Origin of the sequence: Methanoculleus sp. UBA208, assembly GCF_002498065.1 — an archaeon.
In the GTDB taxonomy this organism is placed as follows: domain Archaea; phylum Halobacteriota; class Methanomicrobia; order Methanomicrobiales; family Methanoculleaceae; genus Methanoculleus.
The window spans coordinates 1-91,087 of record NZ_DAFZ01000040.1 but is presented as its reverse complement, the minus strand read 5'-3'; the positions used below and the strand labels follow the sequence as shown (position 1 = coordinate 91,087).

General features: G+C 64.0%; 101 protein-coding genes, 1 tRNA gene and 1 other RNA gene. 53 read left to right on the top strand and 50 right to left on the bottom strand.

Annotated features, from left to right (window positions below; translation table 11 throughout):
- Positions 1 to 20 precede the first annotated feature (20 nt).
- A complete protein-coding gene (gene rimI, locus BRA62_RS03935) occupies positions 21 to 485 on the bottom strand; it encodes a ribosomal protein S18-alanine N-acetyltransferase (protein ID WP_331518814.1) in 465 nt (154 codons plus the stop codon).
- A gap of 85 nt (positions 486 to 570) precedes the next feature.
- On the opposite strand from rimI, the gene BRA62_RS03930 reads away from it, so the two are divergent.
- Together BRA62_RS03930 and hisG are read left to right on the top strand one after the other, a co-directional pair.
- The gene (locus tag BRA62_RS03930; RefSeq protein ID WP_292364987.1) at positions 571 to 1,833 is read left to right on the top strand and encodes a DUF1015 domain-containing protein; all 1,263 of its coding nucleotides are present in this window, start codon (positions 571 to 573) and stop codon (positions 1,831 to 1,833) included.
- Between the two features lie 47 nt (positions 1,834 to 1,880).
- Complete coding sequence (hisG, locus tag BRA62_RS03925; protein WP_292364986.1) at positions 1,881 to 2,753, top strand: ATP phosphoribosyltransferase; 873 nt, start codon at positions 1,881 to 1,883, stop codon at positions 2,751 to 2,753.
- Between the two features lie 13 nt (positions 2,754 to 2,766).
- Here hisG and BRA62_RS03920 read toward each other — a convergent pair whose 3' ends face one another.
- A complete protein-coding gene (locus BRA62_RS03920; protein ID WP_292364985.1) occupies positions 2,767 to 3,408 on the bottom strand; it encodes an FmdE family protein in 642 nt (213 codons plus the stop codon).
- Positions 3,409 to 3,655: 247 nt separating this feature from the next.
- On the opposite strand from BRA62_RS03920, the gene BRA62_RS03915 reads away from it, so the two are divergent.
- Genes BRA62_RS03915 through BRA62_RS03890 form a run of 6 tightly spaced genes read left to right on the top strand, consistent with a single transcriptional unit; the run spans position 3,656 to position 7,334 of the window.
- Positions 3,656 to 4,237, top strand: coding sequence for a hypothetical protein (locus BRA62_RS03915; RefSeq protein ID WP_292364983.1), 582 nt, complete (start codon positions 3,656 to 3,658; stop codon positions 4,235 to 4,237).
- A gap of 23 nt (positions 4,238 to 4,260) precedes the next feature.
- Entirely contained in the window at positions 4,261 to 5,289 is a 1,029-nt protein-coding gene (locus tag BRA62_RS03910) for a hypothetical protein (RefSeq protein ID WP_292364982.1), read from the top strand.
- Positions 5,283 to 5,789: a DUF7288 family protein gene (locus tag BRA62_RS03905; protein ID WP_292364980.1), complete on the top strand. Its 507-nt coding sequence runs from the start codon at positions 5,283 to 5,285 to the stop codon at positions 5,787 to 5,789. Before BRA62_RS03910 ends, BRA62_RS03905 begins: the two co-directional genes overlap by 7 nt.
- Positions 5,777 to 6,157 (top strand): hypothetical protein, encoded by a 381-nt coding sequence (locus BRA62_RS03900; protein ID WP_292364978.1) that lies wholly within the window; start codon positions 5,777 to 5,779, stop codon positions 6,155 to 6,157. Before BRA62_RS03905 ends, BRA62_RS03900 begins: the two co-directional genes overlap by 13 nt.
- Complete coding sequence (locus BRA62_RS03895) at positions 6,138 to 6,584, top strand: hypothetical protein (RefSeq protein ID WP_292364977.1); 447 nt, start codon at positions 6,138 to 6,140, stop codon at positions 6,582 to 6,584. The genes BRA62_RS03900 and BRA62_RS03895 overlap by 20 nt, the downstream gene beginning before the upstream one ends.
- A 15-nt stretch (positions 6,585 to 6,599) precedes the next feature.
- Positions 6,600 to 7,334, top strand: coding sequence for a DUF7289 family protein (locus BRA62_RS03890; RefSeq protein ID WP_292364976.1), 735 nt, complete (start codon positions 6,600 to 6,602; stop codon positions 7,332 to 7,334).
- 92 nt (positions 7,335 to 7,426) lie between these two features.
- Here the strand turns inward: BRA62_RS03890 and eif1A are convergent, their stop codons facing one another.
- A complete protein-coding gene (gene eif1A / locus BRA62_RS03885; protein ID WP_292364994.1) occupies positions 7,427 to 7,753 on the bottom strand; it encodes a translation initiation factor eIF-1A in 327 nt (108 codons plus the stop codon).
- A gap of 329 nt (positions 7,754 to 8,082) precedes the next feature.
- On the opposite strand from eif1A, the gene BRA62_RS03880 reads away from it, so the two are divergent.
- Both BRA62_RS03880 and BRA62_RS03875 read left to right on the top strand, forming a co-directional pair.
- A complete protein-coding gene (locus tag BRA62_RS03880; protein ID WP_292364975.1) occupies positions 8,083 to 8,748 on the top strand; it encodes a hypothetical protein in 666 nt (221 codons plus the stop codon).
- An 88-nt stretch (positions 8,749 to 8,836) separates the two neighbouring features.
- On the top strand, positions 8,837 to 9,718 hold the full coding sequence (locus BRA62_RS03875) for a metallophosphoesterase (protein WP_292364973.1): 882 nt from the start codon (positions 8,837 to 8,839) through the stop codon (positions 9,716 to 9,718).
- A gap of 2 nt (positions 9,719 to 9,720) precedes the next feature.
- Here the strand turns inward: BRA62_RS03875 and BRA62_RS03870 are convergent, their stop codons facing one another.
- On the bottom strand, positions 9,721 to 10,551 hold the full coding sequence (locus BRA62_RS03870) for a restriction endonuclease (RefSeq protein ID WP_292364972.1): 831 nt from the start codon (positions 10,549 to 10,551) through the stop codon (positions 9,721 to 9,723).
- A 135-nt stretch (positions 10,552 to 10,686) separates the two neighbouring features.
- Here BRA62_RS03870 and BRA62_RS03865 point away from each other — a divergent pair, with 135 nt between their 5' ends.
- Complete coding sequence (locus tag BRA62_RS03865) at positions 10,687 to 11,634, top strand: ketopantoate reductase family protein (RefSeq protein ID WP_292364971.1); 948 nt, start codon at positions 10,687 to 10,689, stop codon at positions 11,632 to 11,634.
- A gap of 6 nt (positions 11,635 to 11,640) precedes the next feature.
- Here BRA62_RS03865 and BRA62_RS03860 read toward each other — a convergent pair whose 3' ends face one another.
- Positions 11,641 to 11,820, bottom strand: a complete 180-nt coding sequence (locus tag BRA62_RS03860) for a hypothetical protein (RefSeq protein WP_292364970.1) — start codon at positions 11,818 to 11,820, stop codon at positions 11,641 to 11,643.
- 92 nt (positions 11,821 to 11,912) lie between these two features.
- On the opposite strand from BRA62_RS03860, the gene BRA62_RS03855 reads away from it, so the two are divergent.
- On the top strand, positions 11,913 to 12,398 hold the full coding sequence (locus BRA62_RS03855) for a flavodoxin family protein (RefSeq protein WP_292364969.1): 486 nt from the start codon (positions 11,913 to 11,915) through the stop codon (positions 12,396 to 12,398).
- Positions 12,399 to 12,405: 7 nt separating this feature from the next.
- On the opposite strand, the gene BRA62_RS03850 is transcribed toward BRA62_RS03855, so the two are convergent.
- The 3 genes from BRA62_RS03850 to BRA62_RS03840 form a co-directional block, all read right to left on the bottom strand.
- Complete coding sequence (locus tag BRA62_RS03850; RefSeq protein ID WP_292364968.1) at positions 12,406 to 12,681, bottom strand: pro-sigmaK processing inhibitor BofA family protein; 276 nt, start codon at positions 12,679 to 12,681, stop codon at positions 12,406 to 12,408.
- Between the two features lie 56 nt (positions 12,682 to 12,737).
- Complete coding sequence (locus BRA62_RS03845; RefSeq protein ID WP_292364966.1) at positions 12,738 to 13,295, bottom strand: transglutaminase-like domain-containing protein; 558 nt, start codon at positions 13,293 to 13,295, stop codon at positions 12,738 to 12,740.
- A gap of 200 nt (positions 13,296 to 13,495) precedes the next feature.
- Positions 13,496 to 14,728, bottom strand: a complete 1,233-nt coding sequence (locus BRA62_RS03840) for an NAD(P)/FAD-dependent oxidoreductase (protein ID WP_292364965.1) — start codon at positions 14,726 to 14,728, stop codon at positions 13,496 to 13,498.
- 92 nt (positions 14,729 to 14,820) lie between these two features.
- On the opposite strand from BRA62_RS03840, the gene BRA62_RS03835 reads away from it, so the two are divergent.
- Both BRA62_RS03835 and BRA62_RS03830 read left to right on the top strand, forming a co-directional pair.
- Positions 14,821 to 15,870 carry a DUF2341 domain-containing protein gene (locus BRA62_RS03835; protein ID WP_292364964.1) on the top strand — a complete coding sequence of 350 codons (1,050 nt, stop codon included), beginning with the start codon at positions 14,821 to 14,823 and terminating at the stop codon, positions 15,868 to 15,870.
- Positions 15,871 to 15,884: 14 nt separating this feature from the next.
- A complete protein-coding gene (locus BRA62_RS03830) occupies positions 15,885 to 16,403 on the top strand; it encodes an LEA type 2 family protein (RefSeq protein WP_292364962.1) in 519 nt (172 codons plus the stop codon).
- Here BRA62_RS03830 and BRA62_RS03825 read toward each other — a convergent pair.
- The 4 genes from BRA62_RS03825 to BRA62_RS03810 form a co-directional block, all read right to left on the bottom strand.
- On the bottom strand, positions 16,373 to 17,296 hold the full coding sequence (locus BRA62_RS03825; RefSeq protein WP_292364961.1) for a prenyltransferase: 924 nt from the start codon (positions 17,294 to 17,296) through the stop codon (positions 16,373 to 16,375). The genes BRA62_RS03830 and BRA62_RS03825 overlap by 31 nt on opposite strands.
- A gap of 62 nt (positions 17,297 to 17,358) precedes the next feature.
- Complete coding sequence (locus BRA62_RS03820) at positions 17,359 to 18,018, bottom strand: hypothetical protein (RefSeq protein ID WP_292364960.1); 660 nt, start codon at positions 18,016 to 18,018, stop codon at positions 17,359 to 17,361.
- Between the two features lie 69 nt (positions 18,019 to 18,087).
- On the bottom strand, positions 18,088 to 18,369 hold the full coding sequence (locus BRA62_RS03815; RefSeq protein ID WP_292364959.1) for a DUF1294 domain-containing protein: 282 nt from the start codon (positions 18,367 to 18,369) through the stop codon (positions 18,088 to 18,090).
- 120 nt (positions 18,370 to 18,489) lie between these two features.
- A complete protein-coding gene (locus tag BRA62_RS03810) occupies positions 18,490 to 18,747 on the bottom strand; it encodes a rubredoxin (RefSeq protein WP_331518801.1) in 258 nt (85 codons plus the stop codon).
- Between the two features lie 11 nt (positions 18,748 to 18,758).
- Between BRA62_RS03810 and BRA62_RS03805 the strand changes: the two genes are divergently transcribed.
- A complete protein-coding gene (locus tag BRA62_RS03805; RefSeq protein WP_292364958.1) occupies positions 18,759 to 19,652 on the top strand; it encodes a prenyltransferase in 894 nt (297 codons plus the stop codon).
- Between the two features lie 241 nt (positions 19,653 to 19,893).
- Here BRA62_RS03805 and BRA62_RS03800 read toward each other — a convergent pair whose 3' ends face one another.
- The 5 genes from BRA62_RS03800 to thiC form a co-directional block, all read right to left on the bottom strand.
- Positions 19,894 to 20,211, bottom strand: coding sequence for a cupredoxin domain-containing protein (locus tag BRA62_RS03800; RefSeq protein WP_292364956.1), 318 nt, complete (start codon positions 20,209 to 20,211; stop codon positions 19,894 to 19,896).
- A 125-nt stretch (positions 20,212 to 20,336) separates the two neighbouring features.
- Positions 20,337 to 21,824 carry a PQQ-dependent sugar dehydrogenase gene (locus BRA62_RS03795; RefSeq protein ID WP_292364954.1) on the bottom strand — a complete coding sequence of 496 codons (1,488 nt, stop codon included), beginning with the start codon at positions 21,822 to 21,824 and terminating at the stop codon, positions 20,337 to 20,339.
- A gap of 35 nt (positions 21,825 to 21,859) precedes the next feature.
- The gene (locus BRA62_RS03790) at positions 21,860 to 23,872 is read right to left on the bottom strand and encodes a DUF2298 domain-containing protein (protein ID WP_292364952.1); all 2,013 of its coding nucleotides are present in this window, start codon (positions 23,870 to 23,872) and stop codon (positions 21,860 to 21,862) included.
- Between the two features lie 169 nt (positions 23,873 to 24,041).
- The gene (locus BRA62_RS03785; RefSeq protein ID WP_292364951.1) at positions 24,042 to 24,302 is read right to left on the bottom strand and encodes a hypothetical protein; all 261 of its coding nucleotides are present in this window, start codon (positions 24,300 to 24,302) and stop codon (positions 24,042 to 24,044) included.
- 270 nt (positions 24,303 to 24,572) lie between these two features.
- Positions 24,573 to 25,811, bottom strand: a complete 1,239-nt coding sequence (gene thiC, locus BRA62_RS03780) for a phosphomethylpyrimidine synthase ThiC (RefSeq protein WP_292364950.1) — start codon at positions 25,809 to 25,811, stop codon at positions 24,573 to 24,575.
- Between the two features lie 207 nt (positions 25,812 to 26,018).
- On the opposite strand from thiC, the gene BRA62_RS03775 reads away from it, so the two are divergent.
- Positions 26,019 to 26,213, top strand: coding sequence for a CxxC-x17-CxxC domain-containing protein (locus BRA62_RS03775; RefSeq protein ID WP_054847721.1), 195 nt, complete (start codon positions 26,019 to 26,021; stop codon positions 26,211 to 26,213).
- 826 nt (positions 26,214 to 27,039) lie between these two features.
- On the opposite strand, the gene BRA62_RS03770 is transcribed toward BRA62_RS03775, so the two are convergent.
- From BRA62_RS03770 to BRA62_RS03750, 5 genes are all read right to left on the bottom strand, one after another.
- Positions 27,040 to 27,909, bottom strand: coding sequence for an ATP-binding protein (locus tag BRA62_RS03770; RefSeq protein WP_292364948.1), 870 nt, complete (start codon positions 27,907 to 27,909; stop codon positions 27,040 to 27,042).
- On the bottom strand, positions 27,906 to 28,757 hold the full coding sequence (locus BRA62_RS03765; RefSeq protein ID WP_292364947.1) for an ATP-binding protein: 852 nt from the start codon (positions 28,755 to 28,757) through the stop codon (positions 27,906 to 27,908). The genes BRA62_RS03770 and BRA62_RS03765 overlap by 4 nt, the downstream gene beginning before the upstream one ends.
- A 13-nt stretch (positions 28,758 to 28,770) precedes the next feature.
- Positions 28,771 to 29,112 (bottom strand): NifB/NifX family molybdenum-iron cluster-binding protein, encoded by a 342-nt coding sequence (locus BRA62_RS03760; RefSeq protein ID WP_292364945.1) that lies wholly within the window; start codon positions 29,110 to 29,112, stop codon positions 28,771 to 28,773.
- A gap of 64 nt (positions 29,113 to 29,176) precedes the next feature.
- Positions 29,177 to 29,350 carry a 4Fe-4S binding protein gene (locus BRA62_RS03755; RefSeq protein WP_292364943.1) on the bottom strand — a complete coding sequence of 58 codons (174 nt, stop codon included), beginning with the start codon at positions 29,348 to 29,350 and terminating at the stop codon, positions 29,177 to 29,179.
- Positions 29,351 to 29,352: 2 nt separating this feature from the next.
- The gene (locus BRA62_RS03750; RefSeq protein ID WP_292364942.1) at positions 29,353 to 29,712 is read right to left on the bottom strand and encodes a NifB/NifX family molybdenum-iron cluster-binding protein; all 360 of its coding nucleotides are present in this window, start codon (positions 29,710 to 29,712) and stop codon (positions 29,353 to 29,355) included.
- 174 nt (positions 29,713 to 29,886) lie between these two features.
- Here BRA62_RS03750 and BRA62_RS03745 point away from each other — a divergent pair, with 174 nt between their 5' ends.
- The 6 genes from BRA62_RS03745 to BRA62_RS03720 all read left to right on the top strand — a co-directional run bounded on the left by BRA62_RS03745 (position 29,887) and on the right by BRA62_RS03720 (position 36,682).
- Positions 29,887 to 32,283 carry a Lon protease family protein gene (locus BRA62_RS03745; RefSeq protein ID WP_292364941.1) on the top strand — a complete coding sequence of 799 codons (2,397 nt, stop codon included), beginning with the start codon at positions 29,887 to 29,889 and terminating at the stop codon, positions 32,281 to 32,283.
- Positions 32,284 to 32,288: 5 nt separating this feature from the next.
- The gene (gene nifS / locus BRA62_RS03740; RefSeq protein ID WP_292364940.1) at positions 32,289 to 33,461 is read left to right on the top strand and encodes a cysteine desulfurase NifS; all 1,173 of its coding nucleotides are present in this window, start codon (positions 32,289 to 32,291) and stop codon (positions 33,459 to 33,461) included.
- On the top strand, positions 33,462 to 34,808 hold the full coding sequence (locus tag BRA62_RS03735) for a phosphomannomutase/phosphoglucomutase (protein ID WP_292364939.1): 1,347 nt from the start codon (positions 33,462 to 33,464) through the stop codon (positions 34,806 to 34,808).
- A 528-nt stretch (positions 34,809 to 35,336) separates the two neighbouring features.
- On the top strand, positions 35,337 to 35,627 hold the full coding sequence (locus BRA62_RS03730; protein ID WP_292364937.1) for an ATP cone domain-containing protein: 291 nt from the start codon (positions 35,337 to 35,339) through the stop codon (positions 35,625 to 35,627).
- 244 nt (positions 35,628 to 35,871) lie between these two features.
- A tRNA-Ile gene (locus BRA62_RS03725) sits at positions 35,872 to 35,946 on the top strand.
- Between the two features lie 163 nt (positions 35,947 to 36,109).
- On the top strand, positions 36,110 to 36,682 hold the full coding sequence (locus BRA62_RS03720) for a Holliday junction resolvase-like protein (protein WP_292364936.1): 573 nt from the start codon (positions 36,110 to 36,112) through the stop codon (positions 36,680 to 36,682).
- A gap of 57 nt (positions 36,683 to 36,739) precedes the next feature.
- On the opposite strand, the gene BRA62_RS03715 is transcribed toward BRA62_RS03720, so the two are convergent.
- Together BRA62_RS03715 and BRA62_RS03710 are read right to left on the bottom strand one after the other, a co-directional pair.
- Positions 36,740 to 37,117: a DUF134 domain-containing protein gene (locus BRA62_RS03715; protein WP_292364935.1), complete on the bottom strand. Its 378-nt coding sequence runs from the start codon at positions 37,115 to 37,117 to the stop codon at positions 36,740 to 36,742.
- A 65-nt stretch (positions 37,118 to 37,182) separates the two neighbouring features.
- Entirely contained in the window at positions 37,183 to 37,383 is a 201-nt protein-coding gene (locus BRA62_RS03710) for a DUF5320 domain-containing protein (protein ID WP_292364933.1), read from the bottom strand.
- Positions 37,384 to 37,573: 190 nt separating this feature from the next.
- Here BRA62_RS03710 and BRA62_RS03705 point away from each other — a divergent pair, with 190 nt between their 5' ends.
- The 5 genes from BRA62_RS03705 (at position 37,574) to BRA62_RS03685 (ending at position 42,387) form a co-directional block, all read left to right on the top strand.
- The gene (locus tag BRA62_RS03705) at positions 37,574 to 39,223 is read left to right on the top strand and encodes a SulP family inorganic anion transporter (RefSeq protein ID WP_292364931.1); all 1,650 of its coding nucleotides are present in this window, start codon (positions 37,574 to 37,576) and stop codon (positions 39,221 to 39,223) included.
- Between the two features lie 54 nt (positions 39,224 to 39,277).
- Positions 39,278 to 40,300, top strand: a complete 1,023-nt coding sequence (locus BRA62_RS03700; RefSeq protein WP_292364992.1) for an AI-2E family transporter — start codon at positions 39,278 to 39,280, stop codon at positions 40,298 to 40,300.
- An 84-nt stretch (positions 40,301 to 40,384) separates the two neighbouring features.
- Positions 40,385 to 40,906: a DUF1269 domain-containing protein gene (locus tag BRA62_RS03695; RefSeq protein WP_292364929.1), complete on the top strand. Its 522-nt coding sequence runs from the start codon at positions 40,385 to 40,387 to the stop codon at positions 40,904 to 40,906.
- 119 nt (positions 40,907 to 41,025) lie between these two features.
- Positions 41,026 to 41,427, top strand: a complete 402-nt coding sequence (locus tag BRA62_RS03690; RefSeq protein ID WP_292364928.1) for an STAS/SEC14 domain-containing protein — start codon at positions 41,026 to 41,028, stop codon at positions 41,425 to 41,427.
- Positions 41,428 to 41,520: 93 nt separating this feature from the next.
- Positions 41,521 to 42,387: a PHP domain-containing protein gene (locus BRA62_RS03685; protein ID WP_292364927.1), complete on the top strand. Its 867-nt coding sequence runs from the start codon at positions 41,521 to 41,523 to the stop codon at positions 42,385 to 42,387.
- A 6-nt stretch (positions 42,388 to 42,393) separates the two neighbouring features.
- Here BRA62_RS03685 and cls read toward each other — a convergent pair whose 3' ends face one another.
- A complete protein-coding gene (gene cls, locus BRA62_RS03680) occupies positions 42,394 to 43,827 on the bottom strand; it encodes a cardiolipin synthase (protein WP_292364925.1) in 1,434 nt (477 codons plus the stop codon).
- A 128-nt stretch (positions 43,828 to 43,955) separates the two neighbouring features.
- Between cls and BRA62_RS03675 the strand changes: the two genes are divergently transcribed.
- The 7 genes from BRA62_RS03675 (at position 43,956) to BRA62_RS03645 (ending at position 50,057) form a co-directional block, all read left to right on the top strand.
- The gene (locus BRA62_RS03675; protein WP_292364923.1) at positions 43,956 to 44,348 is read left to right on the top strand and encodes an STAS/SEC14 domain-containing protein; all 393 of its coding nucleotides are present in this window, start codon (positions 43,956 to 43,958) and stop codon (positions 44,346 to 44,348) included.
- 58 nt (positions 44,349 to 44,406) lie between these two features.
- Positions 44,407 to 44,541, top strand: coding sequence for an SHOCT domain-containing protein (locus BRA62_RS03670; protein WP_292364921.1), 135 nt, complete (start codon positions 44,407 to 44,409; stop codon positions 44,539 to 44,541).
- A gap of 63 nt (positions 44,542 to 44,604) precedes the next feature.
- A complete protein-coding gene (locus BRA62_RS03665) occupies positions 44,605 to 45,621 on the top strand; it encodes an AI-2E family transporter (protein ID WP_292364919.1) in 1,017 nt (338 codons plus the stop codon).
- Positions 45,622 to 45,777: 156 nt separating this feature from the next.
- Positions 45,778 to 47,691 carry a hypothetical protein gene (locus tag BRA62_RS03660; RefSeq protein WP_292364917.1) on the top strand — a complete coding sequence of 638 codons (1,914 nt, stop codon included), beginning with the start codon at positions 45,778 to 45,780 and terminating at the stop codon, positions 47,689 to 47,691.
- A gap of 53 nt (positions 47,692 to 47,744) precedes the next feature.
- Entirely contained in the window at positions 47,745 to 48,770 is a 1,026-nt protein-coding gene (locus BRA62_RS03655; RefSeq protein WP_292364915.1) for a hypothetical protein, read from the top strand.
- Positions 48,771 to 48,782: 12 nt separating this feature from the next.
- Positions 48,783 to 49,092, top strand: an RNA gene (gene ffs / locus BRA62_RS03650) — signal recognition particle sRNA.
- Positions 49,093 to 49,103: 11 nt separating this feature from the next.
- Positions 49,104 to 50,057 (top strand): malate dehydrogenase, encoded by a 954-nt coding sequence (locus BRA62_RS03645; protein ID WP_292364914.1) that lies wholly within the window; start codon positions 49,104 to 49,106, stop codon positions 50,055 to 50,057.
- 24 nt (positions 50,058 to 50,081) lie between these two features.
- Here the strand turns inward: BRA62_RS03645 and BRA62_RS03640 are convergent, their stop codons facing one another.
- The 3 genes from BRA62_RS03640 to BRA62_RS03630 are packed head-to-tail and all read right to left on the bottom strand — an operon-like array spanning position 50,082 to position 51,151.
- Positions 50,082 to 50,336: an elongation factor 1-beta gene (locus BRA62_RS03640; RefSeq protein ID WP_292364912.1), complete on the bottom strand. Its 255-nt coding sequence runs from the start codon at positions 50,334 to 50,336 to the stop codon at positions 50,082 to 50,084.
- Between the two features lie 2 nt (positions 50,337 to 50,338).
- Positions 50,339 to 50,503 carry a zinc finger domain-containing protein gene (locus tag BRA62_RS03635; RefSeq protein ID WP_292364910.1) on the bottom strand — a complete coding sequence of 55 codons (165 nt, stop codon included), beginning with the start codon at positions 50,501 to 50,503 and terminating at the stop codon, positions 50,339 to 50,341.
- Between the two features lie 45 nt (positions 50,504 to 50,548).
- Positions 50,549 to 51,151 carry a uridylate kinase gene (locus BRA62_RS03630; protein WP_292364908.1) on the bottom strand — a complete coding sequence of 201 codons (603 nt, stop codon included), beginning with the start codon at positions 51,149 to 51,151 and terminating at the stop codon, positions 50,549 to 50,551.
- 40 nt (positions 51,152 to 51,191) lie between these two features.
- On the opposite strand from BRA62_RS03630, the gene BRA62_RS03625 reads away from it, so the two are divergent.
- Positions 51,192 to 52,868, top strand: coding sequence for a phospholipase D-like domain-containing protein (locus tag BRA62_RS03625; protein ID WP_292364906.1), 1,677 nt, complete (start codon positions 51,192 to 51,194; stop codon positions 52,866 to 52,868).
- 4 nt (positions 52,869 to 52,872) lie between these two features.
- On the opposite strand, the gene BRA62_RS03620 is transcribed toward BRA62_RS03625, so the two are convergent.
- Positions 52,873 to 53,190: a transcriptional regulator gene (locus tag BRA62_RS03620; protein WP_292364904.1), complete on the bottom strand. Its 318-nt coding sequence runs from the start codon at positions 53,188 to 53,190 to the stop codon at positions 52,873 to 52,875.
- The gene (locus BRA62_RS03615) at positions 53,187 to 53,420 is read right to left on the bottom strand and encodes a winged helix-turn-helix domain-containing protein (protein WP_214020972.1); all 234 of its coding nucleotides are present in this window, start codon (positions 53,418 to 53,420) and stop codon (positions 53,187 to 53,189) included. The genes BRA62_RS03620 and BRA62_RS03615 overlap by 4 nt, the downstream gene beginning before the upstream one ends.
- Positions 53,421 to 53,491: 71 nt before the next feature.
- On the opposite strand from BRA62_RS03615, the gene BRA62_RS03610 reads away from it, so the two are divergent.
- A complete protein-coding gene (locus tag BRA62_RS03610; RefSeq protein WP_292364902.1) occupies positions 53,492 to 53,857 on the top strand; it encodes a hypothetical protein in 366 nt (121 codons plus the stop codon).
- A gap of 420 nt (positions 53,858 to 54,277) precedes the next feature.
- Positions 54,278 to 54,433, top strand: coding sequence for a hypothetical protein (locus BRA62_RS03605; RefSeq protein WP_292364900.1), 156 nt, complete (start codon positions 54,278 to 54,280; stop codon positions 54,431 to 54,433).
- Here the strand turns inward: BRA62_RS03605 and BRA62_RS03600 are convergent.
- The 4 genes from BRA62_RS03600 to BRA62_RS03585 form a co-directional block, all read right to left on the bottom strand.
- Entirely contained in the window at positions 54,426 to 54,929 is a 504-nt protein-coding gene (locus tag BRA62_RS03600) for a ferredoxin-thioredoxin reductase catalytic domain-containing protein (RefSeq protein ID WP_349680537.1), read from the bottom strand. The genes BRA62_RS03605 and BRA62_RS03600 overlap by 8 nt on opposite strands.
- Positions 54,922 to 55,197 (bottom strand): glutaredoxin family protein, encoded by a 276-nt coding sequence (locus BRA62_RS03595; protein ID WP_292364989.1) that lies wholly within the window; start codon positions 55,195 to 55,197, stop codon positions 54,922 to 54,924. The genes BRA62_RS03600 and BRA62_RS03595 overlap by 8 nt, the downstream gene beginning before the upstream one ends.
- An 85-nt stretch (positions 55,198 to 55,282) precedes the next feature.
- On the bottom strand, positions 55,283 to 56,065 hold the full coding sequence (locus tag BRA62_RS03590; RefSeq protein ID WP_292364898.1) for a hypothetical protein: 783 nt from the start codon (positions 56,063 to 56,065) through the stop codon (positions 55,283 to 55,285).
- On the bottom strand, positions 55,962 to 56,927 hold the full coding sequence (locus tag BRA62_RS03585) for an MBL fold metallo-hydrolase (protein ID WP_292364896.1): 966 nt from the start codon (positions 56,925 to 56,927) through the stop codon (positions 55,962 to 55,964). The genes BRA62_RS03590 and BRA62_RS03585 overlap by 104 nt, the downstream gene beginning before the upstream one ends.
- Positions 56,928 to 57,081: 154 nt before the next feature.
- Here BRA62_RS03585 and BRA62_RS03580 point away from each other — a divergent pair, with 154 nt between their 5' ends.
- The gene (locus BRA62_RS03580; protein WP_292364894.1) at positions 57,082 to 57,621 is read left to right on the top strand and encodes a hypothetical protein; all 540 of its coding nucleotides are present in this window, start codon (positions 57,082 to 57,084) and stop codon (positions 57,619 to 57,621) included.
- Positions 57,622 to 58,235: 614 nt separating this feature from the next.
- On the opposite strand, the gene BRA62_RS03575 is transcribed toward BRA62_RS03580, so the two are convergent.
- The 3 genes from BRA62_RS03575 to BRA62_RS03565 form a co-directional block, all read right to left on the bottom strand.
- Positions 58,236 to 58,880 (bottom strand): hypothetical protein, encoded by a 645-nt coding sequence (locus BRA62_RS03575; protein ID WP_292364893.1) that lies wholly within the window; start codon positions 58,878 to 58,880, stop codon positions 58,236 to 58,238.
- A gap of 290 nt (positions 58,881 to 59,170) precedes the next feature.
- A complete protein-coding gene (gene ftsA, locus BRA62_RS03570; protein ID WP_292364891.1) occupies positions 59,171 to 60,526 on the bottom strand; it encodes a coenzyme F390 synthetase in 1,356 nt (451 codons plus the stop codon).
- 43 nt (positions 60,527 to 60,569) lie between these two features.
- Positions 60,570 to 62,081 (bottom strand): SLC13 family permease, encoded by a 1,512-nt coding sequence (locus BRA62_RS03565; protein ID WP_292364890.1) that lies wholly within the window; start codon positions 62,079 to 62,081, stop codon positions 60,570 to 60,572.
- Positions 62,082 to 62,277: 196 nt separating this feature from the next.
- On the opposite strand from BRA62_RS03565, the gene BRA62_RS03560 reads away from it, so the two are divergent.
- The gene (locus BRA62_RS03560) at positions 62,278 to 63,282 is read left to right on the top strand and encodes a DUF3821 domain-containing protein (RefSeq protein ID WP_292364888.1); all 1,005 of its coding nucleotides are present in this window, start codon (positions 62,278 to 62,280) and stop codon (positions 63,280 to 63,282) included.
- Positions 63,283 to 63,288: 6 nt separating this feature from the next.
- On the opposite strand, the gene BRA62_RS03555 is transcribed toward BRA62_RS03560, so the two are convergent.
- The 6 genes from BRA62_RS03555 to BRA62_RS03530 all read right to left on the bottom strand — a co-directional run bounded on the left by BRA62_RS03555 (position 63,289) and on the right by BRA62_RS03530 (position 69,318).
- The gene (locus BRA62_RS03555) at positions 63,289 to 63,600 is read right to left on the bottom strand and encodes a HEAT repeat domain-containing protein (protein WP_292364887.1); all 312 of its coding nucleotides are present in this window, start codon (positions 63,598 to 63,600) and stop codon (positions 63,289 to 63,291) included.
- Positions 63,597 to 63,965 carry an STAS domain-containing protein gene (locus tag BRA62_RS03550; protein WP_292364885.1) on the bottom strand — a complete coding sequence of 123 codons (369 nt, stop codon included), beginning with the start codon at positions 63,963 to 63,965 and terminating at the stop codon, positions 63,597 to 63,599. The genes BRA62_RS03555 and BRA62_RS03550 overlap by 4 nt, the downstream gene beginning before the upstream one ends.
- An 85-nt stretch (positions 63,966 to 64,050) precedes the next feature.
- On the bottom strand, positions 64,051 to 65,007 hold the full coding sequence (locus BRA62_RS03545) for a DUF333 domain-containing protein (RefSeq protein ID WP_292364883.1): 957 nt from the start codon (positions 65,005 to 65,007) through the stop codon (positions 64,051 to 64,053).
- A gap of 106 nt (positions 65,008 to 65,113) precedes the next feature.
- Positions 65,114 to 66,937, bottom strand: coding sequence for a DUF2207 domain-containing protein (locus tag BRA62_RS03540; protein ID WP_292364882.1), 1,824 nt, complete (start codon positions 66,935 to 66,937; stop codon positions 65,114 to 65,116).
- A gap of 6 nt (positions 66,938 to 66,943) precedes the next feature.
- Entirely contained in the window at positions 66,944 to 67,522 is a 579-nt protein-coding gene (locus BRA62_RS03535; RefSeq protein WP_292364881.1) for a LemA family protein, read from the bottom strand.
- A gap of 119 nt (positions 67,523 to 67,641) precedes the next feature.
- Positions 67,642 to 69,318 carry a PAS domain S-box protein gene (locus tag BRA62_RS03530; protein WP_292364880.1) on the bottom strand — a complete coding sequence of 559 codons (1,677 nt, stop codon included), beginning with the start codon at positions 69,316 to 69,318 and terminating at the stop codon, positions 67,642 to 67,644.
- Between the two features lie 487 nt (positions 69,319 to 69,805).
- On the opposite strand from BRA62_RS03530, the gene BRA62_RS03525 reads away from it, so the two are divergent.
- The 3 genes from BRA62_RS03525 to BRA62_RS03515 are packed head-to-tail and all read left to right on the top strand — an operon-like array spanning position 69,806 to position 71,968.
- On the top strand, positions 69,806 to 70,162 hold the full coding sequence (locus BRA62_RS03525; RefSeq protein WP_292364878.1) for an STAS domain-containing protein: 357 nt from the start codon (positions 69,806 to 69,808) through the stop codon (positions 70,160 to 70,162).
- 28 nt (positions 70,163 to 70,190) lie between these two features.
- Complete coding sequence (locus BRA62_RS03520) at positions 70,191 to 71,558, top strand: PP2C family protein-serine/threonine phosphatase (protein ID WP_292364876.1); 1,368 nt, start codon at positions 70,191 to 70,193, stop codon at positions 71,556 to 71,558.
- Positions 71,558 to 71,968 (top strand): ATP-binding protein, encoded by a 411-nt coding sequence (locus BRA62_RS03515; protein WP_292364874.1) that lies wholly within the window; start codon positions 71,558 to 71,560, stop codon positions 71,966 to 71,968. The genes BRA62_RS03520 and BRA62_RS03515 overlap by 1 nt, the downstream gene beginning before the upstream one ends.
- Here the strand turns inward: BRA62_RS03515 and BRA62_RS03510 are convergent.
- A complete protein-coding gene (locus tag BRA62_RS03510; protein ID WP_292364872.1) occupies positions 71,960 to 72,799 on the bottom strand; it encodes a nucleoside 2-deoxyribosyltransferase in 840 nt (279 codons plus the stop codon). The genes BRA62_RS03515 and BRA62_RS03510 overlap by 9 nt on opposite strands.
- A gap of 35 nt (positions 72,800 to 72,834) precedes the next feature.
- Here BRA62_RS03510 and BRA62_RS03505 point away from each other — a divergent pair, with 35 nt between their 5' ends.
- From BRA62_RS03505 to larC, 3 genes are all read left to right on the top strand, one after another.
- Positions 72,835 to 73,326, top strand: a complete 492-nt coding sequence (locus BRA62_RS03505; protein WP_292364870.1) for a DUF367 family protein — start codon at positions 72,835 to 72,837, stop codon at positions 73,324 to 73,326.
- An 85-nt stretch (positions 73,327 to 73,411) separates the two neighbouring features.
- Positions 73,412 to 75,256: a hypothetical protein gene (locus BRA62_RS03500; RefSeq protein WP_292364868.1), complete on the top strand. Its 1,845-nt coding sequence runs from the start codon at positions 73,412 to 73,414 to the stop codon at positions 75,254 to 75,256.
- An 18-nt stretch (positions 75,257 to 75,274) separates the two neighbouring features.
- Positions 75,275 to 76,567, top strand: a complete 1,293-nt coding sequence (larC, locus tag BRA62_RS03495) for a nickel pincer cofactor biosynthesis protein LarC (protein ID WP_292364867.1) — start codon at positions 75,275 to 75,277, stop codon at positions 76,565 to 76,567.
- 268 nt (positions 76,568 to 76,835) lie between these two features.
- Here the strand turns inward: larC and BRA62_RS03490 are convergent, their stop codons facing one another.
- Entirely contained in the window at positions 76,836 to 77,528 is a 693-nt protein-coding gene (locus BRA62_RS03490) for a DUF72 domain-containing protein (protein WP_292364865.1), read from the bottom strand.
- 77 nt (positions 77,529 to 77,605) lie between these two features.
- Complete coding sequence (locus BRA62_RS03485; protein ID WP_292364862.1) at positions 77,606 to 78,343, bottom strand: SAM-dependent methyltransferase; 738 nt, start codon at positions 78,341 to 78,343, stop codon at positions 77,606 to 77,608.
- Between the two features lie 232 nt (positions 78,344 to 78,575).
- Between BRA62_RS03485 and BRA62_RS03480 the strand changes: the two genes are divergently transcribed.
- From BRA62_RS03480 to BRA62_RS03470, 3 genes are all read left to right on the top strand, one after another.
- Positions 78,576 to 80,447, top strand: coding sequence for a PAS domain S-box protein (locus BRA62_RS03480; RefSeq protein ID WP_292364860.1), 1,872 nt, complete (start codon positions 78,576 to 78,578; stop codon positions 80,445 to 80,447).
- Positions 80,448 to 80,696: 249 nt separating this feature from the next.
- Positions 80,697 to 81,197 carry a HEAT repeat domain-containing protein gene (locus BRA62_RS03475; protein WP_292364858.1) on the top strand — a complete coding sequence of 167 codons (501 nt, stop codon included), beginning with the start codon at positions 80,697 to 80,699 and terminating at the stop codon, positions 81,195 to 81,197.
- Between the two features lie 92 nt (positions 81,198 to 81,289).
- The gene (locus BRA62_RS03470; protein ID WP_292364856.1) at positions 81,290 to 81,955 is read left to right on the top strand and encodes a hypothetical protein; all 666 of its coding nucleotides are present in this window, start codon (positions 81,290 to 81,292) and stop codon (positions 81,953 to 81,955) included.
- On the opposite strand, the gene BRA62_RS03465 is transcribed toward BRA62_RS03470, so the two are convergent.
- The 4 genes from BRA62_RS03465 to BRA62_RS03450 form a co-directional block, all read right to left on the bottom strand.
- Positions 81,952 to 82,569 (bottom strand): hypothetical protein, encoded by a 618-nt coding sequence (locus BRA62_RS03465; RefSeq protein ID WP_292364854.1) that lies wholly within the window; start codon positions 82,567 to 82,569, stop codon positions 81,952 to 81,954. The genes BRA62_RS03470 and BRA62_RS03465 overlap by 4 nt on opposite strands.
- 1 nt (position 82,570) lies before the next feature.
- A complete protein-coding gene (locus BRA62_RS03460; RefSeq protein ID WP_292364852.1) occupies positions 82,571 to 83,530 on the bottom strand; it encodes a hypothetical protein in 960 nt (319 codons plus the stop codon).
- A gap of 235 nt (positions 83,531 to 83,765) precedes the next feature.
- Positions 83,766 to 85,979: an alpha-glucan family phosphorylase gene (glgP, locus tag BRA62_RS03455; protein WP_292364850.1), complete on the bottom strand. Its 2,214-nt coding sequence runs from the start codon at positions 85,977 to 85,979 to the stop codon at positions 83,766 to 83,768.
- A gap of 68 nt (positions 85,980 to 86,047) precedes the next feature.
- A complete protein-coding gene (locus tag BRA62_RS03450) occupies positions 86,048 to 86,326 on the bottom strand; it encodes a 2TM domain-containing protein (RefSeq protein WP_292364848.1) in 279 nt (92 codons plus the stop codon).
- 271 nt (positions 86,327 to 86,597) lie between these two features.
- On the opposite strand from BRA62_RS03450, the gene BRA62_RS03445 reads away from it, so the two are divergent.
- The 5 genes from BRA62_RS03445 (at position 86,598) to BRA62_RS03425 (ending at position 90,805) form a co-directional block, all read left to right on the top strand.
- Complete coding sequence (locus tag BRA62_RS03445) at positions 86,598 to 87,329, top strand: ABC transporter ATP-binding protein (protein WP_292364846.1); 732 nt, start codon at positions 86,598 to 86,600, stop codon at positions 87,327 to 87,329.
- A complete protein-coding gene (locus BRA62_RS03440) occupies positions 87,316 to 88,650 on the top strand; it encodes a hypothetical protein (protein ID WP_292364844.1) in 1,335 nt (444 codons plus the stop codon). The genes BRA62_RS03445 and BRA62_RS03440 overlap by 14 nt, the downstream gene beginning before the upstream one ends.
- Positions 88,651 to 88,724: 74 nt before the next feature.
- Positions 88,725 to 89,117 carry a hypothetical protein gene (locus tag BRA62_RS03435; protein ID WP_292364843.1) on the top strand — a complete coding sequence of 131 codons (393 nt, stop codon included), beginning with the start codon at positions 88,725 to 88,727 and terminating at the stop codon, positions 89,115 to 89,117.
- Between the two features lie 78 nt (positions 89,118 to 89,195).
- The gene (locus BRA62_RS03430) at positions 89,196 to 90,107 is read left to right on the top strand and encodes a DUF488 family protein (RefSeq protein WP_292364841.1); all 912 of its coding nucleotides are present in this window, start codon (positions 89,196 to 89,198) and stop codon (positions 90,105 to 90,107) included.
- Between the two features lie 176 nt (positions 90,108 to 90,283).
- Entirely contained in the window at positions 90,284 to 90,805 is a 522-nt protein-coding gene (locus tag BRA62_RS03425) for a hypothetical protein (protein ID WP_292364839.1), read from the top strand.
- The last annotated feature ends 282 nt before the right edge of the window (positions 90,806 to 91,087 follow it).

The window sequence follows — 91,087 nt, the reverse complement described above, 5'->3', positions numbered from 1 at the left end:
GTTCTACGAACCATCGCGTCCTAAAACCTGAACCACTTCATCATAATGAGGGCATCCTCCTCGTTCGCGTAGTAGCAGGCGACCTGGAAGACCTCCTGGTAGCCGAGACGGCGGTAGAACTCCTGTGCCCCGGTGTTGCTGACCCTGACCTCGAGCTGGACGGCACTCGCACCCAAAATAGCATACTCCTGCTCCAGGCGGCGAACGAGGTGCTTCCCGATTCCCCTGCGCCGATAAGCGGGGGCGACCGCGAGGTTCATGATATGCCCGTAAACCTCCTCCCCGGTATCCTCAATGCCCCCTGCGACGAAGCCGGCCAGATCTCCGCCGTTTTTTGCCACGAAGAACGTCTCCGGGTAGTAGGCGAGCGATTCCTGGAGCGCCCTCTCGTCCCAGGGGTCTTCGAAAGCCGACCTCTCGATGGCGACTATCTGTGGAACGTCTGCGGGCTGTGCCCGGCGAATGGTGAGTTGAAGCGGCATCATGGTTACCGGCCTCTCCCTCGTGGAGTGCTTTACCTAATATAGTGTCAGGAGACAAAATAGTAGGCACATACGAGTGGCGGTATCTATGGTTCAGATCTATCGTTTCGCGGCGGTCCGTCCGGGGTGGCGGTACTCCGAAAAAATTCCCTCCGTGCCCTACGACGTGGTGACGGCGGAAGAGGCCCGGGAGTGCATCGAGAAGAACCCCCTGAGTTTCCTGCGGGTCAGCCGGCCGGACGCCGAACTTCCCGACATCGCCCCGAACGACGACCGGGTTTACCGGCGGTCGCGGGAGGTCTTCGACGGCATGCTTGCGGACGGCCTGATGCAACGGGACCCCCAGGCCGGAATGTACGTCTACCGGGCGGTCCAGGACGGCGAGGAATTCATCGGGCTGGTCTGCTGCGTGGGAACAGAGGACTACGAGAACAGGCGAATCCGGCGGCATGAACTCACCCGGTACGACAAGGAGGAGGACCGGACCCGGCACATCGACGCGGTCGGCGCGAATACCGGGCTTGTCTTCCTGCTCTACCGGGACCCGGGCGAGATCTTTTCCTACGTCCGCTCACTCGTCAATGAGACGAAGCCCGACGGGAGCACCACGGCCACATCGGGCGTGCTCCACGAGGTCTACCGGATCGCCGACGAGACGGTTCTCGCCCGCCTCGAGAGCCTTTTTGCAGCGGTGCCGGAGACCTACATCGCGGACGGGCACCACCGGGCCAAATCGGCGGTGAACGTGGCGGAGCGACGGCGAAGCGAGGGCAGGTTCACCGAAGAGGCCGGGAAGTTCATGGCGGTCCTCTTCGCCCACGACCGCGTCCGCATCCACGGCTACAGCAGGCTTGTCACCGACCTCGGCGGCTACACCCTTCCGGGGCTCATCGATGCGCTCTTAACGGCGGGCTGGACCGTCCGCCCCTACGGGAAGGTCGACGCGGCCGGTTACCAGATCCAGCCGCTCGCGGCCCGGGATGGGCCGGTACACGTCATGCATTTCTACCTGGAGGGGACCTGGTACGAGGTCTCCCGGCCGGTCGCAGACCCGGCCGACCTGATCGGGTCGCTCGACGTCTCGGTCCTCCAGAAAGACGTCCTTGAAGGGATGCTCGGGATCTCCGATCCCCGGGGCGATCCCCGGCTCCACTACATGGGCGGGGCACAACCCCTCAGCGGACTCGAACAACTCGTGGACGCCGGCAAATACGCCTTCGCGGTAGCGATGCAGCCGGTGCCGATCGAGACGGTGCTCGCGATCGCCGATGCGGACGGGGTCATGCCCCCGAAGTCCACCTGGTTCGAGCCGAAACTCCTCTCGGGGCTCGTCATCCACACCATCGACTAAAAATCCGGATCACCACCTTTAATTCTTTTTCTGCCCGATCACCTCTTATGATCACGATTGCTCTCCCCAAGGGGAGCCTTGAAGCGCAGACGCTCCAGCTCTTCAAGGAGGCGGACCTCGAGGTCAGGCGGACAGACCGCGACTACAACCCCCGGATCAACGATCCGAGGGTCGGGAAGGTGAAGATCCTCCGGCCGCAGGAGATCCCGCTCTACGTCCAGATGGGCTACTTCGACCTCGGGATATCGGGGCTCGACTGGGTGCAGGAGAGCGGTGCCGACGTCGTGGAGGTTGCAAACCTCTCTTACAGCAAAACCGGCGACGGGAACGTGAAGATCGTGGTCGCGGTCCACCGCGACGAACCGATCGAGAACGTCACCGCCATCCGCCCGGGCAGCCGGGTGACGACCGAGTACCCCCGGATTACGGAGCGGTTCTTTGCGGACCTCGGGGTCCCGGTCAGGCTCTTTCCCTCCTACGGTGCCTCGGAGGCGAAGGTTCCCGACCTCATGGACGTCGTCGTCGACCTCACCGAGACGGGGAGCACGCTCAAGAAGAACGGGCTCAAGATCGTCGGGCAGATCATGGAGTCGCACACCGCCCTCCTCGCGAATCGCGAATCCCTCCACGATCCGGAGAAGCGCCGCGAGATCGAGGAGATTATAACCCTCCTCCTCGGGGTGATCGAGGCGCGTCACCAGGTGCTCCTGACGATGAACGTGCCCTCGAGCGCACTCGACCGCGTCATCGAGGTCCTCCCCGCGATGAAGAAGCCCACCGTCGGCAGGCTGCACGGCATAGACTACTTCAGCATCCAGACGGTGGTGCAGAAAGGACTCGTAAACGGCCTCATTCCGCCGCTCAAAGCCGCGGGTGCTGAAGATATTCTCGAGATCCCGATAGCAAAAATAGTGCGGTGAGGGGAGGCTGCCCTCAACCGCGCCGGGAGTACTCTTCCGAGCAGGCGTAGCAGACGAACTTCCCGTCCTCGACCCTGACGCGGGATTCGGCGGTCATTTCGCCGCACTTTGCGCATGGAACCGACGAAAAGATCCGGGCCCGCTCCGGGATCTCGATATCGACCTCCCGGATGATGAAGAGGTCCTCGGCGGGCGCCTCCAGGATAGCCTCGACGATGCGGTTCGCCCGCTCGTGGAACTCGGCCTGCTCCGCATCGGTTGCCTGTCCCTGCATCACCCGCGCCCGGAGCGGCGCGAGATCGGGGTCGAGCGAGTCGACGTCGAACGACGGGTTTGCCGCCACGCGGACCGCCGCCCCGGTTCTTCGGTTGATGAACGTGAATGCGTGCTTGCCGTGGTCCTTGAAGAGGAGGTTTCCCTTTCCGGCGGTGCAGCCGGTGAGAACCTGGATGGCGTCGACGCCGCAGGCGTCGGTCTCGGCGATGGTGACGAGTTCCTCGTCCTCCGACCGGCCGGAGCAAAGCCGTGAGAGGGCGATCTCTGCCGCCCGGTAGCCCGTCGCGAGGCCGGGGCAGACGTGACCGTGGAAGGCGGCCGCTTCGGCGAACCGGTCGTGTGCTTCTCCCGGCGTACCGGGGGGCGTGGTGTTACACATATGCTTTCCTTGCATGAGAGATTGTTACGAACATACGGATAAATGTTACGATAGCGGGCCGGAACTCGCGGGCCCGCCCTCCGGCATATAAGGGCGGAACCGCCCTGTCCGGCGAGCCCGGACACCAGATGAAATATTTTTGCCGCATGTGGCCTGCACATTTCCAATATCCTATTATAACGGCAGATCTTTGAAGATACAAGAGAGGTGGTTATTTATATGGCTTCGTGTATAATACCTGCTTTACATGAGAGTTCCCGGGGGCGTTCTGGCCCTGCTTGCCGTAATCTGTATCCTCTGCACGACGTGCGGTTGTCTCGGTGCGTCTTCACCGCCATCGGACGGCGGAACCGCCACGGGCGGCGGCATAACCCCCATCGACCAGCCGGAACCGTCGGAAGCCTGCACCCTCACCGAGGCTCTCGCGGAGCTGGATCTGCTCGGGGCCGAAGGCGGCCTGAACGTCACCAGCACATCGGTGCACCAGGTGCTCGGGGCCGGCGTGGACTCTGACGGCCGGGCCGCATCCTGGGCGCTCGGTCTTGCGGACGGCGAGGAAGTGCGCTGGCTCACGTTCGGTGCCATGGGCTGGAGGGAGATCTCGCTCCGTGCCCCCCTGCCCGACGAGGAGGTGAATATGACCGAGATCCTCTCCCCTGAGGAACTCCTCGCGATGCAGGAAGGGGTGCTCCGGCCGGTGATGGCGGCGCTCGATGCGGATACGGTCGATATCGCGCTCGCCGAGGAGATCTACACCGTCACCGTTCGTTCGGATGCCGGGATGGAGAGCCTCGCGTTCCGGGCGGATACCGGGGAGGTGGTCGCATAAGGCCGGTTACCGACGACGCCGCGATGTCGCTTGACTTCCTTGCGGGGTTCACGATCTTCATGCTCGCCCTGATCATGGTGGTGAGCATGGTGCCGGGGCTGCTTGCGGGTCTCGAGAGCAGCGGCATCGACTACGACGCGGTCGCCTACCGGACAGGGGTGATCCTGGTGGAGGATCCCGGCTGGCCGGTGTACCCGCCATGGGAGATGAAGACCGGGGCCTATAAGGACGAGATCGAGCGAATGGGGCTCGCGGTCTCGAAGGAGACCCCGAACATCCTCCTCTCGACGAAGGTTGATGCCTTCTTCAACGATACGTTCTTCACCGAGGAAGACTATCGCGGCAAGGCGATCTTCGGCGACATCCCCTACTCCTATAATATCTCGCTTAAGAGCGGTAGCGATCTCGAGCAGACCGGCGACCCCCTCCCTCTCGGCGGCTACGGTTACATCCGCCGGGTGGTGAAGATCAAGGAGCCGGGGATCGCAGTGATCAATGATAGTTTCGCGCCGCAGTACACGGCACCCTCCTCGGACCAGGAGTTCATCGTCCGGCTCAACTTCAGCAAGTTGCTCGACCCGACCATCGGGGCGGCCTACCGGATCGACCCGAGGACCGAGCCGGTGAACGTGACGATTACGGACTTCGGCGCGTACCTGAACAGGACCGATCCATTGGTCGATAATGCCACACTCCGGACCGTGACGTTCTGGAAGATGGATCCGACGAGGCCGATCCCGCAGTTTACCAAGATTCCGTTCTCGTACGGCACGGTAGATTCGAACCTCTACACCCTGCATATTGATGGTACTCCGACCCTGCACTCGCTCAGGCCGGACGAAAAGGTCTTCAACAACATCTCTCTCGTGCTGAAACCGGCGGCCACCTCAGTCTTCACCCTGGACCAGAACAGCATTCTGGATATCCGGTTTAATTTCGGGGACACCCCCTCGCGGACCAACATCACCGGCATCCACCACTACGACTACAACCCGGCAAACGTCACCATCCCCGCTCTCTCGACCGGCGTCCTGGAGGTGGCGATATGGTGAACGATGGAGGACAGCTCTACACGATGGAGGGCGTCGCGGCCGGGGTCATCATGCTCCTCACCGCGTACATCGTCATCAGCACGACGAGCGTCTACACCCCGGGGGATACCCATATCCCGGACATGCAGCTCGAGCAGCTCGGGAGCGACGTGCTTGCGATGATGGATACGCCGGATAGGGAGGGGACGGAGAGTGATCTGGAGAGATTCATCAGCGCAGGTGATAGTGCCGATTTTGAGGGCATGTTCCTGGACTACTGCAACATGACGGCTAGTGATACTGATGACCTGCACATGAGCGCAAACGTCACCTATCGGGAGGCAAGTTCGAATGTGATTAAAGAGCATCTGTTCGTTGAACCCGACAACACCTGGACGGGAAGGGAATCCGCCGTGCGGGTGACACGGTGGGTGCAGCTGGATTACAGGATCAATCCAGGAACCTATGATGGATCAAGAACACAAGCCGTCCTCGTGGAGGTGCTGTTATGGCGTGCATGAACGAAGACGGCCAGTGGATCGTGCTGATGGGCCTTCTGACCGCCCTGGCGCTGTTCTTCCTCGCGCTGATCATCAACCAGTCGGCGCTCGTCGGGCAGACGACCGCCGAAGGGGTGCTCGAGTTCCCGAAGAACGACATCCGGGACCTGCGGTCGGAGATCTTCGACTACATTGACCGATTTGGCACCATGAACTTCGACGGCGACGCGATTCGCAAAGACATAATCGAGATATCACTTGCGCGGAAGAATGCCGTCGTCGGCTTCACGGTGGGCGATCCACAGGACATCTCCGGGCGCATGCTCCGCCCGGTGACCATCCACTACTACAACGGGGTGACGGAGTACGATGAGACCGTGTATTACTGAACCGGTGAACGAGGAGGGCGTAACCAGGCTGATGGAGTATGTCATCGTCAGCGGCGTGCTGCTCCTGCTGATGGTCGTCATGATGTTCACCGTCAACGCCGTATTCATGGAGGGGCCGGCGGACACGCTCCGCTACCACGCCTTCGTGGATATCGGGAACGGGGTGAGCACCCGGATTGTGGATCTTTACGTGATCGCGCCCGGCAACGGGACGATCGCCACGAAGTTCGATATCCCCGACGACGTGGCCGGAAAGGGCTACTTCGTCGACGTGGGGATGACGGGAGCGAGCCAGGCGATCCTGGTGCAGGGCGGGAACATCCAGAGCCGGGTCGCCATCGCCGGTATCGGGGCAACGAAGGGTGTTTCCGGCAACACCACCGGCGCGGGATGGAACATGATCCAGTATGACTCAAAAGGGTTTTAGGAGAGGCGAATCTTCATGAAGATAAATGAGAAGGCGGTCTCCGAGGCGGTCGGGTTTGTCCTGATCCTCGGGATCGTCATCAGCGGCATCGGCCTGGTCACGCTCTACGGCTACCCGGTGCTCCTCAAGGAGCAGAGCAACACCGACGTGAAGAACATGGAGCGGGCGATGATCGTCATCCAGAACGACATGAAGAGCCTCTGCTACAAGAACGTGCCCTACAAGGAGACGTCGCTCCAGGTGAGCGGGGGAACGCTCGAGGTGATCAACTCCGGCGATTACGGGGGCTTTATCAACGTCACGAACGGCACCCCCTCGCTTCAGCAGGACTACTCACTTGGCGCCCTGATCTACCGCTCCGACCGCAGCACCGAGGTGATCACCCTTGAGAACGGAGCGGTGATGACGTGCCAGGAAGGGTCGGCGGGTTCGGCGATGCTTGCCGAGCCCCGGTGGTTCTATGACGGGCCCACGGGAACGTTCGTCATATACATCATGAACATCAGCACCGACGACCTGATGGCGAAATCAGGGATGGGGGCGGTGAGGATGAGCCTGGAGAACGTCGACACACAGGTCTACACCTCTCCCAACGACGTCACGGTGACGTATACACCGGATGGCGACAACGACCTTACCGTGGCGTGGGACAACTACCTGACCGGCATCGGCCCGAGCGGTACCCATACCCTGCTGGGGGTAAACAAACTCGTCATAAAAGAGTACAGGATCAAAATCTACGACATCTAATCTTTTTTGAATCCGGCACCCACGCAGAAGAGGATGCCCGCCCGCTCTTCGCACTGCTTCTGCCGTATGAGAGATGCGTTGTAAAAAGAGTATCAGAGATACCGGTTCTTCCGGAGCCACTCCACCTGGGGTCTCGTGTAGCGGTAGACGATGTCGCACTTCTCGTCCTGGAAACTCCAGGGCACGACGACCAGAACGTCCCCTTCCCGTATCCAGACCTTCTTCTTGATCTTACCCTTGATCCGCCCGGTGCGCGTCACCCCGTCGAAGCAGCGGATTTTGATATGGTTTGCGCCCAGCATCAGTTCGGCGCTTGCGAACATCTCCCGGTTCTTCTTGTTCGGCAGGCGTACGCGGATAATCTCCTCCCCCGCTTCCTCTCCTTTGGACTCGGGTTTGCGCTTTGCAGGATCCGTCAGTTCATCAACCCCATGTTCCAGCGTAGTTGGCCTTTTGTGTGTCCAATTTATACAACTGCTAGCTTATCAAATATTCTCCCGGAGGCTTGATGGCGACCGGAGCGGGCGGCGGCCCCGTCCCGGTGGCCCGGACGATCACCCGGCTCCAGGGACACATGGTCTTGCGCGAAAATGCGAAGAGGAGCCGCCAGAACCTGCACGGACCTCGTTCTTCGCGTGAACGGTATCCGGATAACGGTGCAGTCTCACGCGATGCCGCGAAGTACTGTCCCGGAGATCGTCACCGGGACGGTTATGTATGTTGCCGGGACTACCTACTCAACGTACTTATGGCATGCCCGGACCCGTCCCGCGGGATCTACCTCACCTACTTCATCCAGGGACTCATCCTCCTGAGCGCAGCCTCCAGCATCACGGCAGGCGAGTTCTTCCTCGGGCTCTCGGCAGGCGTCGCCTTCCTCCTGACGATGGCACCGTCCCTCATGACGAGGAACATACGCCTCTGCCTGCCCTGGGAGGTCAACCTCCTCGTCGCGGTCTCCCTCTACCTCCACGTCATGGGCCATGTCGGGGAGTATTACATCCTCTTCGCGCCCTACTACGACAAACTGACCCACCTCGTCTCCTCGATCACTGTTGCAGTCATCGCCTTCTTCCTCGCGGTCCTCGCCGAGCACCAGGGGGACGTCCGGCTGACGAGGGAGGCGATCGTCGTCTTCATCCTGGTTTCGACACTCGCGGCGGGGGCGGTATGGGAGATCTACGAGTTTGTGGTCGACCAGGCCTTCGATACGGGCCTCCAGCACGGGAACGCCGACACCATGATGGACCTCATCGTTGACCTCGTCGGGGGGACTATCGTCGCCGTAATCGCCGCTACCGCCCTCGCGAGGGGCGAGGTGCATCGCTTTATCCGGTTCTTCGCCGACCCGTCCTCCGGAACGGAGCCAGCCGAGATCGTGGCCGATCCGGTCGATATGGCTCGCAGCCGCTGACTCGCCCGGCATCGATCCTGCGGATCATATTTATATTTTAAAGATCGAATAAAATGCAGTGATCCTGAAGGCCCCCAGCGCACGACATATGGCATTATTCATGCTTCTCCTGCTTCCTTCCATGACCGGCTACATGGCCTGGGAGGCACGGGCCGTCGAGGTGACCGTCCTTACGATCGACGGGGCGCCCGAAGGCGTCGTCTATATCACCGACCCCCATATCAGGGCGTCCAACATCGACCACGTCCGGGAGGTGATCCGCGAGGTCAACCGCTTAAACCCCTCGCTCGTCCTGATAGGCGGCGACTTCGTCACCGGCAGGGAAGAAGACTTCGCCTCGCAGGCGGTGTGGCGGTCACTCGACGCACCGGCCTACGCCGTGCTCGGGAACCACGACTACCGGGTGGGGATCGACGGCCCGACAGGCATCGAGAGGACGCTTGCCACCTCGGCGTCGGCCGTGGACACCGCCGACGGCTACGACGTCTCCGCCTTGAACGACGGTTCCGCCGATACCGCGTTCGCCGACGATCTCACCGCGGCGCTGGAGGAGAACGGCGTCCATGTCCTCAGGAACGACTATGCCCGGGTTCCCGTCGGGGATGAAGAGATCGTCATCGTCGGCGTCGACGACGGGTGGGCCGGGATGGCGGACCCGCCCGACGTGCCGGCGACGGACCCATTCACCGTCTACCTCGTCCACGAACCTTCCTGCCGGGCAGACTGGGACGCCGACCTCATCCTCGCGGGCCACACCCACGGCGGCCAGTTCCTCTTCCCGGTCGTTGCGCAGTTAAACGATTTCGGGGTCGTCGAGCTTGCAGGTATGTTCGAGACGAACGGGACGCCGACCTACATCTCCCGCGGGGTCTGCAGCGCGAGTTTTGCGGGAGTGGACCTCCGGTTCAACTGCCGGCCCGAGATAGTCCTCATCAACCCGACCGAGGAGCAGTTCCAGGCGATCGCCTGATCTCACGCCTCAAGGATGGCACGCGCCCGGTTAGCGATCAGCAGCACCTCCTTGAGGGGGATGGCAGCGTCCCGGGCAATGGCCGCGGCGTCGCCGTAGGCGACCTGCTTTGCCGTGACGACCCCGGCAGCAGCCAGTCTGGCCGAGACAGACCTGCCCACCCCGGTAACGATCGTAACCGGATAGGATTGCGTCTTCTCGATCATCGCCCGGAGGTTCTGCTCCTCCGGGTAGTCCCACCCGATATGCCCGATCCCCCGGCAGGCCGCGTAGCGCTTCGCATGCTCCGATAGTTTGGTGTTGCAGACGATCAGGGCTCCGTCGATCGAGACGGTGCACCGCCCGGACCGGAACCCCTCCTGGAGGTCCTCGACGATTGCCCTTGCGATCCGCCCTTCGTCGAGGCCGGTCACCCGGTGGTGGCTCGCGTGGTGCTTCACCTCGACAAAGACGGTGGTGCCGTCTTTTTGCGCGATGGCGTCCACCTCGTGCTCCCCGCACCGCCCGGCGAGGATGCACCCGGTCTCCACCCGGTAGCCGTGTTCCCGGAGGAGGACCCGCACGAACTCCTCGAAATCCGGTTTGGAGCGCAGAAGGCCAAGCGCTCTGCGGAGGTTGGTCCGGTGCGCCACGGCGGGGCGAACGGCCTTTGCCCGGGTGCGGATCATCCGGAGGACCGCTTTGGTCTTCACCCCGTCCGGCACCGACCCCTCGATCTCCCCGGCGATCCGGTCAGCATCCTCCGCACCGATGCCCATATTCCGGAGCGTCCGCCGCACCTTCCCCCGGTCGAACGGCTGCAGGCTGCCGTCGGCCTTCGTGACGTGCTTCATCAGGTACGGTTCTCGGCACCCGGGACGAAAAACGTTCGCTACCGGGAGCACGGGCGCTCCGGGCCCCGGGTTTGCAACTTCCACCGTGATGGCACATCGTTATCACCTTCCAGCCCCAACAGGGGCTACGAGCAGATGAAAGCACTACAACGTCCGGTCATCCTGATCCTCGGCGCAGGGGCGGTCGGCCTCTCGCTCGCCGGAAAGCTGGAGAGCGTCGCGACGGTTTATGCAGCCTGCCGCCCGGTGCATGCCGGTGCAGTCCAGGAGCGCGGCCTCGTGATGGAAGGGGCCTGGGGGAACGGTACCATCGATGGGATTGCCTGTGTCTCCGGGTCGCAGGAGGTCCCGCCTGCGATTGACTTCGTCATCATCACCGCGAAGGGCACCGACACCCGGGCGATCTGCGAGGAGTACGCCGCGGTGATCCGGGGCCGGCCGACGGCAAGCCTCCAGAACGGCATCGGGAACGAGGAGGTCATCGCCCGCTACACCGACACCGTCATCGGCGGGACCGTGACGACGAACTTCTCGGTCATGGGCCCGGGACACGTCCGGGTCTTGAGCGAGAGCGCCCCGATGCACCTCGGGGTCTGGTCCGGCAACGGCGGCGGTGCGGCACTCGACCGCCTGATCGGCATCGTCCGGTCCGCCGGCATCCCGGTCGAGGCCGACAACGATATCCGCTCCGGAAAATGGGCGAAAGCCCTCCTGAACATCGCGGTGAACCCGATCTGCGCCCTCCTCCGCTCGCCGGTCGGGGTCGCCGCCGACGCCGGGATCCGGGAGATCGTCGACGGCCTCGTCCGCGAGACCTTCGCCGTCGCCGGTGCCGAAGGGGTGCGGCTCCCCTGGGCGACCGCCGACGACTACCTCGCCCACCTCTTTTCGGTGCAGGTGCCCGACTTCGCCGCGGTCTACCCATCCATGTACTACGACCTCCGGCAGGGCCGCCGGACGGAGATCGACCTTCTCAACGGGCATATCGCGGCCCTCGGGGAACGCCACGGCATCGCAACGCCGCACAACCGGTGCATCGCCGGCCTCGTCCGCTACGCGGAGGCGCACCCGGAGACCCGGTGAGGGGTTCTACTCCCCGCCCATCTTTTCCACGAGCCGCCGGGCCGCCTCTTTCGCCTTCGCCTCGGTCCTCCAGAGCCCGGTCTTTCCGACGGGATTTCCGTCCCGGTCGTAGAGCTGTACGTAGTAGCCGCCGTCCTGGCGGGCGAACCGGACCTCGCCGACGATATCGGGGCCGTACTCCTGCATGCCCTGAGAATATGGGCGCGAAGAATATGAGGGTTCCGCACCCCGCTGTTTCTATATGTGAGGAGGGTGTATGACCGCCCGGAGTGATGGTGATGATCCTCATTGCGTACTACTCCTGGCAGGGGCATACGGAGAAGGTGGCGACGGCGCTCGCGAAACGCATCGGCGGCAGACTTGCAACGATCGAACCGGTATCCGAGGTGGGGATGTTTCGGAAGGGCATGATGGCGGTGCTCGGGATGCGGGCGGCGATACGCCCGGTGCAGACGGATCTCTCAGACGTCGACTTCCTGGTCGTCGCAACCCCCGTCTGGATGCAGAAGGTCCCGCCCTACATCAACGAGTACCTCTCGGAGGTCACGAACGCCGCGGGAAAACCCTTCTCGGTGCTCGTGGAGATGGGGGGTTCCGGGGCGGAGAACGTCGTCGCGATCGTGAAAAAGAACCTCGAAGCAAAAGGGATGCGGTTCGTCTCGTCGGTTGCGACGCTGGAGAGCGAGGTCGACGCCGGGCGGTTCGGCCCGGCGATCGACGAGTTTGCCCGGACGATCGCGGGGGTTGCCGCTCCGGCCGTGTAGGTCCTCCTCAGAGCGTCAGCGGTATTCCGAGGAGGTGGAGGACCACCGTAATGAGGACGCCGAAGATCCCGCCGATCGCGCAGATCAGGACGGTGATGATGTTGATCGGGATGTCGGGCCGGCCGAACAGGCTCATCAGGTTGAGGAGATTGATGAGCCAGAGCAGGATCACGCCCACGACGGCGTTGATGATGAGGCCGGTCACGCTTTTCACGACCTTGTAGAGGACGACCGCGATGATGACCACCAGGATCAGAGCGAGGAGCCCTGTGAGTAAGCTCATACCGCCTCGTTTGACGCGGCTGGTATTGAACATTCCTACACGGGGCCAGACAACGTTCAGAGGTAGCCCAGAACCTCGAAGACCGGCTGGAAACAGACCCCGTCCCCGGTCTTGACGCATCGGACCCCGGGATCTCCTTCGTAGGCGCCCATCGTCCGGCCGTCACCGAGTTCGACCCAGTCGTGGACGGCAACGCCCTTCCCGAAGACCTCCACGTGGAGGGCATCGGTACGGAACGTCTCCGCATCCCAGACCATGATGCCGTGGACCGGCCGGGCGGCGATCCCGTTCCGGCGAAGGACCTCCGCACGAAGGAGCGCAAGATCGGTGCAGTCCCCTACCCCATAAGCAAGGGTCGCGTTGAGGCCCACCGGGAAGAGGCGGGGGGAGCCGTCGACGCAGGCAAACGTCGTCCGGCCCACCCGGTCGAGGAGTGCGTCGCGGGAAGATTCCCGGAGGGCGTCGGGAGATGCGGAAAGGAGGCCGATCTCGCCTACCGAGACCTCCCGGGCAGTGCTGAGCCCGGGATCGGCCCCTCCGCCGTCGTAGATCAGGTGCCCCTGGGGGATGAGAACTGAGAGGAGAAGAATCGCGTTAAGAATGCTCCAAACCACGTTACCGACTCAATATATTTTAATGCACGTGTTGCTATATTAGAGCTTCTATTTTGATGGGAGACGCGTGCGTCTCGAATATATGATTTTTCGGGGTATTATCGAGAAAGGGAATCCGGGGGCGCATCCAAAGGGAGATGGAGCTCCACATGTGATCGAGAAGAGGAACCGGCGCAAAAAGAGTTCCGGGGATTGGCGGGTCACCGGAGTGTGTGAAGGCCGGCGATATGCCGGGCGGCGAGGGCTGCGGTGGAGAACGCGGCCTGGAGGTTGTAGCCCCCGGTATCGCCGTCGATATCGAGCACCTCGCCGATGCAGTAGAGGCCTGGAACGATCCTGGACGCCATCGTCTTTTTGTCGATCCCCTCGAGGGCGACGCCGCCCCTCGTCACCATCGCTTCGTCGAACCCGCCGAGGCGGGCCACCCTGAACGGGAACTCCGCGAGGGATCCGGCGAGCGCGTTCCGGGCCTTCTTCGTGAGCCGGGCGCAGGTCTCTCCCGGCGGGACCCCGGTACAATCGAGCAGCCGCCGGACGAACCGTTCGGGAAGGACGAGATCGCAGAGGACGGTCTTGACCTGCCGGGTCCCGCCCGCCGCGACCGCTTCGGTGAGGCGGTTTCGCACCGCCTCCATGTTCGTCTCCGGCAGGAACGTGACCCGGAGGACGTCTCCCGGGAGGATGGAGCGGGAGAGATCGAGTATGCCCGGGCCCGAGAGCCCGGTGTGCGTCAACAGGAGGTCACCGGTGTGCCGGCCGACCCGCTTCCCGTCCCGGTAGACGGCCAGGGTGAGGTTCTGAAAGGAGATCCCGGCAAGGTCGGCGAACGGGTAGTCCGCGACGTAGACCGGAGTGAGCGCCGGGGCAACCTCTGTTGTCGGCTGGCCGAGGGCCCGGGCGAAGGCGTAGCCGTCCCCGGTCGAGCCGGTGGCGGGGTAGGAGGCCCCGCCGGTGGCGATGACGAGGACACCGGCCCGGACGGCCGCCTTCTCGGTCCGGACGAGGAATCCGTCGGCGTCGCGCTCAACTGCCCTGACGGCCTCACTGCACCGGATCTCCACTCCGCGGGCGGCGCACTCCGCGAGGAGGACGGCGAGGACATCGGCGGACCTCCGTGTCTCCGGGAAGACCTTACCCCCGGGCTCGGCCTTCATCGTGAGCCCCCGGTCGGAGAAAAAGGCGACGAGATCCCGGTTCGTGAAGTTCATGAGGGCGGGCCGGAGAAACGCCCCGTGGTCGCCGTAGTGCGAGAGAAAACCGGCAATTTCGCCGTCGTGGGTGATGTTGCACTGCCCCGACCCGGCAACCAGGAGTTTTCGCCCCGGAGCGGGCTTCTTCTCGAAGACGATGATGCTCCGTCCCTCCCCAGCGGCCTGCAGGGCGCAGAAGAGCCCGGCGGGGCCTCCCCCGATGATCGCGATGGTGTCGTTCACGGCACTAATCCGTGCTCTCCCACGGAGCATCAGCGTTGGGGTGCGGCGGGCCGCTAGATGGATATAGGGGCGGGTTGCATGGGGGCGACACCATGGATAACGCCTGGATCGTTCTCGTCGGAGGGATCGTTGCGCTGCTCCTCGCCGCCGGTGCCGGGGCGGCTGCAGAGATCCCGCACGCCGCCGTCCCCGTTACGCCCGCGGACGTGACCCCGCGGTACTGGTTGGGCGATACCGCCGGGGTGTTCGCTCACCGGCAGGCGGTCTCGGTCGAGAACCCCTCCGGCGTCGACGGTCTCGCGGTCGCCTTCAACGCCACCCATCTCCCGGGGATGCGGCCGGACTTCGCCGATATCCGCTTTACGGACGGGAACGAGACCGCCATCCCCTACTGGATCGAGAACGCGAGCGCCGGCTCCCACGCCCGCGTCTGGCTCGCCCTCCCGGCGAACGCGACGGCGGTCACGATGCTCTACGGCAACCCGGAGGCCCGGGACGCAGGCGACCCCGACGCCGTCTTCCTCTTCTTCGAGGACTACGAGAGGGGAGATCTCTCGCGGTGGTCGTTCTGCGGTTCGAGCGCCGGGGTTCAGGCGAGGGTCGTCCGCGACGGTGCATACGCCGGGGATATCAACGTCTCCGAGCCCGATCTGCGGCACCTCGCCAACAACCGGGTCTGCCTCGCGAACATCTCACACGGATCGATCGTCATCGAGGGGGACTTCCAGGTCAGCGAGTTCGGGAAGTGGTGCGGTTCGGGCTATATCCAGGCCTGGAACGGGACCAACCGATTGTATGCCCTCCACCTCCGGAACGGCTCCGTGCAGCACTACGACGGTGATCACCGGAACTTTTCTGCCGATGTCCGGGCCGAGACCGATACCTGGTACCACGTCAGGGTCGTCCTGGATACGCACAACGCCACCGGGCACGCCTGGATGGACGGCGAGTACCTGGGGAGTGCGCCCATGCGGTTTGCCGGCGGGTCGCCGGTGCCGAACGATACGGTCTTTGACGACTTCGCCCTGATCGGGTCTTCGGCGTGGGGTTCGGGCGATCCGCACCACTTCTACGCCGACAACATCGTCGTCAGGAGGTATGAGCCCGCCCCGCCGGTGCTCTCGTATGGGGACGGTTCATAAGGGGAGAGATCGGGATGTCGTGGCAGACCTCTATCCCGGCAGGGGGGATGCGGCGCACCGCCGTCACCCTCCTTATCGCCGTCCTGCTCTGCAGTGCCGGCTGCGTGGTTCCCGCGCTCCGGGAACCGACCATCACCCTCAGCGGGGTCGCGGTCGAGAACATCACCCCGGGGAGCATCGACCTCTCGCTCCGGCTGGTCGTCGATAACCCCAATCCCGTCGGCGCCACCCTGGCCCTGGTCTCGTTCGACGTCTACTTCTTCGACGACGGGCAACGGGTCTTCCTTGCACACGCCGAGCAGGAGGGGATTGCAGTCCGGCCCAATGGCGAGACCGCCGTCACCATTCCGGTGACCGTCGATAACCTGGGGCTCGTGCAGGCGTTCCTCCGGGGCCTCGCGGACGGGGCGGTCACGCTCCGGGTGAGCGGCTCGGGGGTCCTCGACTTCGGTGTCGCGACCTTCGAAGTCCCCTTCGACCGGACGGTGGAGGTGCGGCCCGGTCAGCCCGTAACGGCCACGAGGGCGAAATAGATGACGGCAAGCCCCTGGAAGGCGAAGTAGCCCTTGATATTCGCGACGGCGTAGGGAAGAGCGCCCGCCCGCCCGGCGCACCGGTGCGAGAAACCCCACAGAGCGATCCCGAGCGGGATGAGGGATACGAGCGCCACCGGCAAAAAGTCCACGGGAGCGAAGAAGCCGGTGAGGGCGAAGACGGTGAGCGACGCGGTCGCCAGCCCCGCCGCGAGGGCGATGAGCCGGAAAGCGAAGATGCGGCCTTTCCGGACGACGAGAGTCCGCTTCCCTCCGGCGATGTCGCCTTCCATATCCGGCATCTCGACGCTCGTGATGAAGACGAGCCCGTAAAGGCAGATCGGAACGGCGAAGGCAAAGAAGGCGGCATCAAGCGTTCCCATCGCAACGAAGTAGCCCGCCCCCGGCATCAGGAGGCCGAAGGTGATCATGTTCGTGACCTCGCCGAGTTTATGGTAGGCGAAGGCGAGCGGGGGCGCCGTGTAGAACCAGCCGAGGAGGTTCCCCGCTATGCCGAAGACGAGGAAGACGGCCGGGTAGGCGTAGGCGGTCACGAAGAAATACCCGATCAGGACCGAGACCGCCATCAGGGCGACGGCCGCCCAAAAAGCGGCGGGTTTCAGGTTCGGGTTGGCGGCGAGGACACCGCTACCCCCGGATATCGGCGTCGTCTCAACGAACCGGTCGGCGTCGGCGTCGAAGTAGTCGTTGCTGTAGTGGACGGAGAGGTGCGCCGCCGCCATGGCCGCGTAGCCGATGACGAACTGCGCCGGGGTGAACCGTGCCCCGAGGAGGAACGCGAGGAGCGCCCCGGCGGTGAACGGGATGAAGCCCGAAAGAAGGAAGTGGAACCGGCCGAGCCTGATGAACTCGCGGAGGGCACGGGTGTCCATGGAAGAGTCTCCCGTCGTGGAATGGGAAGAGCGGGTATGTATACTTTTCCGGGACCGGCCTTCTACCCCTCCCGGCCGCACGCGAGGAGCGGCGCTGCACGCCCGAGCGCTTCGGTGCCCCCCTCGATGTAGATGAGGCCGAGAACCGCCCGGGCAAGGGTCTCCTTCTCCTGCTCGAGTTTCTCGCCGTCCGGAGAGCAGCGGAACCCGGAACCGATCCGGCTCTCGTGAAGACCCCACCGGTCACAGAGGGCGGCGAGGCCTGCCGCCCCGACGTCTTCGCCGGGGAGGACCTTCAGCCGCAGGGTGACGTCGCCGATGAGGGCAAGGGCGTGGGAGTCGTCGGCGAAGTTCCCGAGCATTGCCAGGTCGTCTGCACGGATCGGGAGCGCGTCTTCGGGGAACCCGGCAAGTATCTCCGAAAAGAGCTGCTTTGTAGAAGGGGCCATCAGAACCCGGGCAAGCCCGTCCGGGCCGCGGAAGGCATGCCCGGTCTCCTGCTCGATGTGGGGAAGGGTGCGCTCCGCCACAAGAGCCGCCTGCTTCGCCAGGCGGCCGGTCGCCCTGCACCACCCACGTATCCGCCGGAGCCGCCGCGATCGCCGGGCCGAACGCCGGTGAGCGGGGAGGTACTCCAGACGGTACTCGCGCATGAGCCCCTCCTGCAGCGCCGCGAAGACCTCCTCGAGCGGGCGGGAGAGCGCCCCGTACTCGTACGCCATACGATATGGTGGGATAACGGATTGATTATAACTTTGTCCTCATGTAAACCCTCATCTGTTGATGAGAGGTTACACGAGACCCAGAACGAGCGCGGCGGCGAGCACGAGGTGCAGGCAGAGAAAGACAGGGACGAGCCGGAACTTCGCCTTCTGTGTCTTGTGCCGGAAGGCACGCATCGCGGCAAACGCCCCGAACGGCCCGAACAGGGCGAGGACGAGGAGCGTCTTCTCCGGCGTTCTCTTTGCGCTCCTCTTTGCAAACTTTTTGTCGCGGTAATAGGCAATGAATGAGGCGGCGTTCACCAGAGCATAGATTGCCAGAGCAACGCCCGGTAGTAAGGTATCGGTCATTGAGAACTCCCGCCGCCCGCCCCGATTCCCGAACCTCGGGGCTATAGCAGGGTACTCTACGCTCTCAACCTTTTTATGCAGTCCTCTCCGGTTGTGCTTCTGCCTAGCGCCCTGGAGAGTTCAGAGCCCGAGCCTCGCGAGAGGCGATACGAACGGAGAGAACCTGCCTTTCTCCGCGAGGCAGACCGGGCAGTGCCAGTCTTCGGGGAGGGCTTCAAACGAGGTTCCCGGCGGAGCGTCCGTATCGCCGGTCTTTTCATCGTAGATATGCCCGCATATTGAGCAGCGGTAGGCCTGCATGGTCGTGAGGTGAACCGGCTGGGACTTAACCCTGCCGCCGGACCAGCAACGCTTTTTGAACCAGGACGTGGAATCCACTATATACCATCATGAGAAAGACCCTCGCGGCGCTTGCCGACCTGACCCGCATCCACTTCTTCTTCGTCTGGCCCCTGCTCTTCTGCTCGGGACTTTCGCTCGCGTTCGCGAACTACGGCGGGTTCTCGTGGGAACTCGTCGGCCGGGCGGCGCTGATCGGCCTTCTCGGATTCGAGGCCGGGTTCGTCCTGAACGACTACGTCGACCGGGAGTACGACAGGAGGGACGTCAACGGCTCGCTCACCCGCTACTGGCGGCCGTTCGGCGAGCGGCCGATACCGGCGGGGAGGATCTCCCCCAGGGCGGCATTCGCCCTCTTCATCATCCTCGCCGGCCTCGCGGCCGTGTTCGCCGCAACCCTTCCTTCGCCGCACAACCTCTACGTCCTCGGCATCATGGGCTACTCATACCTGGTCGAGTACTTCTACCAGACGAAAAAACGCAACCAGAAGATCCCGCTCGCCCAGGTGATCGGGCGGACGGACTTCGCCCTCTTCCCCGTCGCCGGCTACCTGGTGTACGGGAATCCGGACGCGACCGCTCTCCTCTTCTTCCTCTTCTTCTACCCCTGGACGCTCGCGCACCTCGGGGCAAACGACATCGCCGATATCGTAAACGACCGCGCCCGGGGGATGGCGACGATCCCCGTTCTTTACGGCATGAAGGGCGCGGCCGCCTGGGTTCTCGGCTTCTCGGCCGTCCACGCGGGTATGGCGCTCGTCTTTGGTCTCATCCTCGGGCCCGTCACGCTCGCGGGCTTTGTCGCGGGGCTCGTCCTCCTCGGGGCTGCAAACTACCTCGTCGTCCGGGGGAAGAGCGCGGACGCGGCGATGCGGGCGCTCCCGCTCATGCACGCATCGCTGCTCGTCTACGCCGCGGCGATCATCGCGGGCGCCGTTCTTTAGATCTCCTTCTCCATCCAGACGGTGTCGAAGAGGACTCCGCGCTTGGTGCCGACGTTCCCAAAGCGCCGCTATCATCATCGGGGATGGGCCCTGTTGAAATGCTTTCCACAACCTCCGATAACGCCCGGTTACCAATAGAGGTCGGTAATGCAGGGATAATCCAGAGGTGATTCGTCCTCTGGGGGAGGGTTACAGCAAAGCCCGGGGATGCGTCCAGGGGGTTGCCCGGCCGCTCCCTTCTCTACTCCACGACGAAGTCGCCGTTCATCGAGGGGTGGACATCGCACCGGAAGAAGTAGGTCCCCGGGGTTTCGGGTGCCGTGAAGGTATAGGTCACCTGGCCTGGGCCGGTGACGATCTCGCCGATGAAGATTGCCGCGGTCGCCGAGGAGTCCGTGTAGACCGCGACGTTGTGCGGGACCCCGGCGTCCCGGTTGTCGAAGTTCACCGTCACCTCCGCACCCCCGGGGACCGTTATCGTCTCCGTGCTGAAGGCAAAGTTCTCGGCCGCGATCGCGACCGTCACCCTCTCCGCGGCGCGGACCACCTCCGGGGTCACGCCCGCACCCCCGCGACGGATGCCATGACTACGGTTATTCGTGCCATGAGCCCACCGGGGGGCCCGGAGGCATAAAGGTTGCCCCGGCCGGTGCCGGAGCCGCGGGCTCCTCTGCACCTCGAAAGTTACGTCTGCAACGGCGCGGTGGCATTCGCCGGGACGATCTTCCAGACCCTGCCGGTCGCGGTGGACGGATCCGGTCCGGCGACACCGGTCGTGAGCGCGTAGATCTCCGAATCTTCATCTTCACCGAACCCGAGGAGGAAGGCACCCGTGCTTTCCGCGGGTGTCACGTTGAGCCTCTGCAGCCGCCACATCGCGACGTCTTCGGGCGTGAGGTTCTCCGCGGAGCCGGGAAAGCCCGATGCGTTCCACCCCGGCGGGGGTGCCGCGGCGGCGAAATTGCCGTTCCAGTAACCGAAGACGTAGTGCCCGGAAAGGTCCGGGAGCGCCGTGCCGTTGTAAACCCTGCCGCCGATGATGACGGGGCCCAGGTCACGGCCGCCCTCGATGATGGGCCCGATCAGGGGCTCCCCGCGGCGGCCGACGGCCTCGCAGGTCCCGGGAGGTGTGCGGAAATTCAGGAGGTCGAAGCAGTGGGTTCCCTCCCTGAGGCGCCAGCCGTAGTTGCCGCCGCCTGTGACGAGCGAGACCTCTTCGAAGAGATCCTGCCCGGCATCAGCCACGTACAGGTTGCCTTCGGCGTCGCACGAGATGAACGCCGGGTTCCGGAACCCGTAAGCGTAGATCTCGGGCGGGATGCTCGCGTTTGCAACAAACGGGTTGTCCGCCGGAACTCCGTAGAGGACCCCCGCCCCTGTCGCCCGGGTGGCGTTCTCCGGGACGTTTCCGGCAGAGATGTCGTCCACGTCGATCCGGAGCACACTGCCGTAGATGTTCGCCGGGTCCTGGGCGTTCCCGGTCTCCGGGGTGTGGCCGGTCCCGCTGTCGCCTGCCCCACCCCCGTCGCCGAGCGGCACGTAGAGGTAGCCGTCGCGGGGGCTGAACGCTATGCTCCCACCGTTATGGGTGGACTGCGGTTTGTCGATCTCCAGGAGGACCCGTTCGGAGGCCATGTCCGCCCGGTCCGGGCCTGCAGGATCGAGCCGGAACTCGGATACGCGGTTCGTGCAGTCCCAGCCCTCGGGCCCCTCCGGCCGTAAGGGGGCGCTGTAGAACGCAAAGACCCGCCCGTTCTCCCGGAAGGCGGGGTGGAAAGCTATCGAGAGGAGGCCGCGCTCATCGAACGCGGGGTTGAGATCGACCATGCGATCCCGGACGTCCAGGAACGGCTCCTCAAGGAGGGTGCCGTTCCCGTCGATGACCGAGACCGTCCCGACCTGGTCGACGACGAAGAGCCTGCCCGTGCCGTCGCCGGCGTCCGTGAGCATCAGCGGCGCGACGAAACCCCCGGCCACGGGCTCGAGGCTCACGTTGGGCGTCTCGTTCTCCCCGGCAAGCCTCGTCACGGAGGTGCCGTTCCGGTACTCCGCCGCGTACGCCGACCCGGCGTTCGTCAGGTTTCCGGCGGCCGGCAACTCCTGCGCCCCGGCAAAGCCCGCCAGAGCGAAGATGATGAAAACGGATGCCATGACTGCGACTGCTCGTGTCATGAGCCTCATCCCGTGGGCGGGACAGATAAAGGTTATCAACCCCGCTCGTAGATCCGGACCCCGCCTTCGTCGTAGACGAGACGAAGCCCGCTGTCCGGCAGCCGGACGTCGTAGCGCTCGTGCTCGGGCTCGCCGACGTAGAGAAGGGTCGCGTTGTACTTCTCCATGAGCGCGACGGTGCTCCCGGGATCCTCGTATATCGCCCGGATATCCGCCGGACGCTCGGTGTACCAGGCACCGTTCCCCCGCCAGGTCAGCTCGTGGCCGATCTGCCCGAGGACCGTCGGGATGCCGGAAAACGACGAGATCCGTGAGTAGTAGCCGTAGTCCCCGTTCTCCCCCTCCACAATACAGTGGCCACCCGGAAGCGTCCTGAGATAATCGATCGCCGCGGCCTCCCCGGGCCGCGTGGCCTCAAGGTAGGCAAGCCCGTCGAGGGTACGGTAGCCCGCCGGTGGGTAGTCTATCCCGAGAAGGCCCCGGCCGATATCGACGTCGAGGGCGAACGGGGCGGCGATGAGGGCGGCGGCTGCGGCGACGGCAGCACCCTTCCGTGCCGCCGCCGGGAGGACCGGGCGCCGTCCTGCAAGCCACTTCCCGGCGAGGAGGAGGGAGCCCGTGCCGAGAAGGATCCAGGCGTCGAAGTAGAACTTGAAGATGGTGTTGAACCGGCTGTAGTCCCCGCCGAGCATCTCCTGGAAGTAGAAGATCTCGCAGACGGCGAGCACCGAAAGACCGGCGATACAGAGGAGGTCCGGGAACGCGTGACGCCTCCGCAGGAGGAGGTAGGCGAGCGGCACCAGCGCGATCCCGAGGGCGGCGTAGCCGGCGGCGAGGGGCGGAAGGGCGACAGCGGCGAGAACGGGAAACCGCCGGATATCCCGGGCGACGGCGGCGTAGATGACTGCGAGGAACCCTCCCCAGACCGCGACGAAGACGGGCGGGTCGGTGGGCGGAAACCCCCACCCGATCCCGCCGATGCCCGCGGGTTCGAGGTGCAGGTAGTAGGGGAGATAGATGAGGAAAGCGATCGCAGGGACCGCGATGGCAGCGGCGAGGGTGGAGCGGTCCCGCTCGGAGAGGATGAGCACGAGGAGGAAGGCGGCGACGATGGGGCCGTAGACGAGGGCGTCCCAGGAGGAGAGGAGCGGCATCGAGCCGATGGAGAGGGCCAGGAGGAGGGCGAGGGCCCCACGCGCCCGGAGATCGAGCCCGCCCCACCGGCACCATGCAAACCCGAGGAGGAGGAGAAGGAAGGCCTGGTTGAACACGGCCATCTCGAAGGCGTGGACGTTCCCGAGGAAGAGTGAGAAGGCCGGAAACTCGAACCGGGCGCCGGTGACGATCCAGTTGGTGTCCTGCAACGCGTTATAGAGGTCGGCGCCCGCAGCGAGGAACCAGGGGACCGACGGGGGAACAAGGAGGAGGGCTGCGAGCGGTACCCACCGCCACCGCGAAAGAAGGAGATGCCCGAGGGCATAGAGCGCAACAAACGCCGTTCCGTAGACCGTGGCCGGGATGAGGTTGAAGACCACCTCCGACGGGACGGCGGTGACGATTGCAAGGCAGCCCATCAGCCAGTGGCCGAGGTAGTAGTAGACGGTGAGGTGCCCGCCCGCAAACCAGGGGTCGAGCGGCGGCACCACGGGTTCCCGGATGACGCTCGCGAGGAAGGCGTGGTTCATGTACTGCTCGCTGAAGTAGCCGACAGGCGGGTTTACGAACCGGACGGAAAGGGCGAAGAGGAACCCGGCCAGGAAGACCGCATCCCATGAAAGGAGGGGCCGGATCTCCCGGAGACGGTAATCGCCCCGCCGGATGCCCCAGATCCCGAGGGCCAGAAAGACGAGGAGGGCGAGGGCGACCGGGATGCGGAGGAGGCCGCAGTACCAGGTCGTGAGGGCGAAGAGGAGGAGAGAGGCCGGATAGGCCGCCGGGTAGGCATGGTCCCCGAGTGCCGGGCGGAGGCGAGGCCAGAGGGCCAGCTGGAGCCCCTTCAGGAGCCCGGCCCAGAGGAGCACGTCGTATGCCTGCAGGATGAGGTCCACGCCCTGCTATCGGGGTTGGAGTATATGCGCTTTGTGCTCACCGGGTGCAGCCGACGGGCAGGTCGCCGGAAGGTTGCTCGACTACTTTGAGGAGAACGCACGACCGGGCGAGCGGTCCGGCGAGATGGACCGGGGGACCGCCCCCGAAATCTCGGCGGTCAGGGGCCGCCTATCGCGGTTGTGCCTCCACTCTCTTCGCTTCGGGAGGGCCTCCCTCGTGGTCGCCCCAGTCCCCGCATTCGGTGATGACCTTCCACGTCTCCCGGATCCCCTCCTCCAGCCGTGCGATCCGGGCGGTCCCGCCGAGGCTCTCCTCGACCTCGAAGAACTCCCGTGCTTTCTGCTCGTTGAACGGGCCGTAGCGCTTGATGCCGTCGTCGTCGCTGAGGACTTCGACCCTGTACTTCAGCCGGGAACCATTCATCATCATTCACCAGGCGAGAGAGTCACCTGCCGTCCCATAAACGTTGGGGATCCCTCAACGGCACGGTGGGGGTGAGGGAAACCCGTTACGATTACCGCCGCGTTCCGATCCGGAGCGAATGGGATCGCGGTGGCGAGCACAAATTTTTGCAATCTCCAGTATTTTTCCACAAGACCACGATGCGTGGAAGACCCCCGGTAACAAGGATGGCGGCACCGCCCGCGACCATGTGTTTTCCTTCCGGAGGGAGCCTGTGCGGGAGAGGGAGATACCCCCTCACCTCTGCTCCCTGAGCCGCTTCATGAGGGCGACCGCACAGAAGTCCCCGCACATCGTGCATGGCCCTGATTCGGGGGCGAGATCCCTTGCGGTTTCCGGGTCGATGGCATGGGCGATCTGTCCATCCCAGTCGAGGCGGGAGCGGGAACGAGCGAGGGCGAGGTCCTCGCCGTCCGGGCCGTACTTGATCGAGTCGCCGATATGAGCGGCGATCTTAAAAGCGATGAGCCCTTCCCGCACCTGGTCGGGGGTCGGGAGGCCGAGGTGCTCGGCCGGTGTGAGATAGCAGAGGTAATCGGCGCCTGCGCCGCTTGCGATGCTTGCGCCGACACACCCTGCGATGTGGTCATACCCGACAGCAATGTCGGTGGGGAGAGGGCCGGCGACAAACAGCGGCGCGCGGGAGTGCTCCCGGTAACGCCGGAGGTAAACAGGGATCCGGTCGGCTCTGACATGGCCGCCGAGCCCCTCGATGATCGTCTGGACGCCGCGTTCATGGGCGTAGGCGGCAAGCCGCGCGTTCCAGCGCATCTCTCCCTTCTGGGCCTCGTCCATCTCATCGTGGATGCACCCGCTCCGCATCGCATTGCCGAGGGAGAGGACGATGTCGTGTTCCCTGAGGATGGCGAGGATCTCATCGAAGTGCTCGACGAAGGGATTCTCAGCGTCGTGAACGAGCATGTAGGCGGCGGTGATCGATCCGCCCTTCGAGACGACCCCCATGATCCGCTCACCGTCCCAGGCGGCGTCGATCATCTCCCTGCTGACGGCGTGGAGGACGAACGAGGAGACCCCCTCCTCTGCCTGATGCCTGATGGTGGCGAGGATATCCTCTGCGGTCATAGTATCGATGCCGATCTCGGCAGCGACCTGGTAGACCGGCACCGTGGTGACCGGGAGAGTGGTGGCGGCAAAGATCGCACGCCGGAACGCTGTGATATCGCCGCCGGTGGAGAGGTCGGTAATAGTGTCCGCGCCGTGCAGCCCGGCAATCCTGGCCTTTTCGACCTCCTCTTCGGGATGAACCCAGGAGGTCGAGGTCCCGAGGTTGACGTTGACCTTCGTCCTCAACCCGCGGCCGATGCCGATTGAGCATGTTGCTCGTGTCATGATAACGGCTTCGCCAACGGCGACGGAGTAGCGGAGATCTTCGGCCTCGATCCCTTCGGCCGCTGCGACCGCTTCCATCCGAGGGGTGATGGACCCCTCCTGGGCCTCTTCGATCTGGGTCTTCATCTCTCCATCCGTTGGATTCCAAACCCGAAAAAGTCCGCGACGGAAATGCTGCCGTTCGATCGCCATCCCATGCCCGATAACCCTGCAGAGCCCCCGGCCCGGGGAGCAAACCGGGACGCCCTCGGCCTCCCTTACCGCACCTCCCCGGGCCGGTGAAGTACGTTATATACTATCCAATCACAACTCTACAGGCAGTGTTCTATCTGCATGAGCAATCCAATGGATTATAACAGAGGAAACAGAAATTTCGGTGGTCCGAGGAACTTCGGCGGCCCCCGTGAAATGACAAAGACTATTTGTTCGGACTGCGGAAAGGAGTGCGAAGTCCCCTTCAAGCCGACCGAAGGCAGACCCGTGTATTGCCAGGACTGCCTCCCGAAGCACAGAAAACCCCGGTTCTAAACCAATAAATCCCTTTTTTTCGGCTCCGTTGAAACGTTTTCCACAACCCCCGGGTATCCCGGGTTGCGCGAAACCCAGGAGTTCGAGCAGCCGTCACAGACCGTCGAAGTCGTCCCAAAAGTCCCACATGGTTGAAGATTCACACGGTTCTGAATGCGATTACGAGCGTTCATAACGAATTGGACGATCTCGTATCAAATTACGGCTCTGTTGAAACCCTGCTTTGATCTTCATCCTTTCCCTGAGGAGGGTGGTGCCACACCAGGCCTCTCCCCGGGCCGGCCTTTTTTCTCGCGCATGTCCTCAGGCAGTGGACCGTGGTGACTATCGCCACTCCGGGTGGCGGGGAGGGGGTCTCCCCTGTCTCCACGTTGTAATGGATCTCTGTAACCCCCACCACCCGCGCTTCGCGCTCCTCCCGCCCCGGGGGGGCGGGCAGTGCGTGGCGATAGGCTATGCCCCTACGGGACATCGCTGGAGAAGACCGAGGGTCCTGGACTTGCGATGGACACAACATCCGGAGCACGAGCACCGCACGTGCGCAGCCTCTGAGTTACCCCTGACTGCAGCCATCTGGAGCAAGCAAGTGGGTTTCAACAAGGCCCACGATCCTGAACCGCTTCCCATCGGCTATCGCCACGCGGGGGAGGGACCGGGAGGTGCGACCGAAGGGAGCTTGAGAAACTCGGTGAGTTTCGAAGGGGTGTCCCCCTCCCGGCAGAGACGTTTTGGGATGGCCTCTGCCGACACCCATCTGTCCGTTGACCGGTCGCCCTTCACAACTCGCACCAGACGGTGATCGCGAGAGCCTGAGAAAAAAAGTGGGCTATACAAGCCCGAGTTCGGCAAAGAGGCTGTCCCGGAGCGCCCGGAGAGCATCCGTCGCCGGGGACTCACTCCGGGTCACGGGGCGGCCGCCTCGCACCGCTTCGATCACCTGCGGATCGAACGGGATCTTTCCTGCCACCAGGATCTCCTCCTCCCTGCAGTAGTCCTCGATCCTTGCGCAGATATCCTCCGCGAGGTCGAACCGGTTGATGACGACGAAGATCCGGACGCCGAACCGCCGGCAGACCGTCACAAGCCGTTCGAGGTCGTGGAGCGCCGAGACCCCCGGCTCCGTGACGATGAGGACCGCGTCCATGCCGCTGACCGTCGCGATCAGCGGGCAGCCTATCCCCGGCGGGCCGTCCGCAAGAAGCAGGTCGGCGCCGTCCGCAAGGCTCACGGCCCGCTTCTTCACCTCGGTGACGAGCAATCCTGAGTTCCCGGAGCCCGGGAAGAGCCGGGCATGGGCGAGATTGCCCCGGTCGGTCGCCGAGGTGTAGATCTCGCCGCAGACACGGGGTTCCATCGAGACCGCCCCCATGGGGCAGACATAGGTGCAGACGCCGCAGCCTTCGCAGTGCAGCGCATCAACCTCCCAGGCGTCGTTGCGGCGCACGATCGCCCTGAAACGACAGTGATCCGCGCATATCCCGCAATCGCGGCACCGCTCCGGGTCGATCCGGGCCGCCGCGAGCCCCCGGAACTCTTCCGTCGTAAGCCGCCGGGGGCGGAAGAGAAGTTCCAGGTTCGCGGCATCCACGTCGCAGTCGGCAAGGACCTGCGGCACTCCGCTGATATCCGCAAGCGCCGCCGCCACCATCGTCTTCCCAGTGCCGCCCTTGCCGCTCGTGACCGCGAGCCGTATCACGGGCTCACCCCCGCAATCTTCACGATCGCGTCGAAGAGGCCGGCGAACCGCCCCTCCCACCCGGGAAGGTCACGGCAGATGAGCCCGCCCCGGTTCTGGACTGCGGCGATCTCCCGCGAGAACGGGATGGTCATGAGGATAGGAAGCCCGCGCTCCCGGCAGAAGTCGAGGGTCGCCTCGTCCTGGCCGTCGCTGCGGTTGATCACGACGCCGGCGGGAATGCCGACCCCCTCCGCCACCTCGGCCGCGAGGCGGAGATCGTGCAGCCCGAACGGCGTTGACTCCGTCACCAGGACGCAGACATCGCTCCCCTCGAGGGTCTCGATCACCGGGCAGGCTATCCCCGGGGAGGCGTCGTAGAGGGTGAGCGGGTGCCCTTCCGCGAGCAGTTTTGCCGCCCTGATGACCGCCGGGGCCTGCACCTCACCCTCGTTTAAAACCCCGCTGATCAGGGTGAGGGAGGGGAGGGGGCAGGAGCACGCAACCCGGCCGACGGTGCGCGGGACTTCCTCGATCGCTCCCTGCGGGCAGACGAGGGAGCAGCCCCCGCACGAGTGGCAGAGTTCCGGGAAGACGAGGACGCGGTCTTTGAGAACCGAAAGCGCCCCGAACCGGCAGAACTTCCCGCACTCACCGCAGAAGGTGCAACGGGCGAGATCGATCTCCGGGACCGGCGTCGTCACCGGCACGTCCACGGCAGCGGCGGGGAAGAAGAGGTGGAGGTTCGGTTCCTCGACATCGCAGTCGACGAGCGCCACCTCACGGGAGAGGGCGAGTGTGCAGGCGAGGTTCGCCGCCACCGTGCTCTTCCCGGTGCCGCCTTTGCCGCTTGCAATCGTGATCTTCATGCTGGATCCCGGTTCAGGCGAGGGAGAGCGGCTGCAGGTTCCCGGCGGTATACTCCGCAAGGGCATCGGCCACGCTGCCGCTTCCGCGGTAGGCGTACGCCTTGATCCCGCCCGCTTCAAGCGCCCGGGCGGCGTTCCCGCCGACCTGGCCGGTGATGACCACCGTCGCGCCGTGCTCCGAAAACATCTGGACCGCACGGGGTCCGACCCCGCCCGCAGCGTCGACAAGGGGATTCTCAATCGATTCCACTTTCCCCGTCTCCGTATCGACGAAGACGAAGTAAGGTGCCCGGCCGAACCGCTGCTCGACCGGGGCGTCCGTGCCTGCTGCACGTGCTGTGATACCAACTATCATTCTGATGCACTCCTCTGGTGATTTTTGCTCATATGAGCATAATACTATGGATGGTGCTATCGTATCACTCAAGCGAGATGGCGCCCGCCGGGCACTCGTCCACGCAGGTCCCGCAATCAACACAGAGATCGGCGTCGACTTTTGCCTTCCCGTCCTCCATGGTAATTGCGGCCGCCGGGCAGGCATCCACGCACGTTTCGCACCCGGTGCATGCCCCGGGGTCAACCACCGCTGCCATGCTCAGTGCGCTCCGTCGCACTCGCCGCCGTCTTCGTGGTGGCAGGAACTCTTCCCCGGAGAAAGACGGCCGGCGATATAGTCCTGTGCGACATAATCAACGTTTCCACCGATGCCGAGGAGCACATTGATACCATTCTCGTGGAAGATCTCGACAGCCCGCGGCCCCATTCCGCCCGCGATGATCAGGTTGACTCCGTGCTCCGCGAGGAAGACCGGGAGCCGCCCGGGTTCGTGGCCGGGGTTCGCGAGGTCGTCTCTGCGGTAGATGATCGAATCTTCGACGTCGAATATGGCGTACCCCTGGCAGTGACCGAAGTGTTCGGATACCCGGTTTCCGTCCTGTGCAATTGCTATCCTCATAATATCTCCTGTTCCTTGCGGCTCCGTGCATATCATCGGCCGCATACAAACGTACTACACATATGCGCGAAAGAAAGTAAAACCACCTATCGTACCATCCGGTGCCGGAACGGGGAACCTTTTTTAGGGCGAGCGACATCCTGCGAAGTAGTTGCAGCAACTGTGGTGAGACTGATGATTCAGCCCTTGGATATCGGAGAGTACCGGAACGTTTACGAGCCGGGAAAAGTGGAGTGCGCCAGCACCGAGGATATGCGGCCGCTGGAAGAGATCATAGGCCAGGAGCGGGCACTGCGGGCGTTGCGGTTCGGTCTCGAGATCCGGGAGGCCGGGTTCAACGTCTACACCGCAGGCGCCCAGGGCACCGGGAGGAGGACCGCCGTCCGGAGTTTCCTCGACGAGCTCGCGAAGACCAAACCCCGGGCGAGCGACTGGATCTATGTCCACAACTTCGAGAACCAGTACGAGCCCAACGCCATCGGCCTCCCGGCCGGAAAGGGGGCCCGGTTCAGGGAGGATATGAAGCAATTCATCGAGGAGGCCCGGCAGGCGCTTCCCCGGGCGTTCGAGAGCGAGGAGTACGCAAAACGGCGGGACGAAACGCTTCAGGCGCTCCAGGGGAACAGGACGGATCTCATCGCCCGGATCAACCAGAAAGCCCAGGAGGCGGGGTTCACCATCCAGATGAGCCCCATCGGCCTTTTGACCATCCCGGTCATCAACGGGAGGCCGGTCCCCGAGGAGGAGTTCATCAACCTCCCAGACGAGGTGCGGGCGGAGGTCCAGCGGAGGCGGGACGCCTTGAACGCCGAACTCCGGAGCACGCTCCGGCAGGTGCAGGACATCGAGCGGCAGGGGGCCGAGGCGGTCAAGAAACTGAACCACGACATCGCCCTCTACGCGATAGGCAACCTCGTCACCGAACTCAAGGAGAAGTATGCCGACGTCGCGGAAGTCCCCGATTACATCGACGCCGTCCAGAACGACATCCTCGAGAACGTTCAGATATTCCTCGGTGTCCCCGAGCAGCAGGGCGTCCCGCCCCAGTTCCAGGCCCTCATGCGTGAGATTCCGTTTCGGAAGTATGAGGTGAACGTCGTCGTGGATAACGCCGGCGCCGAAGGCGCACCGGTGGTCTTCGAGCAGAACCCCACCTACCAGAACCTCCTCGGAAAGATCGAGAGGGAGGTCCAGTTCGGCATCTTTACGACCGACTTCACGATGATCCGGCCGGGTTCGCTCCATCGGGCCAACGGCGGCCACCTCATCCTCGACGTCGAAGACCTCCTGCGCGCCCCCCTCTCCTGGGACGGGCTCAAGACGGCCTTAAAGACCGGGGAAGCCGTCATCGAGGAGCCGGGAGAGCGGATGGGATTCATCACGGCAAAGACCGTCAAGCCCGAGGCCGTCCCACTCGACATCAAGGTGGCACTCGTCGGGACGCCCATGATCTACCAGCTCCTCTACCGGATGGACCCCGATTTCAAGGAGCTCTTCAAGGTCAAGGCCGACTTCGACATCGTGATGGAAAGGAACGACGAAAACTCCGAAAAATACGCCGACTTCATGTGCAACCTCGTCCGGGAGGAGAACCTCCGGCACCTGGACCGGGAGGCGATCGCCCGGGTGATCGAGTACGGTTCGCGCCTCGCCGAGGATAAGCAGAAACTCTCGACCCGGTTCGCCACGGTCGCGGACCTCATCCGGGAGGCGAACTTCTACGCCGCAAGCGACGGGACTGAGCAGATCGAGAGAAAACACGTCACGAAGGCGATCGAGGAGAAGATCTACCGCTCGAACCTGATCCAGCAAAAGATCGAGGAGGCAATCCGGCGGGGGATCTTCCTCATCGATACGGAGGGCGAGAAGGTCGGCCAGGTGAACGGCCTCTCGGTCATCGGACTCGGGGACTTCGCCTTCGGCCGGCCGTCGAAGGTGACCGCGAGCATCGGGGTCGGCCGCGAGGGGCTCGTGGACATCGAGCGGGAGGCTGCGCTCGGCGGGCCGATCCACACGAAAGGCGTCCTGATCATCAACGGCTACCTCAACAACAACTATGCACACGATAAGCCGCTTTCCCTCTCGGCCCGGCTCGTCTTCGAACAGAGCTACGAGGGGATCGAGGGCGACTCTGCATCGAGCACCGAGCTCTACGCCCTCCTCTCGGCGCTCTCGGGGCTTCCGCTGAAGCAATACCTCGCGGTCACGGGGTCGGTGAACCAGAAGGGCGAGGTGCAGGCGATCGGGGGCGTGAACGAGAAGCTGGAGGGGTTCTTCGAGGTCTGCAAGACCAAAGGGCTCGACGGGAACCAGGGGGCGCTGATCCCGGCAAGCAACGTCCAGAACTTGATGCTGAAAGAGGAGATCGTCGAGGCCGCGAAGGCCGGGAAGTTCCGGATCTACCCGGTGCGGACGATCGACGAGGGGATCGAGGTTCTCACGGGTGTTCCGGCAGGCACCCGGCGCGAGGACGGGACCTACGAGGAGGGGACGGTGAACTACCTGGTGGACCGGCGCCTGAGGGAGATGGCCGAGACGATGCGCGGGTTCCAGCCGACGATGGCGAAGTGACCCGGATGGAGCGGAGGCGGTCGGTCTACATGGACCATGCGGCGACGACGCCGGTGCGGCCGGAGGTCGCCCGGGCGATGCTCCCCTACTTCTCGGAGCGGTTCGGGAACCCTTCGTCGCTTTATTCCCTCGCCCGCGAGGCGGAGGAGGCTGTGGAGGAAGCACGGGGACGCGTGGCGGCGGCGATCGGGGCAAGCCCCGAGGAGGTCTTCTTCACCTCGGGCGGGACGGAGGCCGACAACTGGGCGATCAAGGGAGCGGCGGCGGTGAGGCAGAAGAAGGGCGACCATATCGTCACCTCCGCGATCGAGCACCACGCCGTCCTCCATACCTGCCAGAGCCTCGAGAAGCAGGGCTACCGGGTCACCTACCTCCCGGTGGACGGGTACGGCCGGGTCGATCCGGCGGCGGTCGATGAGGCGATCACCGATGCGGCCATCCTCGTCTCGGTGATGGCCGCGAACAACGAGATCGGGACGATTCAACCCATCAAGGCGATCGCGGAAGTCGCACACGACCACACAATCCCGTTCCATACCGACGCCGTCCAGGCGATCGGGGCCTTCCCGGTGGACGTGGACGAGATGGGGGCCGACCTCCTCGCCATCTCCGCCCACAAGTTCGGCGGCCCGAAGGGGACGGGAGCGCTCTACATCCGGCGGGGAACCCGCATAACGACGTTCATGCACGGCGGGGCGCAGGAGCGGGGCCGGCGGGCCGGAACCGAGAACGTTCCCGGGATCGTCGGGCTCGGGCGGGCGATCGAACTTGCAACCGCCGATATCCCCGGGAAGGCCGCCCGGATTGCCGCGATGCGCGATCGGCTGATCCGGGGAATCCCGGACGCGATCCCGGACACCCGGTTGAACGGTCACCCGACCGAACGGCTGGCGAACAACGTGAACGTTGCGTTCCGCTACGTCGAGGGCGAGTCGATCCTTCTCATGCTCGACGCCCTCGGGGTTGCCGCCTCGACGGGGAGCGCCTGCACCTCGGCGTCGCTCGACCCCTCACACGTCCTGACCGCCTGTGGCCTTCCGCCCGAGCACGCCCACGGCTCGCTCCGGCTCACCCTCGGGCACGCGAACACCGACGACGACGTCGACTACGTCCTTGAAGTGCTCCCGGGGATTATCGAGCGGCTGCGGGCGATCTCATCGCTCCGGGGGGAGGCTTGAATGGCCGGGATCTTTCGGGCCTACGACATCCGGGGGCGCTACCCGGACGAACTCGACGAAGCGACTGCGCAGAGGATCGGGAACGCCTTCGTCGCGCTTCTTGCAGCGGAGCGGATCGTCGTCGGGCGGGACATGCGGCCATCCTCGGTACCGCTCGCCCGGGCGTTCATCAGGGGTGCGGTCGAAGCCGGGGCGGAGGTCGCCGATATCGGGATGGCGAGCACCCCGCTCCTCAACTACGCCGTCGTTGCCGGGGGGTTCGACGGCGGGGCGATGGTGACCGCCTCCCACCTCCCGGGGGAGATGAACGGGTTCAAACTCGCCCGCGAAAACGCCGTCCCCCTCTCCGGCGACCGCGACCTGCCGCTCCTCGAGACCCGGGTAGGGGAGGAGGAGGTCGCCCGCGCCGGGGGGTCGTCCCGCGAGATCGAGATGCTGGACGCCTACATCGGGACGGTGGCCGGGTTCGTCCGGGCACCGAAACCCCTCACGGTCGTCGTGGATGCCGGGAACGGGATGGCCGGGCCGGAGGTGCCCCGGCTCTTCGACCGGGTCCCGGCATGGCGCCTTTCGCCGCTGTATCTCGAGCCCGACGGCCGGTTCCCCCACCACCACGCAAACCCGCTCGACCCCGCGACCACCCGGGAACTGCAGGACAGGGTCGTCGCGGAGGGTGCCGACATGGGGGTCGCGTTCGACGGTGACGGCGACCGGTGCGGTTTCATCGACGAGCGGGGCGAGCGGGTCCGGGAAGACCTGGTGACCGGGCTCATCGCGGAGTTCCTGCTCGAGGAGAAGCCGGGGGCGACGATCCTCTACGACCTCCGCTCAAGCCGGGCGGTCCGCGAGGCGATCGATCGGGCCGGGGGCCGGGGTGTCCGCTCAAGGGTCGGTCACGCCTTCATCAAGGCACTGATGCGGGAGGAGGACGCGCTGTTCGCCGGGGAACTCTCCGGGCACTACTACTACCGGGATATGGGGTTTGCCGACAACGGACTCCTCACGCTGGTCATGATCGCAAACATCCTCGCCGCGAGCGGCCGGACGCTCTCCGACCTCATCCGGCCGCTGGACCGTTACCCCTCGACCGGAGAGATCAACCTCCAGGTGAACGATCCCGCGGCGGTGCTCGCGGTGCTTGCGGCGCGCTACCGCGACGCGGACCTCGACAGGCTCGACGGGTTGACGGTGACCTATCCCGACTGGTGGTTCAACATCCGCCGCTCCCACACCGAGCCGGTGGTGCGGCTGAACATCGAGGCGGATACGGCGGAGGCCCTCGACGAGAGGAGAGAGGAGGTGCTCTCGGCCATCCGGGACGCCGAGGAGGGGGCGAGGGGGGCGTAAGGGCCGGAGCTCGAGCACCTGACGGTGCTCACGCTCCTGTCATTCCGGCAGTCGCGGCTCGAAGCCTGGCGGCTTCTCATGCTCCGTTTGCACCTATCGGTGCTCAAACTCCTGCCCATAGGGCAGTCGCATTCCGTTGGAACGTCGCACCCTCCGGGCCATCGCATCCTACGGACAGTCGTTCTCCGGAACATTGCACCCTACGGCTCGTCGCAACTCGAAAACGCTTCGCCTTTTCTCGTGCACCCGCCGTTCCGCCGGGTGCATGCCCCACACAGTAGATTCGTTCGGTTCTTCGCCACCCGGGAAGGCGCCGTTAATCCATTGCTTCGGCGGGAAGGGCACGAGGGGCGGCAGCCGCAACTTATAAGTATGCGATGTCCCACTGTTGCCCGGCAGGCTGCAGCTTGCAACCGAAGCGGGGCCGGGTGGAGCGCCCGGAAAACCGTTATCCAGGAAAAAGAGCCGGGATGCAACGGGCACCCGGGCCTCGAGAAAAGCAGAACAGGTATTGATGTGGTGATGATAATGGCGGAACAACAGCAGATGGAGTCCCGGCCCTGGCAGGAGACCGTGGTCCGGAAGACCAACAACCAGGAGGAGGAGTTCAACCCTGACAAGATCAGGAGATCGGTGCAGAACGCCGGAGCAAACCAGCAGCTGGCGGACGAGATCACCCAGCAGATCCAGGGGAGCACGCACAGCGGGATGACGACCACCGAGATCGACAACAGTATCCAGGATATCCTCAAGCAGAGGGATATGAACGCCTACAACAACTGGATGCAGTGGAAAGAGCAGCACCAGAAGATGCGGTAGGTGGGTTTTTCGGAGCATTCTGCAGGCAGTCTCTCATACTACAGGTGCCGGAGACCCGCCGGGAGGTTTGCACGGCGGACTTCCGGACGTTACGCCTGTCGGGTATGCAGGCGCCCTGCAGAACGCGCACAATGTTTTTATGATCAAAGAACAATATTTATATGCAGTGATATTCCGGGAAAATCCCGGAGATCTGAAATAAATGCGCCGTTTCTGAATTCAGGTCGGCTGCATCACAATTCTCGGGCCCGTAGCTTAGTCCGGTCAGAGCGCCCGGCTCATAACCGGGCGGTCGTGGGTTCGAATCCCTCCGGGCCCATATGTTTTACGAGTACCCCATGGGAAGATGCGGTACTTGAAGGGTCGGTTCTGCGGAGCAGTTCCGCAAGGCGGTTTTATAAATGAGCGTCCATCCAATGCCTTGCAGGGAAATCCGTTAGAAAAAGCCTATCTGCCGGCACGTGAGACTTTCCTAAGATACTATGATCGATCTGATCGAATGGGGCGTCATCCTTTTATTGTTTCTTGCTGTTTTAGTTCTATTTTACAAATACTCCAGGATCCAGGGTCAGGTCGAGCAAAAAGCACGGGAGATATTCGAGTCCTGGCGCCGGAGGGAACGAGAAGATATTGAAAACTGGAAAGAGCAGGAACTCAAGCGTCTTTCGGACGAAAAAGCAAAGATCCTGTTTGAAACGTGGAGGCAGGACGAAGAGGGGAATATCCGCACCGATGCGGTCAGGCGCAGCCAATCGGTGACCCGGGGGAAGGTCACGGAGTGCCTCATCCCCTACTTCCCGGACTTCCCCTACAATCCAAAGGATGCACGGTTTTTAGGGACTCCGGTCGATCTCATCGTCTTTGACGGGTTGTCCGACGCCGATGAAGTGCAGAACGTGGTCTTCGTTGAGATAAAAACGGGCAAAGCCGCCAGCCTGAGTAAACGGGAACGTGCAGTCAGGGAGTGCATCAAAGCCGGTCGGGTGCAATATTTTATTATCCACCAGTCGTTCGATGAAAGCGCCAATCAACTGCACGATATGGGGATGAACTAGTCATACATGGCCGGATCGGGTTTTGAACCGCTTCAAAAAGGTGCAGAGCGCATGCCCTCATCTCGGCGACGGTTCGAAGGAGGTGTCCTCGTCTTCCGGACACCCCTCCTCCCGCCGGCGGCCGCACCCGCCGATCCGGATCGTCTTCCCGTGCACCAGGGCGTCGGCGACCTTCGCCCGCGCCTCGTGGAGGTCGCGCCAGAGGGTCTTTCTGGAGACGCCGAGGGCAACGGCGGCCTCCTCCTGCTCAAGTCCCTGGAGGTCGACGAGCCGGAGGGTCTCCACCTCCTCGGGGAGGATGACGACAAACTCGTCGGGACCCCCGCAGAGGGGGCCAAAACAGCGAAACGCTCCCCGATCCCCGATGATCCGGCGGACCCGGGGGCGGCCCCGCTGGCGGCGGCCGCGCCCCTCGCCGGGCTCTCTCTCGTTCATGGTATCATCTCTGGAGAAGAGCTCCGTCCCACATGCAGATAGTGCCTTCGCTCCGGCACCGGCCGTTACCACCGACCGCGTGCCCGGCCGCCACGGCCAAAGCCGCGACCGCATCCCCACGGGATACCGCCCCGGCCGATGCCGCGAAGCACCGGCGTGGAAGATTCGCCTTCCGCCGCCGGCGTCCCGGGCAGGACGCACCGGCCCCGGCGGCCGCCCGTCATCGGGCCGCGGCCGGCCGGTCCGGTTCCATCAAATCCTGGCATGTTGTATCACCTCAATTAATACACATATGTGTAAAAATACATTAAAGTGTTTTTTCCGGCAATGGCGGGGCCCCGGGATGTGGTGGTCTAGCTGGTTATGGCGTCGCCCTGATTAGGCGGGGTCACAATCAGCTAGACCACAGTCTCCGGCAGGGCAACCTATATCCCGCGCCCCGCACCCTCCCCGAGCATGCCCGCCGGTGAGCCGAACTGGAGGAGGAGCTTTCCGGCCGACCTGGTCGCCGGGGCGACCACCGCCCTCGTCGGCATACCGCAGGTGATGGGGTTCGCTCTCGTCGCCGGGATCAACCCGCTTTACGGCCTCTATACCGCCGGGTTCGCGACGGCGATCGCGGCGCTCCTCACCGGCTCCTCCTACCTCAAGGTGATGCTCTCAAACGTCCTCGCGGTCTCGATCTACTCGGTCCTCGCCCCGGTCCCGGAGGCCGACATCCCGGCCAGCCTTTTTGTCCTGACGCTCCTTGTCGGGCTCTTTCAGCTCGGGTTCGGGCTCGTCAAGGCGGGCAGCCTGACCCGGTTCGTCTCGAACGCCGTCCTCACCGGGTTCGTCACGGGAGCAGCGCTCCTCATCGTCCTCGGGCAGCTCGGGAACCTCACCGGCTACGAACTTCCGGGAGAAGCGATCCGGATCCTCGCCGTGCCCGACCTCCTCCTCCACACGGGCGAGATCCAGCCGCAGGCGCTCGCGGTCGGCATCCTCACCATCGCCCTCGTCCTCGCCTTCAGGCGGGTGCCGCCCCTTCGTTCCGTCGCCTTCCTCCTCCCGGTCATCATCGCAACCCTCCTCGTTCTGGCCGCATTCCCGGAGGTCGCGCTCGTCGGCGATATCGCCGCCATCCCCGCCGGCCTCCCGGTTCCTGCCGCCCCCGACCTCGCCCTCGCGCCCGGATTCCTCGTCCCGGCGCTCGCCCTCGCCATCATCGGGCTCGTGATGACCGTCGGGATCACGGAGACGACCCCGGAGCCCGACGGCACCATCGCCGACGTGAACCGGGACTTCTCGGGACAGGGGGTCACGAACATCCTCTGTAGCTTCCTCCAATGCGCACCGGCGAGCGGGTCGCTTTCGGCGACGGCGCTCAACGTCGCCGCAGGGGCAGAAACCCGGATGGCCAACCTTATCTCCGGCGCCCTCGTCGGGGCGGTCGTCGTCCTCGCGGGACCGCTCGCGGAACTGATCCCGCTCCCGGCCCTCGCCGGCATCCTGGTTCTCATCGGGATCGAACTCATGTACCAACCCCGCGAGATTGCCTGCGTCTGGAAATACTCCCGTCCCGGGCGCTGGGCCATGGTCGCCACCTTCGTCTCCACCCAGGTCCTGCCGCTCCAGTACAGTATCTACGTCGGCGTCTTCATCTCGCTTGCCATCTACCTGGTCACCTCCACCCGGGAGGCGACCGTGGTCCGCCTCATCCCGGTGGCCGGGGGGATGTTCCGGGAAGAACCGGCGCCAAAACGGCTCCCGGGCGGCCGCCTCACCATACTCTCGATCTCCGGCAGCGTCTATTTCGCTACCCTCCGGGCGATCGAACGGTCGCTCCCGTCCCCGGAAGGGGCAGAGGGCGCCGTCGTGATCCTCGCTCTCCGGGGGAGGGTCGAAGCCGGAACCGGGCTCTTTCGGATGCTGAAGCGCTACGCCCGGCAGGTCGAGGCCGGGGGAAACCGGCTCATCCTCGCCGAGGTCGACCCCTGGCTTCTTGCTGGCCTCGAAGGGACCGGGGCGGCGGAGGCCATCGGTCACGGAAACATCTTCCTCGCGACGCCGGTCGCCTGGGAGTCGCTCACGGAGGCGATCCGGGCGGCGGAGGCCGGGGAGTGAGACCTCGCCCGGAAAACTCTTTCTTTCGGGAGCGCCCATACCTTCCTCGTGGATATGACCGCCGAGAGCCTCCCTCCCCCTGCCCGTATCGCTATCGTCGGGGCGGCGGTCGTCATCGTGCTCGCGGGGATCCGGGTAGCCACCCCGATCCTCGGCCCGTTCCTCGTCGCCGTCTTCTTCGCCATGATCACCGCGCCCGTCATGACATGGCTGAGACGCCGGGGAGTGCCCCCGGTCATCGCCGCCGGTACGGTGGTCGTGGGACTCATCGGGATCCTCGTCGGGGCGCTCGCCTTCCTCGGTGCGGCCTTCACCGGGTTTATCCGATCCCTGCCGCAGTACCAGGCGAGCCTCGAGGCGCAGGCGGCCGTCCTCACCGATTACGGCATCGACCCCGGCAGCTTCACGGTATGGGACTACGTCGACCAGGGGTTCGTGATCCAGCAGGCGGCCGGGCTCGCCCGGCAGGTCGGGAGCATCACCTTCGACATCTTTCTCGTCTTCGTCGGGATCGGGTTTCTTCTCCTTGAGGGGCCGCGGCTCAAGGCTGCCCTCGCGCGGCGCCTGGGACCGGCGAGCTCACTCTACCGGCACTTCTCGCAGTCGGGCCGGATCCTCATCGATTACGTGGTGGTCAGGACGAAGGTGAACCTGATCACCGGCGTCGGGACCGGGCTCTTCCTCACCCTCCTCGGGGTCGACTTTGCGGTGCTCTGGGGGTTCATCGCCTTCGTCCTGAGCTATGTCCCCTACATCGGCCTCGCTGCAGCCGCGATCCCGCCCACCCTCCTCGCTCTCATCGAGTTCGGGCCGGCAGGGGCTATAACCGTCATCGTCGTCATCGCCCTCATCGACGCCGCCGCCGAGAACCTCGTCCTTCCCCGGATGGCCGGGCGGGAACTCAACCTCTCGCCGTTCGTCGTCCTCTTCTCCGTCGTCTTCTGGGGATTCGTCCTTGGGGCGGTCGGGATTTTCCTCGCCATACCGCTGACGATCGCGGTGAAGCTCCTCCTCGAGAGCTGGGAGGAGACCCGGTGGATTGGAGAGATGATGGGCAACGGGGGCCGGGAGGAGTAGGCCGCGCCCTGCACCGGGCCGACCGCAGGAAATATATAGCCTCAATTATATTTTCGGCTGCATGCCAATTGCAGTGGAGGATATATGAGCGATCTGATTGCCATCGCCTACGATGGCGAAGAAACCGCGTTCAGGGTCAGGGACAGGCTTGTCGACCTGACAAAGGAGCACACCATCGAACTGGAGGACCTGGTGGTCGTCGTCCACCACCGGGACGGGAAGACCGAGATCAAGCAGGCCACCAACCTGGCCGGCATGGGGGCGCTCTCGGGCGCCTTCTGGGGACTGCTGATCGGCCTGATCTTCTTCGCGCCGATCTTCGGGCTCGCCATCGGCGCGATCGCCGGGGCACTCGCCGGGCGTTTCTCCGACTACGGCATCGACGACAGGTTCATCAAAGAAGTCGCGGAGAACGTCAAGCCGGGCAACTCCGCGATCTTCCTGCTCGTTAAGAAGATGACGCCGGACAAGGTGGTCGACGCCATCAAAGAGTACGGGGGCCATGTCATCCGGACGTCGCTCTCGGAGACGGAGGAAGCGAACCTCCGCGACGCCTTCGGTGCCGGGACGGCGGCGACGGCCGAGGTTCCGCCACCCACCGCGTGAGCGGCCGGGTGAAGGCGGTTGCCCTCCCCGGTACGGCAGCCCCACGGAGAGCAGCATGCGGGGGGCCGGCCGGGTGACGGCCGGAACCTTTTTCTCATTCGCCCCGGAGAGGGGGCGCCATGCTTGAGAAGATGGCAACAGGTTCGGGAGACGTCGTCGGGTTCCGGTTCGACGGCGAGATGACGGCAAAAGGCTACGACGGGACACTGATCCCGGCGCTTGAGGAGGCGGAGAGAAGCCACCCGACCCTCCGGATACTCTTTCATATCGTGAACTTCCACGGCTGGAAGTCGCACGGGCACTGGGAGAACCTCAAGGACTGGCCGGGGATGGAGAAGGTCGACCGGATTGCGATCGTCGGCGGGGAGAAGTGGGAAGAGTGGATGAACCACCTGCCGGGACTCTTTGTGGGCTTTACCGGGATAGACGTGCGCTACTTCACCGACGACCACCTGGCGGCAGCCCTCGACTGGCTGCGGGAGCCGGTGGCCGCCGAGGAGGCCGCTGTTGGGATGGGATAGCGGCATCGGGGCGCGAACGACTCCCTCCCGGGGGAACGGGCAACCCTTTTTCATCCCCCGCGACCCATCGGTGATCAGGCAGACAGCGATCCCATGCGCTATTATAAGGATATTATATTCGAGAAACCCCTGCCGAAAGAGATTCGGCGGCTCGATCTTCTCCCGGCGGACCTCCACTTCCACACCCGGCACTCCGACTCCGCCACCCGCGTGCGGGACGCGCTGAAACTCGCGGCCCGGCGGGGAGTCGGGCTTGCGATCACCGACCACAACCAGATCGGCGGCGTGGCTGAGGCACAGCGGCAGGGAATCCGGGTTCCCCTCGTTCCCGGGATCGAGGTCAGCGCCAACGACGGGCCGCACATCCTCCTCTACTTTTACTCGGCGTCCGACCTCAAAGACTTCTACCGGCGCCACGTCGAGAGAAACAGAAGGAACGGACCTTTCACCGCGATACGCCTCGATACACCAGATATCCTCGATCGCCGGGAGGGCTACGCCTGCATCGCCGCCGAAGCGCACCCCTGCGGCTACGCCTTCTTGAACCGGGGGGTCGAGCGGTGCGTCGCCGGCGCGTGCATCGGCGAAGAAGTCTTCTCGCGCCTCGACGCCCTCGAGGTGATCTGCGGCGGGATGGCCCGGTCCCACAACCTGAGAGCGGCCGGGCTCGCCGTCACCCACGGTCTCGGGCGGACCGGCGGGACCGACGGCCACCTCCTTCACGAGCTCGGCGGAGTCGTCACCTGCGCCGAGGCCGATACCGTGGAAGAGCTCCTGGACGCCATCCGGGCGAGAAAGACGGTCGTCATCGGCCGTGAACGCCCGCTCGTCGAGAAGGCGGTGATGGGGACCGCGGTCCTCCCGCACCACCTCCCCTACACCGTCCCCATCCTCCAGGCCCGCTGGGAACAGAGCCTCCCCCGGATCAGGAAGTTCGTCCAGGGCCGGCTGAACCGGTGAAGGATCTCACCCGAGCGGCGAGAAGAGACGGGAGACCGACTCCTTCACCCGGACCCTCCGGGACCGTGCCTGGTAGTCCTCCGGTGTGATCTCGGTGGAGAGGGCGAGATCTTCCTCGAACGCCCGAGCAAGATCGGCCCCGACGGCTGCATCGTAGAAGAAGGCGTTTGCCTCGAAGTTCAGCCGGAAACTCCGGACGTCCCAGTTCGCGCTCCCGACCGAACCCGCTTTTTTGTCGACGACGATCGTCTTAGCGTGGAGGAACCCGTCGTCGTAGGTGTAGGCCCGGACCCCGGCATCAAGCAGGTCGCCGATGAACGAGAGGGTCGCCCAGTAGACGAACGGGTGATCGGGCCTGCAGGGGATCATGATCCGGACGTCGACCCCGGAGAGCGCCGCGAGGCGCAGGGCGTCGGTGACGCTCTCGTCCGGTATGAAGTAGGGCGTCTGGATGTAGACCGACTCCCGGGCGGAGTTGATAAGCTTGAGATACCCCTCCTTTATCGGGTTCCACCGGGTATCCGGGCCGCCGGAGACGATCTGGATGGGCGTCGTGCCGGGAACGTCCCCGTCGGGGAAGTAGCGCGCCTCGAGGCGCGAGTGCTCGCCGGTTGCGTAGTTCCAGTCGAGGAAGAACCGGAGCTGGAGCATCCGGGCGGCCTCTCCCGTGATCCGGACGGCGGTGTCGCGCCAGCGGCCGAGCGGCCCTTTCCCGAGATAATCATCCCCGATGTTGAACCCGCCGATGAACCCCACGGTCCCGTCGATGACGGCAATCTTTCTGTGGTTGCGGTAGTTGACCCGGAAGATAGAGGGGAAGAAGACCCCGATCTTCCCGCCGGCGTCCGTCAGTTCCTCAAAAGCCGCCCGCGACCCGCCCCCGGCCCGGGACCCCATCGCATCGAAGAGGAGGCGGACCTCGACGCCCTCCCGCGCCTTCTGTGCGAGGGCGTGGACAACCGCCCGCCCGAGGTCGTCGTCGTTGATGACGAAATACTCCAGGTGGATGTGGTTGCGTGCCATGCGGATCGCGGCAAAGAGTGCGTCGAACTTATCCTCACCCCGGGTGTAGACGTCGACCCGGTTCCCATCGGTCAGGCACGCCCGGTTGTTCCGGAGGAGGAGGAAGATCACGTCGCGGAACTCCTCCGCCTCCGGGGTGGTGAACGAGTGGCGGCGAGCTGCGAGCGCACGGTGCTGCTCCTCGAAGGTCTCCTGGAGGAAACAGCGATCTTCCTGCTCCTTGACGACGAACATCCTCTGCCGGGTGTAGTTCTGCCCGAGGAGCAGGTAGAGCACAAAACCGACGGGCGGCAGGAAGAAGAGGACCATCAGCCAGGCCGTCGTCGCTGTCGGGTTTCTCCGCTCGAAGAAGACGATCGTGACGGCGAATATGATATTGAGGGCCAGGATGAACCCTATTGAGAGTTCCAGCTCCATTTAAAAGACCCCCCTGCCGCGACAGGATATTGCCGCCTATCACGCACAGGGGTATATACATATACCCACCGGCGTACCACCGCCGACCAGCCATACCTTTTTTTCTTTGGAGGCCCATAGGGGCACCCATGCTTGACCGGATGAAGGAAAGTTCAGGAAGTGTTCTCGGGTTCCGGTTCGACGGGAAGTTGAGCGAGAGCGACTATGCCACCATTCTGATCCCGGAACTCGAACGAGCTATGCAGAACCACCGCAACGTCCGGATCCTCTTAAAGATCGAGGGGTTCCGCAGCTGGAGGCCGGGAGAGGGCTGGGATGCCTTCAGGCAGTGGCCGGGGCTGGAGCAGGTCGACCGGATCGCCGTCGTCGGCGGAGAACGGTGGCGGGAATGGATGAACCACCTGCCGGGGCTTTTTGTCGGTTTTACCGGGATCGACGTGCGCTACTTCCCGGAGAACCGTCTCCGGGACGCCTGGGGCTGGCTCCGGGAAGGGCTCGTGGTCCTCCCGGTCCCTGAATGAGGTTTTGGGTAGCCGCCCTCCTTCGACCGATCCAGACGTGGCCGCAATCGAGGCGGGCATGGCGAAAGAGCAGGCTCCGCAGCCTGCAGAACCATCCTACATCGACGAGCTGGAGAGACTTGCCGGGCTTCGGGATAAAGGGATCATCACCGAGGAAGAGTTCCAGGCCAAAAAGCAGCTCCCGGGATCGTAGGTCCGGAGATTCCGGAATGGACAGCCCCCTAATGACGGTCGTATCTGCAGGAGGGAGGTAGCCATGCCCGCTCCGGCCCGCCTCGAATCCCTCACCCGGGTTGTCATCGTCGCTGCCGTCGTCGTCACCGGCATGCACCTCGGCGCCGCGGTTGTAAGCCCGGTGCTCGTCGGGTTCATCCTGGCTGTCGTCGTCACGCCGACCGTGCATCGCCTGGAAGAGCGCGGGCTGCCCCGGGTGGCAGGGGCGCTGGCGATGATCGGGGTGATTGCCGGTGTTGCCCTGCTGCTCGTCGCACTCCTGAGCCTGTCGCTTGTCGAACTCGACAGCGCGCTGCCTGCCTACCAGGACCTTCTGCGAGCACAGCTTGTGGGGCTGCAGTCGTGGTTTGCAGACCTGGGAATTCCGGTATCGGTACAACCGCCCGAATCACCGAACGGCTCCATGGTTATCCCGCCGCTCTGGGAGATTCTCGCCGAACTCTCTGTCCTGGCCATCGATTTTCTGGTCATCCTGATTGTAACCGTCCTCATGCTCCTGGAGGTAGCCTCTTTCCGGGGGAAACTCGTGCAAAGCCTGGGATCCGACGCTATGGCGGAACTCAACCGCTCCGCGAGTGATCTGGTTGCATATGCGTCTTTGCGCACCAAAAGCGGGCTTGCGACCGGTATCGCTGTCGCGATTCTCCTGCTGCTCCTCGGGATCGACGCCCCGGCGCTCTGGGCGGTCCTGATCGTCGTGCTCGGCTACATCCCCTACTTCGGACTGCCTATCGCATCGGTGCCCCCTATGGGGCTTGCCTGGCTCCAGCACGGCCTCCCGGGGGCACTTGCCGTTGCGGTCGGCATCTCTATCATCGACGTTCTCGCCCGCCGCTTCCTCCTGCCGTACCCTGCCGAGCGGGCGCTCCGAATCTCCCCACTGGCGATCATACTCTCGGTCCTCGGCTGGACACTGGTGCTCGGCGTCCCGGGACTGTTTCTGGCAGCTCCTCTGACGCTTCTCGTAAAGGCGGTGCTGTCGGGTTCGGAAGAGACACGATGGATGGCGATACTGATGGAGCAGTCCGGGGATGTTTGAAGTCCTGAAAAACCCTCCACGGAGCGATAGGCTACATGCCCCAAAATGTAATATATCGGCAATAATAATGCAATCCGCCGAACCCTGCGATCGAACTCAAAAAGATCCCATAAACGCCGTCTACGAGGTGATTGGACTGTTGATGGAGCGGACCTGATGCATGCCGGGACCGGTCGGCCGGTGCGGGAACCGGGAGGCCGGAACGGTCGAACCCGTGCAGTAAGGAGAGCGCTCTTCCTGACTCTCCTGCTCGCAGTACTGGTGGGCACCACGACCGCCCAGATGCAGGAGAATGCCGGTGTTCAGGAGCTGACCGGGAGAATAGAGCCCGGTCAGGCAATCTTCTACGATCTCCCCGGCCTGCAGGCAGGAGAGAGCCTGTACGCCTATGCGGAGGGAACCTCAGGAAACCTTGACCCGTTCCTCGCCGTAGCGACCCCGGATCTCAACACGAGCCGGGTGCGTAACGAATTCGCAATCGAGGTGAACAGCTCGCTTGCAGCGGGGCAGGACCCGCTCAGGGTGATCCCGAAGACTGCCGGCCGGTACTTCCTCGCCTGGAACGACGATACGAACGGCACCTACGACTCCGCCCTGCAACACCGCATTCCCGCCGACGGCGACTATCTCCTGATCGTGATCGGCTCCCCGGCAAAACGCCAGCAGACCTTCGGAGACTATCGCCTCCTGGTCGGGATCGACGCCCCGCAGGTGCTGACCGGCCAGGCCGAACCGGCCGGAGCCACCATCGCGATCCTGAATGCCTCGGCTTCGAAGATGCGCGTCGGCGTCCGGGAGGTGACGGGGAACCTCTCCGCCAACATATCGTCGACCTTCTACACCTTGAGCCCGGTAGAGACGAACGACACCTTCTACGCCTTCATCGAAGCGACCTCCGGGAACCTGACCCCGGCGATGGTCCTGCGGGACTACGGCGGCAAGCCCCTCGCAGCGGTGGCTCCCGCAACGGGGACGACGAGCGCCACGCTCCAGTACACCTTCTCCGGCGCCAGCAGCAACAACCGGCTGGAGGTGCTCTCAAGCCCGCTGAACGGGGCCAACACGACAGGAGACTTCCGCCTGCTGACCGGCCTGAACGCCCCCGGCGTGCTCGCGGGCAACGAGTCGCCCGGAGGCCGGCCCGTCCTGCAGGAGCCCATTCCTGTCAAGGTCGGCGTCCAACTCGACCAGATCACCAGCGTGGACCAGGTCAGCGAGAACTTCGCCGCGGTGGCAAATATCTGGATGGAATGGACCGACCCTGCCCTGACATTCAGCCCGGACGAATGCGGATGCCGGGTCAAGATCTATCGAAGCATCGACGATTTCGTCGAGGCCGAGGGTTCACGGTGGCCGGAGTTTACGCTCTACAACCAGCAGGCGCAGCGCTGGACGCAGAACCAGATCATCGTGGTGCAGCCCAACGGCACCGCCACCTACTTCGAGCACTTCTGGACGACCCTGCAGGCACCGGACTTCAACTTCAGGACCTACCCGTTCGATACCCAGGATTTCTACCTCCGCATCGACTCGCTCTACCCTGAAGAACTTTACATTTATGAGTCCTGGCCGGAGAAGACCGCCGTCGGCACCCAGCTCGGGGAGGAGGAGTGGTACATCACCTCGAGCGACACCAACATCAGCACGGTCGAGATCACGACCGAGAACTCCCGCTACTCATTCCACTTCGAGGCGGCCCGTCACCTGACCTTCTACATTCTCCGCATCCTGCTGCCCATCCTGATCATCATCATCCTGACCTACATCACGTTTCTCCTCAAGGACTATGGCAAGCGGGCCGAGATAGCCAGCGCCAATCTGCTCCTCTTCATCGCGTTCAACTTCACCATCGCCGGCGACCTGCCGCACCTCGGCTACCTGACCTTCCTTGACACCATCCTGGTCGCCACCTTCGTCATCACCGGTGCAACCGTCGCCTACAACCTCTACCTGAGATGGCTGGCGACGGAGGCAGAGAAAGAGATCGCCGAGCGGATCGACCGGGTGATGGTCTGGTTCTACCCGGCCGCGTACGTCGCTGCGCTCATTCTCGCCTTGCTGCTCTTCTGAGCACGGCGCCGCTGCCGCACGCATATTTATGTATCGACGGCCAATGCACTGGCATGAACTGCCCGGTCTGCGGGGGAGACTGCATCGAGGACGCTCCCGCGCTCCTTGCACGCCTGCCGCACGCTTTCACCCCCTGCCCCGACTGCATGGGGCTCACCTATGACAAGCGCGCCCCGCCCCCCGACCTCTCTCCTGCCGAGCCCTGCCCCTCCTGCGCCAAGCGGTTCATCGACGAGGTCTTCGCCCACATCTACCGGGTGATGGCCGCTGAGGGAGACCTTGCCGGGACCGAACCCCTCGCCGCCGCGGGGACGCCGCTCGTCCACCCCGGATTCGCCATGCGCTCGCCCCCCTATCTCCCGCCCGATTCACTCGTCCTCCTCTCCCGCTCGGCCGGGGAGCGGGCGGCCGCCCGCCTGGTCGCCGAAGTCCCGGAGGTCCGGGGGGTCGTCAGGACGGGTGCCGGAGCACCGGGAATCAGCGACACCGACGCGGAGCCCGCCGGGCATACCCTCCTTGCCGGGTGCGACGTCCGGGCCGACGTCTTCCCCACCCGCGCGGGACCCGTCGCTGTCTACAAACAGCAGTCGGTCCTGCACGTCGAGTTCCCCCGGGGCCGCGACGAAAAGATCCTCTCGCTCGAGCGCGAGATAGATCGATACCGCCCCCGGACGTTCGTCGACGCCTGTTGCGGCGCCGGCACCCTCGGCCTCGCCGCCGCCCGGGCGGGCATCCCGCGGGTGATTGCGAACGACGCCTGGTACGCGGCGGCTTACTGGACCGCCTGCAACCTCCGGGTGAACCGGGAGTTCCTCGGGATCGAGGAAGTGACGATGCACCGGTCTTGCGACGACCTCCGGCGCCGGCCGGTCGCGCGGGACCCCGTCCCGGTAGCCAGCGCCGCCGGGGCGCAGGAGATCGAGGTCTACCAGGGCGATCTGCGGCTGCTCCCGGCCGTCCTCCCGCCCGAAATCGACCTTGCCGCCCTCGACCTCTTCGAGAAGGCGGACGGACGCAAGGTCGAGGAGATCACCCGGGCCTGGCGTGCCCGGGTGGGCGGAGCTATTTTTATCCCATAGACTCCAGTATATACGGGGACTAGCCCGGGTGGCTCGGCGTCACCTGTCACCCGAAACCGCCGTTAGCGGGGGGCGAAGTCTGAGGAAGGCCGCAGCGGCCTGCAGGATCCTCTGCGTCCCGACTGAGAAGCCTCGTCCCATGAGGTCGGCGGAGAGGGATCAAAGCCCCGGAGGGGGCGGCGACCTTTTGCCGCGGGTACCGGTTCAGGCCCGGAAGGGAGCAGACTTACCGTGGACGTTCGGCGCCCATGGGGTTGCGGGGTGGAGGAGGGATGCAGCGGTGAATGCCTGTGCGCACGGTCGACCGAGGACGTGTCCCCAACGGCGATCTCCATGGCAAAAGTAACGATTCTTGGGGCTACAGGGAACGTCGGCGTATTTGCGGCCCACACCATATCCGAAATCCCGTACGTCAGCGACATGCTGCTCATCGGGAGGCCCGGACGCGAAGATTTTCTCGCGGGCTGCTGCCGTGACTTATCCGACTCGTTCGCTGCACGAGGCACCGACGTCCGGCTCTCGTACAGTACGAGCCTTCTCGATGCAAAAGACTCGGATGTCATCATCTGCACGGCAGGTGTGCCCCGTCGGCCCGGCCAGGACCGTAACGACCTTGCCTTCGAGAACGCAAAGATCACCGCCGAAACCGCCGAAACCATCGGCAGGTCTTCACCCGACGCCATCCTCTTTCTGGTGACGAACCCTGTCGACGTCATGACCGCCGTCGCCCTGAAGTATTCGGGGTTCCAGCCGAGGCAGATCTTCGGCCTCGGGACGCATCTCGACTCGATGCGCTTGAAGTCCCTTATTGCGCACTATTTCCGGGTCCACGTCAGCGAGGTGCATACCCGCATCATCGGCGAGCACGGCGAGAGCATGGTTCCGCTCTGGTCGGCGACGACGATCGGCGGCATCCGGATCAACAACCTGCCCACCTTCTCGGGCCTGCCCGCGCAGGAGATGATCGATACCGTCAGAACGAGCGGCGAGGCAATCATCAGGGATAAGGGCGCCACCGTCTACGGGCCCGGAGAAGCGATTGCAACCCTTGTGAAGACAATCCTCGGGAACGAGAACCGTATCCTCACCGTTTCAAGTTACATCAAAAGCGAGATCCACGGGATCGGCGATGTCTGCATCGGCGTGCCCGCCCGCATCAACCGGGACGGCGTTTTCCCGGTTCCGCTCAGCCTCGAAGAGGACGAAGTCGCCGGATTTAAGGAATCGGTCGAAAAGATCCGCAGGATCACTGCCGATGTGATGGAGCGGCTCGAAGAGACTCGTTAGGAAAAGTGGGTATCGGGAATCCACTTATACAAGCGTGGATTCGATGATCTCGGCGCTTGCGACGCCTTCAAGGTTCTGGAGCGCTGCTTCGACTTCATCGGGAGCCCCCGCTTTGTCGGGGACGACGATGGCGGCTTTCAGCGCCACGAGGCCGAAGCCGATCGGTTCTTCCCGGATATCGTCGACCGGAACGGCCGCCTTGACCGCTGCTTTGAGCGCTTCACGGTCGACATCGGGGGATTCCGGCATTATCTTCACGATTATGGCTACGTTTCCCATGGTTATGGCCCCCCAAACCCGCACTTCGGGCATGTATACCCTATGCTCTGCTCCCTGCACCGGTAGCACCGGTTGATCTCTTGCGCGCACACCGGGCACGGGAACCAGGTGGAGCCTTCCTCGGCCAGCGTGGCATTGCAGGAGGTACATCGATCTCTCGCTGTCATCGTCGTTTCCTCGAATGTTAACCTATCATATCGCCGCCGCAGCAATTAAAATCTCGGATCGACGAGCGTCCCGACGACTGCCTCATCCCGGAGGGCACGGCGAACCCGGTCAGCGTGCCTGCCGTTCACCACCCGGGCCCGCAGGTTGTGCTCGAAGACGAACCGGATGAACGCCGGATCGACCTCTTCGGAGGTGATGGAAGGGTCCTCGACCCTTGAAAGGAGCCTGCGGCGATGGCGGATGCCGTCGACCGATTTGAGGAGAAGGAGGTCGGCCGGGAGTTCTTTCGCGACCCAGGCGGCGATGGTGTCGGAAGTGACGTCCCAGGAGTGGGGGAGGGGGTCGACTCGCCGAAGAGCGCAGTAGGGGAGGAGGACCGTCACCTCCGCCGGAAGCGCAAGGGTGGAAGCCGCCGGGACGCCGTGCGAGGCGATATACCACGAAAACTGCTCCATGCCGGCGATCGCCATCCAGTGGGCGGCGTCCTCGGAGACATCGAGCCGCCGGACGAGGTCGGCGAACTTCCCGCCGCCGGGCACGATCAGCACCGGGCGTCCGGCCTCGCGGAAGATCTCGAGCAGGGGGGCGATTCGGTCAAAGAGGCTCCCCCCAACCTTGACGACCAGCGGGGGTGCGGGCGTTGTCATATCGTTTTGCTATTAAACCGGAGAAGACATAACTTTGCGTATGCGCCGGATCGCCGCCGCCGTCCTGCTCCTCTGCCTCCTTGCCGGCACGGCCGGCGGCATTCAGATCGTCGAGTTCTGCCCGGACCCCTACCAGCCCGGCGACCCCGACGAATACCTGGTGCTCGAGGGGGAGGGGGTCCTCGACGGCTACGTCCTCTCGGACGGCGAGGGCGGGTACCGGTTCCCGCCGGGAACACGGATCGACGGGCGGTTGACGGTCGCGAGGGGGGGGCCTGCGTTCGAGCGGGCCCACGGTTACCTTCCCGACTTCGAGATCGAGGCGCGGACAGCGGAGGTGCCGGACGTGATCCCGAACGGGAACCTCCTGATGGCGAACCGGGCCGACGAACTTCTCCTCTACCACGGGACCACCCTCGTCCAGCAGGTCGCCTGGCCCGCCGACGTCCACCCGCGGGAAGGGCAGATCCACTACCAGGAGGACGGCGTCTGGGACCCGCGCCCGCTCTCCATCGGCCAGTCCCGTCTTCTACCCGCGACCTTCGAGGGCGTCGCGGTGACCGCGTTCGCTGCGCCGGACTGTTCGTACGAGGTATTCTCGGCGGCCGTCGCGGAGGCGGAACACGAGATCCTGGTGAACGTCTACGAGTTCACCGATGAAAAGATGGCAAGGGACCTCATCTCTGCCCGCGAGCGAGGGGTTGCCGTAACCGTTCTCCTCGAGGGCGGGCCGGTGGGCGGCGTCTCCGCGGAAGGGCGGGCGGTCGCGGGCGCCCTCAACCGGAGCGGCATCCCGGTTCTTTCGATGACGACGACGGATGCCGCCCACGCAAAGTACCGCTACGACCATGCCAAGTATCTCGTCATCGACGGGAGCACCGTTCTGCTCGGGAGCGAGAACTTCAAGCCCGGCGGCTACCCGGAGGCGGGGCTGCAGGGCAACCGCGGGTGGGGCGTCCTCCTCGAGGACCCCAAACTCGCGGCCTACTTCAGGGAGGTCTTCCTCCTCGATGCGGCGGGCGGGGATATCGTCCCGCTCGAGGGCACGGCGGCCGAGCTCTGCACGCCCTGGGCGCCCGACTACACGGTCGAGTTCACAGTCTGCCGTGCGGAGGGGGCGCGGGTGACCCCTGTCGTGTCCCCCGACACAAGCGCGCTCATCCTCGGGCTGATCGAAGGGGCGCAGGAGAGCATCGCGATCGAGCAGGCCTACATCACGAACGAGACGGGGCATGACCTCAACCCCTACCTTGCGGCCGCGATCGACGCCTCCCGGCGGGGGGTTGCGGTACGGGTGCTCCTCGACTCGGCCTGGTTCAACACCGAGGGCGACGCGGACAACGACGAGATGGTCGGGGTCATCAACCGGTTCGCCGCGGCGGAAGGGCTGCCGCTCGAAGCGCGGCTCGCGGACCTCGAGGCGAACGACCTCGACAAGATCCACAACAAGGGGGTCATCGTCGACGGCCGGACGGTGCTCGTCAGCAGCATCAACTGGAACGCCAACTCGCCGGCGTTCAACCGGGAAGCGGGCGTGATCATCGAGCACCCGGATATCGCCGCCTACTACACCGGGGTCTTTGAAGATGACTGGAATGTCTCGAATGAAGAAGGAGCGGGCGGTGCTCCCGGACCGGACCGGCTCAAAATAGTGGCGGCGGCGTGCATACTCGCCGGGCTTACGGGGCTCTACCTCTACCGGCGGAGGCGCACCTGAGGCCTTACCGTCTTCCGACAGGATCGGCGGAGCGGCAGACGTCGCAGATGGTTATCGTCCCCTCACCCGAGGCGACGGCGGAGACCCACCGCTCGATGACCATATCAAGGTCGCCGGGGAAATTTTCCCGGTTAAATCCGCGTTTCCGGCTCATGTACTGGGATATCGCGGCCCTGCTGATCCCGAGACGCTTCGAGGCCTCGCTCTGGCTGATCCCGCGCTCGTTCACCAGGCGGTAGACCATCTCGGCACGCATCTGGGGGAGCAGTCTGCGGACGAGGGAATCGCAGCGCATGATGTCGCAGGAATAAGGCTCGGTCATTGCACAGACACCATCTGGGATTCTTTGTACTCGTAGAGGATCTGCCGGGCGTCCCTGAAGTTGAACTTCTCCACGATCATATCGTTATCCTTGAGTCGCTTTAAAGCATATCGGACGGTGCGGGGGGCCAGGCTGCTGAGGCGGACGAGCTCCTTATGGGTCAGGGCACCCCCGTCCTCAAGCAGCAGAAGGATCTTTTTGGAGGAGGGGGGAAGGTTCACATCATCCATGCAGGATCGTTAACGCTGTTAACATATCAAACTGACGGATGTTATAACCCCGGGGGGTCTATAGCATATCTATGCTGGAACGGCAGGAGAAAGCAGCACTCGCCGTCCTCGTATGCGTCGTCGGGATCGTGCTTGCGGCGCACCTCCTCTTCGACGCCGTCGGACGGCCGCTGGTGGCGGACCCATACTCACCGGAGGTTCCCGACGGGGCGCTGGTCCTCCTCGAGGGGAAGATCGAAGAGATCAGGACGACTTCGACCGGCGCGCACCTGATCCTCACCGTCAACGGCACCCCGGTCTTTCTGCCGCAGAACGTGGTCGCCGGGCTCGAGCTCCATGAAAACGAGAACGTAACGCTGTACGGGACCGTCCAGACCTACCGCGGGACGCGGGAGGTGGTGGTGGCCTCCGCCGGGGATATCCGGGTGGTGAAGTGACCTACTTCGTCTTCGTGTAGAATATATCGGCGCCGTCGGCATCCGAAAAGAGGGGCTCTCCCTGCCGGGGCTTCCTGGAATTCTCTTTCGGCTTCGTGGTCTCCGGTTCGGGCTCCCGGCGGGCGGGGCCCGGGGTCTCGTCGGGTTTCTTCTTCCGCCCCCCTCCACACCGGCTCCGGAGGGGAGGTCTCCGTCGTTGATCCGCACGCTCGGCATACATGAGAATCGCCCGGCCCGCTATATGACACCTCTGGATCGATCGCCGGCAACACCGGGCTTTTTCGGATACAACAGGCGATCCTTCCCCCTCCCATCGAGAAGGGAGGGCGGTGCAGGGAAGGGTGCGGGGCGCAGGGCCGCCACTCGCGGCGCCGCGCGGGCTTTGCGCGGCAGAAACACTCGACCATCGCGCGACCAGCAGTGATCCGGGAAGAGAGAGGCGGCGACGCTACCCCGCGCTCGGGGAGGCGGTCGTCCCCCGGTTCCCTCGCCGCCCTCGTGGTCCCGGGCATCCCCCCGGTGAACGGGATCGTCGCGGCGTTCCTCATCTACGCATGCCTCGTCCGGCTTACATGAACCGCTCGAACCGGTCGCGGGGCACCCGGCAGATCGGGCAGGTCTCGGGCGGTTCATCCCGGGCGCAGAGGTAGCCGCAGACCCGGCACCGCCAGACCGGATACTTCAGGGTTCCCGGGACTGCAGCACGCTCCTCTTTCTGCCGGCGGCGCTCGGCCGGAGGAGGACGCCGCTCCGGGACGGGATCGGCGGCACGCTTCCCGGCCTCCACGTCGGCGGTGACGTAAAGGGCGCAGTAACAGGCACCGTAATCGGCGAGATCGGGGTCCCGGTAGTCGCAGGGGCAGATGATGTCGAGGTCGTCGTCCCGGTCTCCCGAGGCGAGCCGGCAGGGACAGGAGATGTAGCCGTAACGCTCCAGGTTCGCGAGCAGGCCACGGACGAGGTCCCGGGTGAACTCCCAATCCGGGTTGAGATGATAACCGCCCGCCTCCGCCTCGCGGGCGAGGTCGCGCATAAAGCGGTCGACCACTTCCTCGCTCGCCGTGTCAGACACCGACCGCCTCCCGGATCTCGTCTTCCCGGAACCCCACGATCACCTTTGCGTCGTCGATGACGACGGTCGGGAACGAGAGCCGGGGATTCCAGCGTTCGACTTCCCGGATCACGCGATCACGCTCCTCGCCCGCGAGCAGGTCCACGTAGACATACGAGAACCCGACGCCGAGGTCGGTGAGGAGCTGTTTTGTCCGCGCGCACCAGCCGCAGGTGCTCAGAGCATAGAGAATCACCCTGCCGCGGTCAACTCCAGGCACGTGCTGCATCGCCATCGGAAGCCTCCTTCTGTTACCATCACCCTGACTCCGGCCCCGGAGGTAAGTAGTTTGCCCCGGGCACCGGCACACGGGGTCAGGAGGACACGGGCTCAAAAAGGAGGAGAAGGCCGGCACCGTCCCCGGGAATCGCAAGCGACGCCCCCGAGAGCCCGAACTTCCGCCGGTAGAACCGGAGCCTCCGTGGGGAGAGAGGGCCGGAACTCCGGATCAGGAGACCGACCGCATCTCCCTCGCGCCGGAGGCCGAGCCGGATCTCCCGTGCGCCGGCGGCTGCCATATCCTCGAGAACGCCGGTGACTTCGTCGCAGAACCGTTCCCGGTCGATCAGCACCGGCGGGAGAGGGGCTCCGGCGTCGACAACGAAATCGACGCCCTCAAAGAGCGGGAGGTAGGCGAGCCGGGAGACGAGTTCCACCCGGTATGCCGCCGGGTCGTCCGCCGAATCGATGAACGCCTCATCAGAGAACGGACACGCCAGGAGACCGGCCACGAGGCCGTGGAGCACCGTCGGGAGGTCGGCGGCGGAGAGGTGCGCGATGTCCCGGTAGCCCATGATCGTGTTCATGAAGTCGGTGAGGAGGCGGCCGGCCCGGCGGAGGAGCGACGCGTCGACGACGTGGTCCAGCCGGTCTCCCGCAAAGTGGGCCTCGATCCGCGGGATCACCTGGACGGCCTTGAGGACCAGCTGGACCTCGAACTTCTCCCCGGCGTTGAATTCGTCGGCGAACCGTGAAAAATCGGCAAGAAACCCGTCAATCTGGTCGGATTCCAGGAGTTCCAGGTAGCGCCGGGCCTCTTCGGCCTCGCCGAGGTCGTCGAGGCGGTAGGCGAGGGTGTAGAGGCGCCCCGCGAGCACGGCAAAGGTTCGGTTGGCCTCCTGGAGCAGGTCGACGGCGTGCTCCAGGGAAGTCGGCGAGCCGTTCCCGGTCGAAGGTGCCGATATCAGCCATCTTCTCCGCCTCCCCCTGCAGCCGGTCGAGGAGCGCCGGCATCGCCGCGGCAGGGATCCCCCTGCCGTGGCCCGGGCAGCAGAGGCTCACGGGTTCGTGGGCGAGGATCCACCGGACCCTTCCTACGGACTCAAGCAACGCCGGCTGGTCCCAGCCGGCAAGCCCGGCGATCCCGGGGCTCGCGGAGAAGAGGAGGTCGCCGATGAAGAGGCAACCGCCGAGACGGATGCAGATGCTGTCGTGCGTGTGCCCGGGGGTGTGGTAGACCGAAACTACATCCCCGGAACGGAGCGGGATCCGCTGCCGGTGAAGGACGATGCCGCCATCCGTCCCCAGGGCCTCGCGGTCGCGGGCGGCAAGAAGGGGGAGACCGACCGGGAGCGGCTCGACCTCCCACCCCATGAGATCCGCAACCGTCCGGGCCGCATCGCCGGCCTCGAGCGCCCGGGCGCCCTCCTCCTCTATGGCGACGCAGAGGTGCGGGAGAGACCGGAACCGCCGGTCCCGGACGGCCTGGTAGCAGTGGTCGGCGTGGCAGTGGGTGAGGAAGAGGAGGACCGGCCGCGGGGCTTCCCTGAGGAGATCTTCCACGAGCGCCATGATCCGGTCCATCTGCCCGGGCTCAGCTCCGGTATCGACGAGCAGGATCTCGCCGGGTGTCCGGATGAGGTAGGCGTTCGAACAGGTGACGTCCGGTTTCCGGAGGAAGGGGTAGATCTCGGCGCCGGCGGTTCCCGGCACCGGTTGCCATTGTTGGTCTTCGAGCATTGTCTGCACCCGGTCAGAAGGATAGTGACCATTGTTGCACCGCAGGGGAGAAAAAACAGGCGGGTTTTCCCCGGAAGGAAGGACGTCAGGCCGGATGACGGGGCTCGGGTAGTTTCTTATCCCACCGTGCGGGAAGGAGAGGTGAGGTGAACGTATGAATGTTAGAAGACTTGCCGGAATCGCGGCCGCGCTCGTGCTCGCGGCATGGGTTTGCGGCACTGTCGCCGCACAGCAGACGGGCATCAACGAGATAGGTATGGTCGCCGCCGGAGAGACGGTAACCATCGGCGGGACGACGAACCTCGCCCCCGGCAACCGCCTGCTCGTTGAGGTGACGCCGGTCGGGTTCGGGCCGGGGAACGCCTCGGTGCAGGGAGGCACGTCGGGAACGGCCGTCGTGCAGGAGGGAAACGCCACCGCGAACACCTGGTCGTTTGAGGTCGACACAACCGGGTTCGAGCCAGGCGTTTACAGCGTGATCGTGGAGTTGGTCGAGGGCGACGCCACCGCAAGCACCACCTTCACCGTCGTCGAGGCGGCGGCGACTGCCCCGACAGCGACGGTAACCCCGACCGCCACCACGCCGCCGACGACGATGCCGACGACCCCCACGCCGACCGCGACGGGACCCGCTCTCCCCGCGGCGGCGGCCCTCGCGGCAGGGCTGGCCGGCTACCTGGTGCGGCGGCGGTAGGGGCCGAAGTGGGAGCACCGAAGGTGCGAAGGCGAGTTGCCTATGCCCATCGCTCTTCGCGGCTTCGCGTGAGTGGATTGTAAGGATAGTGAAACGGTCTCACGCGAAGAACGCGAAGCCGCGAAGGAGAGTTATACACCTTTTTACGGCCTTGTTGAAGCCCCCTTGCTCCAGACGGCTGCAGTCGGGGGTAACTCAGAGGGACGGCTTTCCACCGGGTTGCGCACCTGGCGGTGCTTGAACTCCTGCCCTTCGGCCAGTCGCATATCGCCATGACTGCCCGCCCCCCTGGGGGCGGGAGGAGCGCGAAGCGCGGGTGGTGGGGGTTACAGAGATCCATTACAACGTGGAGACAGGGGGGGGAGACCCCCTCCCCGCGAGCCGCCACCACGGTCCACGACATGAGGACATGCTCGAGAAAAAAGGTCGGCCCGGGGACAGGCCTGGTGTGGCACCACCCGCATCAGGGAACGGATGAAGATCGGAACAGGGTTTTAACAGAGCCCATTTTACCGAACTTCGCGTTCTTCGCGCCTCGCGCGAGCCCGGGTCACCATGACTGTCGCGGGTTAAAGCCCTGGCGCGTCTTTGCACCCAAAACCGCAGGCTTATGATTAGCGGTAGGAGAGGTGCTTTGTGTAGAAACTTCCCCTTTTCCTCATGCTTCTTAATCTGCTCAACGCAGATCCCGGCTGAAGCAACTCGAGATTGTACCGCTGTTTAAGAGTATCTCTAACTTCTCTGCGCAGTTTATCATCTTTGGTGACAAAACACTCTGCCCGGACAAGGATTGCAGTTGTTAACAGAATTGCATCCTGGGTTTCAATCCCCTTACTGCTGAAGATCAGCCACGCGAATATCTCGGAGAAGTTATCTCCGTTTTCTCCAGGCTCATCTGAAAGTGGCACGATTGCCCCATTTTCAAACAATACATCGAACGTACTCTCGATCTTTGCATAGATAGCTTCCGTACATTCATCAGGAATCTCAGGGAAATTTCTCCCGTCACGCCAGCGGGAGATGGGCAGGCCGTTTTTAAAAAGGATTATCGTCCGTAGTTCATCTCGTATGGCAGAAAAAAGCTCGTTTAAGGCGAGATACGAGATATAAAAGTCACAAAGAGGTTTTCTATGCCGTTGTGAGATGACCTCGTCAATGAACGATATCGACTGCGAATATCTGGCCAGGTAAACCTCTTTGAACTCTTCGGATAACCCGTATCGATCGCAAAAAAGAGTTAAAACACCACTGTTGTGCATTGCCCAGGGGGCAAGGATATTCGTGTCGATGCACCAGGTGTGTTGGACGATTGTGATTCCTCCTCAGGCTCGCTTTCCAGCCTTCCTCTTGGAGCTCCACAAACCCTTGATCTGCCCTGTCTCCCCGTTAACAGACGACCTTTGCCTTAACTCATAGTACTTCCCTGTAACGGGGTTGTAGATCCTTTTCTTGGCCATCGCTCTCACATGGTTCTCTCTCATCTACCCTATTATTCGTTTCGCTATCTCAACCTCCTGCCGCAACAGAGTCCTTCCTCACCCTCCGCACCCTACCGCCGGTCCACGATCCGCTTCGGCCGGCCGGGCGCCCGGTGGAGTTCGAGCCCTCCCGGCGGCGTGACGGTGCAGAGGATCTGGAGAGAGCCGTCCTCGTATGCCGCCGAAAGGGCCGGAACCGACCGCAAAAGGGCGGTAAGGAACGTCTCCCCAACCTCGCCCGCATCGACGCGGGCGGGATCGAGGCACTCCACGCTCACCCGGAGAACGGTCTCCCCGGCCTCGTCACCGCCGTAGACGAACGCCTCGTACTCCCCGTTCAGGTGAGCCATGTTTTCGGGCGCAAAGACCGCCGCCTCCACGTCCACCCGGTTGAGCGCGATATCCCCGATCCGGACCGTCTCCGCCTCGCGCCGGGGGGAGGCGATCCGCATGTGCGTCCGCCCGCACCTGCACCGCTCCCGGGAGACGACCGAGCAGGTATCCTCCGTGTCGTAGTTGATGAGAAGCGTCCCCGCCCTCTTGCCCGGCGCAAGGAGCGTCGTGTAGACCAGCCGCCCCGTCTCGCCGTCATTGACGAACCGGTTCATCCCGGGGTCGTAGAGGTCGAAGTGAACCAGATCCTCGGGGACATGGAGCCCCGCCTGGCGGGTGCACTCGCCGCACATCGTCCCCTCGGTGCTCCCGTAGGAGTTGTAGACCGGACATCCCCAGACCACCTCCAGGTAGCGCCTCGATTCCGGGGCGAAACTCTCGCCCCCGACGACGAGGCGCTTCACCCCCGCGTCCTGCGGTGGGTGCCCTTCCGCCTCCATCCTGCGGGCGAGCCGCAGAAGTTTGAAGACGCTCCCGATCAACGCCGTCGGGCGGTACTGCGCCATCACCCTGACCGGGAAGGTGCACTTCCCCTCCGGGACGATCGCCATCCCGATGTCGCGGGCGGCGAGGGTCATGGTGTTCGCGCCGACGTTCATCCCGTAGGAGGCGCAGACCACCACCCGGTCGCCGGCCTCGAACCCCTGCGAGACAAAGAGCCGGGCGTACTTCTCCGCATACCGCTCCCAGTCCTCCCAGGTGAGGAAGAAACTCTTCGGGATACCGCTCGTCCCGGAGGTCTCGTTGACCGTGAAGACCGCCTCCCAGGGGACGCTCTTGAAGCAGAACTCCTGCTCGTGCGGGGGCTGGTATCGCCGGATCGTCGCCCCGGAGATGATGGGCAGATCGCGGAGATCCTCGTGCTCCCGGATAGCCTCCGGGCGGATGTTGTGCCGCTCGAACCACCGGCGGTAGAAGGGCGAATGCTCCACTGCATACCGGACGGTCAAACGGATCCGCTCGTCGATCAGCGTATCCAGATCCGATCGCGCAAGCGTCTCGACCGCCGGGTCATGATATCTGTTGCCTGTCATCCGGCCGGGATAGACGCACGGGATAAAATAGGTGCCGGGGGGATCAGAGCGCCCAGGCGGGAAGGTCGAGAGGAAGCCCGAGCGCCCAGAAGACGATCGTGTAGAGGCAGATCATCCAGAGCGCGACGCCGATGATATCGAGCGCCCAACCGGACCGGAGAAGGTCTTTCGCTTCGATGTAGCCGCTCCCGTAGGCGACGGCGTTCGGCGGCGTGGCGACCGGGAGCATGAACCCGATCGATGCACAGACCGCGGCGGTCATCATCAGGACGATCGGGTTGACCCCCATGCTGACGGCCGTGACCGCCATGATCGGCATCAGGATGGCGGCTATGGCGGTGTTCGAGGCGATCTCCCCTGCAAACACGATCCCCAGCGCCACGATGAGGAGCAGGAGGACTATCGGGAGCCCGTGGATGAGGGTGAGGGACTCGACGATCGCCGCGGCAAGCCCGCTCTCGAGGAACCCGTTCGAGAGGGCGATGCCGCCGCCGAAGAGGAGGAGGATGCCCCAGGGGATCTTCACCGCCCATTCCCAGTCCATCGTGAAGATGCCCTCCTTACGGTCGACCGGGAGGAGGAAGAGAAGGAGCGCCCCGAAGATCGCGATGGTGGAGTCCTTGATCCCGGGGAAGAACACGTCCAGGCCCGGGATGACGAACCCGCCGATATTCTTTGTCTGCGCAAATATCCAGGCGAGGGCGGTCAGGGTGAAGACGATGAGCGTCCACCGCTCCCCGGGGGAGATCGGGCCGAGTTTCGCGAGCTCCTCCCGGATGATCCCCCGGGCGCTCGGGAGGGTTGCCCCCATCTGGCGGTAAGGGCCCTCGATGAGCCAGATCCAGGCAATGACGAGGAATACGGCGGCGAACGGGACGCCGAACTTCATCCAGGTGAAGAAGTCGATGGAGGGCGCGTCCGGAAAGATCGTCGCGAGCTGGGAGATGAAGATCCCGTTCGGGGGCGTGCCGATGATCGTGGCGATCCCCCCGATGGTCGCGGCGTAGGGGATGGAGATGATCAGGCATCGGGCGAGCGTCTGCTCTTTTCCCTCGAGGCTTTCAAGGGCTTTATCGGTCCCGGGCATGATCGTCAGGATGATCGCGACCGCGATCGGGATCATCATCATCGCCGTTGCGGTGTTCGAGATCCACATCGAGAGGAACGCGGTGGCGATCATGAACCCGAGCACCAGGCGTCTCGGGCTCGTCCCGACGATCCGGATGATATGCAGAGCGATGCGCCGGTGCAGGCCCCACCGCTGCATCGACATCGCGATGATAAACCCGCCGAGGAAGAGGAAGATCACCTGGTCGCCATAGGATTTTGCCACCTGCGCCGGGGAGAGGATCCCGAGTGCCGGGAAGAGGACCAGCGGGAGCAGGGCGGTCGCCTCAAGGGGTATGACACCCGTGACCCAGAAGAGGACCATAAGGACGGTCACTGCCGCAACGGACTTCGCTTCGGGCGCAAGAAGGCCGGGGTCGACAGGGATCGCAAGGACCGCGAAGAAGACGAGGAGCGATACAATGATAACGGCGACCTTGTTCATCATCAGAATTTGGAGAAGAGATTATTTAAGCATAAGGAAACGAATTGCGGCGGATTTCAGGATGTATGGCAAAAACCGGGCCACCTTGCATCGCCAGGCCTTTGCAGGCCGATCCCTGCCGCTCCATGCCCGGGCGCGACGGAGGGGGGGCTCGCGGGACCACAGAATCTATATCAACAGAATCAGCACACGGGATGTCATGACACCTGATTGGATCCGCAGGCGGGGCCTCCCGGTCCTCCTCGCCGTCTGTATCCTTGCCCTCTGCATGGGGCAGGCCGGAGCCCGCGGCCCGACGATCAGCGATATCCAGCCCTACGATACGATCTTCGTCTACGAAGAGGGGCTCGATCTTTCGCAGCTTCGCAACGCAACCACGGATAACCCTGTTGCGACGCTCCGGAAGTACCAGGACGACAACCCCGACCAGGGGGTCACGAAGAGCATCCCGGTCACCGACGATACCAGCTTCGATGTGCAGGACTTTCTCGTAAGCGGGGAGTACGGGACCTACTACGCCTTCAACCCCGAGGACGGCAACACAGCACAGGTCATGATCCGCGAGCCCGAGATCTTCCTCGACGTGGTGCTCGCGAACCCCTACCACAACGAGCCCCTGTCCGGGCTTACGGTTTCACCGAACACCCGGATCGCGTTCCGGGTAGTCGCCCCTGACGTCGGGGCGTTCTACCAGGCGGACGGCGTCTACCCGGCGACGATCGACCTCGTGCTCACCACGCCGGGCGGCGCGGAGACGACCGCCATTGGGGGGCTCAACTTCGCGGGGTTAAACGTCAGTTCGACCCGGTTCTACACCGACGACACCGGCAGGCCCGGTGCACTCCCGCTCTCCGGCCTCGGTGAGCCGGGAACCTACTCGGTCCGGGCCGCGTGGAGAACACCGGCAGCGTTCGACGCCTACGCTCCAGACTCCGAACCCGTGACGTTCACGGTAGCGAATCGCGTCGGGGTGGATACGACCGCGACACCGACGCCCACCGCGACCGCGACGGTCACACCGACGGCAACCCCCACACCGACAACACCGCCGACGACCGCACCGACGGCAACGGAGACGGCGACACCGGTCCCGACCGCGACGACGGAGCCGGCAACCCCAACGCCGACCGCTGCGTCGCTCCCGGTCGCCCTGACCGTAGCAGCGGCCGGGTTCGCCCTGACGCTCGCCGGCCGGCGCCGGTAAAAGAGGTCAGCAGAACCGGCAGCCGCATCCCCCGGCCGCGTCCCGGACGCGGCGGAGGGCGGCGGCCGCCCACTTCGCGACACCAGGGTCGGTGTCCTCGAGCGCCTGCATTAATGCCGGGACCGCTCCGGCGTCCCCGATCATCCCGAGGGTGTAGGCCGCCCACATCCGAAGGCGGGGGTCGGGATCGTCGAGCGCAGAAAGAAGGGGCGCAAGGGCGGCCGGGCCGAGGGCGGCGAGGTCCGCCGCCGCCGCCATCCGGTCGGCGCTCCCGCCGTCGCGGAGGATGCGGATCAGCGCACTCGTTCTGTCCGTCACGGCGACCCGTTCTCCTTCTTCTCCCGATCCTGCTCGCCCGCGGCCAGGATCTCGTCCAGGCCCACGTAGATAGGAAAGACCTCATGGACGCCCGCGAGCAGGAAGACCCGGTAGACGTCGGGCTGGAGCGAGCAGAGTGCCATCTCCTTATCCGTTCCCGCGAGGTCCCGGAGTTTTCCGAGGAGCACGCGGAGGCCGCTGCTGCTCATGTAGGCCGCCTTCTCCAGGTTCACGAGCACCCGCCGCCCGCCCCGGGCCAGGGCCCCGGAAAGTGCCGTATCCAGGCGTTCCGCCGATTCTGCGTCGATTCTGCCGTCAACCGATACGATTGCCGTATCGTCCCGTTCGCTGACCGTCACGTCCATGGCTCTTCTATCGGCGCGAGAGGGAAAAAAGCGCTCGTTTCTCACCGGGGCTTATGCAACGCCTGGCCCTTTGCAAAAAGAGAGGTCAGTGGGTCTGCCGGTAGTAGTCCCAGGCATCGACCTCAGTGCCGTTCGCAAAGATGCAGACACCATACTCGCTGCCGTCGGGGTTCTTGCGGATCTCGTAGGTATGGCCCTGCTCGATGCACCAGACCGCAGCAGGGTTCGCGATGCCGGCGCTTCCGCCGCACCGGACGCATGCCCACGGGACGTCGATGATCTCGACCGGCGTCCCCCACTGCTGGATCGTCGCGGTGTCCCGGGCAACCTCCCCGACGAAGGTAAGGCGCATCCCGTCGACGCGATAGGTCTCGTTCAGGTCGAGCGGGAGGTAGCGTTCGCCGTCATCGGCGACGATACCGTAAAACCCGCCTTCGAGGTCGATGAACGTGACCGTCCCGGTCTTTGCGACATAGGTCGTGTTCCCTGCCCCATCGATGGCGATGACCTCCACGGGTGTGCCCCACTGCTGGATGGTCACGGTGTTCTCCAGCACCCGGGCGACGAACGTCACGTTCGTGCCGTCAACCGCCCGGGTCTCGTTCAGGTTGAGCGGGAGGTAATTTCTGCCGTCGTCGGCGACGAGCCCGTAAAACCCGCCTTCAAGGTCGACGTAGGCGACCGTGGCGTTCCCGGAGACGAGCAGGACGCCTTCGATCACCTCGATCGACCGAATCTCGACCGGGGTTCCCCACATATGGATCCCCGCACCGTCGTCCTTCACATCGGCGCTGAAGAGCACCCGGAGACCGTCCTGCCGGTACTCCGCCGGGAGGTCGGCGGGGAGATAGCGCTCGCCGTCATCGGCGACGATACCGTAGAACCCGCCCTCGAGGTCGATATAGGTGACCGTGCCGTTCCCGGAGACGCGGTCGGCCGTTGTCTCCCCGCCGTCGGCGGCCATGCACCCGCAGGCGACGACGGCCCCGAAGAGGACAAGGACGACGACCAGATAGTTCGGATAGGATCCCGTCATAGGCATCAACAGGGATACATACTCCCGCCGGAGGTAAGTAGGTTACCTTAACTACGAAGAGATTCGGACCTATCCGCCCGAAGGAGCCGTATGCCGGGCGGAAAAAAGGGTATTAACGTCCCCCGACACCGCCGCCGCCGAAGCCGCCGCCGCCGCCGAAGGACCCGCCGCCACCGAACCCTCCTCTGCCGCCGCTTGACGGCGGGGAGTAGAAGACGATCGGGGCAAAGATCACCGGCATCCTCGAGTAGAGCGGCACCCCGACGTCCGGGAGGCTGATATTCAGGTTCTTCATCGCCTGCTCGACCTTATCGCCGAGGCCGAGCGCCGTCCCGTAGACCAGCCATTCCCCCCACATCGAGAGGTCTGCAGGGGAGTACTGCCGGATCAGGGCGAGGTCCGAGAGGAAGTAGGCGAACGCGTCCCATTCGAGTTTCTCCTTGTAATGGTCCCCCTTCCAGAACCCAAACAGCGTCGAGGGGAAGAGGGCCGCGATCCCGACCTGGACCGCGACGATGAACGAGAGGACGCCGGCCGGAATGAGGAGGTAGGCCGCGCCCGGCGCGAGAATGAACACGAGAATCGCAAGCCCGCAGGGGATGGCGCCGAGGAAGACGAGCGGGAGGATCATCGTCCGGCCGTCCTTGATGTACCGCCGGGCGAGGGTGGTATCCACGTCCCGGGTCAGCGCGGCAAGCGACTGCTGGTACTGCAGGATCCGGTGCTGGTAGCCGGGGCTCCGCCGGGCGGTCTGGGCGAACTTCTCAAGCTCGGCGGTGTCCACGACGTGGTCGTCGGCGATGTTTGCAAGGAAGTTGAGCACCCGCTGCTCGTAGGGATCGGTCGACTCCCCCGAGACGATCCGGACCGTGACGCCGTCGCCGTCCGGTTTCTCGGCAACCACAATCTTTTTCTGCCGGTGGAGGTCGAGGACCGTCGCGTAGAACCCGTTATCGTCGAACTCGAGGGCGTCGCCCTTGAAGAGGAGGTTCACCTGCCAGGGCTTGAGCGCGGTATTCGGCGTGAAACTCAGGTATTCCGGCACCGTGAACGGTTTTTCCCTGCCGTAGCGGAGGTAGATGCCGAGGAGAATGAACGGCATCGCGAGGACGAGGGCGGTCGCAAGGCCGTAGAGAACGCTCGCCGCGCCGTAGAGGATGGGGGGCCACCGGTTGGCGTCGGCCGCCTGCTGCCGCACGTCCGGGACGAACTCAGGGAATCCGTCGATCTCTTCCATGAATGCGGGGTCGAGGATCATCTCGACGTTCAGCGCGTCGTCCTGGGGGGCGCTCCCCGTGATGACGACGGCCTCTTCCGTCCGCTCGACCTCGAGGGTCGGGGGATGCGTGTAGACCTCCTCGATAACACCTGCGAACGGCAGGGTAATCCGGAGGTCCCGGTAGGGGACGTGCTCGTCCACGAGTTTCAGGTTCAGGTGCGCCCACTGGCTGTCGTACTCGATCGGCGGCCGGACCCGGTAGCGGTATTCCACCGTGTAGGTGCCCGGGGCGAAGTAGTCGGGGTTGTAGAGGCCCACCTCGTTATCGAACGCAAGGCTCCGTATCGTCGCGAGGTCGGTGGAGGTCGCGGTCCCGGCGGCCGTCCTCACCTCGCCCCAGTAATCCTTGGCGTAGCCGATGGTCCCGGGCGGAGCGGTCATCCCCAGGAACTCGATGTGCGGCCGGTCGATTGCGGAAAAAGCAAGCGGCGCGTCCCAGTAGCGAAAGAGCATCCTGTACTCCCCCGCCGACCGGACGTCGTAGGTGTAGCGCTCGATCAGGGTCCCGTTCTCGTAGAAGACGGCATCGTACTGCTCTATCTCCAGGCCTCCCCGGAAGAGGCCGGGGAGCGCATTCGCTCCGGCGACTGCCAGCACCCCGACGATCAGGGTGATGGCAACAAGAACGAGGATCTGCTGCCGTTCAGTTACGCGCATATTTCATCAGAACGCTATTGTCGGAACCCGCTCGATCTCCTCGCCGAACTCCAGGTACTCCAGCTTCTTAAAGCCCATGACGCCGGCGACCAGGTTCGAGGGGACCGTATCGGTCATGGTATTGTACTGCTGGGCGATGTTGTTGTAGGTGTAGCGGTGCCGGGCGATCTCGTCCTCGACACCCTGGACCGCGCCCATCAGGTTCTGCACCGTCTGCGAGGTCTTGAGGTCGGGGTAGTTCTCCGCGACCGCAAGCAGCCGCCCGAGAACCGACCGGGACTCGCGCTCGAGTTCGTTCAGGTCGCCCGGACCGGCGCTGCCGATGCGCGACCGCATCGCGGTCACCTCGGTCAGGGTCTCCTTCTCGAAGGCCGCGTAGCTCTTCACCGCACCGAGGAGCTGCTCGATCATATCCAGCCGCTTCTTCATCGCGACCTTCACCTGCCCGACCGTCGCTTCGGCGGAGTTTTTGAGGGAGAAGAACCGGTTGTAAATGCCTACGCCGGCCGCGGCAATGCCGATGACGATCAGCACCACGACGGCGATAAGGACAAGGGAGATGATGTCCACCAACGTTGTCACCAATACTCTATGTGCCCCGCGGCGTATTTAAGGGATGACCCCCGAAACCGCAGGAGGGGGGAGGAAAGCGATGATACGGTCGGATCTCCGGGGGTTACCCGTATCGTCGAAATCCGGGCCGGTTACTCCTCGATCTCCTCGCCGGAGCTCACCATCGCCACGACGTTGCCGTCTGCGTCGCGCAGGAGGGCGTTGTGCCAGAGTATCAGCCGCTCCCGGCCGTCCCGGGCGACGACCGGGCTCTCCTCGAAAGGAGGGGGCTCGATCAGGCCGGCCACCAGGCGCTGAAAGTTCTGGGCGAGACGGTCGCGCAGGCGCTCCGGGACGACCGTTGCAAACCAGTTCTTCCCGGCGAGGTCTCCCTCGACATACCCGAGAATTTCGCTCCCCTTCCGGTTGACGAGGTCGATGGTGCCGTCCGCCCCGATCACCGCGATCATCACGCCGGCCGCCTCCAGGTAGCCCTGCGCCCGGTCGCGCTCGGCAATCAGGAGGTCTTCGGCGGCGGCGCGGTCGGTGACGTCCTCGGCAATCCCGAGCATGTACTTCAGCATGCCCCGGGAGTTGAAGATCGGGATCTTCTTCATGGAGATGGTCCGCCCGCTTGCGAGGTGGGCCTTCTCCTCAAGGGCGACCGTCCGCTCCAGGAGATCCCGGTCGCCGTCGGCAAAGAATGCCACCATTTCCGGCGGGAAAAGGTCCGTGGCACGCTTTCCCGCCATCTCCTCCTGCGTCATCCCCAGAAACGTCTCGGCGGCCTTATTCGAGAAGACGAACGTGTTCCCCTCCACCTCCCGCACGAAGACCATGCTCGGGATGTTGTTGACCACCGAGTAGAGGAACGACTTCCACTGGGCCACCCTCTTTGTGGCACGCGCCCGTTCGGTGACGTCACGGCAGACCACCCGATAGCCGGTGAAGTCGCCGATCATATCGTAGACCGGCGTCCCGCTCACCTCGAGGATGACGGGGCTCCCATCCCTATGAAGCATCGTCCACTCAAAGAGAACTCCCGGTTTCGGGTCGGCGAAGAGCCCGGTAAACTGCTCTCTGACCCGGTCCTGCAACTCCAGGGGCATGAAGTCGCAGGGCGTCTTTTGAAGCATCTCTTCGGGCGCGTAGCCGAGGATCTCCCGGCTCTTGGGACTGACGTAGGTGAACGTGCAGGCCTCGTCGACGTTCAGGATCAGGTCGCTGATGTTCTCGACGAGGCTCCGGAAGAGGAACTCGCTCTCGCGCAGGGCCTCCTCCGCCCGCCGCCCCTCGGTGATGTTCTCGAGGATGATGGTGACTCCCGGCGCCCCGTCGTTGAAGACGGTGGGGAGGAACTTGATCCGGAAGAAGAGCTCCTCGCCGTGCCGCAGGAACCGGAGTTCCTCCGTGACCTCACGGCCGTTCAGGGCATCGGTGATCCGGCTCCGTATCAGCGGATGGTCGAACGCGGCAAGCGGCGACGTCTCGATACTTTTCCCGATGATATCGTCTCTCTCACTTCCCGAAAACGCGCAGACGGCATCGTTCGCCTGGACGATCCGGCGGTCGCGGTCGAGCACCAGCACAAGATCCGACGAGAAGTTGAGCATGGCGGCGATGGGGACCCTCTGCGAGAGGTAAAAGACCTTGGCCTTCCCGTAGGTCTCCATCTCAACCTGGCCCGATACGAGGAGGACGTCGAGGTACCGGGAGACGGTGTTGCGGTTGATTCCGACGGCGGCGGCAAGATCGGAGACCGACATGCCCCGCGGGTGCTCTTTCAAGGCGCCAAGCAGAAGAGAGAGTGCGTCGGTAGTGGGATCCATGTGCAAACAGAGTTTCGCCCCGGGGGATATAGGGTTTTGCAGTGTCGCATGCTATGATGCTACACACAACGCTACATCACAATGCAAGGCATTGACCAAAAACAATATAAGTAAAACAGATCAATCTGTGATCCCCAGAGTCGGGAGACGGGGAATCTCTCCGACAACCCGGGCCGCACAGGCACATGTGGCCCGGACCGGCACAAGAACGGCTGGGAACGGTGAACAGAACATTCACCACGCTGATTGCGTCAACGTCACAACACGCCGGGAAACCCCCGGTACACAGGCACACCTCTCTAAACACTCATACCGGCACGGTGGATGGGGACCCGGGCGGGCGGCACAACCGCTCCGGGACTGCCCGCACCCACCGCATGGTTATCACACACCCGACAATACACCCTCTTTTTTTTGTTCTCCCCGTAAGAGACGCCCACGGATCAGAAAGCAACATCTATCTTTCATCAGAGCAAAAATTCGTGCAATGAGCGGGCACGTTGAGATCACCGGGAGAAGAGCGGGCACCGTCGATATCATCGCGGTAAAAGGAAGGCTCGACGCCGGCTCTTCGGAGAAGGCGGAAGAGCGGATCAACCAGGTGCTCGATGCCGGGGGGAGAAGCCTCCTCGTCAACCTCTGCGACCTCGACTACATCAGCAGCTCCGGCCTCCGGGTGCTGCTTGCCGCGCTGAAGCGGCTGAAGAAGGACGGCGGGACGCTCCGGATAGCCTGTGCGCAACCGCAGATCCTCGAGGTCTTCACCATGGCTGGGTTTCACCGGATCTTCTCCCTCTTCCCCGACGAAGCGGCGGCGCTTGCCGGGTTCACGGCGGGGCCCTGAGCGGCATCCCGGGATGGTGTAGACCGGTATGGCGTTCTCCATCATTGGCGATATGTTCCTCGTGCTCCTGCAGATGATCTGCGTCATCATGGTGGCCGCCTACCTGATCACCCGGACGGCGTCGTTCACCCGGGTGCTCGACGGTCTCGTCACCTGGAAGAGCCAGGCGGTTCTCACCCTCCTCTTCGGGGCGCTCTCCATCTACGGCACCGAGAGCGGCATCACCATCCTCGGTGCCACCGCGAACGTCCGCGACCTCGGCCCCATGGTGGGGGGGCTCGCCTGCGGCCCGGTGGTGGGACTCGGCGCCGGCCTGATCGGCGCGGCGTACCGCTTCTCCCTCGGGGGGTTCACCGCCGTCCCGTGCGCGACCGCAACCATCCTCGCGGGCCTCTTCGGGGGGCTGATCTTCCTTGCCGCGGGCCGCAGGTTCATCGGGATGCACGGTGCGGTCCTCTTCGCCGTCGGCATGGAGGCGTTCCACATGGGGATCACCCTCCTCCTCTGCCGGCCGTTCGACGAGGCGCTCGAGGTCGTCGAGGATGTGGCCTTCCCGATGATCATCGCCAACGCCACCGGGGTCTTCCTCTTCGCGCTCATCATCGGAAACCTGATCGCCGAGCGGCAGACGAAGGCAGAACGGGACACCTATCTCTCGGAACTCGAGCGGAAGAAGGCCGAACTCCGGATCGCCCACGACATCCAGATGAGTTTCCTCCCCGACCGGCTGCCGGAGGTTCCCGGCCTTGAGATCGCCGCTCTCTCGCTGCCGGCAAAGGAGGTCGGCGGGGACTTCTACGACGCGATCCCCCTCACCGGCGGCCGGACCGCCATCGTCATAGCCGACGTCTCGGGGAAAGGTGTTCCTGCGGCGCTTTTCATGGCGCTCTCGCGGACGGTGCTGCGGGCGAACGCGCTGGTGCCGCGGAGCGCCCGCGATGCCGTCCGGGAGGCTAATTCGCTGATCGCCGAGGACGCGAAGTCCGGGATGTTCGTCACCCTCTTCTACGCGGTCGCCGACCCGGCAAACAGGACGCTCACCTACGTCAACGCGGGGCACAACCCGCCCCTCCTCTTCCGGTCGGGCGGCGGCCGGCCCATGACACTGAAAGGGACCGGGATCATCCTCGGGGTCATGCCGGAGGCCGATTACGGCGAGGAGACGGTCAGCCTCGAGAGCGGAGACCTCGTCCTGCTCTACACCGACGGCATCACCGAGGCGATCAACCCCGACGAAGAGCAGTTCGGGGAAGAACGGCTGATCGAGACCGTCATCGGCTGCCTCAACCGGTCTTCGGCCGAGATCGTCGACAGGGTCCGCGACGCGGTCATGGAGTTCTCGGGAGACGAACCGCAGTTTGACGACCTGACCCTCATGGTTCTCCGGGTGGTGTGATGGCGGACCTCACCGTGCGGGCGGATCTTGGCGCACTCGCGAATATCGCCGACTTCCTCGCGGAGACGCTCGCCGGGTGCGGCGAGGATCTCGTTTTTGCGGTCCAGCTCGCCGTGGACGAGGCCTGCAGCAACACCATCCTCTACGGGTACGGCGGCAGGGAAGCCGGGACGATCACGATCGCCTGCACCGCAGACGACGACGCCGTGTACGTGACGATCACCGACGACGGCGTTGCCTTCGACCCGCTCACCGCCCCGCCGCCGCTGCTCGACGTCCCCGCGGAAGAGCGGCCGATCGGGGGGCTCGGGATCCACTTTATCCGGACGGCGATGGACAGCGTAACCTACGCCCGCGAGGGCGGGAAGAACGTCCTCTCGATGGAGAAGAGGCGGCCGGCGTCACCCTGAGGCCAAAAGCGGCGATCCGAGCGCCCGGGGCAGATCCTCTTTTGCCGTGACCACGGCCGCGGACTCTTCGAGCATCAGGTTGACCCGCTCGTGATGTCCGGCGATCCGGAAATCGGTGCGAAGCGCGACGACCTTCTTCCCGAGGGCATATGCGTACCCCATCTCCCAGGAGGTCCCGGAATCGGCGTCCGCGCCGTCGATGACCGCGACGATGATATCGGCATCACGGAGGGCCTGGAGGTGCTGCGCAAAGATGGCCCGGTGCTCCTTCCGGCTCCGGGTGTGGCTCGTATCCCCCACCTCCTGGGGGAGGTAGACGTCGAAGAGGTGCTCCTGGAGAAGGTCGCGGAGCGCGAGGTTGTAGGTCCTCTCAGCCTCCGAAAAGAGCGGGGCGGCGAGGTAGACCCGGTAGCGGGCGAACTCCTTCACGTCGACCGCCGGGATATCCGGGAACCGGGCGAGAAACGCCCCGCGCCCGGGCTGTTTAACGGACGAGTGGTAGGTGGCGTTCACCCCGCAGGTGGGGGAGGAGTCCACCCCGACGATCGCGAGCGGCGGCTCGGCGCGCTCCCGTATCGCGGCGCGGACCTCCGCCTCGAGCCCATCAAGGAGCGCGGCAAACTCGTCGGTCGCGAGCCGCTCTATAAACGAGCCCGGTTCCCGGTCGGCGCCGAGGTAGATCGTCTCCGGGCAGGGAAGCGGGACCATCTCGATCGAGAAGCGCCGGCAGCGCTCCACGGCACGATTAAAGCAACGAATGTCCTCATCGGTCGTTATCCCGCGGGCGCGGCACGCGGGGTTCCGGATGCAGGGGGCGATGAGCACGTACATTGATAGTAATTCGACGGCGTACCATAACAAAGCAGATGATACCGCTCTACGCCTACCGGGACGACACCTGCGACCCCCGGAAGTGCACGGTGAAGAAACTCGCCCGGCGCGGGCTTGTCCGGATCGTCCCGAGCATCGCAAAGATCCCCCGCTCGACCCTCCTCCTCGACCCGACAGCGGAGCAGGCGGTCTCTCCCGCCGACCGGCACCTCCCCTCGATAACGGCGCTCGACTGCTCCTGGGAGGTGCTCGATACCGGGGCCGTCGCCTCCTGGCGCAATCGCCGGGCGCTTCCGTTCCTGGTGGCCGCAAACCCGGTGAACTTCGGCCGGCCGTTCCGGCTCACCTCGGTGGAGGCGATGGCCGCAACCCTCTACATCCTCGGGGAGAAAGAGCAGGCGCATGACGTCCTCGCCCCGTTCGGGTGGGGGCTGCGCTTTTTTGAGGTGAATGCCGACCCCCTCGAAGACTATTCACGGGCAAAGGACAGCGCCGAGGTCGTCGCCCTCCAGGCGCTGTATATGTGACCGGAACCGCCGGCCCCTCCCCGGGCGGCACGTTTTTATGCCTGGAGCCGCCAGTTCGCATTCAAGGATCGGAGGTTACAGGATTATGGATACCGAACGAGAGAGGGTGCTCCTCGCCGCGGCCCATGCCGTGACGTTCAAGCCCGACTACATGACCGTCGATAAGCTGGAGGCGGCGACCCGGGGACACGGGGCGCTCGTCATCCCCGCGTTCGCCGCGGCGAACTCGCTCGCGGAGGATATCTTCTGCAATATCGGCGCACCCGAGATGCATCTTATGAACATGACGGTGGTCGACGCCTCGGCCCCCCACCTGCCGCTTGACTCGATCATCGGGAAGGCGGTGGGCGAGGCGAAACGGGGCGGGGCCGAGCCGGCGAACGCGGCCCTGATCGTCGCGACGCTCGCCTACTTCTCGGGGAGCTGCGCCCGCGCCGGCGTGCCGCTCGGGAACCGGAAACTCGGCGCCATCGCACGGATGCACGCCGGCGGCGACCGGACGAGCGCCATCGCCCTGACGACGAACAAGTTCACCCACCGCGTCCCGGCGTTTCCCGCCTACCTCGCGATCTACGAGGCGCTGATGGAGAAGAGACTGACCCGGCTCGACGGCGCGGTCCTGCCGCCCTTCGTCGCCGGCGGGGGCGTCATGGGCCACGCCGCACTCGGCGAGGACTACAACATCCCCGAACTCGCGAGAAACGCCGCGAAGGTCGGGACCGAGGCGATGATGCGGAGCATGGAGGGCGCCGGGACGACCCCCTACCCCCTCTGGCCGGCCCTGATCGCGGCGGCGGTGACGATGGAGCTCGTCCACCCGGACGCCCTCCTCGGGGAGGAGTTCGGGAAGTTCGGGGAGGTCGACTCCGCCTACCTCGCCGGGAAGGGGGCCGTCGAGGCGGCGAAACTCCCGGAGAAACTCCACGTGCGGGGGACCGGGGAGGAGTACGACACCGCCCGGATTGTCGGCGACTTCGGGCTGATCTTAAAGGACGTCGGCGGACCGTCGGTGATCGGGTCGATGGTGACGAACGAACTCTTCGCCGGGTTCCAGGAGTCCGCCATCATCGGGGCCGGGTTCTCCGGCGGGCCGGTGAACGTCCCCCTCGGCCATCTCGCCGGCGACATCCTGCCGGCGCTGCGGCTGCTGCTCGCAAACGGCGGCGACGTCGAGGCGACCGCAACGGCGATCCGGGACTACAAGATGCAGTCCTTCATCGACCCGGAGCTTGCCCTCTGCGGCTTAAACACCATCGTCCGGAAGGCGGAGGTCGTGAACCGGGGCTCGGTGACGGAGGCCTGCATCCGGGCGAGCGAGCCGGTGCGGGACCGGGCGATCTACCGGCGGGCGGCGAAGGTCTACGAGATGCTCAAAGCGGGGAAGTCACCTGAGGAGGCGGCCGGCGCCCTCGACGACGAGCGGAGAGCCCTCGTCGAGAAGCGGGGCTCCGCAGCCCTCTCGGGGTTCACGGGAAAAGAGATCGCATTCCGCTTCACGGAGATCGCCCCCCACGGGCGGCGGACGGACCCGTTCACCGCGAAGTACTGGGGGTTCGACCCGAAAGTCTCCTACGACATCACCATCGACGGGAAGGACTACCACATCGAGAACCTCACCGCCCGGGTTGTTCCGGAGTACGCGCTCGAGGGGACGGGGCGGGATGACCCCGATATGGGCACCGCCATCTTCGTCGGCGCCGTCCTCACCCAGGAGATGCAGTACATCGGGCAGACCATCATCAACATGGTCGTGCCGGCCGCAGTCGCGGCCGCGCTCGGCAGCGAGCCGAAGGAAGCGGCGAAGAAGGCGGCGAAGGGCGCGTACCTGACGAACGCCATCGCCGGCGGCCGGGAGGCGGCGGAGAAGGTCGCGGAACTTGCGCAGACGGTGTATGCAAGCCTCAGCAAGCCGCTCGAGGGAGTGGAGTGAGGAACCCGGCGGGAGAGCATGAAGGTCCTCGTCATCGACCCGGCATGCGCGGGGATAGCGGGGGATATGCTCCTCGCATCCCTCATCGACCTCACCGGTGAGCCCCGCGCACTCGATCCGCTTGCGGATGCGATCCGCCACCTCGATCTCTGCCGGGAGTTCCGCTACGAGGCAAAGACCGTGGATGCCGGCGGGATCGCGGCGACCCGTCTCACGATCGAGATCGAGGGAGAGGGCGCAACGGACGGTACAGAACTCCTGGAGGCGGCTGCCGCGGCCGCGAGGGCGGCCGGCCTCTCGGCGGACGCACGCTCCCGGGCGCTTGCTGTCCTTGACGACCTCGCCGCCGCCGAGGCGCACCTCCACCGGGCCGGGCTTTCGCGGCACGCGATCGCCTCGGTGGACACGATCTTCGATATCGTCGGCACGATGCTGCTCCTCGACCGGGCCGGGCTTCTTACGGGGACGATCGTCGCAACGCCCCCGGCACTCGGCGGCGGAACCGTCCGGACGGAGTACGGCGAGATCCCGGGACCCGCGCCCGCAACGCTCGATATCCTCGCCCGGCACCGGTTCCCGTACGCCTCCGCGCCCGTCGACGTGGAGCTGACCACGCCGACAGGAGCGGCCCTGCTCGCGGGCCTTGCTGAGCGTGCCGCAAACCCCTACCCGGCCATGGCCCCCGTCCGGGTCGGCTACGGTACCGGCACCCGGGAGGTTCCGGGGCGGCCCGACCTGCTCCGGGTGGTGGAGGGGGAGAGCCTCCCCCCGGGCGAGGACCGGATGGTCATCCTCGAGACGAACCTCGACGATATCCCCGGCGAGGTGGTCGGGTACGCGGTCGAGCGCCTCTTTGCCGAGGGAGCGGTGGACGTCTTCGTCACCCCGGCGCTCGGGAAGAAGAACCGGCCGGTCAGCATCGTATCGGTGATGGCGGTAGCGGGAGAGGAAGACCACCTGGTCCGGGTCCTCATGGAGGAGACCGGGACACTCGGGGTGCGGGTTTACGAGTTCCGGAAGGTGGTGGCCGCCCGGGAGAAGGAGACGGTGCCGGTCAGCCTCGGCGGCAGGGTATACCCCGTCCGGGTGAAGACCTCGACCGCGGGCGGCCGCCTGATCGCAGAGAAACCCGAGTACGACGACCTCTCGACAATCGCGCGGGAACAGGGCATCCCCCTCAGGTTCGTGGACGAGGAGGTCAGACTGCGCATATCGGAATGGAAAAGAGAGCGCGCCCGCATTAGAGGGGGTGCAGGGGGTGGATACCCACCCGACCGCCCAAACGCGGCAAACGCCGCACGCGACGAGTGAGTGCGGACACTTCCCCACGGGGAAGTGTCCTACTCGCGTCTGAGTTCTCTCATGTCACCGGGGTAATAGTTCCCCAAGATATTAGATGATGCATGCGATATTTATACAATTCTATTTCATATCGTCCATCAATCCCCTTTTTTGCTCCAATTTGCCGGACAACTTTCAAAAGGCCTGGTATTTTCCCGTATGATTGTTGCGTCACGGCTCCTGAATTGAAAAAAACGAGAAAATAACGGCATAAAGAGAGGACAATCGTTTCCTGCCGTCAGACGGGAGGCTTCCGCCCGAAGAGGCGCGCCATGGCTCTCGCATCCTCGAGCATGGCGTGATCGTTGTTGAAGAAGACATACGCCCGTTCCGGGCCGATATCGCCGATTCGATCCCGGATAGCGGCGAGTTCGCTCCCGGTATAGTCGTGCCGGTACCAGTCTTCCCTCCCGTGCATCCTGAGGTAGACGATCTCGCCGGAAAATATCCGCTCCCGGAAATCGGGAGAGTCGACCGAGACCAGGACGGCCGCTTCCTGCAGCTTCCGGCACGCCCCGTCGTCGCCGAGCACCGCAGGGTTGCGAACCTCCACGGCACACCGCGCCTCAAGATCGATCGCCTCGAGAAAAGCGATGATGCGATCGACGTCCGCGAAAGCCGGCGGGGCCTGGAAAAGGTAGAAGTCGACGAGATCGTCGAGCGGGAGGAACCTCTCCAGGAATCGTTCCCATACGGGGACGGCCTTCTCGTTGAACCGGTGCCGGTGGGTGATCGACCGGTTCACCTTGACGCTCCACCGCAGCCCCGACCCTGCCGCGGCCCAGGAGCGCACCGATTTCTCCGACGGGAACCCGTAGAAACTCGCGTTCAACTCGATGGCATCGAGACCCGAATGCTCGACAAACCACGCAAGGCTCCTCCCACGGTTCCACGCGTACGACCAGCCGCTCGTGCCGACACGGACCTCCATGCCGGGACCCTTCGGCGGGCGGGCGATACAATCTTTCCGGCCGGCAGCCGGGGGTGCCCCGGGAAGCCCTGAACCGCTTAATAAAACCCGGGCACCAGAACGAAGAGCGCCCAGCCCATGTGCTCGCGGCCGTAGCCGAAGTACTCGTCCTGAATGCGGTGGAGGTAGTCGATCACGAAGTCGCGCTCGGGATGATCGGGGTTTTCAGCGAGCCAGGAGAGGACCGACTGCCAGATCCCCGACTCGTAGCGGTCCCAGTCGTCCGCGCCCGACCGGACGACGGCGGCGACGTCGAGCCCGGCCTCCCGCACGGCGCCGAGGATCTCGTACTCGGTCGGGACATCGGGCCACTCCCGGGCGAACTCGGGCGGGGTGCGGTCGGATTGCCAGTATCGGTCGCCGATGACGATGGTTCCCTCATCGTGGACGAGATCGAGGAGAGCGTCGAGCGTCGCCGCAAACCCGCCCCGGATGTGGGACGCCCCGATCGAGGCGGCGCAGTCGAACGGCCCGTCGGGGACGTAACTACGGGCGTCCATGCACCGGACGGAAAGCCGGTCCCCGAGTCCCGCGGCCCGGAACGTCTCTTCCGCCCGGCTGCAGGCGTCCTCGCGGGCCTCGATGCCGAGGCCGGATATCCCGTACTCGCGCCCCCAGAGAGCGAGTATCGTCCCGTTCCCGCACCCTACCTCCACGACGCGGGAACCCTCCCGGAGCCCCGCCGCTCGCCCGGCGGCGAGCACCTTCTCCGGCGTCGTGGGGTTCATGGTAGCGAGCGTTCCCTGCGTTATGCTGACGAGTTCGTTGATCTCCATCGATGATGCACCCCGGACTGCCGGACTGTTGCGTACATGATGTGCCTTTCGCCCATAATAACCCGTGTACCACCACCCCTGCTTTCCATGACCGGCGGTCCGGTGGGAGGCATCCGGGCGACAGTAACCGCCGGTTCATGCCGGAAAGGAGGGGAGCGCTCCACAGGGGGTTGCACCCCCACAGAGGGAGAGACGTTTTATATAATGAGGAGGTGTTCCGCCCGGGTATGGTATGCAGCCGGAACGGGACATCCCGGGAAGGGTCCTGCGGATCCTCAGGTTCCGGCCGAAGGGCATGACGATCACCGAGATCGCGAAGGCCCTCGGGGCAAACCGGAACTCGGTCTCGAAACACCTCGAGGTGCTGCAGGCGGAAGGCCATGTCGAGGCACGGCTCGTCGGCAACGCCAAGGTCTACTCGGTCGCGCATCGCGTACCCCTCTCGGCGTTTCTCTGTTTCACGAAGAACCTGATCCTGGTCCTCGATGCAGACCTCACGATCGTCCAGGCGAACGACCAGTGTCTCAGGCGATTCGGACACGCAAAAGAAGGGGTTTTAGACCGAAACCTGCGTGAGGCCGGCCTCCCCGTCGTCTCTTCCCCCGAAGCCCTCGCCGTCGTCGAGGGGCTCGAGCGGGAGCAGGTGATCGCTGAGATCCCTCATCGGCGGGACGACGGCAGCGAGTCCTTCTACCAGATGCAGGCGATCCCGACGACGTTCGAGGACGGAGGGAAGGGGTGCACCATCGTCCTCGAGGATATCACCGAGCGGAAACAGTATATCCGGAACACGATGTTCCTCGCCCGGACGGCGATCGACCTCGTCGACCTGCAACCGGTGGAGGACATCTACCGGTACATCATCGACGGGCTTACGGAACTCGCGCCGGGAGCGTTTGCTTACTTCTTCTCCTACGACGAGGCCGACCGGCAGTTCGTCTTCCGGGCGGTCGCGGGCGAGGGGTTCCGGGAAGGGGTCACGGAACTCCTGGGACGGGACCCCGTCGGCCTGGCACTCCCGATCGCCCGGATCTTCGACGCCCCCTATCACCGGACTCCCCTCTCAATGCGCGGGTTCCAGGAGTTCATTCTCCCTCCCCAACCGTCATCGTTGTCGCTCTACGACCTCTGCTTTAAGGGGATCCCGGAGGAGGTCTGCGAGGCGATCCTCGAACGGTTCGATATCGAGAAGTTGTGCGTCATGGGACTGGTCTGGCGGGAGGAGATCTTCGGCCTCACAGGCATCTTCCTCCCCGGGGGAAGGGAGCTTGAGAACCGGGAGACAATTGAGTCGTTCCTCCGGCAGGCATCCATCGCGCTTGCCCGGCGGCAGACCGCCGGGCGGCTCCGGCGGAGCGAGGCGCGGTTCCGGGCCATGGTCGATTCGTCCCCCTGCGGCGTCGCCCTCATCGACCGGGACGGGCGGTTCGTCTACGCCAACCGGCGGTTCGTCGAGATCTTCGGCCACGAAACGGACGATGCTCCCACGGTCGCGGAATGGACCCGGCTGATCTTCCCGGACGAAGAGGCCCGGCAGGAAGCCCTCGGTGCCTGGCGGTCGGATCTCGAGCGATCGGTTCCGGGCCAGATCAGGCCCCGGACGTTTGTCATCCGATCCCGGAACGGGACGAAGAAGACGGTTCTCGCTCGCGCCGTCACCTTCTGCGACGGGACACAGTACGTCAACTGCGAGGATATCACCGAAGAGGTGCTGGTCTACCGCCTCCTCCTCGCGGACATCACTGACCCGCGGCGGCGTGAGCAGGAGCTCCTCATCAAGGACCGAACGATCGCCTGCACCCGGCGGGCGGTCGCCCTCCTCGACCCGGGCGGGGTGGGGACCTACGCGAACGCCGCTTTCCTGGCCCTCTGGGGCTACCCGACCGCGGAAGAGGTGCAGGAATCGCAATTCTCCCGGTTCTGGGAGCGCCCTGACGAGATCCAGGGTGTCGTCGGGACGGTCCTCGGCGGCGGATCCTGGCACGGCGAGCTCGCCGCTCTCCGAAACGGCGGGGAGAAGTTCCGGGCGGATCTCCTCGGGACGCCGATCGTGGCCGAAGACGGCAGGGTGATCGGGATGATGGCGGCAGTTACTGCCCGGTAGAGCAGTACCTTGAGAAAACGCGAAGCGTTTTCGATGGCGACTGTCCGAAGGACAGGAGCTCGAGAAGACCGAAGGTCTTCGAGTAGCGAGGTTCCGCAGGAACCGGGTTCAAGCACCGCCGCGGCCACCCCGCGAGGGTATAAGAACCTATGCCCGGCAGTGCCGTTTCGCAGTACCGCACGGCGATTCTGGTTCGTAAAAGCTTATTGTAACCGCCGGACACCCCCATCCGTGCCAGGAGGTGAAGAGATGCAGAAGACCATCGAGAGGAGCGAGGTACGGGAGGAGGACAACACGGAGATCCGGGCGCTGATGCACGCCATGCTCAACGGCGATACCTACACCAGCCTGCAGGCGATCGGTGCCCTCGGGGCCATGGGAGCACCGACGGTCGGGCCGCTGGTCCAGGCCCTGCTCAACGTCGACAGCAATGCACGCTGGACCGTGGCGATGGCGCTCGCCCGGGCCGGAACCGACGCGGTGGAGCCGCTCGTCGGGGTCGTGCTCGTTGCGGACGACGAGATCAAGAACCCGGCGATCTGGGCGCTTGCCGAGATCGGCGACCCCCGTGCGGTCGACCCGCTGGTCGGCACCCTCCGGGCCAGCCGGTCCGAATGCTGCCGGGCCCTGACCGCCGCGGCCCTGCTGAAACTGGGCGATCCGGCCGGCATCGCCGAGGTGGAGAAAGCGTTCGAGCAGTCGGGCGAGGGGTTCCGTGGCCTTGCCATGGAGGCCTTCGAGGGGACGTGACGTCTCCTTCCACCGGACGTATCTTTTTTAGCCGCCTCCGGGGGCGGCGTTGATGGGTAACTTCTAATAGAGCCCGCAAACAAGAGATCAGTATGCAAGGGCGCCACACCCTGCTCCTGATCCTCCTTGCGGCCGCCGTCATCGCCGGAGGCTGCATGGCGCCGGAGAGTGCCGCTGACGCGCAACCGGCCTCCCCGACACCGGCGCCGACGGAAGCGCAGGCGGTGGGAGGGAGCCAGCCGGCCCCCACCCCCCCCGTGCCCGCCCGCGGGGCGGGGCAGCCGCAGAGCGTGAGGTTCGTCGACCCCGCGACCTACCATCTCTCGGTGACCCCGGCGCCCACGACGACGATGATGAAACCGCCAAACGACATCCGCATATCCGAGAAGATGGCGGAGTATGCGGTGGTCTCCTGTGATGACGGTCTTTACGGGCGCCGCGTTCTCACCACCGAGTCCTACCACATCCCGTTCCCCTACTGGGAGGTCACCGTGAGCGCAACGGCGGCGAACGACTACCCCTGGCTCGTGGTGGAGATCCACAATCCCGACGACCCGAACCGGCTCGTCGAGGAGATCCGGTACTTCCGGGGCGATATACTCCATGTCGAGAGAAACGCTACACGAAACAACCCCCCAGAAAAAGAGAAGACGTTCGTCATCCGGGAAGGTTACGACGACTATTACTTCGTGACCCGCTCGGAGTCGCTGGAATCCTTTAAGATCACCATCTCCGTCCCGGAGAAGTACCTCGTCTAGGCGGGAGGAACTTCCGCCCCCTCTTCTGCGGCGCGGAGTTCACGGTCGTAATCGGTGATCGCGGCGTTGTACTCCCGCCACGCCGCATCCGCTTCTGCGATGTTCCGGTTTGCCGCATTGTAATCGCGCATCTCGTAGGCGCCCGCGGCCGACGACCAGAACGTGAACGCGCGGTTCAGGTTGTCGAGCGCCCGGACGTAGGCCGACTGCGCTCCGACGTAGGCCTCCGGGACGGCATCGGCCGCGACAATCCGGCGGTGGTAGGCCGTAACGTCTCTGCCGTACCTCGCGATTGCCGCAAACTCCCGCATATGGGCGTCGCATTCGGCAACCGAAAGATCGTTTGTGGGGGTGCGCATATGCGAGGTGATCTTCCCGGAGACCAGGAAGAGGTCGGCCTCCGATGCCGACACGTGGCTGTGGAACGCCGCAACCTGCTGATCTTCGGTGTAGTTGAGAAGAATCGCCCCCCCGATGACGGCGACCACCACCACGAAAACCACCGTCCCGGCGGCCGCGAGCGCCTTCTCCCGGGTGACGGTGAGCTTGGGGATCTTCAGGTCGGGGAGCTTGGGGATCCTCAGGCCGGACGGTTCGGGGGTGTCGGGATCCATCTCACGCTCCCCCCGCCGGCAGACGGATGGGACGGATCCGGTACTCCCCCGGCTCGGGGACGTAGCGAAGCGGGATGATCTGCGGGGTCTCTGACTGCACGCTCGGGAGCGAATCCTGGGTATCCCCGATGGGGTATGGTTTTCCCCAGACTGCTATGGGGTCACCTGAGAAGGCGTCACCCCCACAATAGTTCGTCCCCTCGACGTAGTAGTAGTGCTTCCCCTCGTACGTGAAGTATTTCGGCGTGTATTTTGCGTAGTAAGGGTTGAACTCATTCATCCGGATCCCGAGGGCCATGTGATCCGAGTATCGGAGCAGCACCGTATCGTAGCCGAGGGCGTCGAGGAGTCTTCCCATCAGGATGGCCGCATCTTCGCAGTCCCCCCGCCCATCGACGAGCATTTCGACGGGGTATTTCGGATACTCGACGCCGTCCTTCACGTACATGGCGTGAGGGGGGAGGGCGCCTTCAATGTAAGAGGTCGTGTTTTCGTCCTTATCGTAGGGGATCTGCTGGACGAAGAAGACAACGTTCATCAACCGGAAGTAGCCCTCGTCGGGATTGGCGGCCGGGGGCGCGATCTCCCGGGCGAGGTCCTCGAGAACAGGCCGGTCGGCTTCCGCGAGCGCATACCTCCCCCAGGAATTATAGTCGCTGAACCGCGCGGTCTCCCGGTGTTCGAGGAAGAGCGCTTCCGGGACCGTGACCTCCGTCGTCCGGACGCCGCCGTCGATCGCCGTCCAGCGGAAATTCCGGGTATAGGCCGCGCCGTCATCCGGGAAAGGAGTCGCCGTCGGTGCCGCTGCCGGCGGGACGTATACGGGCGGGTTGTGGACCGGCACCGAGCCGGGAGAGGCAAGGCCGATCGGCTCCCCGAGAAGGGCGGGTTTCACTACGAGGGCGACGACCAGGATCACGAGCCCACCCGCGAGAACCGGGAGAACGTCCATCCTCTCCATATTAGAACCTCGAACAGTGGCCTCCGGTAGAGATGTTTGCTATCCAACGCTAAAAAACGTTAACTGTTTCGCTCAGAGGGACGTTTATTCCGAAATTGGTTAATACGGGATAGTCGCATAAGGCCGCACCGGAACGGTCCGCGAACGGCCGCCGGAAAAGATCCGCTCGCACGCCGGACCGGGTCCGGTCCGAGAGGGGGGTTCCCGGTGCCGGCCACCCGCTCCGGTTTCCGGATCACCGCATCCCGGGCGCGGGGCCGGGGGGGCAGACCCCTTCGGTGCCGGCCAGCTGCCTTCCCGGCTCTGCCGCATACATGCAGATCGAGGGGTAGTACCTGGTGACGTACTCCTTGAGCATCCGGAGGGAACAGTACTGCGGGGCGATGCTCTTTATCGACTCTTTCATCATCCGGACCCACTTGTGCGGGACGTCGTCCATCGTCCGCGAGTAGTAGAGCGGTGCGATCTCGTTCTCGATGAGGTCGTAGAGTGTCTCCGCATCCGGCTGGTTACCCTCCGCGGAGGGGGGGCGGCCCTCGAAACCCCAACCGTTCCTCCCGTTGTAGCCCTCGACCCACCAGCCGTCGAGGACCGAGAGGTTCAGCACCCCGTTCATCCCCGCCTTCATGCCACTCGTGCCGCTCGCCTCCATGAGCGGGGTGGGGGTGTTCATCCAGACGTCGACGCCGTGGACCATGTAACGCGCAAGCTGCTCGCTGTAGTCCTCGACGAACGCGATCCGGCCGCCGAACCGCGGGTCCTGCGAGTACAGGTAGATTTTCTGAAGAATCCGTTTGCCCCGATCGTCGGCCGGGTGGGCCTTCCCGGCGAAGATGAACTGCACCGGCCTCCAGCGGTTGTTCACGATCCTGTCAAGCCGGTCCAGATCCTCAAAAATCAGGTCCGCTCGTTTGTATTCGGCGAACCGGCGGGCAAACCCGATCGTCAACGCCGGGGTGTCGAGCATGAGTCCCTCGGCCGCGAGATTCGCGGGCTCATCCCGGTGCCCGGCCCACTTGCGGCGTTTCCGGTCCCGGATCCGGGCAAAGAGTTTCATCTTCAGCCACTGGTGCTCACGCCAGAGTTCTTCGTCCGGGATCTCGTCGACCACCTCCCAGATGGTCGGGTTATCGTAGTCCTCACGCCAGTTCGGGTAGACCGGGTCCATGTACCGGTCGATGAGTGCCTCGATCCGGTGGTTCAGCCACGTCGGCACGTGAACGCCGTTCGTGATAGCGTCGATCGGCACCTCCTCCACGGTGAGGTCGGGCCAGAGAGGCTGCCACATCTCCCGGGCGACCTGGCCGTGCTTCTTTGAGACGCCGTTGTGGAAACGGCTCATCCGGAGCGCAAAAGCGGTCATGTTGAACCCGGCGCCCGGGTTGTGCGGGTCATCCCCGAGCGCCATGAACTCGTCCCAGGAAAGACCGAGCGACGGGCAGTAACTCCGGAAGTACTTCGCCATCAGGTCTTCGGGGAAGACGTCGTGGGCGGCCGCTACAGGGGTGTGGGTGGTGAAGACCGAGGTGCCCCGGACCTGCTCGCGAGCCGCTTCCGGCGGCATCCCGGCGCTGAGCCGCTCCCGGAGCCGCTCGAGAAGGGCGAACGCTGAATGGCCTTCGTTTAAGTGCATTGACGAGTACTCCACGCCGAGGGTATGGAGGACCTTCCTCCCGCCGATGCCGAGCACCAGCTCCTGCCGGAGCCGGCACTCGAGTTCCTTTAAGTAGAGGCGGTGGGAGATGCTCCGGTTCTCGGGGAGGTTCTCGTCGATATGGGTATCGAGGAGGTAGAGGGGGACCCGTCCCACCTGCACCTTCCAGACCGCGACGTAGATGGGGGGGTCGATCAGGGGCACCTTCACCACAAGCTGCTTTCCGTCGTCATCGAACACCCGGAGAACCGGGGCGGCGTCGCGGTCCAGGATCTCCCCGACGTTCTTCTGCCACCCGTTCGCTTCGATATGCTGGTGGAGATAGCCTTCGGCGTACATGAACCCGACGGCGACCGTCGGTACGCCGAGATCGCTCGACGCCTTGACATGGTCGCCCGCGAGGATCCCGAGCCCTCCCGCGTAAAACGGGAGCGAGTGGTGCAGCCCGAACTCGCTCGAGAGGTAGGCGATCGTCAGCGGCGCCCGTCCGGGATAGTGCTGCGCAAACCAGCTCGTCCCCGGCACCATGTACTCCCGGAACCGGTGCATGATGATATCGTAGCGGCGGAGGTACTCCGGGTTCGCCGCCGCCCGCTCGAAGAACCGCGGCGGGGTATCGAGAAGCATCCTGACCGGGTTGTGGCGGCTCATCTTCCACTCCGCCCGGTTCAGCATCTTGAAGAGCACGCTCGCCGAGGAGTGCCAGCTCCACCAGAGGTTGTACGCGAGGTCGACCAGCCCGAAGATCCGCTCCGGTACGTGAGCGAACCGGTCGTAGGGTATCTCCGTCTTCATCCGACCGGCATTACCTGTCGCACCTGATAAGTGCTTCTGTCAGGAAGGGCAGCCGGGCAGGAACCGGCTCATCGCCGCTCTTCGCGCTCCATGATCTCCCGGATCTTTCGCTCCTCCCACTCCCTGCCGAAGACCCGGCCCCCGGCAAAGACACCGAGCGCGTGGAAGACCACGCCTATCCCCCAGAAGATAGTCACCCAGTAGAACCAGAGCGCCCCGGGGCTGGTCACCATGTTGATCGCGAAGAGGAGGAGGTTGACGGCGATGTAGACCGCAAGGTGCATGTAGAACCCCCTGAGTTCCTCGACCTGCCTCTTCGCATGAGCATACCGTTCCTGTTCGTCCATGAGTTCCGGTTACGAACCCTGACGTTTATACCTGCCTATGCCGCCTGACGCAGAACCGGTGCTGCAGGCGCTATAGGAGGAGCGGCAACGGCACAACAGTCGGGAGGCGATACGCCGCTTCTCGCGCCCGGCGGGGATCCCCGCCGGGAGAACGGCAGGATTTATGGAGGGGTTTCGACGGAACCCGGCAAAAGCCGGCCGTGGAGGAATAGAAAGGTATTATAGACACGTCCTGCCGATGTTCTTTCACGGAAAAATCAGGAGGCGCATAATGGGAGTGCGGCAGATGATCGAGGCGGATAGCCTCACGAAAGAGTACGGCAACGTCACCGCGGTGAACAGGGTATCGTTCACCGTCACGGAGGGGGAACTCTTCGGCCTGCTCGGGCCGAACGGCTCAGGCAAGACGACGATGATCCGGATGCTGACCGGGCAGGTCCGGCCGACCTCCGGGTCGGCCCGGGTGATGGGGCTCGATGCGGCGAAAGACCCTATCGGGGTCCGGGGACTCGTCGGGATCATCCCCGAGCAGGAGACACCGCCGAGTTTCCTCACCGCGGAGGAGTACCTCCGTTTCGTGGCCCGCATAAGGAGCCTCGACAACGTAGACGAGCGGTGCGACCGCTGGTTCGACCTGCTGGAGTTTGGAGACAAGCGGGACGTCCTCTGTAAGGACCTCTCAAGGGGCACCCGGCAGAAACTGATGTTTTCGCAGGCTTTCCTCCACGAACCAAGGCTCGCCCTCATTGACGAGCCGCTGATCAACCTGGACCCCATCATGCAGCGGGCGGTCAAGGACTTCCTGCGCGAGTATGTCCAGGGCGGCGGGACCGTCTTCTTCTCCACCCACATCCTCGAGATCGCCGAAGAGATCTGCGACCGGATCGGGATCATCCACAACGGCAGGCTCCTTCACGCCGGCCAGCTCGAAGACCTCGTCGGGTCCGGCAGGCACCTGGAGTCCTTCTTCCTCGACCTGGTGCGGGGTGATGCCGGTGCCTGACCTCTTCCTCGCGATGATGAAGGAAGAGTGGCGGATGCACTCGACGATCTTCGGGAGCCTCGGGTTCGCGCTTTTCCCGGCGGTGGTCGCGGTCTTCGCCTTCCTCGGGTCGCTCACCCTCCCGCTCTTTGCAGACGTGCTCCCGTACGACGCGGTCGCGCTCCTTGCGCATATCCTCTTCCTGCTCATGGGCGTGATGGTGGGGTCGTTCGGCCTCATGGGCCGGGAGTTCATGAACCGGCGGTTCGGGCAGGCAAGCCTCGTCGCCTACGCCTCCCGGAGCCTCCCGGTCTCGGAGCGGCGGATATTCGGCGCGTTCCTGGTGAAGGATACGGTCTACTACATCCTGCTCTACGTCCTCCCCTTCGCGGCCGGGTTTGCCGCGGCGACGCCCTTCATCGGTCTTGAGCCGGGTCTGGGGCTCCTCGCGTTCGTCTCACTCGCGCTCGCCTTCCTCTTCGGCCTCTCGGTCGTCTGCTTCCTCTCGACCCTCTACGCGCGCTCTGTCGCGCTCCTCGCCGGAACGGCGGCGGTGCTCGCGGTGCTCGCGCTTACGGTGTTCCAACTCGGGGCGATCACCGTCTCCGCCGTCCTCCCCCCCTACGCCTTCTTCCTCGACCCTAAGGTGGAGCCGCTCGCGATCTCGCTCCTCCTCGTCCTGGTCCCGGCAGCAATCTCGGTGCTCTTCGTCACCGTCGACTACCCGGACCGGACGAAGCGGTTCGCAAACAGCCTCGATCCCCTCGCGGAGAGGCTCCGCGCCCTCGGGAGCGCGCACTTCATCGCGAAGGACGCCCTCGACCTCCTGCGTAGCGAAGGCGGCGCCGGGAAGGTGATCTTCTCGTTCCTCTTCCCCCTCGGCCTCGTCTGGGTCTGCCTCCGGGTCCTGATCCGGTTCATCCCCGGGATCGATCCCCTCGTGGTCTTTTCTGCCCTGCTCGGAGTGATATCGGCCACCATCTACAACTGGCTGACCGAGTTCGACTCCTTCACCTCCTACGCCTTCCTGCCGGTGGAGGTCTCGGAGGTGATCGATGCGAAATTGAAGAGCTACGGGGTCGCGAACCTTCTCCCGCTCGCAGTGCTCGTGCTCGCGGCGGCGACCTCCGGCGGGGCGGGGACGTTCTTCCCGGCACTTGCCGCGTTCGCCTCGGTCTCGGCCTACACCCTCGCGGTGACGGTCTACCTCACGGGGCTTCACCCGAACGTGATGCTCTATCACGCCTCGGTCTTCCTCCGCTACCTTCTCGCGATCAGCCCGGCGCTCCTCCTCTCCCGCGGACGGACGAAGTGGCAGGCGTGGGAGATGCCGGGGTACTGAAACCCCCGCTGCACCTCTCACTTTCACCCCCCGCGCGGCGCGGCTTTTAAACCTCAGAGGGAGACTCCGGGAGTATGTTACAGAGAGCAGGCTACCTCGAGAGGTGCAGGTCCGCCGCGGTCGACGAGGAGGGGAGAGCCTGCCGGATCGTCGAGGTCGCCCTCGACGGCCGGCGGTTCGGGGTCCGGGTCGGCGAACTCCTGCAGGCGCTCGACGGCCGACGCCCCGCCCGGGTCAGGCTGCTCCGCCGGGACCGGAGCCCGATTCTCGGCGATACGGTCGGCCACGCGGAGCGGTCCCGAACGGGGGCGGCGATCGTCTTCGAGTTTCTCACCGGTGAGCGCTACACGGTGCCGGCGGCGGCGCTCCGGGCGGTCCTCGCCCGGGCCTCTACCTTCGCGCCCGTCGCGGCGATCCTGCCGGGGGGCATCCCGGCCGTCCGGCGGCAGGTTCTCGTCACCGGGTAGACGGGGGCCCACAGATCGCGCAGAAGGTGACCGACCACAGACATTTGTCCTGATTACGGTGAGCAGTACCCAGGGAAGGTGCTTGATGTTCTTGAGGGGGAGCACAACAAATACTTTCAACCCGCATACCTAAACCCTAATATTGCACGTATTATCAGGGAATTATTGGAGATGATAAATAAAAGTCAACGAGCAATCCTTTACCTAATTGCTCGTTATGAAAAGATTTCAAAGATGAAATTGGTCAAGCTTATGTTCTTGATCTCACAAAAGCGAAGCTTATACAATTTCATTCCATACAAATACGGTCCCTTTTCGTTCCAACTATATAGAGATCTGTCTAATCTCGAAAAATCGGGTTGCATTTCAATAACAGACGAAAATGTTCAGATCGTCGATAAGATATTTCCAAAACCGGATTTCTTTTTGCAGGAGATTATCTCTTCACATGCTCAAAAATTTCAGGATTCCACGGATATGGACATCATTGACTATGTCTATGGTCATTTCCCGGAATATATAATATTCAGTAAATTGAAGCCAAAAATGGAGCAGATCTCCGAAGAGAGGGGCATTACAACAATAGGGTACGAGGGAAAAGACATCGATCAGTTTTTCCAGACACTGCTCGCTAACCACGTTACCTTACTTGTGGATGTGAGGAGAAATGCATTCAGCAGAAAGTACGGTTACTCAAAAGAGGCATTATCAAGGAATTTACAGAACTTTTGTATCAAGTACGTTCACATCCCCGAACTAGGAATAGAATCCAGTCGAAGGCAGGACATCACCCAAAGCGGTTATCAAGAATTGTTTAAACAATATTCTTCCGAACTGGAGTATAAAGGCGACCTGATCGAAAAAATAGAGGCATTGGGAAGAGAAGAAAAAATTGCCCTGATGTGCTTTGAAAAAAATGCCAGCAACTGTCATAGAGGAGTTATTGCAGACCGATTACGCAAGGAGGGGTGGGAGATCGTTGACTTGTGAGTTGGGAACAAAAGCGAGTCTGGATTATAGTAAAAACTTATCCTGAATACAGTCGAAGATCTCGAGGTGAGGTCGCCTGTACAGCCGGAATTACTGAAGAGGGAAATTGGATCCGGTTGTATCCTATTTCAACGAAACATTATATTGGAGACAATAAAGTTCGTAAGTTTGATCTCGTGGAGGTCACCTGTCAGAAAGCAGAATCCGAAAAACTCGGGAGGAAAGAGAGTTATAAGGTTAAAGCTGGTTCGGATATAACTGTCATAGATCACAGTTTGAGTGGCGCTCCCAACAGCAAAATTTGGGATAAACGCAACAAGTTAATTCTCGATAAAGTCGATCCTTCTTTAAGTCACTTAGATCAAAAATACAAGGAGGACAAGACCTCACTTGGATTGATTAAACCTAAGGAAGTTCTAAAATTTTATAACCGGCGGGAACTTGAAATCTACACAGATCCAAAAGAATACCGGCAAGGAATAGATGGATCTAAAACCCCCGTAATTCAGAAAATTCCATACCCGTTTGCATATCGTTTTAAATGCTCAGATGGTTGTTTAACCTGCTCGAACGGCTCCCACGACATTTTATGTGAAGATTGGGAGTTGTTAGAGGCGTATCGTAGATGGGGCCACGAGTATGGGACACCCAGATCCTATGGGAAAAGTTATACGACAAGTTTTACACATGGATGCTAAATGAGAGAGATCTTTATTTTGTCGTTGGTATGCATTCGCTTCAGCCCACATGGTTAATTATAGGGCTATATTATCCTCCAAAAAAAGGCTCTCCTCCAGAAAATGTCGAACCAGAAAACCAGAACCAAACACTGGATAAATGGTTTTAGATTGGCCTACCTTACTCCTGGGTGCGCGGATGCTCGCATACAGCAACCATTTTTGACTCTTACGCATCAGCAACCAGCACAATAACGATCGAAGTCGTCCAAAAAAGATTTCCGAACCTTCGGTATACCCTAA

Coding starts and splice junctions, on each gene's coding strand:
- BRA62_RS03595 (WP_292364989.1), bottom strand. CDS start 55,197: ATGCAGCACGTGCCTGGAGTTGACCGCGGCAGGGTGATTCTCTATGCT.
- BRA62_RS03890 (WP_292364976.1), top strand. CDS start 6,600: ATGAAGATAAATGAGAAGGCGGTCTCCGAGGCGGTCGGGTTTGTCCTG.
- BRA62_RS03510 (WP_292364872.1), bottom strand. CDS start 72,799: ATGTACGTGCTCATCGCCCCCTGCATCCGGAACCCCGCGTGCCGCGCC.
- BRA62_RS03920 (WP_292364985.1), bottom strand. CDS start 3,408: ATGTGTAACACCACGCCCCCCGGTACGCCGGGAGAAGCACACGACCGG.
- BRA62_RS03465 (WP_292364854.1), bottom strand. CDS start 82,569: ATGGATCCCGACACCCCCGAACCGTCCGGCCTGAGGATCCCCAAGCTC.
- BRA62_RS03835 (WP_292364964.1), top strand. CDS start 14,821: ATGGATAACGCCTGGATCGTTCTCGTCGGAGGGATCGTTGCGCTGCTC.
- BRA62_RS03550 (WP_292364885.1), bottom strand. CDS start 63,965: ATGGACGTGACGGTCAGCGAACGGGACGATACGGCAATCGTATCGGTT.
- ftsA (WP_292364891.1), bottom strand. CDS start 60,526: ATGACAGGCAACAGATATCATGACCCGGCGGTCGAGACGCTTGCGCGA.
- BRA62_RS03895 (WP_292364977.1), top strand. CDS start 6,138: ATGAGACCGTGTATTACTGAACCGGTGAACGAGGAGGGCGTAACCAGG.
- BRA62_RS03440 (WP_292364844.1), top strand. CDS start 87,316: ATGCCGGTGCCTGACCTCTTCCTCGCGATGATGAAGGAAGAGTGGCGG.
- BRA62_RS03870 (WP_292364972.1), bottom strand. CDS start 10,551: ATGAAGCACGTCACGAAGGCCGACGGCAGCCTGCAGCCGTTCGACCGG.
- cls (WP_292364925.1), bottom strand. CDS start 43,827: ATGGAGCTGGAACTCTCAATAGGGTTCATCCTGGCCCTCAATATCATA.
- BRA62_RS03635 (WP_292364910.1), bottom strand. CDS start 50,503: ATGACAGCGAGAGATCGATGTACCTCCTGCAATGCCACGCTGGCCGAG.
- BRA62_RS03665 (WP_292364919.1), top strand. CDS start 44,605: ATGCCCGCTCCGGCCCGCCTCGAATCCCTCACCCGGGTTGTCATCGTC.
- BRA62_RS03675 (WP_292364923.1), top strand. CDS start 43,956: ATGCTTGACCGGATGAAGGAAAGTTCAGGAAGTGTTCTCGGGTTCCGG.
- BRA62_RS03625 (WP_292364906.1), top strand. CDS start 51,192: ATGCGCCGGATCGCCGCCGCCGTCCTGCTCCTCTGCCTCCTTGCCGGC.
- BRA62_RS03505 (WP_292364870.1), top strand. CDS start 72,835: ATGATACCGCTCTACGCCTACCGGGACGACACCTGCGACCCCCGGAAG.
- BRA62_RS03580 (WP_292364894.1), top strand. CDS start 57,082: ATGAATGTTAGAAGACTTGCCGGAATCGCGGCCGCGCTCGTGCTCGCG.
- BRA62_RS03905 (WP_292364980.1), top strand. CDS start 5,283: ATGGTGAACGATGGAGGACAGCTCTACACGATGGAGGGCGTCGCGGCC.
- BRA62_RS03475 (WP_292364858.1), top strand. CDS start 80,697: ATGCAGAAGACCATCGAGAGGAGCGAGGTACGGGAGGAGGACAACACG.
- BRA62_RS03480 (WP_292364860.1), top strand. CDS start 78,576: ATGCAGCCGGAACGGGACATCCCGGGAAGGGTCCTGCGGATCCTCAGG.
- BRA62_RS03915 (WP_292364983.1), top strand. CDS start 3,656: ATGAGAGTTCCCGGGGGCGTTCTGGCCCTGCTTGCCGTAATCTGTATC.
- BRA62_RS03655 (WP_292364915.1), top strand. CDS start 47,745: ATGAACTGCCCGGTCTGCGGGGGAGACTGCATCGAGGACGCTCCCGCG.
- BRA62_RS03880 (WP_292364975.1), top strand. CDS start 8,083: ATGGCATGCCCGGACCCGTCCCGCGGGATCTACCTCACCTACTTCATC.
- BRA62_RS03695 (WP_292364929.1), top strand. CDS start 40,385: ATGAGCGATCTGATTGCCATCGCCTACGATGGCGAAGAAACCGCGTTC.
- BRA62_RS03745 (WP_292364941.1), top strand. CDS start 29,887: ATGATTCAGCCCTTGGATATCGGAGAGTACCGGAACGTTTACGAGCCG.
- BRA62_RS03910 (WP_292364982.1), top strand. CDS start 4,261: ATGTCGCTTGACTTCCTTGCGGGGTTCACGATCTTCATGCTCGCCCTG.
- nifS (WP_292364940.1), top strand. CDS start 32,289: ATGGAGCGGAGGCGGTCGGTCTACATGGACCATGCGGCGACGACGCCG.
- BRA62_RS03435 (WP_292364843.1), top strand. CDS start 88,725: ATGTTACAGAGAGCAGGCTACCTCGAGAGGTGCAGGTCCGCCGCGGTC.
- BRA62_RS03485 (WP_292364862.1), bottom strand. CDS start 78,343: ATGGAGATCAACGAACTCGTCAGCATAACGCAGGGAACGCTCGCTACC.
- BRA62_RS03540 (WP_292364882.1), bottom strand. CDS start 66,937: ATGCGCGTAACTGAACGGCAGCAGATCCTCGTTCTTGTTGCCATCACC.
- BRA62_RS03575 (WP_292364893.1), bottom strand. CDS start 58,880: ATGCACAACAGTGGTGTTTTAACTCTTTTTTGCGATCGATACGGGTTA.
- BRA62_RS03615 (WP_214020972.1), bottom strand. CDS start 53,420: ATGGATGATGTGAACCTTCCCCCCTCCTCCAAAAAGATCCTTCTGCTG.
- BRA62_RS03850 (WP_292364968.1), bottom strand. CDS start 12,681: ATGAGCTTACTCACAGGGCTCCTCGCTCTGATCCTGGTGGTCATCATC.
- rimI (WP_331518814.1), bottom strand. CDS start 485: ATGATGCCGCTTCAACTCACCATTCGCCGGGCACAGCCCGCAGACGTT.
- BRA62_RS03705 (WP_292364931.1), top strand. CDS start 37,574: ATGCCCGCCGGTGAGCCGAACTGGAGGAGGAGCTTTCCGGCCGACCTG.
- glgP (WP_292364850.1), bottom strand. CDS start 85,979: ATGAAGACGGAGATACCCTACGACCGGTTCGCTCACGTACCGGAGCGG.
- BRA62_RS03565 (WP_292364890.1), bottom strand. CDS start 62,081: ATGATGAACAAGGTCGCCGTTATCATTGTATCGCTCCTCGTCTTCTTC.
- BRA62_RS03795 (WP_292364954.1), bottom strand. CDS start 21,824: ATGACACGAGCAGTCGCAGTCATGGCATCCGTTTTCATCATCTTCGCT.
- BRA62_RS03765 (WP_292364947.1), bottom strand. CDS start 28,757: ATGAAGATCACGATTGCAAGCGGCAAAGGCGGCACCGGGAAGAGCACG.
- BRA62_RS03645 (WP_292364914.1), top strand. CDS start 49,104: ATGGCAAAAGTAACGATTCTTGGGGCTACAGGGAACGTCGGCGTATTT.
- BRA62_RS03820 (WP_292364960.1), bottom strand. CDS start 18,018: ATGGCGTACGAGTACGGGGCGCTCTCCCGCCCGCTCGAGGAGGTCTTC.
- BRA62_RS03760 (WP_292364945.1), bottom strand. CDS start 29,112: ATGATAGTTGGTATCACAGCACGTGCAGCAGGCACGGACGCCCCGGTC.
- BRA62_RS03930 (WP_292364987.1), top strand. CDS start 571: ATGGTTCAGATCTATCGTTTCGCGGCGGTCCGTCCGGGGTGGCGGTAC.
- BRA62_RS03670 (WP_292364921.1), top strand. CDS start 44,407: ATGGCGAAAGAGCAGGCTCCGCAGCCTGCAGAACCATCCTACATCGAC.
- BRA62_RS03825 (WP_292364961.1), bottom strand. CDS start 17,296: ATGGACACCCGTGCCCTCCGCGAGTTCATCAGGCTCGGCCGGTTCCAC.
- BRA62_RS03585 (WP_292364896.1), bottom strand. CDS start 56,927: ATGCTCGAAGACCAACAATGGCAACCGGTGCCGGGAACCGCCGGCGCC.
- BRA62_RS03750 (WP_292364942.1), bottom strand. CDS start 29,712: ATGAGGATAGCAATTGCACAGGACGGAAACCGGGTATCCGAACACTTC.
- BRA62_RS03865 (WP_292364971.1), top strand. CDS start 10,687: ATGAAAGCACTACAACGTCCGGTCATCCTGATCCTCGGCGCAGGGGCG.
- BRA62_RS03520 (WP_292364876.1), top strand. CDS start 70,191: ATGGCGTTCTCCATCATTGGCGATATGTTCCTCGTGCTCCTGCAGATG.
- BRA62_RS03560 (WP_292364888.1), top strand. CDS start 62,278: ATGACACCTGATTGGATCCGCAGGCGGGGCCTCCCGGTCCTCCTCGCC.
- BRA62_RS03640 (WP_292364912.1), bottom strand. CDS start 50,336: ATGGGAAACGTAGCCATAATCGTGAAGATAATGCCGGAATCCCCCGAT.
- BRA62_RS03730 (WP_292364937.1), top strand. CDS start 35,337: ATGGCGGAACAACAGCAGATGGAGTCCCGGCCCTGGCAGGAGACCGTG.
- BRA62_RS03660 (WP_292364917.1), top strand. CDS start 45,778: ATGCATGCCGGGACCGGTCGGCCGGTGCGGGAACCGGGAGGCCGGAAC.
- BRA62_RS03720 (WP_292364936.1), top strand. CDS start 36,110: ATGATCGATCTGATCGAATGGGGCGTCATCCTTTTATTGTTTCTTGCT.
- larC (WP_292364867.1), top strand. CDS start 75,275: ATGAAGGTCCTCGTCATCGACCCGGCATGCGCGGGGATAGCGGGGGAT.
- BRA62_RS03700 (WP_292364992.1), top strand. CDS start 39,278: ATGACCGCCGAGAGCCTCCCTCCCCCTGCCCGTATCGCTATCGTCGGG.
- BRA62_RS03525 (WP_292364878.1), top strand. CDS start 69,806: ATGAGCGGGCACGTTGAGATCACCGGGAGAAGAGCGGGCACCGTCGAT.
- BRA62_RS03735 (WP_292364939.1), top strand. CDS start 33,462: ATGGCCGGGATCTTTCGGGCCTACGACATCCGGGGGCGCTACCCGGAC.
- BRA62_RS03515 (WP_292364874.1), top strand. CDS start 71,558: ATGGCGGACCTCACCGTGCGGGCGGATCTTGGCGCACTCGCGAATATC.
- BRA62_RS03545 (WP_292364883.1), bottom strand. CDS start 65,007: ATGCCTATGACGGGATCCTATCCGAACTATCTGGTCGTCGTCCTTGTC.
- BRA62_RS03815 (WP_292364959.1), bottom strand. CDS start 18,369: ATGACCGATACCTTACTACCGGGCGTTGCTCTGGCAATCTATGCTCTG.
- BRA62_RS03785 (WP_292364951.1), bottom strand. CDS start 24,302: ATGATGATGAATGGTTCCCGGCTGAAGTACAGGGTCGAAGTCCTCAGC.
- BRA62_RS03490 (WP_292364865.1), bottom strand. CDS start 77,528: ATGGAGGTCCGTGTCGGCACGAGCGGCTGGTCGTACGCGTGGAACCGT.
- BRA62_RS03830 (WP_292364962.1), top strand. CDS start 15,885: ATGTCGTGGCAGACCTCTATCCCGGCAGGGGGGATGCGGCGCACCGCC.
- BRA62_RS03715 (WP_292364935.1), bottom strand. CDS start 37,117: ATGAACGAGAGAGAGCCCGGCGAGGGGCGCGGCCGCCGCCAGCGGGGC.
- BRA62_RS03690 (WP_292364928.1), top strand. CDS start 41,026: ATGCTTGAGAAGATGGCAACAGGTTCGGGAGACGTCGTCGGGTTCCGG.
- BRA62_RS03450 (WP_292364848.1), bottom strand. CDS start 86,326: ATGGACGAACAGGAACGGTATGCTCATGCGAAGAGGCAGGTCGAGGAA.
- BRA62_RS03685 (WP_292364927.1), top strand. CDS start 41,521: ATGCGCTATTATAAGGATATTATATTCGAGAAACCCCTGCCGAAAGAG.
- BRA62_RS03530 (WP_292364880.1), bottom strand. CDS start 69,318: ATGGATCCCACTACCGACGCACTCTCTCTTCTGCTTGGCGCCTTGAAA.
- BRA62_RS03860 (WP_292364970.1), bottom strand. CDS start 11,820: ATGCAGGAGTACGGCCCCGATATCGTCGGCGAGGTCCGGTTCGCCCGC.
- hisG (WP_292364986.1), top strand. CDS start 1,881: ATGATCACGATTGCTCTCCCCAAGGGGAGCCTTGAAGCGCAGACGCTC.
- BRA62_RS03470 (WP_292364856.1), top strand. CDS start 81,290: ATGCAAGGGCGCCACACCCTGCTCCTGATCCTCCTTGCGGCCGCCGTC.
- BRA62_RS03620 (WP_292364904.1), bottom strand. CDS start 53,190: ATGACCGAGCCTTATTCCTGCGACATCATGCGCTGCGATTCCCTCGTC.
- BRA62_RS03875 (WP_292364973.1), top strand. CDS start 8,837: ATGGCATTATTCATGCTTCTCCTGCTTCCTTCCATGACCGGCTACATG.
- BRA62_RS03500 (WP_292364868.1), top strand. CDS start 73,412: ATGGATACCGAACGAGAGAGGGTGCTCCTCGCCGCGGCCCATGCCGTG.
- BRA62_RS03610 (WP_292364902.1), top strand. CDS start 53,492: ATGCTGGAACGGCAGGAGAAAGCAGCACTCGCCGTCCTCGTATGCGTC.
- BRA62_RS03630 (WP_292364908.1), bottom strand. CDS start 51,151: ATGACAACGCCCGCACCCCCGCTGGTCGTCAAGGTTGGGGGGAGCCTC.
- BRA62_RS03855 (WP_292364969.1), top strand. CDS start 11,913: ATGATCCTCATTGCGTACTACTCCTGGCAGGGGCATACGGAGAAGGTG.
- BRA62_RS03445 (WP_292364846.1), top strand. CDS start 86,598: ATGGGAGTGCGGCAGATGATCGAGGCGGATAGCCTCACGAAAGAGTAC.
- BRA62_RS03805 (WP_292364958.1), top strand. CDS start 18,759: ATGAGAAAGACCCTCGCGGCGCTTGCCGACCTGACCCGCATCCACTTC.
- BRA62_RS03900 (WP_292364978.1), top strand. CDS start 5,777: ATGGCGTGCATGAACGAAGACGGCCAGTGGATCGTGCTGATGGGCCTT.
- BRA62_RS03775 (WP_054847721.1), top strand. CDS start 26,019: ATGAGCAATCCAATGGATTATAACAGAGGAAACAGAAATTTCGGTGGT.
- BRA62_RS03710 (WP_292364933.1), bottom strand. CDS start 37,383: ATGCCAGGATTTGATGGAACCGGACCGGCCGGCCGCGGCCCGATGACG.
- BRA62_RS03755 (WP_292364943.1), bottom strand. CDS start 29,350: ATGGCAGCGGTGGTTGACCCCGGGGCATGCACCGGGTGCGAAACGTGC.
- thiC (WP_292364950.1), bottom strand. CDS start 25,811: ATGAAGACCCAGATCGAAGAGGCCCAGGAGGGGTCCATCACCCCTCGG.
- BRA62_RS03460 (WP_292364852.1), bottom strand. CDS start 83,530: ATGGAGAGGATGGACGTTCTCCCGGTTCTCGCGGGTGGGCTCGTGATC.